General features: G+C 71.9%; 101 protein-coding genes and 2 tRNA genes (1 of these 103 cut by a window edge). 42 read left to right on the top strand and 61 right to left on the bottom strand.

The window, feature by feature from the left end:
• The 6 genes from ABZ370_RS36100 to ABZ370_RS36075 all read left to right on the top strand — a co-directional run.
• Window positions 1-565, top strand: the 3' portion of a protein-coding gene (locus ABZ370_RS36100; RefSeq protein WP_358630025.1) for a decarboxylase. Its footprint begins 398 nt before the window's first position; 565 of the gene's 963 nt are visible here — the last part of the coding sequence; its start codon lies beyond the left edge, outside the window; its stop codon occupies window positions 563-565.
• Between the two features lie 82 nt (window positions 566-647).
• A complete protein-coding gene (locus ABZ370_RS36095) occupies window positions 648-1,391 on the top strand; it encodes a decarboxylase (RefSeq protein ID WP_358630022.1) in 744 nt (247 codons plus the stop codon).
• Between the two features lie 143 nt (window positions 1,392-1,534).
• A complete protein-coding gene (locus ABZ370_RS36090; RefSeq protein ID WP_358630019.1) occupies window positions 1,535-2,764 on the top strand; it encodes an EfeM/EfeO family lipoprotein in 1,230 nt (409 codons plus the stop codon).
• Window positions 2,761-4,041 (top strand): iron uptake transporter deferrochelatase/peroxidase subunit, encoded by a 1,281-nt coding sequence (efeB, locus tag ABZ370_RS36085; RefSeq protein ID WP_358630016.1) that lies wholly within the window; start codon window positions 2,761-2,763, stop codon window positions 4,039-4,041. The genes ABZ370_RS36090 and efeB overlap by 4 nt, the downstream gene beginning before the upstream one ends.
• 180 nt (window positions 4,042-4,221) lie before the next feature.
• The gene (locus tag ABZ370_RS36080; RefSeq protein WP_358630014.1) at window positions 4,222-6,063 is read left to right on the top strand and encodes an alkaline phosphatase family protein; all 1,842 of its coding nucleotides are present in this window, start codon (window positions 4,222-4,224) and stop codon (window positions 6,061-6,063) included.
• A gap of 123 nt (window positions 6,064-6,186) precedes the next feature.
• Complete coding sequence (locus ABZ370_RS36075; protein ID WP_358630011.1) at window positions 6,187-7,332, top strand: LLM class flavin-dependent oxidoreductase; 1,146 nt, start codon at window positions 6,187-6,189, stop codon at window positions 7,330-7,332.
• A gap of 10 nt (window positions 7,333-7,342) precedes the next feature.
• Here ABZ370_RS36075 and ABZ370_RS36070 read toward each other — a convergent pair whose 3' ends face one another.
• Window positions 7,343-9,370: an EAL domain-containing protein gene (locus tag ABZ370_RS36070; RefSeq protein WP_358630008.1), complete on the bottom strand. Its 2,028-nt coding sequence runs from the start codon at window positions 9,368-9,370 to the stop codon at window positions 7,343-7,345.
• A 312-nt stretch (window positions 9,371-9,682) separates the two neighbouring features.
• On the opposite strand from ABZ370_RS36070, the gene ABZ370_RS36065 reads away from it, so the two are divergent.
• The 3 genes from ABZ370_RS36065 (at window position 9,683) to ABZ370_RS36055 (ending at window position 13,529) form a co-directional block, all read left to right on the top strand.
• A complete protein-coding gene (locus ABZ370_RS36065; RefSeq protein ID WP_358630005.1) occupies window positions 9,683-10,948 on the top strand; it encodes a M6 family metalloprotease domain-containing protein in 1,266 nt (421 codons plus the stop codon).
• A gap of 156 nt (window positions 10,949-11,104) precedes the next feature.
• A complete protein-coding gene (locus tag ABZ370_RS36060; protein WP_358630003.1) occupies window positions 11,105-12,802 on the top strand; it encodes an AMP-binding protein in 1,698 nt (565 codons plus the stop codon).
• Window positions 12,803-12,923: 121 nt separating this feature from the next.
• Entirely contained in the window at window positions 12,924-13,529 is a 606-nt protein-coding gene (locus ABZ370_RS36055) for a response regulator transcription factor (RefSeq protein ID WP_358630000.1), read from the top strand.
• A gap of 99 nt (window positions 13,530-13,628) precedes the next feature.
• Here ABZ370_RS36055 and ABZ370_RS36050 read toward each other — a convergent pair whose 3' ends face one another.
• The 3 genes from ABZ370_RS36050 to ABZ370_RS36040 form a co-directional block, all read right to left on the bottom strand.
• Entirely contained in the window at window positions 13,629-14,885 is a 1,257-nt protein-coding gene (locus ABZ370_RS36050) for a histidine kinase (RefSeq protein ID WP_358629997.1), read from the bottom strand.
• 150 nt (window positions 14,886-15,035) lie between these two features.
• On the bottom strand, window positions 15,036-17,453 hold the full coding sequence (locus ABZ370_RS36045; protein WP_358629994.1) for a TOMM precursor leader peptide-binding protein: 2,418 nt from the start codon (window positions 17,451-17,453) through the stop codon (window positions 15,036-15,038).
• A 13-nt stretch (window positions 17,454-17,466) separates the two neighbouring features.
• Window positions 17,467-17,613 carry a hypothetical protein gene (locus tag ABZ370_RS36040; protein WP_358629992.1) on the bottom strand — a complete coding sequence of 49 codons (147 nt, stop codon included), beginning with the start codon at window positions 17,611-17,613 and terminating at the stop codon, window positions 17,467-17,469.
• Window positions 17,614-17,788: 175 nt separating this feature from the next.
• Between ABZ370_RS36040 and ABZ370_RS36035 the strand changes: the two genes are divergently transcribed.
• From ABZ370_RS36035 to ABZ370_RS36010, 6 genes are all read left to right on the top strand, one after another.
• The gene (locus tag ABZ370_RS36035) at window positions 17,789-18,613 is read left to right on the top strand and encodes an AfsR/SARP family transcriptional regulator (RefSeq protein ID WP_358629989.1); all 825 of its coding nucleotides are present in this window, start codon (window positions 17,789-17,791) and stop codon (window positions 18,611-18,613) included.
• A 254-nt stretch (window positions 18,614-18,867) separates the two neighbouring features.
• Window positions 18,868-19,521 carry a cyclase family protein gene (locus tag ABZ370_RS36030; protein WP_358629987.1) on the top strand — a complete coding sequence of 218 codons (654 nt, stop codon included), beginning with the start codon at window positions 18,868-18,870 and terminating at the stop codon, window positions 19,519-19,521.
• 8 nt (window positions 19,522-19,529) lie between these two features.
• A complete protein-coding gene (locus ABZ370_RS36025) occupies window positions 19,530-20,774 on the top strand; it encodes an FAD-dependent monooxygenase (RefSeq protein ID WP_358629984.1) in 1,245 nt (414 codons plus the stop codon).
• A 138-nt stretch (window positions 20,775-20,912) separates the two neighbouring features.
• Window positions 20,913-21,110: a hypothetical protein gene (locus ABZ370_RS36020; RefSeq protein WP_358629981.1), complete on the top strand. Its 198-nt coding sequence runs from the start codon at window positions 20,913-20,915 to the stop codon at window positions 21,108-21,110.
• Window positions 21,107-21,781, top strand: a complete 675-nt coding sequence (locus tag ABZ370_RS36015; protein ID WP_358629978.1) for an SDR family NAD(P)-dependent oxidoreductase — start codon at window positions 21,107-21,109, stop codon at window positions 21,779-21,781. The genes ABZ370_RS36020 and ABZ370_RS36015 overlap by 4 nt, the downstream gene beginning before the upstream one ends.
• A gap of 13 nt (window positions 21,782-21,794) precedes the next feature.
• Complete coding sequence (locus ABZ370_RS36010) at window positions 21,795-23,099, top strand: nucleotide disphospho-sugar-binding domain-containing protein (protein ID WP_358629975.1); 1,305 nt, start codon at window positions 21,795-21,797, stop codon at window positions 23,097-23,099.
• 63 nt (window positions 23,100-23,162) lie between these two features.
• Here ABZ370_RS36010 and ABZ370_RS36005 read toward each other — a convergent pair.
• The 7 genes from ABZ370_RS36005 to ABZ370_RS35975 all read right to left on the bottom strand — a co-directional run bounded on the left by ABZ370_RS36005 (window position 23,163) and on the right by ABZ370_RS35975 (window position 29,907).
• Window positions 23,163-23,236, bottom strand: a tRNA-Lys gene (locus tag ABZ370_RS36005).
• 56 nt (window positions 23,237-23,292) lie between these two features.
• Entirely contained in the window at window positions 23,293-23,946 is a 654-nt protein-coding gene (locus tag ABZ370_RS36000; protein WP_358629972.1) for a bifunctional DNA primase/polymerase, read from the bottom strand.
• A gap of 160 nt (window positions 23,947-24,106) precedes the next feature.
• Window positions 24,107-24,472, bottom strand: a complete 366-nt coding sequence (locus tag ABZ370_RS35995) for a hypothetical protein (protein WP_358629970.1) — start codon at window positions 24,470-24,472, stop codon at window positions 24,107-24,109.
• A 177-nt stretch (window positions 24,473-24,649) separates the two neighbouring features.
• Complete coding sequence (locus ABZ370_RS35990; RefSeq protein ID WP_358629967.1) at window positions 24,650-26,017, bottom strand: AAA domain-containing protein; 1,368 nt, start codon at window positions 26,015-26,017, stop codon at window positions 24,650-24,652.
• The gene (locus tag ABZ370_RS35985; RefSeq protein ID WP_358629965.1) at window positions 26,014-27,627 is read right to left on the bottom strand and encodes a hypothetical protein; all 1,614 of its coding nucleotides are present in this window, start codon (window positions 27,625-27,627) and stop codon (window positions 26,014-26,016) included. The genes ABZ370_RS35990 and ABZ370_RS35985 overlap by 4 nt, the downstream gene beginning before the upstream one ends.
• The gene (locus ABZ370_RS35980) at window positions 27,618-28,859 is read right to left on the bottom strand and encodes a hypothetical protein (protein ID WP_358630048.1); all 1,242 of its coding nucleotides are present in this window, start codon (window positions 28,857-28,859) and stop codon (window positions 27,618-27,620) included. Before ABZ370_RS35980 ends, ABZ370_RS35985 begins: the two co-directional genes overlap by 10 nt.
• Window positions 28,783-29,907 carry a phosphatase PAP2 family protein gene (locus ABZ370_RS35975; protein WP_358629962.1) on the bottom strand — a complete coding sequence of 375 codons (1,125 nt, stop codon included), beginning with the start codon at window positions 29,905-29,907 and terminating at the stop codon, window positions 28,783-28,785. The genes ABZ370_RS35980 and ABZ370_RS35975 overlap by 77 nt, the downstream gene beginning before the upstream one ends.
• 300 nt (window positions 29,908-30,207) lie before the next feature.
• Here ABZ370_RS35975 and ABZ370_RS35970 point away from each other — a divergent pair, with 300 nt between their 5' ends.
• Window positions 30,208-30,801: a histidine phosphatase family protein gene (locus ABZ370_RS35970; RefSeq protein WP_358629959.1), complete on the top strand. Its 594-nt coding sequence runs from the start codon at window positions 30,208-30,210 to the stop codon at window positions 30,799-30,801.
• 13 nt (window positions 30,802-30,814) lie between these two features.
• Here the strand turns inward: ABZ370_RS35970 and ABZ370_RS35965 are convergent, their stop codons facing one another.
• Window positions 30,815-32,173, bottom strand: a complete 1,359-nt coding sequence (locus tag ABZ370_RS35965) for a tetratricopeptide repeat protein (RefSeq protein ID WP_358629956.1) — start codon at window positions 32,171-32,173, stop codon at window positions 30,815-30,817.
• 174 nt (window positions 32,174-32,347) lie between these two features.
• On the opposite strand from ABZ370_RS35965, the gene ABZ370_RS35960 reads away from it, so the two are divergent.
• The 3 genes from ABZ370_RS35960 (at window position 32,348) to ABZ370_RS35950 (ending at window position 34,976) form a co-directional block, all read left to right on the top strand.
• Window positions 32,348-32,773 (top strand): hypothetical protein, encoded by a 426-nt coding sequence (locus tag ABZ370_RS35960; protein ID WP_358630046.1) that lies wholly within the window; start codon window positions 32,348-32,350, stop codon window positions 32,771-32,773.
• Between the two features lie 75 nt (window positions 32,774-32,848).
• Window positions 32,849-33,745: a fused MFS/spermidine synthase gene (locus ABZ370_RS35955; protein ID WP_358629953.1), complete on the top strand. Its 897-nt coding sequence runs from the start codon at window positions 32,849-32,851 to the stop codon at window positions 33,743-33,745.
• A gap of 94 nt (window positions 33,746-33,839) precedes the next feature.
• Window positions 33,840-34,976: a chitinase gene (locus tag ABZ370_RS35950; protein ID WP_358629950.1), complete on the top strand. Its 1,137-nt coding sequence runs from the start codon at window positions 33,840-33,842 to the stop codon at window positions 34,974-34,976.
• 32 nt (window positions 34,977-35,008) lie between these two features.
• On the opposite strand, the gene ABZ370_RS35945 is transcribed toward ABZ370_RS35950, so the two are convergent.
• The 5 genes from ABZ370_RS35945 to ABZ370_RS35925 form a co-directional block, all read right to left on the bottom strand.
• Window positions 35,009-36,607, bottom strand: coding sequence for a cytochrome bc complex cytochrome b subunit (locus ABZ370_RS35945; RefSeq protein WP_358629947.1), 1,599 nt, complete (start codon window positions 36,605-36,607; stop codon window positions 35,009-35,011).
• A gap of 148 nt (window positions 36,608-36,755) precedes the next feature.
• On the bottom strand, window positions 36,756-38,162 hold the full coding sequence (locus ABZ370_RS35940; RefSeq protein WP_358629944.1) for a family 1 glycosylhydrolase: 1,407 nt from the start codon (window positions 38,160-38,162) through the stop codon (window positions 36,756-36,758).
• A 94-nt stretch (window positions 38,163-38,256) separates the two neighbouring features.
• Complete coding sequence (locus ABZ370_RS35935) at window positions 38,257-39,171, bottom strand: carbohydrate ABC transporter permease (protein ID WP_358629942.1); 915 nt, start codon at window positions 39,169-39,171, stop codon at window positions 38,257-38,259.
• Between the two features lie 16 nt (window positions 39,172-39,187).
• Window positions 39,188-40,213, bottom strand: a complete 1,026-nt coding sequence (locus tag ABZ370_RS35930; RefSeq protein ID WP_358629939.1) for a sugar ABC transporter permease — start codon at window positions 40,211-40,213, stop codon at window positions 39,188-39,190.
• 7 nt (window positions 40,214-40,220) lie between these two features.
• A complete protein-coding gene (locus ABZ370_RS35925) occupies window positions 40,221-41,552 on the bottom strand; it encodes an extracellular solute-binding protein (RefSeq protein WP_358629936.1) in 1,332 nt (443 codons plus the stop codon).
• A gap of 275 nt (window positions 41,553-41,827) precedes the next feature.
• Between ABZ370_RS35925 and ABZ370_RS35920 the strand changes: the two genes are divergently transcribed.
• Window positions 41,828-42,874, top strand: a complete 1,047-nt coding sequence (locus tag ABZ370_RS35920; protein WP_358629933.1) for a LacI family DNA-binding transcriptional regulator — start codon at window positions 41,828-41,830, stop codon at window positions 42,872-42,874.
• Between the two features lie 77 nt (window positions 42,875-42,951).
• On the opposite strand, the gene ABZ370_RS35915 is transcribed toward ABZ370_RS35920, so the two are convergent.
• Window positions 42,952-44,373 (bottom strand): glycoside hydrolase family 6 protein, encoded by a 1,422-nt coding sequence (locus ABZ370_RS35915; RefSeq protein ID WP_358629930.1) that lies wholly within the window; start codon window positions 44,371-44,373, stop codon window positions 42,952-42,954.
• Window positions 44,370-45,863 carry a cellulose binding domain-containing protein gene (locus ABZ370_RS35910; protein ID WP_358629927.1) on the bottom strand — a complete coding sequence of 498 codons (1,494 nt, stop codon included), beginning with the start codon at window positions 45,861-45,863 and terminating at the stop codon, window positions 44,370-44,372. The genes ABZ370_RS35915 and ABZ370_RS35910 overlap by 4 nt, the downstream gene beginning before the upstream one ends.
• A 298-nt stretch (window positions 45,864-46,161) precedes the next feature.
• On the opposite strand from ABZ370_RS35910, the gene ABZ370_RS35905 reads away from it, so the two are divergent.
• Window positions 46,162-49,056: a glycoside hydrolase family 48 protein gene (locus ABZ370_RS35905; RefSeq protein ID WP_358629924.1), complete on the top strand. Its 2,895-nt coding sequence runs from the start codon at window positions 46,162-46,164 to the stop codon at window positions 49,054-49,056.
• Between the two features lie 59 nt (window positions 49,057-49,115).
• Here ABZ370_RS35905 and ABZ370_RS35900 read toward each other — a convergent pair whose 3' ends face one another.
• Together ABZ370_RS35900 and ABZ370_RS35895 are read right to left on the bottom strand one after the other, a co-directional pair.
• Window positions 49,116-50,489, bottom strand: coding sequence for a hypothetical protein (locus ABZ370_RS35900; RefSeq protein ID WP_358629921.1), 1,374 nt, complete (start codon window positions 50,487-50,489; stop codon window positions 49,116-49,118).
• 170 nt (window positions 50,490-50,659) lie between these two features.
• Window positions 50,660-52,219, bottom strand: coding sequence for a N,N-dimethylformamidase beta subunit family domain-containing protein (locus ABZ370_RS35895; RefSeq protein ID WP_358629919.1), 1,560 nt, complete (start codon window positions 52,217-52,219; stop codon window positions 50,660-50,662).
• A 99-nt stretch (window positions 52,220-52,318) separates the two neighbouring features.
• Here ABZ370_RS35895 and ABZ370_RS35890 point away from each other — a divergent pair, with 99 nt between their 5' ends.
• A complete protein-coding gene (locus ABZ370_RS35890; RefSeq protein ID WP_358629918.1) occupies window positions 52,319-52,591 on the top strand; it encodes a hypothetical protein in 273 nt (90 codons plus the stop codon).
• A 22-nt stretch (window positions 52,592-52,613) separates the two neighbouring features.
• Here ABZ370_RS35890 and ABZ370_RS35885 read toward each other — a convergent pair whose 3' ends face one another.
• Genes ABZ370_RS35885 through ABZ370_RS35875 form a run of 3 tightly spaced genes read right to left on the bottom strand, consistent with a single transcriptional unit; the run spans window position 52,614 to window position 55,486 of the window.
• Complete coding sequence (locus ABZ370_RS35885) at window positions 52,614-53,420, bottom strand: HEAT repeat domain-containing protein (RefSeq protein WP_358629915.1); 807 nt, start codon at window positions 53,418-53,420, stop codon at window positions 52,614-52,616.
• 9 nt (window positions 53,421-53,429) lie between these two features.
• Window positions 53,430-54,917 (bottom strand): MFS transporter, encoded by a 1,488-nt coding sequence (locus tag ABZ370_RS35880; protein ID WP_358629913.1) that lies wholly within the window; start codon window positions 54,915-54,917, stop codon window positions 53,430-53,432.
• Window positions 54,914-55,486: a TetR/AcrR family transcriptional regulator gene (locus tag ABZ370_RS35875; protein WP_358629910.1), complete on the bottom strand. Its 573-nt coding sequence runs from the start codon at window positions 55,484-55,486 to the stop codon at window positions 54,914-54,916. Before ABZ370_RS35875 ends, ABZ370_RS35880 begins: the two co-directional genes overlap by 4 nt.
• A gap of 93 nt (window positions 55,487-55,579) precedes the next feature.
• On the opposite strand from ABZ370_RS35875, the gene ABZ370_RS35870 reads away from it, so the two are divergent.
• From ABZ370_RS35870 to ABZ370_RS35860, 3 genes are all read left to right on the top strand, one after another.
• Window positions 55,580-56,341, top strand: coding sequence for a Clp protease N-terminal domain-containing protein (locus ABZ370_RS35870; protein ID WP_358629907.1), 762 nt, complete (start codon window positions 55,580-55,582; stop codon window positions 56,339-56,341).
• Between the two features lie 101 nt (window positions 56,342-56,442).
• A complete protein-coding gene (locus ABZ370_RS35865; RefSeq protein ID WP_358629905.1) occupies window positions 56,443-56,676 on the top strand; it encodes a hypothetical protein in 234 nt (77 codons plus the stop codon).
• 147 nt (window positions 56,677-56,823) lie between these two features.
• Complete coding sequence (locus tag ABZ370_RS35860; protein ID WP_358629902.1) at window positions 56,824-57,432, top strand: histidine phosphatase family protein; 609 nt, start codon at window positions 56,824-56,826, stop codon at window positions 57,430-57,432.
• On the opposite strand, the gene ABZ370_RS35855 is transcribed toward ABZ370_RS35860, so the two are convergent.
• Window positions 57,425-58,672 (bottom strand): MFS transporter, encoded by a 1,248-nt coding sequence (locus tag ABZ370_RS35855; RefSeq protein ID WP_358629899.1) that lies wholly within the window; start codon window positions 58,670-58,672, stop codon window positions 57,425-57,427. The two genes, ABZ370_RS35860 and ABZ370_RS35855, sit on opposite strands and share 8 nt — an antisense overlap.
• Before the next feature lie 123 nt (window positions 58,673-58,795).
• Here ABZ370_RS35855 and ABZ370_RS35850 point away from each other — a divergent pair, with 123 nt between their 5' ends.
• On the top strand, window positions 58,796-59,725 hold the full coding sequence (locus tag ABZ370_RS35850) for a LysR family transcriptional regulator (protein ID WP_358629896.1): 930 nt from the start codon (window positions 58,796-58,798) through the stop codon (window positions 59,723-59,725).
• Between the two features lie 27 nt (window positions 59,726-59,752).
• Here the strand turns inward: ABZ370_RS35850 and ABZ370_RS35845 are convergent, their stop codons facing one another.
• Window positions 59,753-60,868 carry a methyltransferase domain-containing protein gene (locus tag ABZ370_RS35845; protein WP_358629893.1) on the bottom strand — a complete coding sequence of 372 codons (1,116 nt, stop codon included), beginning with the start codon at window positions 60,866-60,868 and terminating at the stop codon, window positions 59,753-59,755.
• Between the two features lie 285 nt (window positions 60,869-61,153).
• On the bottom strand, window positions 61,154-61,714 hold the full coding sequence (locus ABZ370_RS35840) for a TetR/AcrR family transcriptional regulator (RefSeq protein ID WP_358629890.1): 561 nt from the start codon (window positions 61,712-61,714) through the stop codon (window positions 61,154-61,156).
• 90 nt (window positions 61,715-61,804) lie between these two features.
• Between ABZ370_RS35840 and ABZ370_RS35835 the strand changes: the two genes are divergently transcribed.
• Window positions 61,805-62,491: an SDR family oxidoreductase gene (locus tag ABZ370_RS35835; RefSeq protein WP_358629888.1), complete on the top strand. Its 687-nt coding sequence runs from the start codon at window positions 61,805-61,807 to the stop codon at window positions 62,489-62,491.
• 150 nt (window positions 62,492-62,641) lie between these two features.
• On the opposite strand, the gene ABZ370_RS35830 is transcribed toward ABZ370_RS35835, so the two are convergent.
• The 9 genes from ABZ370_RS35830 to ABZ370_RS35790 all read right to left on the bottom strand — a co-directional run bounded on the left by ABZ370_RS35830 (window position 62,642) and on the right by ABZ370_RS35790 (window position 68,193).
• On the bottom strand, window positions 62,642-63,823 hold the full coding sequence (locus tag ABZ370_RS35830; RefSeq protein WP_358629885.1) for a methyltransferase domain-containing protein: 1,182 nt from the start codon (window positions 63,821-63,823) through the stop codon (window positions 62,642-62,644).
• On the bottom strand, window positions 63,820-64,791 hold the full coding sequence (tgmB, locus tag ABZ370_RS35825) for an ATP-grasp ribosomal peptide maturase (protein WP_358629883.1): 972 nt from the start codon (window positions 64,789-64,791) through the stop codon (window positions 63,820-63,822). Before tgmB ends, ABZ370_RS35830 begins: the two co-directional genes overlap by 4 nt.
• On the bottom strand, window positions 64,791-65,090 hold the full coding sequence (gene tgmA / locus ABZ370_RS35820; protein WP_358629881.1) for a putative ATP-grasp-modified RiPP: 300 nt from the start codon (window positions 65,088-65,090) through the stop codon (window positions 64,791-64,793). Before tgmA ends, tgmB begins: the two co-directional genes overlap by 1 nt.
• A gap of 23 nt (window positions 65,091-65,113) precedes the next feature.
• Window positions 65,114-65,527: an ATP-binding protein gene (locus ABZ370_RS35815; RefSeq protein WP_358630043.1), complete on the bottom strand. Its 414-nt coding sequence runs from the start codon at window positions 65,525-65,527 to the stop codon at window positions 65,114-65,116.
• A 156-nt stretch (window positions 65,528-65,683) separates the two neighbouring features.
• Window positions 65,684-66,532 (bottom strand): helix-turn-helix transcriptional regulator, encoded by an 849-nt coding sequence (locus tag ABZ370_RS35810; RefSeq protein ID WP_358629878.1) that lies wholly within the window; start codon window positions 66,530-66,532, stop codon window positions 65,684-65,686.
• Window positions 66,533-66,541: 9 nt separating this feature from the next.
• A complete protein-coding gene (locus ABZ370_RS35805; RefSeq protein WP_358629875.1) occupies window positions 66,542-67,066 on the bottom strand; it encodes a DUF6879 family protein in 525 nt (174 codons plus the stop codon).
• Window positions 67,038-67,280, bottom strand: a complete 243-nt coding sequence (locus tag ABZ370_RS35800) for a hypothetical protein (protein ID WP_358629872.1) — start codon at window positions 67,278-67,280, stop codon at window positions 67,038-67,040. The genes ABZ370_RS35805 and ABZ370_RS35800 overlap by 29 nt, the downstream gene beginning before the upstream one ends.
• 125 nt (window positions 67,281-67,405) lie before the next feature.
• Window positions 67,406-67,714, bottom strand: a complete 309-nt coding sequence (locus ABZ370_RS35795; RefSeq protein WP_358629870.1) for a hypothetical protein — start codon at window positions 67,712-67,714, stop codon at window positions 67,406-67,408.
• A 62-nt stretch (window positions 67,715-67,776) separates the two neighbouring features.
• Window positions 67,777-68,193 (bottom strand): hypothetical protein, encoded by a 417-nt coding sequence (locus ABZ370_RS35790; RefSeq protein WP_358629867.1) that lies wholly within the window; start codon window positions 68,191-68,193, stop codon window positions 67,777-67,779.
• Window positions 68,194-68,440: 247 nt separating this feature from the next.
• Here ABZ370_RS35790 and ABZ370_RS35785 point away from each other — a divergent pair, with 247 nt between their 5' ends.
• Window positions 68,441-68,797 carry a hypothetical protein gene (locus ABZ370_RS35785; protein WP_358629864.1) on the top strand — a complete coding sequence of 119 codons (357 nt, stop codon included), beginning with the start codon at window positions 68,441-68,443 and terminating at the stop codon, window positions 68,795-68,797.
• Between the two features lie 12 nt (window positions 68,798-68,809).
• Here the strand turns inward: ABZ370_RS35785 and ABZ370_RS35780 are convergent, their stop codons facing one another.
• The 11 genes from ABZ370_RS35780 to ABZ370_RS35730 form a co-directional block, all read right to left on the bottom strand.
• A complete protein-coding gene (locus tag ABZ370_RS35780) occupies window positions 68,810-69,019 on the bottom strand; it encodes a helix-turn-helix domain-containing protein (RefSeq protein ID WP_358629861.1) in 210 nt (69 codons plus the stop codon).
• A gap of 134 nt (window positions 69,020-69,153) precedes the next feature.
• Window positions 69,154-69,678, bottom strand: coding sequence for a hypothetical protein (locus ABZ370_RS35775; protein ID WP_358629858.1), 525 nt, complete (start codon window positions 69,676-69,678; stop codon window positions 69,154-69,156).
• Between the two features lie 7 nt (window positions 69,679-69,685).
• Complete coding sequence (locus tag ABZ370_RS35770; protein ID WP_358629856.1) at window positions 69,686-70,285, bottom strand: hypothetical protein; 600 nt, start codon at window positions 70,283-70,285, stop codon at window positions 69,686-69,688.
• 5 nt (window positions 70,286-70,290) lie between these two features.
• Window positions 70,291-70,881, bottom strand: a complete 591-nt coding sequence (locus ABZ370_RS35765; RefSeq protein ID WP_358629853.1) for a hypothetical protein — start codon at window positions 70,879-70,881, stop codon at window positions 70,291-70,293.
• Window positions 70,882-70,940: 59 nt separating this feature from the next.
• Complete coding sequence (locus ABZ370_RS35760) at window positions 70,941-71,678, bottom strand: hypothetical protein (protein ID WP_358629851.1); 738 nt, start codon at window positions 71,676-71,678, stop codon at window positions 70,941-70,943.
• Window positions 71,675-72,211 (bottom strand): hypothetical protein, encoded by a 537-nt coding sequence (locus ABZ370_RS35755; RefSeq protein WP_358629848.1) that lies wholly within the window; start codon window positions 72,209-72,211, stop codon window positions 71,675-71,677. The genes ABZ370_RS35760 and ABZ370_RS35755 overlap by 4 nt, the downstream gene beginning before the upstream one ends.
• A gap of 264 nt (window positions 72,212-72,475) precedes the next feature.
• Window positions 72,476-72,730 (bottom strand): hypothetical protein, encoded by a 255-nt coding sequence (locus ABZ370_RS35750; RefSeq protein WP_358629845.1) that lies wholly within the window; start codon window positions 72,728-72,730, stop codon window positions 72,476-72,478.
• Window positions 72,731-72,997: 267 nt separating this feature from the next.
• Window positions 72,998-73,070, bottom strand: a tRNA-His gene (locus ABZ370_RS35745).
• Window positions 73,071-73,163: 93 nt separating this feature from the next.
• Complete coding sequence (orn, locus tag ABZ370_RS35740) at window positions 73,164-73,772, bottom strand: oligoribonuclease (RefSeq protein ID WP_358629842.1); 609 nt, start codon at window positions 73,770-73,772, stop codon at window positions 73,164-73,166.
• A gap of 5 nt (window positions 73,773-73,777) precedes the next feature.
• Entirely contained in the window at window positions 73,778-75,106 is a 1,329-nt protein-coding gene (locus ABZ370_RS35735; protein WP_358629839.1) for a helix-turn-helix domain-containing protein, read from the bottom strand.
• A 565-nt stretch (window positions 75,107-75,671) separates the two neighbouring features.
• Window positions 75,672-75,923, bottom strand: coding sequence for a hypothetical protein (locus ABZ370_RS35730; protein ID WP_358630040.1), 252 nt, complete (start codon window positions 75,921-75,923; stop codon window positions 75,672-75,674).
• A 686-nt stretch (window positions 75,924-76,609) separates the two neighbouring features.
• On the opposite strand from ABZ370_RS35730, the gene ABZ370_RS35725 reads away from it, so the two are divergent.
• Window positions 76,610-77,131, top strand: coding sequence for a universal stress protein (locus ABZ370_RS35725; RefSeq protein ID WP_358629836.1), 522 nt, complete (start codon window positions 76,610-76,612; stop codon window positions 77,129-77,131).
• A gap of 463 nt (window positions 77,132-77,594) precedes the next feature.
• On the opposite strand, the gene glmS is transcribed toward ABZ370_RS35725, so the two are convergent.
• From glmS to ABZ370_RS35710, 3 genes are all read right to left on the bottom strand, one after another.
• The gene (gene glmS, locus ABZ370_RS35720; RefSeq protein WP_358629833.1) at window positions 77,595-79,439 is read right to left on the bottom strand and encodes a glutamine--fructose-6-phosphate transaminase (isomerizing); all 1,845 of its coding nucleotides are present in this window, start codon (window positions 79,437-79,439) and stop codon (window positions 77,595-77,597) included.
• An 88-nt stretch (window positions 79,440-79,527) separates the two neighbouring features.
• Window positions 79,528-79,803 carry a hypothetical protein gene (locus ABZ370_RS35715; RefSeq protein ID WP_009717720.1) on the bottom strand — a complete coding sequence of 92 codons (276 nt, stop codon included), beginning with the start codon at window positions 79,801-79,803 and terminating at the stop codon, window positions 79,528-79,530.
• Window positions 79,804-79,870: 67 nt separating this feature from the next.
• A complete protein-coding gene (locus tag ABZ370_RS35710) occupies window positions 79,871-80,803 on the bottom strand; it encodes a DUF4429 domain-containing protein (RefSeq protein WP_358629830.1) in 933 nt (310 codons plus the stop codon).
• 121 nt (window positions 80,804-80,924) lie between these two features.
• On the opposite strand from ABZ370_RS35710, the gene ABZ370_RS35705 reads away from it, so the two are divergent.
• The gene (locus ABZ370_RS35705; protein ID WP_358629827.1) at window positions 80,925-82,643 is read left to right on the top strand and encodes a beta-N-acetylhexosaminidase; all 1,719 of its coding nucleotides are present in this window, start codon (window positions 80,925-80,927) and stop codon (window positions 82,641-82,643) included.
• A gap of 83 nt (window positions 82,644-82,726) precedes the next feature.
• On the opposite strand, the gene ABZ370_RS35700 is transcribed toward ABZ370_RS35705, so the two are convergent.
• Genes ABZ370_RS35700 through ABZ370_RS35685 form a run of 4 tightly spaced genes read right to left on the bottom strand, consistent with a single transcriptional unit; the run spans window position 82,727 to window position 88,609 of the window.
• Window positions 82,727-83,893 carry an acyl-CoA dehydrogenase family protein gene (locus ABZ370_RS35700; protein WP_358629824.1) on the bottom strand — a complete coding sequence of 389 codons (1,167 nt, stop codon included), beginning with the start codon at window positions 83,891-83,893 and terminating at the stop codon, window positions 82,727-82,729.
• A 3-nt stretch (window positions 83,894-83,896) separates the two neighbouring features.
• The gene (locus ABZ370_RS35695; protein WP_358629821.1) at window positions 83,897-84,847 is read right to left on the bottom strand and encodes a hydroxymethylglutaryl-CoA lyase; all 951 of its coding nucleotides are present in this window, start codon (window positions 84,845-84,847) and stop codon (window positions 83,897-83,899) included.
• Complete coding sequence (locus tag ABZ370_RS35690; RefSeq protein ID WP_358630037.1) at window positions 84,847-86,925, bottom strand: biotin carboxylase N-terminal domain-containing protein; 2,079 nt, start codon at window positions 86,923-86,925, stop codon at window positions 84,847-84,849. The genes ABZ370_RS35695 and ABZ370_RS35690 overlap by 1 nt, the downstream gene beginning before the upstream one ends.
• Window positions 86,926-86,956: 31 nt before the next feature.
• On the bottom strand, window positions 86,957-88,609 hold the full coding sequence (locus ABZ370_RS35685; RefSeq protein ID WP_358629818.1) for a carboxyl transferase domain-containing protein: 1,653 nt from the start codon (window positions 88,607-88,609) through the stop codon (window positions 86,957-86,959).
• 95 nt (window positions 88,610-88,704) lie between these two features.
• Here ABZ370_RS35685 and ABZ370_RS35680 point away from each other — a divergent pair, with 95 nt between their 5' ends.
• The 3 genes from ABZ370_RS35680 to ABZ370_RS35670 all read left to right on the top strand — a co-directional run bounded on the left by ABZ370_RS35680 (window position 88,705) and on the right by ABZ370_RS35670 (window position 91,538).
• Window positions 88,705-89,364, top strand: a complete 660-nt coding sequence (locus tag ABZ370_RS35680; RefSeq protein ID WP_358629815.1) for a TetR/AcrR family transcriptional regulator — start codon at window positions 88,705-88,707, stop codon at window positions 89,362-89,364.
• A 57-nt stretch (window positions 89,365-89,421) separates the two neighbouring features.
• Window positions 89,422-90,579: an acyl-CoA dehydrogenase family protein gene (locus ABZ370_RS35675; RefSeq protein ID WP_358629812.1), complete on the top strand. Its 1,158-nt coding sequence runs from the start codon at window positions 89,422-89,424 to the stop codon at window positions 90,577-90,579.
• A gap of 65 nt (window positions 90,580-90,644) precedes the next feature.
• Window positions 90,645-91,538: an acyl-CoA thioesterase II gene (locus ABZ370_RS35670; protein WP_358629809.1), complete on the top strand. Its 894-nt coding sequence runs from the start codon at window positions 90,645-90,647 to the stop codon at window positions 91,536-91,538.
• A 109-nt stretch (window positions 91,539-91,647) separates the two neighbouring features.
• Here ABZ370_RS35670 and ABZ370_RS35665 read toward each other — a convergent pair whose 3' ends face one another.
• The 3 genes from ABZ370_RS35665 to ABZ370_RS35655 all read right to left on the bottom strand — a co-directional run bounded on the left by ABZ370_RS35665 (window position 91,648) and on the right by ABZ370_RS35655 (window position 94,465).
• Complete coding sequence (locus ABZ370_RS35665; RefSeq protein WP_358629806.1) at window positions 91,648-92,448, bottom strand: phosphatase; 801 nt, start codon at window positions 92,446-92,448, stop codon at window positions 91,648-91,650.
• Window positions 92,449-92,561: 113 nt separating this feature from the next.
• Complete coding sequence (locus ABZ370_RS35660; protein ID WP_358629803.1) at window positions 92,562-94,157, bottom strand: DEAD/DEAH box helicase; 1,596 nt, start codon at window positions 94,155-94,157, stop codon at window positions 92,562-92,564.
• A 104-nt stretch (window positions 94,158-94,261) separates the two neighbouring features.
• Entirely contained in the window at window positions 94,262-94,465 is a 204-nt protein-coding gene (locus ABZ370_RS35655) for a cold-shock protein (protein ID WP_358629800.1), read from the bottom strand.
• A gap of 347 nt (window positions 94,466-94,812) precedes the next feature.
• Here ABZ370_RS35655 and speB point away from each other — a divergent pair, with 347 nt between their 5' ends.
• Window positions 94,813-95,808, top strand: a complete 996-nt coding sequence (gene speB, locus ABZ370_RS35650) for an agmatinase (RefSeq protein ID WP_358629797.1) — start codon at window positions 94,813-94,815, stop codon at window positions 95,806-95,808.
• Window positions 95,809-96,028: 220 nt separating this feature from the next.
• Here the strand turns inward: speB and ABZ370_RS35645 are convergent, their stop codons facing one another.
• Complete coding sequence (locus ABZ370_RS35645) at window positions 96,029-96,691, bottom strand: M15 family metallopeptidase (protein ID WP_358629794.1); 663 nt, start codon at window positions 96,689-96,691, stop codon at window positions 96,029-96,031.
• A gap of 166 nt (window positions 96,692-96,857) precedes the next feature.
• Here ABZ370_RS35645 and ABZ370_RS35640 point away from each other — a divergent pair, with 166 nt between their 5' ends.
• The 5 genes from ABZ370_RS35640 to ABZ370_RS35620 all read left to right on the top strand — a co-directional run bounded on the left by ABZ370_RS35640 (window position 96,858) and on the right by ABZ370_RS35620 (window position 103,840).
• Window positions 96,858-97,802, top strand: coding sequence for an alpha/beta hydrolase (locus ABZ370_RS35640; protein ID WP_358629791.1), 945 nt, complete (start codon window positions 96,858-96,860; stop codon window positions 97,800-97,802).
• Entirely contained in the window at window positions 97,795-98,982 is a 1,188-nt protein-coding gene (locus tag ABZ370_RS35635; RefSeq protein WP_358629788.1) for an acyltransferase, read from the top strand. Before ABZ370_RS35640 ends, ABZ370_RS35635 begins: the two co-directional genes overlap by 8 nt.
• Before the next feature lie 31 nt (window positions 98,983-99,013).
• Window positions 99,014-100,321 carry a sensor histidine kinase gene (locus ABZ370_RS35630; protein ID WP_358629785.1) on the top strand — a complete coding sequence of 436 codons (1,308 nt, stop codon included), beginning with the start codon at window positions 99,014-99,016 and terminating at the stop codon, window positions 100,319-100,321.
• Entirely contained in the window at window positions 100,318-100,995 is a 678-nt protein-coding gene (locus tag ABZ370_RS35625) for a response regulator transcription factor (RefSeq protein ID WP_358629783.1), read from the top strand. The genes ABZ370_RS35630 and ABZ370_RS35625 overlap by 4 nt, the downstream gene beginning before the upstream one ends.
• 109 nt (window positions 100,996-101,104) lie before the next feature.
• On the top strand, window positions 101,105-103,840 hold the full coding sequence (locus ABZ370_RS35620) for a glycosyl hydrolase family 65 protein (RefSeq protein ID WP_358629780.1): 2,736 nt from the start codon (window positions 101,105-101,107) through the stop codon (window positions 103,838-103,840).
• 148 nt (window positions 103,841-103,988) lie between these two features.
• On the opposite strand, the gene ABZ370_RS35615 is transcribed toward ABZ370_RS35620, so the two are convergent.
• Together ABZ370_RS35615 and map are read right to left on the bottom strand one after the other, a co-directional pair.
• Window positions 103,989-105,068: a helix-turn-helix domain-containing protein gene (locus ABZ370_RS35615; protein WP_358629777.1), complete on the bottom strand. Its 1,080-nt coding sequence runs from the start codon at window positions 105,066-105,068 to the stop codon at window positions 103,989-103,991.
• Between the two features lie 120 nt (window positions 105,069-105,188).
• Window positions 105,189-105,956, bottom strand: coding sequence for a type I methionyl aminopeptidase (gene map, locus ABZ370_RS35610; RefSeq protein WP_358629774.1), 768 nt, complete (start codon window positions 105,954-105,956; stop codon window positions 105,189-105,191).
• Window positions 105,957-106,023: 67 nt separating this feature from the next.
• On the opposite strand from map, the gene ABZ370_RS35605 reads away from it, so the two are divergent.
• On the top strand, window positions 106,024-106,305 hold the full coding sequence (locus tag ABZ370_RS35605) for a helix-turn-helix transcriptional regulator (protein ID WP_358629771.1): 282 nt from the start codon (window positions 106,024-106,026) through the stop codon (window positions 106,303-106,305).
• 236 nt (window positions 106,306-106,541) lie between these two features.
• Complete coding sequence (locus tag ABZ370_RS35600) at window positions 106,542-110,426, top strand: ABC transporter transmembrane domain-containing protein (protein WP_358630034.1); 3,885 nt, start codon at window positions 106,542-106,544, stop codon at window positions 110,424-110,426.
• 106 nt (window positions 110,427-110,532) lie between these two features.
• Here ABZ370_RS35600 and ABZ370_RS35595 read toward each other — a convergent pair whose 3' ends face one another.
• Entirely contained in the window at window positions 110,533-110,976 is a 444-nt protein-coding gene (locus ABZ370_RS35595) for a hypothetical protein (protein ID WP_039941875.1), read from the bottom strand.
• Between the two features lie 192 nt (window positions 110,977-111,168).
• Between ABZ370_RS35595 and ABZ370_RS35590 the strand changes: the two genes are divergently transcribed.
• Window positions 111,169-112,575: a S28 family serine protease gene (locus tag ABZ370_RS35590; RefSeq protein ID WP_358629768.1), complete on the top strand. Its 1,407-nt coding sequence runs from the start codon at window positions 111,169-111,171 to the stop codon at window positions 112,573-112,575.
• Window positions 112,576-112,699 lie beyond the last annotated feature (124 nt).

Genomic DNA, 112,699 nt, shown 5'->3' with positions numbered 1-112,699 from the left:
GACGCCGTACACCCAGTCGGTGACCGACTCGCTGGAGGAGTATCTGGGCGAGGCGGGCATCACGGTGACGGGCCGGGCCTATCTCGGCCTGACCCGGCACATCTGGAAGGTGCCCTACCGCGATGTGGTCGACATGGCGCGGCAGGCGGTGGTCGGGTCTCCCGACGCGCTCTTCATCAGCTGCACCAACCTGCCGACGTACGACGTGATTCCGCAGCTCGAGGCGGAGTTGCGGATGCCGGTGCTGTCGGCCAACCAGGTGACGATCTGGGCGGCGCTGCGGGAGATCGGTGCCCAGGCCGTCGGCCCGTACCAGGCGCTGCTGGACCCGGCGGCCCGGCGCGGCCCGGCGGGGATGGGGGCGTCGTCGTCGCTGCCCGGCCCGATCATCCCGATGCCGGATCATCCGGTGGCGGACCCGGGGCCGGAGCCGGAGGCGGCGCTGGCCGGGGCCGCGTCACCGGGGCCGGACATCGACCCGGCGGACGGGCTCGACCCGGGGTTCGGCTCGGGGTTCGGCGAAGGGCCGTTCCTCGATGACTCGGGAGGTCCGTCGTCGATGTGAGGGAACCCGCCGGGCGGCTGCGGTGTATCAGAAGTGACAGTGCAGGGCGGCGCTCACGGGGGCCGCAGGTAAGGAGGCAGTCATGACGGACGCGACGCGAGCGACGCCGGACACGGTGGGCTTTCTCTACCCGGGCTATTCCGCCGAGGACGACTATCCGCGTCTGGAGGGGCTGCTCGGCGAGAGTGTGCGGTTCCCGCTCGTCCACACCGACATCGGCGAGGACGCGCACCGGGTGGACGCCCTGCTGGAAATGGGGTCGGGGGCCCGTCTCGCGGCCGGGGTCGCCGAGCTGAAGGAGCGCGGTGCCCAGGCGGTGATCTGGTCCTGCACCAGCGCCAGCTTCGTCTTCGGCTGGGAGGGCGCGCGGGAGCAGGTGCGCGAGCTGGAGGAGACGGCCGGGCTGCCCGCCTCCAGCACCTCCTTCGCCTTCGCCCACGCGGTGCAGGCGCTGGGCGTCGAGAAGCTGGCCATCGCCGCGACGTATCCGGAGGATGTCGCCGAGTATTTCAGGACGTTTCTGAAGTCGGCGGGCGCGGAGGTGGTCTCCACCCAGGGCAGCGGCATCATCACCGCCGCCGAGGTCGGCACCTGGGGGAAGGACGAGGTGCTGCGGATGGCCCGCGCCGGAGACCATCCCGACGCCCAGGCGGTGCTGCTGCCGGACACCGCCCTGCACTCCGCCGCCTGGCTGGCCGATCTGGAGGCGGACCTGGGCAAGCCCGTGCTCACGGCGAACCAGGTCACCGTCTGGGAGGGGCTGCGGCTGCTGGGCCGCCGACCGGTCCATGACCGGCTGGGCACGCTGTTCGCCGGGAGCGGCTGAGGGAGCGGGGGCGGGGGAGCGGGCGGCGACGGTGGCGGATGAAGGGAGCGGGCGGTGACGGACCGGTGAACCGGGTGGGAAATCCCTCTCTCCGGACGATCCCGGCAGTATTCCGCTTCCCGAAAACTGCTTAGCATGCAGCCGTGCGCCGCCTACCTTCCTCCCTCCCCGGGTCGCAACGCCCGCTGCTGATCGCCGGTGCGGTGGCAGTGGCCGCGGCGGTGGCCGCCGCCACCCTGGCCACCGCCGGAGGGTCGTCGGGCGGCCGGGGGCCGCAGGCCTCCGCCACCGCGGCCGACGGGCTGCGGCACACCTCGGTCGAGGTGTCGGAGGGCGGCTGCGGCAAGGGCTGGGCCCATCCGCACCGCGGTAAGCAGGTCTTCGACCTGAAGAACACCTCCAGCAGAGCGACCGAGGTCTACCTGACCAACCCGGCGAACGGCTCGGTCTTCGGAGAGGTCGAGGGACTGGGACCGGGCACCACCCGGCCGCTGCGGGTCACCCTCGGCGGAGGCCCCTATGCCTTCCGGTGCCTGCCCGACGACACGGACGCGGTCACCGGACCCACGGTGACCGTGGCCGGACCGGCGCGCGGCGGCGGCCCGGCCGCCGTTCCGGTCACCCAGCAGGACCTGATCCCGCCGACCATCGCCTACCAGAAATGGGTGCAAGGCCGGATGGACGAGCTGGTGCGGCGCACCGACGCACTGCGCTCGGCCATCCGCGAGGGCGACCCGGCCGCCGCCCGCGCGGCCTGGCTCCCCGCCCACCTGGTGTACGAGCGGATGGGCGCCGCCTACGGCACCTTCGGCGACGCGGACGGGGCGATCAACGGCACCACGGCGGGGCTGTCCGGCGGCGTCCGCGATCCGGGCTTCACCGGATTCCACCGCATCGAGTACGGGCTGTGGCACGACGCGTCCGCGAGCAGTCTGCGCGGCGCTGCCGACCAGCTCGACAAGGACGTCCGCGCGCTGCGGGACAGCTGGCCCCAGCAGCGGATGGACCCGGCGGACCTGGGCCTGCGGGCGCACGAGATCATGGAGAACACCGTGCAGTTCGAGCTGACCGGCCGCACCGACTACGGCAGCGGCACCAACCTGGCCACCGCGCGGGCCAACCTCGACGGCACCCGGGCCGTGCTGGACCGGCTGCGCCCGCTGCTGACCTCCCGTGACCCGGGGCTGCCGGAGATCGGCACCTGGCTGGACCGCACCCGGAAGGCCCTGGACGCCGCGCGCGACGGGGACCACTGGACCCCGGTGGACCGGCTCGACCGCGGGCGCCGGGAGAAGATCAACGCCGCCGCGGGCGCGCTGGTGGAGCGGCTGGCCGATGTGGCGGCACTGACGGACGTACGGAGGACCCGGTGAGCGAGGTGCGGCGGCGGGGCTTTCTGTGGAGCGCCGCGGCGGGCACGGTCGGCGCGGTGTCGGGCGCCTCGGCCGCCCCGGCCGCCGCGCGGGCGGGCGACGCGGAGACGGGCGGTGTGGATGCGGACGGCGCGGGGGCGGGCGGCGCGGGGGCGGGCGGCGCGGGAAGGCTGCCCGCGCGGGTCGCGTTTCATGGCGGGCATCAGGCCGGAATCCTCACCCCGCCGCAGCGCGCCACCGCGTTCGTCGCCTTCGACGCCACCGCCGAGGGGCGCACCGAGCTGACCGAGCTGTTCCGTACCCTCACCGCGCGCTGCCGTTTCCTCACCACCGGCGGCATCCCGGACCCGGTGGGGATCACCGCCCCGCCCGTCGACTCCGGCACCCTGGGCCCCCAGATCACCGCCGACCGGCTGACCGCGACGGTCGGCGTGGGCGCCTCGCTCTTCGACGGGCGGTACGGGCTGAAGGACCGCAAGCCCCGGCGGCTGCGCACCATGCCGTCCTTCCCCGACGACGACCTCGACCCCGACTGGTGCCACGGTGATCTGAGCCTTCAGCTCTGCGCGGAGAACACGGACACGGTGCTGCACGCGCTGCGCGACATAGCCCGGCACACCCGGGGCGCGCTCCAGGTGCGCTGGCGTATGGACGGCTTCGTCAGCCCGCCCCGGCCCTCCGGCACCCCGCGCAACCACATGGGCTTCAAGGACGGCACCGCCAACCCGGACACCGGCGACGACCGGCTGATGGACCGCCTGGTGTGGGCGGGCGAGGGTTCCGGGGAGCCGGGCTGGGCGACCGGCGGCAGCTACCAGGTGGTCCGGCTGATCCGGATGCTGGTGGAGTTCTGGGACCGGGTGTCGATCACCGAGCAGGAGCGGATGTTCGGCCGCAGCAGGGAGTCCGGCGCACCGCTGGACGGGCGGCATGAGTTCGACACCCCGCGCTTCGCCCAGGACCCCAAAGGCGACCTCATCCCGCTGGACAGCCACATCAGGATGGCCAACCCCCGTTCGGCGCACACCGACGACCAGCGCATCCTGCGCCGTGCCTACAACTACGACCGGGGCATGGACGGGAACGGGAACCTGGACATGGGCCTGCTGTTCTGCAGCTATCAGCAGGATCTGGCCCGGCAGTTCGAGACGGTGCAGAAGCGTCTCGCGGGGGAGCCGCTGGTCGACTACATCTCCCCGTTCGGCGGCGGCTATTTCTTCGCGCTGCCGGGGGTGCGGGGCCATGCGGATTGGCTGGGCAGGGCCTTGCTGTCCTGAGGGTCCGGTGCCGCGCCTCCCACCTCCCGGTCAAGAGCTCCTCAAGAATTCCTTGTGTTTTCCTGACCCTCTATTCATTCACCCTCCTCCATGGATTCCATCGGAATGTCCGGCCCGCGGCCGAGGATCACGGCGCAGGCGTGAAAGCAGGCCTGAAAAACGAACATGTGGAGGCATGGCATGGGCGGTAGAGGACGAGCGAAGCGCTGGAGTGCCCTGGCCGGCGCCGCGGTGCTGGCGACCGCGGGCGGGGTGGCACCCGCCTGGGCCGCGCCCGCCAAGGGGGCGGAGCAGCGGACCGCGACGCCCGTGAAGCATGTGGTGGTGATCTTCGACGAGAACGTCTCGTTCGACCACTACTTCGGCACCTATCCCCAGGCCGCCAACACCGACGGCACGAAGTTCACCGCCGCCAAGGACACCCCGAAGAACATCGACACCCTCGCCCACGCGGGGCTGCTGGAGAAGAACCCCAATCTCTACAAGCCCAAGCGGCTCGCGTCCTCGCAGGCGATGACCTGCGACCAGAACCATTCCTATGGCCCCGAGCAGTACGCGGCCAATGGCGGCAAGGCCGATAAGTTCGTCGAGAACACCGAGGTCAGCAAGTGCAGCGGGCTGTTCGGCGAGCCCGGTCTGGTGACGGACTACTACGACGGCAACACGGTCACCGGGCTGTGGAACTACGCCCAGCACTACGCGCTGAGCGACCGTTCGTTCAGCTCGGCCTACGGCCCGTCCAGCCCGGGCGCCGTCGAGCTGGTCTCCGGTCAGACCCATGGCATCGTCTCCACCGACCCGAAGTCCTCCACCGAGGACCCGAAGCAGACCGACAAGCCGGACCCGGCCGCCGTGGCCTCGCCGGACGCCCACGGCGTCGGCACGATGATCAACGACCCGGACCCGGCGTTCGACGACTGCTCGGACAAGGACCACACCAGCGGCAGCGCCCTCGGCCAGCTCAAGGGCAAGAACATCGGTGACCTGCTCAACGCCAAGGACGTCAGCTGGGGCTGGTTCCAGGGCGGCTTCCGGCCCAGCACCGCCTGGGACGGCAAGCAGGGCAGCTACGCCAAGTGCTCCGGCACCACCCACGCCAACGTCGGCGGCGCCTCCTCGGTGGACTACAGCCCGCACCACGCGCCGTTCCAGTACTACAAGTCCACGGCCAACCCCCACCATCTGCCGCCCAAGAACGTCTCGGAGATCGGCCACAGCGGTCAGGCCAACCACAACTACGACCTGACCGACTTCGACGCCGCCCTCAAGACCGGCCACCTGCCCGCGGTCAGCTACCTGAAGGCCGCCGAGTACCAGGACGGCCACGCGGGCTACTCGGACCCGATCGACGAGCAGCACTTCCTGGTCAAGCAGATCAACGCGATCCAGAAGTCGCCGCAGTGGAAGGACACCGCGGTCGTCGTCGCCTACGACGACAGCGACGGCTGGTACGACCACGCGTACGCCAAGCCCGCCAACGGCTCCCGCGACACCACCACCGGTTCGAACGGCAAGGCGACCGACAGCCCCGCCTGCCAGTCCGCCCCCCGGCCCGCGCGCGGCTACCAGGACCGCTGCGGCCCCGGCCCGCGCCAGCCGCTGCTGGTGATCTCCCCGTACAGCACGTCCAACAAGGTCGACCACACCCCCACCGAGCAGACGTCGATCACCCGCTTCATCGAGGACAACTGGCACACCGGCCGGATCGGTGACACCTCCTTCGACGCCCGGGCGAACTCGCTGTCCGGCATGTTCGACTTCCGGCACCCGAACAACACCCAGGTGCTGCTCAAGCAGGACGGTTCGGTGGACTCGGTGCACCGGTCCGGGCACTACACGACCAGCGCCCTGGCCGCCAGTGCCCCGATCGCCGACGCCCTCACCCCCCACCGCCTCGCCGGAACCGCCGGGACCACCGGGGCGGGCGGCTCGGCCCTGCTGCCGGTCGGCATCGGCGCCGGTGCACTGGTGTTCGGCGCCGCGGCCACCGTCCTGGTGCTGCGCCGCCGCGGTACGGCCTGACGGACACCGTCCGGCCCCGGGACCCACGGGTTCCGGGGCCGGGAATAAAGCGGAGCCTTCATCCGGTTGATGGTGCGCGGTAGACGACGTAGTACCGCAGTGCGATCAGGGAGGCGGGCCACCGTGGCCGATGAGCGGGACCGGCGAGACGAAGAGCGCGACGAAAGCCGCGGCGAGGACCGCGACACCATCCGGGCCACCGCCCGGGGCAGCGCGCCCGTACCGCTGTCGGTGCTGGACCTGGCGACCGTCGGCAGCGGGCTGACCGCCACCCAGGCGCTGCGCACCACCACCGAGCTGGCCAGGCTCGCCGAGCGCCGCGGCTTCCACCGCTTCTGGGTGGCCGAGCACCACTCCATGCCGGGCGTCGCCAGCTCCTCCCCGGCCGTCATCCTCGCCCATGTGGCCGCGCACACCGAGCGGATACGGCTCGGCTCGGGCGGGGTCATGCTGCCCAACCACGCCCCGCTCGTCATCGCCGAGCAGTTCGGCACCCTGGAGGCGCTCGCCCCCGGCCGGATCGACCTCGGCCTCGGCCGCGCCCCCGGCACCGACGGGGCGACCGCGGCGGCGCTGCGCCGCACCGAGCGGCTGCGCGAGGGCGCCGACGAGTTCCCGCAGCAGCTCGCCGAGCTGACCCGGTTCCTGGACGACGACTTCCCTGACGGCCACCGGTACGCCCGTATCCACGCGGTGCCCGGGCCCGTCCAGGGCACGGTCCCCGGCGGGGTGCAGTCCGCCGACCGGCCCTCGGTGTGGCTGCTGGGTTCCAGCGGGTTCAGCGCCCGGCTCGCGGGGCAGCTGGGCCTGCCGTTCTCCTTCGCCCACCACTTCTCCGCGGCCAATACGGTCCCCGCGCTCGACCTCTACCGCGAGTCGTTCCGGCCGTCCGCGGTGCTGGACCGGCCGTACGCGTCGATCGGCGTCTCGGCGTTCGCGGCCGAGGACGAGAAGCAGGCCCACCGGCAGGTGCTCACCGGCGCCCTCTCCATGATCCGCCTGCGTACCGGGCGCCCGGGCCTGGTGCCGTCGCCGGAGGAGGCCGAGGCCCATGAATTCAGCGAGATCGAGCGCGACTTCGTGAACAGCTGGCTGGCCAATGTGGTGTACGGGACGCCGGACGAGGTACACGAGGGCCTGGACGACCTGGTCAAGCGGACCGGAGCCGACGAACTCAAGATCACGACCACGGCGCACGGCCGGGAGGCCCGGCTGCGTTCGTACGAGCTGATCGCGGACGCGTACGGCCTGCCGGACGCGCCCGCGTAGCAGCCCCCGTTCAGCAGCCCTCAGGGAGAGACGGGCAGGCGGGGAGCATGGGAGGGATACGGTCCGGCGGGACCGGGCGGGAGTAGAACCAGCCCTGGCCCGTGTCGCAGCCGATCCGCCCCAGCCGCTCCGCCTGCTCCGCGCTCTCCACGCACTCCGCCACCACCGTGAGCCCCAGCCGGTGCGCCAGCTCCACCAGCGCCCGGACGATCGTCTCGTCCGCCGGATTGGGGTGTTCCTCGGCCCGGAAGCCCTGGACGAAGGAGCCGTCCAGCTTGAGCGTGGAGACCGGCAGCCGGCTCAGATAGGCGAGGTTGGAGTAGCCGGTGCCGAAGTCGTCGATCGCGATGGCCACCCCCATGTCGCTCAGCTGCTGGAGCGCCTGCAGCGGACGGCCCGCCGAGCCCATGACCGCCGACTCGGTCAGCTCCAGCTGGAGCAGCCGCGGCGGCAGCCCCGTCTCGGCGAGGATCGCGCCCACGTCGGAGACCAGGTCGGAGTCCCACACCTGACGCACGGCCACATTGACGCTGACCACCAGCGGATGCCGCGGATGGGCCTGCTGCCAGGCACGGGCCTGACGGCAGGCGGTACGCAGCACCCAGCGCCCCAGCGGCACGATCGCGCCGTTCTCCTCGGCCAGCGAGACGAACCGATTCGGCGAGAGCCGTCCGAACTGCGGATGGTCCCAGCGCACCAGCGCCTCCACGCCCCGTACGACCCCGTCGACCAGGCCGACCAGCGGCTGGTAGTCCAGCACGAACTCCTCCCGCTCGACCGCCGGTCGCAGCGTGCTGGACAGCGCCTGACGGGTCATGCGGTGGGCGTTGCGCTCGGGGTCGAAGAGGGTCCAGCGCGCCTTGCCGTCCTCCTTGGCCCAGTAGAGCGTGGTGTCCGCGGCCTGCATGAGCCAGGTGGTGTGGGTGCCCGCCGCGGGCCGCTCCACGACGCCGATGCTCGCCGACACCGACAGCCGCTGCCCGCCCACGTCGAACGGCCGCTGCAGCGCGCCCAGCACGGAGCGGGCCAGCTCGCACACCTGCTCGGTGCCGCTGGACTCCCGTACCAGCAGCGCGAACTCGTCACCGCCGAGCCGCGCCACCAGATGGTCGCCGGGCGCCGCGCATTCGGTCAGCCGCAGGGCCACCGCCCGCAGCAGCCGGTCGCCGACCCGGTGGCCGAGGGTGTCGTTGATCGCCTTGAAACCGTCCAGATCGAGGTAGCACAGCCCGATCCGGCCGGTGCCCGCGCGGTCGTACGCCCCCGCCTCCAGCGCGGCGGCCAGCCGCTCGAAGAAGAGGTTCCGGTTGGGCAGCCGGGTCACCGGGTCGTGCATCTGCAGATGGCGCAGCCTCCCCTGGAGGTCCCGGCGGTCGCTGATGTCGGCCATCGACAGCAGCAGGCTGCAGCTGTCCGGGGCCGGTTCGACGGTGATCTCGGCCCAGAGGGCATGGCCGTCGGAGTGATGGAGCCGACGGGTGCACGTCATCCGATCGCGGCGGCCGAGCAGCACCTCGCGGTAGTCGTTCCAGCTGCGCGCGTCCTCGCGCAGCTCCGCCAGCTCGGCGGCGCCGCGGGCGGCCAGCTGGGCGGGCTCGGCGCCCAGCAGCGAGCCCAGCGCGGGGTTGGCGTCGAGGACGTTGCCCTCGCGGTCGATGACCGCCATGGCGAGCCGCGCGGCGTTGAAGGCCGCGCGGTAGTCGCTGGGCGCGGCGCCCGGGGGCGTGCCCCGGGGGGTGCCCAGTGGCGCGCCCGGTGGTGCACCCGGTAACGCGCCCGGTGGTGCACTCGGTGGTGCACTCGGTGGTGCGCCCCGCGCTGTGCCCGGGGGCGCGCACGCGGCGCCCGCCGGGGCAGGGGGTGCACCGGTGCTCGCCCCGGGGGGCGGAGCACTGGGGGGTGTATTACGCTCAGTGATCGTCGGCAGCGTCGCGCCGGGCGCGCGGCCCTGCCCGTCGGGGGTTCCGCTCACCGCTCGCTCCCGCGTGGCGTTTGTCTTGTCCAGGTATGTCATCTGTGTCGCACACCCCTCGTGCATCTCTCACACCGGGTGCCGGGCAGGTGCCAAGAGCCCGCCTGAATAGGTAATCCCCGCTGGAAATGTGGAGATCATAGAGGCTCGCACTTCGCGCGTTCCATCGACGCCATCGCGATCACCGCCGCCTTGACAAGGTGTTTGGTCGTAACTGTTCGACTCTGCGCGGGCGCACTGCCCGCTTGACCGGATGTGACCGTCTGTTACGTACCCGCATCCCGGCCTGTTCACTCGACCGGTCCAGCCGAACAGGGCGTACCGCGCCAATCCGACCCAGGGTGGAGTGGGTGTTCCCTCTACGCCCGGGAGGTCGGCATGGCGCGTCCTCAAGCGCCCGCGGAGGCGTCGCGGCCGCCCCGGTTGCGCCGTGCCCAGGCCGTCCTGACCTCGTTGAGCGCCGTCATCGCCACCACCGTGGTGGCGGGCCCGGCCACGGCCGTGGGCGCGGGCGGGCCGTGCACCCTGGAGCGCACCGGCGCCCACCACTCCGAGGGGCTGGACACCTGGAACCGCAACTACCCCCGCCCGGTCCGCTCGCTCCGCGCGGCCATGGTCTTCCTGTCCTTCCCGGACGCCGCCCCCAAGGTCACCCCGGCCCGGCTGGCCGCCGACCACACCCCCGCGACCGGCGACTTCTTCCAGCGCGCCTCCTACGGGCGCTTCTCGCTGCGCGTCCACCCGCTGCGGCGGTGGATCACCATGCCGAAGGCGTCCACCGCGTACGCCATACAGCGCGACTGGAACTCCGCGCGCCGGGCCGCGTATCTGCGCGACGCCATCCGCGCCACCGATCCGCACCTGGACTTCGGCCGCTACGACATCGTCTACCTCGTCGCCGACCCCGACGCCCCGGGTGTCGACGCCGACGCAACCAAAGTGGTCAACTTCGAAAGGCCGCTGCGCGCCGACGGTAAGGACCTGCGCCGCCTGGTGACCGTCTTCGAGCACCATCCGCCCGATCGCAACGTCCTCGCCCATGAGACCGGGCACGTCTTCGACCTGCCCGACCTCTACCACCGGCCCAGCACGGCCGACAACAGCGGCGACTGGGACACCTACGTCGGCGACTGGGACCTGATGGGCAGCCAGTTCGGACTCTCCCCGGACCCCTTCGGCTGGCACAAGTGGAAGCTCGGCTGGCTCACCGGCCGCCAGGTGGCCTGCGTCCGGGCCCTCGGCCCGAAGATGTACACCCTCCAGCCCCTCGGCGCCCCCATGGAAGGCCGCCCCGGCACCGACACCCGCACCCGGCTGGTCGTGGTCCGCACCGGCCCCACCACCGCACTGGCCATCGAGGCGCGCGGCGCGTACGGCAACGACGCGGGCACCTGCACCGAAGGCGTGCTGGTCTACCGGGTGCGCAACGACGCCGCCTCGGGCGAGGGCCCGATCCGGGTGCTGGACGGCCACCCCGCCACCGCCGCCTGCTGGAACGAGTCCGTCTACCCCGAGCTGGCCGACGCGCCGCTCGGCGTCGGCGACTCCCTGCTGGCCCGGGAGGAGGCGGTCCGGGTGACAGTCACCGGCCGCGCCGCCGGGGGTTCCTGGGCCGTCCAGGTCACCCGGGGCGAGCGCACGTAGCCCGTCGCGCTGTGAGCGTCCGGTCCGCCGCACCGGTACACGCAGTCCGTCGCACCGTAGCGCGGTCCATGGCACCCGAACGGTGATCAAGCATCGTTCGAGGTGGCATGCCGAGACTGTGGCCTCGTTTTGATCTCCGGCGCCCGGGAGCTGACCATGCCACGACACGCGAATCTGGCCGAGGCACTGAGAGAACGGGCCCGGGACGGCGGGGCCGGCACCGTCGCGCTGGCGCACCCCGACGGAAACGGCGGGGAGCGGCGGATCTCCTACGCCGAACTCGACGCCCGGGCCGGAGCCGTGGCCGCCTGGCTGCGCGGCCGCGACGCCGCCGGACGCCGGGTGCTCGTCGTCATGGACCCCGGCCCGCACATCGCGGCCGCCCTGCTCGGCTGCCTGTACGCGGGCGCCGTCGCCGTCCCCGTACCCGCGCCCACCGCCTCCCGCACCGCCGCCGAACGCACCGCGGCGATCGCCCGGGACGCCACCGTGGACCTCGTCCTCACCGAAACCGCGCACGCCTCCGAGATCTCCCGCCGTCTCTCCCTCGTCGGCCGCGCCGACCTCACCTGCCTGCCCGTCGACAGACTGCCACCGGACCACGCCGCCCACGTCGACCACGCCGCCGACCGCGCCGCGGGCCATGCGGCCGCCCGCGCCGCCGACGGGCCCGCCCCACCCGCCCGCACCGGCCCCGACAGCCTCGCCCTGCTCGCGTACGACTCCGGGCCCGCCACCGCCCCGCGCGGCGCCCGGCTCACCCACGGCAACCTGCTCGCCGCCATGCACTCCCTGCGGGCCACCCTGGGCACCGGCCCCCGCTCCCGGATCGGTGGCTGGCTGCCCCGCCGCCACACCCCCGGCCTGATCGGCCAGGTGCTGCACCCGCTCTGGCTCGGCGCCACCGCCGTCCCGCTGCCCCCGCGCCCGTTCCGTACCGACCCGGCCGCCTGGTTACGGGCCATCAGCCGCCACGGCATCACCGAAACCGTCGCGCCCGACACCCACTTCGCACGCTGCGCCGCGCTGACCGCCGACGAACAGCCCGCCGGGCTCGACCTCTCCCGCTGGCGGACCGCGCTCAACGCCGGGGAGCCGGTCTCGCCCGCCACCATGGCCGCCTTCGCCCGCCGCTACACCGCCGCGGGGCTGCGCCCCGGAACCCTGGTCGCCGGATACGCCCCCGCCGAGGGCGCGCCCCTGCTGATCGCCGAGGGCCGTGTCCCGGTGTCCGGCGCTGAGTTCGGCGTCGTCGACCCGCTGACCTGCCGTCCGCTGCCCGAGGGGGCGGCCGGGGAGATCTGGGCGCGCGGCGCCGCCATCGCCACCGGCCACTGGGGACGGCCCCTGGACACCGCGCCCCGCTTCGCCGCCCGGTCCGCCGACGGCCCCGGGGGATTCCTGCGCACCGGCGACCTCGGCCTCGCGGCGGACGGCGGCATCCACATGACCGGCCGGGTCCACGACGGCCTCCTGGTGGACGGGATCACTCTGCACCCCCAGGACATCGAGCGCGAACTGCTCGGCTGCGGGCGGGCCCTGGGGTCGGCCCGGGTGTTCTGCGCGGGGCCCGGAGCCGGGCCGCTGATCGTCGTCCAGGAGGTCCGTACGGCGAGCGCCGCCCGGACCGGACTGCCCCGGCTCGCCGCCCGCATCCGGGCCCGGGTGGCGGAGGAGTTCGGCGTCACCACGGGCGCGGTGCTGCTCGTCCGCCCCGGTACGGTGCGCCGGGATGGAGCGGTCAAGGTACGCCGTGGGGTGCTGCGCGAGTGGTACCTGCGCGGTGAACTGCGCGCCCTGCACGCGGAGTACGCGCCCGGACCCACCGAACCGTGCCGGGGCGGCGCGGCCTGAACAGCGGCCGGAGAACAATACATTTGTTCGGCTGAGGTAATCGGACGGAAAGAGCTGCGAGGCCCGGAAGCCCGGGGGAATAATCGTCCGCGGGGAATCGGTGGGGAAAGGGCGGGGTGAAATGATCAGGGTGCTCATTGCCGAGGACATGCATATGCTGCGCAAGGCACTGGTCGCCCTGCTGGAATTCGAACCGGATATCGAGGTCGTGGCCGAATTCTCCAGCGGCGCCGATATTCTGCCGAACGCCCGCAGGCACCGCCCGGACGTCGCGATCCTCGACATCGACCTGCCCGAAGTGGACGGGCTGACCGCCGCCGCCGAACTGCTCACCGCCGTTCCCGAATGCCGGACCATGATGCTCACCAGCCTCGGCAGGCCCGGGAATCTGCGGCGTGCGCTCGCGGCCCACGTCGCCGGATTTCTGCTGAAGGACAGCAGCCCGGCCACCCTGTGCGACGCCATTCGCGCGGTCGCGCGGGGCGATCGGGTCATCGATCCCCAACTCGCCCTGGCCGCCCTGGACGACGGCCCGCAGCCGCTGACCCCGCGTGAGCTGGAGGTGCTGCGGATGGCCTCCGAAGGGGAGGTGGCCGCCCGTATCGCGGCCCGGCTCTTCCTGTCGGTGGGGACCGTGCGCAACTACCTGACGTCCGCCGTCACCAAGCTCGACGCGCGCAACCGGGTCGACGCCATCCGCATCGCCCGCGAGGCGGGCTGGCTGTAGCGGCGCGCTACGCGGAGCCGGACGGGACACGCCGCGATGACGGCGTCACGCTGTCACCGCCCTTCACCGCCGTTACGTCATCAGCGCCCGTCACCGCCGTCACGCCGTCACCGCCGGGCCGAACTCCTCCTCCGTGCCGCGCCCCCGCCCGCCCCGCGGCGGCGGCTCGGCGGACAGCTCCAGCTCGGCCCGCAGCTCGAACCAGCCGTCGGCCCGTACGTCCGCGTACAGTCGCCCGCCGAGCCCCGCCAGCCGCACCCGGAGGTTGCCGATCCCGCTGCCGCCGTCGGAGCCGGTGGTTCCGGGGGCGCTGTCGGCGCGCAGGATCGTCGACGACTTGCCCACCCCGTCGTTCACCAGCGTCAGCCGCACCGTGGGCCCCGCACGCCGGGCCGTGATCGCACAGTGCTCGGCCCTGCTGTGCCGCAGCACGTTGGTCAGCCCCTCGCGCAGCACGCTCGCCAGCACCGTGTCCACCCGCTCGGACAGCGGTCCGCAGCCGATGTCCGCGGTGGCCCGGATGCCCGCCGCGGCCAGCATGGACCGCGCCGTCTCCGCCTCCGCGGACAGCGACATCTTGCGGTAACCGCTGGCCACCGCCCGTACGTCGGCCAGCGCCTGACGGGACGTCTGCAGGATCTCGGCCAGCTCCTGCTGCGCCCGGTCGTTCTGCCGGGGCACCAGCCGGTGCACCAGCTCGCACTTGAGGGTGATGGTGGAGAGGCTGAGGCCGAGCAGGTCGTGCACGTCCCGGGCGAACCGCAGCCGCTCCTGGGCGACCGCCAGCCGGGCCAGCTCCGCGCGCGACCGGGACACCTCGGCGACCAGCCCGGAGAGCCGGGAGAGGCCGAACACCACCAGCCCGGTGATCGTCGTGGACACGGTGGTGTACGCGACCTTGTCCCAGCCGAACCCCACCTGGAACAGCAGCACATCGGTGATCAGCAGGATCGCGGCGAACGTCGGCCAGGCCGCCGCCGGAGCCAGCACCAGCAGCGCGGAGCCCGCCAAGAAGCCGGGCATGCCCAGCCACGCCTGTTTGAAGACGGCGAACGGCAGGAAGGTCAGCGTCGCCTGGAGCAACAGCGTCCAGTGCCGGGCGGCGGCCAGCCGGGGCGCCAGCGCGGGGAAGGAGTGGATCAGCTGGATGCCCAGCAGCACGGCCAGCACCGGCAGGATCTCCAGCATCCGCACCACCGTGTCGACCGCGCGCCCCGGGGGCAGTCCTTCGACCACATACGTCACGGCGACGGCGAAGTAGAGCAGGAGCACCATCACCGTGATCACCACGGCCAGGCGCGGCGCGAGGGCGTCGTCGTGGTCGCGCGGCGGCTTTTTCCCGGAATCGTCGGGCAAGAGGCTCCCCTGCACTCGTCCTCCGGATCGTCGGGCCGGATTGGGCGGCTTGCCCGAGAGTATCCGATCTTTTGCGGGGAAGGAGAGGGTGCGGAGAAGGCTCATGGCGTACACAGAGTTACGGGTTGTCACGGGCGATCACAGGAAGAATCACAGGAAAAGGGGAACGGGGTTCAGCTCGCGGTACGGCGTCGGCCGCCGCAGCCGCCCCAGGGCCACCGGGACGTCGTAGAGCCGGCCGGGAGCGAACCGGGGCCAGTGCGGGCGCAGTCCGGGCACCAGCACCTTGGCCACGGGCAGCCCCACGTCCGGCCGGGTCTGGTCCAGTACCAGCAGCTCCATCCCGCGCGCGCGGACGGCCTCCCGGACGGACGCCAGGGCGTCGCCGTCGGCGCCGTCGTCGCCGTCCGGGGGAGCGGTCATCGCGGGCGGCGGCGCCGCGTCCGGACCGGCCGTCAGATAGGGCTGATCGGCGGTGGTCGCGGTGCGGAACCAGCGCAGCGCCTCCGGGTCGGCCGTGCCGTATCCGCCGCCGTCGGCGCGGGCCTCGACCACCGCGGGCAGCATCTGGTTCAGCTCGGCGAAGGCGTGGCACAGCGCGGTGTGCCGGTCGAAGTGGGCGCCGAAGCCCAGCGTGATGTCCTCGGCGGGCTTGTCGGTCCGGCGGGAGAGCGCGGCGACCACCGGGATGCCGAAGTCGGTGGTGAGGTCCAGCGCCCACACCTCGCGCCGCAAACCGCCGTGGGCGCGGCGCAGTTCGGCCAGCCACGGGTCGTCGAAGGCGTCCAGGGCGAGCGCGGGCTGACGGGTGCGGTTGTACCACCACAGGGCGACCGCGTCCCGCTCCACCAGCTCCAGGAAGCCCCGTACGACGGCGTCGGCCAGGGTGGACCCGGCCGCCGCGCCGTTGGAGTCCGCCCGGCAGCAGCGCCGTCCGGGGGGCTGCGGGGCGCCGTAGTACAACAGCGCGGTGGGCAGCAGCCGGTGCCGCTCGGCGGTGAGCGACCACACCGGCGTCCAGTCGAGTTCGGCGTCCTCGTCGAACGGGTCGGGGACGCGGTGGCGCGGCGCCCCCTGACGCGTGAACTGCCGCGCGTCCATGAGCTGGACGGTGTCCGGATGCACCGCCTCCGCCGTACCCAGCGCGCGGTAGCGGGCGCGGCGGCGCGGCTCGTCCCCCTGGAAGTGGCCGCTGTAGTGCTCCAGGGCCTCGCACAGGGCGCTGGCCCGGGCCTGTTCGGCGGTCCGCCCCTTGCCGTGGGCGGCGGCCCGCAGACCGGCGCGCAGCGCGTCCAGCCCGCTCGGCGCGGTGGCCGCCCCGGCGTACGAGGCGTATGAGGTGTATGAGGCGTACGAAGGGTGCCGGGCGTGGTAGCAGTTGAGGAAGTCCGGGCCGCGCGGATCGCGGCGGATCTCGGTGACCAGCCCGGTGACGGAGTCGACGAGATGGCCGTACCGCTCCATGACGCGGAGCGGTGAGGCGTCGGCCGTACGTGTTTCACGCGGCGACGGCAGGGCCAGCGGCGCCCGTATCCGCTCCGCGACCAGCGCCGGATCGCCGCACCCGGCGCACTGCGGGCGGCGGGAGAGCGGATGGCGGTCCACGGTGGCGGTGAGGCTGTCCAGGGTGCACAGCGCCTGCTGGCCCGGATGCCGGTGCCCGGCCAGCCACTTGGCGGCCTCCAGCGCGGCCAGCTGGAGCGCGGCGGCCCGGCTCGCGGGCAGGGAGGCGGGCGGCCGCGGCACCGGCCCCGGGCGGCCCAGCCTGCGCTGGAGGTACGCCTCGGCCTGCCGCCCCCGCCACAGCCGGTCGGCCAGACACGCCCAGCACGGATCGTCGGGGGCGCCGAGGAACGGGCCCAGCCATGCCCGGGTGCCCACCGGTTTGACGGGCAGCCAGCGACGGCCCGCGGCGCGATGGGCGGCGTCGACGGCGGCGAGCCGCGGATCGAGGTAGTCGTCGCACACCACAAGGGTGAGTTCGGCGGCGCCGTGTTGACGGAGGCCTACTTGACGTATGGCCCATCGGCACTCCCGGCCCTGCGCGGCGGGGGTCGCCGCCCGGTCGTCCGGCTCCTCGTCCGCTTCGTTCACCCCGGCCACCGACCGCAGCCCCGCCGCCCGCAGCGCCCGGACGACTTCGGCGGGGTCGGCGGACCCCAGGATCACGGACGCCACCGACGCCACGGACGCCGTGGCCGGGCGCGCGGCCGGGCGTATGGAGCGGCCGTCGCCGCCGTCGCGGCCGCCCAGCCCGGCCAGCTCCCAGTAGGCCTCCTCGGGCCCGGGGGCGTGCGTACGCTCCCGCTCGGAGACCAGCCCGGCGGCCCGCAGCCGCGCGATGACCCGCTCGGCCTGCCCGGCGGGCACCGCGCCCGGCAGGCCGGGTGCGCGGGCGGCCTCGGTGAGGATGTGCGCGAGGTCCCGCGACCCGTCCAGCAGCGGCGCGAGGGCCGCGATCGCCTGCCCGTGCAGCGCGGTGACGCCGTGCTCGGAGACCAGGTAGACGGCCTCGCCCGGCACCGGCTCGACCCGCAAGTGCGGGGTGAAGCCCAGTTCGCCCGTCATCGTCCCCGTCCTCTCATTCCCCGCCGAACGTGCAGATGCAGATGCGCGGTGCGACGGCCTTCCAGGAGGCGTCGGTCAGGTCCTCGATGACCAGGTCGTCGAGGTCGGCGACGTCGGACGGGGACTGCGTGGGCTGCGGGGGAATGGAGGCTTCCGTCATCACAGGCTCTCCAGGGTGTGAATTTGTCATGGGTCGATCTCCCAGGACTCATACCGAGTTCGGTATTCCGGCACTGGTCGGATGCACCGCTCACCCGCGAGTCTTTTCTGTGCCTCGATGGCACGGCCGCGCGGCCAGGAGGCACCTGACGGACCGTTGACGGAGGTACAGGACCATGGACATCAAGGTGTTGGGGCCGCTGAGCGTCGAGGCGTGCGGTCAGTCGATCGTGCCCAGCGCGGGCAAGCCGCGGCAGATCCTTGCACTGCTTTCCGTCTACGCCAACCAGATGCTGCCGGTGCCCACTCTTATGGAGGAAATCTGGGGCACGCAGATGCCACGCAGTGCGCCCACCACCTTGCAGACCTACATCCTCCAGCTCCGCCGCAGGCTGGCCGCCGCTTATGGCCCCCAGGCGCCGCAGGCGTCGAAGGACGTGCTGGCCACTCGGTACGGCGGCTATGTCCTGGAGGCGCAGCCCGGCGCGGTCGACATCCATGAGTACGACCGGCTGGTGGCCGCCGGGCGCGACGCGCTCGACGCGGGGGACGATGTCGAGGCGTCCCTGCTGCTGCGCCAGGCGCTCGCGGTCTGGCGCGGTCCGGCGCTGGTGGATGTGCGGGTCGGTCCGGTCCTGGAGATCGAGCTGGCCCGGCTGGAGGAGAGCCGCCTCGGTGTCCTGGAGCGGCGGATCGAGGCCGATCTGCGGCTCGGGCGCCATGCCGAGCTGCTGACGGAGCTGACCGAGCTGACCGCCCGTCATCCGCTGCACGAGGGGCTGCACGCCCAGTGCATGGCCGCGCTGTACCGGGCGGGTCGGCCCTGGCAGGCGCTGGAGGTCTACCAGGGGCTGCGCGCCCGCCTTGTCGAGGACCTGGGCCTTGAGCCGTCGCCGCGGCTGCAGAAGCTCCAGCAGGCGGTGCTCGCCTCCGACCCCGCGCTCGACGTCGACATCGAAGGGCACTGGCGCCGACCGGTGCTCGACCTGTTCGCCGCCTGACCCGCTCCTCCGTACGGTCCGCCCTCCCCGAAAACGCCCGGCGCCGCCCTTCAGCCGGGTCTGCTACGGCTCCGCTGCCCGATCCCCCCGCGCGGGCAAGCGGAGCCGTAGTGCATTTCCCGCCGACGGCCCGACCGCCCGACAGCTCGTCCGCCCGTCCGAACACCGCCCAACCGAACAAGCCCAACCGAACACCGCCCGACCGAACATCAGCCGTCCGACACCGCCCGTCCGACACCAGCCGAGGGGGCGCCTTGCGCATCATCGATCTGTCCACACCGGTGGACGCCCCCGCGCCCGGCGGGTCCACCGGTGGGTGCGGGATGTCGCGCGTCATCGACCGGATGCCGAAGGAGTGGTTCCTGCGTCCGGCCCACGTCCTGGACATCACCGGCGCCGACCCGGACACCCGCACCGCCGGGGTCGAGGACATCGAGAAGGCGCTCGCCCGGACCGGCTGCCGCCCGCGCCCGCTGGACGTCGTCCTGCTGCACACCGGCGCCGCCTGCTGGGCCGGTACGCCCCGCTACTTCACCGACTTCACCGGCCTCGACGGCCCCGCCACCGACTACCTCCTCGACCTGGGAGTCCGCGTGATCGGCACCGACGCGTTCAGCCTCGACGCCCCGTTCCGCGAGATGATCCGCCGCTACCACGCCACCGGCGACCGGTCGGCGCTGTGGCCCGCGCACTTCGCGGGCCGCCGCCGGGAGTACTGCCAGATCGAGCGGCTGGCGCGGCTGGACACCCTGCCGCCCACCGGGTTCCGGGTCGCCTGCTTCCCCGTGAAGATCACAGACGGGGGCGCAGGCGCAGGCGCAGGCGCGGGTGCGGGTGCGGGTGCGAGTGCGGGCGGGAGCGCGAGCGCGGGCTGGACCCGCGCGGTGGCCCTGCTCGACGAGGGGTGAGTCCGGTGGTGACGGCGCATCGAGAGGTCGACACCGAGGTCTGTGTGGTCGGCGGCGGCCCGTCCGGTCTCGTCCTGGCGCTGCTGATGCTGCGCTCGGGGGCGCGGGTGACGGTGCTGGAGCGCGCCCGGGCGCACGAGCGGGAGTCCCGCGGCGAGATCCTGCAGCCCGGCGCGCTGGCGCTGCTGGACGAGCTGGGGGTGCTCGCCGGGGCGCGGGCGCGCGGCGCCCAGGAGCACGACCGGTTCCGGCTGTTCGAGGGCGACCGGGTGCTGCTGGAGGCCGACTACCGGCTCCTCCCCGCCCCGTACGACCATCTGCTGTCCCTCCCCCGGACGCATCTGCTGGACGAACTCCTCGCCCACTGCCGCCGCTGGCCGGGCTTCCGCTATCTGCCCGGCCGGAGGGTCGGCGGTCTGGTGTGGCGGGACGGGCGGATCGCCGGGGTCACCGCCGACGGCCCGCACGGCCGCTGCACCGTGCGGGCCCGGGCCGTGGTCGGCGCGGACGGCCGCTACTCCCGGGTCCGGCGGCTGGCCGGAATCGGCGCGGGCCGCACCGAGGCGCTGCACCAGGTGCTGCTGTGGTGCACCCTCAGGGCGGGCGGCACGGAAGCCCCGCCGCTCCGCGAGGTGCGGGTGTTCCGCACCGGGGACGGCCCGGTGGTGGTCTACGGCTCCTGGCCGGACCGCGTGCACCTCGGCTGGACGCTGCCACAGCACGGCCACCGCGCCCTCACCGCGCTCGGCCCGGACCGGATCAGGGAGCGGCTCGCCCGTGCCGTGCCGCCGTACGCCACGGCCATCCGCGAACAGCTTCGCCCGCTGGGCGATGTCGGGCTGCTGGACGTGTTCTCGGCCCGCGCCCGGCGCTGGGTGGACGACGGGCTGGTGCTCATCGGCGACGCCGCCCACACCCATGGCCCGATCGCCGCTCAGGGCATCACCCTCGCCATCCAGGACGCGGTGGTGCTGCACCCCGTGCTGGTCGGGGCGCTGGCCGCGGGCGACCTCGGCGCGGATCGCCTCGCCGCCTTCGAAGGGCGCCGGGGGCCCGATGTCGCGGCCGTCATACGGATGCAGACCCGGCAGAGCCGGGCCCTGCTCTCGGGCGGCGCGTTCGCCATGCGCGTGCGCCCCTATCTCGCCCGGGCGCTGCTCCACACCCCACTGCACCGCAAGATGCTCCAACGCGTCGCGTTCGGCGGTCCGTCGATCCGCGTCATGGATACCAGGGTGTGCGGGCGCCCTTGAGCGGGCCGCGCGCGTCCGCCCCGGCTCGCGTCGGCCCCGGTCCGCGTCGAGGCGGGCTCAAGTCGCGGCGGCGACCATGGCGTTCTCACGAGAAGTCCGCCGGGAACGACCGCGAGGAGGGCGCCGATGGTGCCGAGGGTGTCACACGCAGCCGGGCTGTCCGCCGTGGTGCTGGGCGGCACCGGCGCCCTGGGCGGCGCGGTCCGGCGCGCGTTCGAGGCCGTGGGTGCCCGGCTGTTGCTGGGCCGGCGGCCGCGGTTCGGCACGGTCCGGTCGCTGCGCGACCAGCTGGCCGAGGCGGGAGCGCCGGACCGGGCGGCGGTGGCGCGCCCATGATGGACCTCGGCCTGGACGGGCGTACGGTCCTGGTCACCGGCGCCACCGGTGTGGTCGGCCGGGCCGCCGCCCGTGCCTTCGCGGCGCAGGGCGCGCGGGTGGCGCTCGCCTTCCGGAACCGCCGCGAGGCCGCCGAGGAGCTGGCCGCCGAGCTGGCGGGCCCGGACGGCAACCGGGCCTTCGCCGTGCCGTACGCCCTGGAGGACTCCGCGTCGCCGCGCTGGGTCGTGGCCGCCGTCGAGGAGCGCTGGGGCGCGCTCGACGTCCTGGTGGCGAACGCCTGGCGGCGGGGCGCGCGTTGCGATCCGCGCGCCCGTTTCGAGGACATCCCCGAGGGGGACTGGCTGCCGGTCGTCGCGGACAGCCTCGCCCCGGTGATCCGTACGGTGCAGTGCGCCGTCGTGGGGATGCGGGAGCGCGGCTGGGGCCGGATCGCGCTGGTGTCCTCACGCCGGGTGCCCGACGAGTTCCACGGCGCGGCCGAGGCCGGGCTGCACGGGCTGGCCCGCGGCCTCAGCGGGCAGGTGGCGGCGGACGGCGTGCTGGTCAACGCGGTGTGCCCGGAGGGCGCGCCCTCCGCGGCCGGGGCCGCCGCGCAGACCGTGCTGTTCCTCTGCTCGGCGGCCAACACCCACCTCACCGGCCACACCCTCACGCTCACAGGCGGCTGACCGGGGAGGGATCGTGCGCGTCCTGTTCACGACCTGGGCCCCGGGCGGGCATCTGGTCGCGCTGGTGCCGCTCGCCCGGGCCTTCCTCGCGGCGGGGCACCAGGTGCGGGTCGCGGTCCCGGGCGGCTGCGCGGCGGCCGTCGCCCGGGCCGGGCTGATGCCGGTGCCCGCCGGTGTGCTGCCGCGCGCGCTCGGCGCGCCACCGGCCGCGGCCCGCCGGGCGCGCGGCATCTGGCCCGCGGACTGGCCGGTGCGGCCCGGGGTGCTCGGCCCGGAGCAGCACGGGGTGCTGCGCGCCCTCGGCGACCGGCAGGTGGCCATCGCCGAGGCGATGGCCCAGGGGCTGGTGGCCTACGCCCGCTGCTGGCAGCCGGAGCTGGTGGTGCACGACGCGAGCACGTACGCGGGCACGGTGGCCGCGGCGGCGCTGGGCGTGCCCGCGGTCGGCCAGCTGTGGGGGAGCACGGCGCTGCTGCGCCTCGACCGGGAGCGGCTGGACGGCCCGCCGCTGCCCGGCTACGCGCGCCTGATGCGGCGTTACGGGGCCGATCCGGCGCGCGAACCGGAGCTATGGCTCGACCCCTGCCCGCCGAGCCTGGCGCTGCCGTCGCCGGAGCGGCGGCTCCCGGTGCGGTTCGTCCCCTATGAGTCTCCGTACGAGTCCATGTATGAACCGCGCTATGAGGCCCCGTACGAGCCGCTGTACGAGTCGTCGCACGGGGCTCAGCACGGGGCGCGGCACGGGACGCCGCGCGGGGCGTGCGAGGGGGCGTACGACGCGGCGGGCGATCCCCCGTACGATCCCGTCCGCCAGGGGCCGGGCATCGGGCCCGTCCGGATCTGCGCCGCCTGGGAGGACGCCCCGGGCCCGCCCGAAGCCGTGCGGACGGCGCTGCGGGCGGCCGAGGCGCGCGGGGGCGAGGTCATCCGGCTGGGCAGCGCCGCCGAGGGGCGGCCGCCCGCCGGACCGCTGCACCGGGTGCTGCCGGGCTGCCGCGCGGTGCTCCACCAGGGCGGCGGGGCCGCCGTCCTGGCCGCGGTGGTGGCCGGGGTGCCTCAGCTGATCGTCGCGCCCCGCCCCGAGCAGCAGCTCAACGGCGCGCGGGTGGCCCTCACGGGTGCCGGGGCGTACACCCCGGCCGACCTCCTCGGCGGCTCGCCCCGCATCGCCCGGGCGGCCGGTGCCCAGCTGGCCCGGGACCTCTTCGCACTGCTGGAGCAGCCCTCGTACGTGGTCGCGGCCCATACGCTGCGGGAGGAGACCCGGTCGATGCCCGGCCCGGAGGCGGCGGTCAAACGGCTGACGGCCCGCGCCTAGGCGGGCACCCCGAGGGCATACAAAAGGCCCCTCACGCGTGGTGAGAGGCCTTCCGTATGTCTGTGCGCCGCCAGGGACTCGAACCCCGGACCCGCTGATTAAGAGTCAGCTGCTCTAACCAACTGAGCTAGCGGCGCCTGCTGACGTAGAAGACCTTAGCACCCGGGTCAGGCGAAGTGAAAATCGATATCTTTCAGCCCGAAAACAGGGCAGGTGTGCTGGTCACAGCCTCGTCGTCGGTGTCCGCGCCGGCCGCTGTACGCAGCGTGCGGGCCGCCCGTACACAGGCCCACAGCAGCACCTCGGGCCCCGGCAGCCAGGGGCTGCGGACATCGGGGGCGACGAGCCAGCGGGGCGAGGGGGCGTCGCACGAGACGATCTCCGCCGGGGGCTCGGGCTCCGCCAGGGGCTCGGGCTCCGCCAGGGGCTCGGGCTCCGCCGGGCCGGGGTCCAGGGGGTACAGGGGCGGTACGGTCACCGTGTCCCCCCAGCCGTAGCAGAGCAGCGGTGGTGCGGAGCCGCCCCACTCCTCCCAGCCGAGCAGCGCGGGCAGCCGCTGGGCCGAGCCCGGGGTGGCGAACAGCAGGACCCGGCCGCCCTGGGCGGACACCGGGCCGGTGCCGGGGCCGTCGGTCCATAACCGGCTCACCACCCGGCGCCCGAAGAGCGCGTCCATGCTGACGACGTCGAATGCGGTGCCGCAGGGCAGCGGGACCGAGGCCGCCGGATGCTCTGCCCAGAGCGCGTGGACGCCGTGAGGGGACCGGCTGGCGGAGGCGAGCCAGTCCGCGCCGGCCGGGGTGACGTAGGCGGCGGCGTGAAGTGAGTCCCGAGGCGTTCTGCTCATGTTTCTACAATTACCGTCGGCAGGGGAGGAGTAGGGGGATGCGGCAAAACCGGGACACGGCGCGGGGCGATGGGGTACCTTCCGCCCGCATATGCCCCCGGCGCATGATCGTGGCAGGACGCCGTCCGTTCGTGCGGGTTTCTCCTGCGGAGTACGCCCATCAGTCCGGCAGCTCGCCGCTTTGTATCAGTTCGCGGCCGAACTCGATCATCTTTTTGGCGTAGTCCTCGGTCCACTCCGCCCGCTCGGCGATCACGGCGGGGGTCAGCCGGTCGAACCGCCTCGGGTCGGCGAGCTGCGCGGCCGCCATCGCCTGGAACTCCATGGCCCGGTCCGTCGCCGCGCGGAACGCGAGCACCAGCTCGGTCGAGCGGGTGAGCAGTTCGCGGGGGTCCTCGATCGACTCCAGGTCGAAGAAGTGCGCCTCGTCCTTGACGGAGGCGGCCGGTTCGAAGAGCAGCGCGGCCGGTTTCATTCGCCGTGGCGCGGCGCCGTGCGGGCCTTGAGCCGCATCCGGCTCGGGCATGTGATCTCTCCTCCTGGGTCGTGAGACACGTTCGGTTCGCGGTGCGTCCTGCTCCCATTGTCGCGCGAGAGGCAAGAGCGCCGCCCCCCACCAGGGGTGTCTCCCCACCGGCCCCTCCTCCGAACCCAGCGCCCCGCCCCGGCCTTCCCGGCCCGGCGGGACCGTACGGAACACCTCCTAGGGCCGCCAGAAGACGCGGTGTTCGGCCAGGTGCGACAGGACCGCGTGGTTCGCCTCCCAGCCGTCCGGGAACTTCACCGTCACCCCCAGCTGCACCGGCTCCGTCGACGGATGCTCGTCCAGCAGCTCCGTCACGCCCGCCCGGCACACCACCACACACGCGTGCCGGTGCCGCGACGCCAGCACGCACAGCCGGCCCGTCTCCAGGTGGAACGCCGTCGCGTCCGGACGGCCGGACAGCGGGTGCAGCACCACCGTCAGATCGAACTCACGTCCCTGGAGGCGATTCGCCGTATCGACGGTGACGCCCGACACTCCCAGCCCCGCCAGCGCCGTCCGCACGGCCGCCGCCTGGTCGCGGTGCGCGGTGCCGACGGCGATCCGGTCGGCGGTCAGCGGCACCGGCTCGTCGGCGCGCTCGCTGACCGCCGCGCCGCCCCGGTCCAGCGTCCGCCGGACCACCTGGGCCACGGCCGCCACCGCCTCCGGGTCGGTACGCGGCGTACGGCGGGCCGGAAGCTCCAACAGCCCCCACCCCGCGACGGCCGCCTCGTCCAGCACCCGGTCCGGCCCCGAACCGTCGGAGGGCACCCCGAAGCTCAGCCGCCGGTCGCCGTGGTCCGTACCGCTGCGGAAGGGCGTATACGGATAGAACGCGTCCGAGACCAGCGTCGCGGCCGACGCGGGCAGCCGCCAGGACACCGGCAGCCGGTGCTGCGGAAGCCGCGGATTGTGGGCCAGGAGCGTGGTCACCGCGCTCGCCGACGGGTCGTACGAGAGCCCCGCCCACTGCTCGGCACCCACCACGCTGAACGGGTCGAGCTGCCCGGGGTCGCCGACGAACAGCGCCCGCTCGAAGAGCCCCGCGACGGCCAGCAGCGCGTCCGAGCGCATCTGGTACGCCTCGTCCACGATCGCGTGGCTCCACGGCTCGACGTTCTTCACGTGCGCCCACTTGGCGGCCGTGGAGACCACGATGCCCAGCCCGGCCAGGTCGGCGGCCTTCGCCGAGCAGCGCACCGCCGGATGCTCGTCGAGCACCGGGTCGTACGGATGCGGATCGCTGCTGTGCAGACGGCCGACCGGAAGGTCCGGGTCCGCCGTGGCGAGCCGGTCCACCAGATCGTCCACCTGCGCGTTGGTCTGCGCGACCACCATCAGCGGCCGCCCGGCGGCGGCAAGCTCCCGGGCCGCCCGGACGACGAGCGTCGACTTGCCCGCGCCCGGCGGGGAGTCCACGACGACACCGCGGTGGGTGCCGTGCAGCGTGTCGTGCAGGATCGCGTCGGTCGCGCGCGCGGCCGCGGCCGACGGGTCGAACGGCTCGCCCTTCCCCGTACGGGCCGCCCGGTCCGTGGCGATCACAGAAAATCCTCCTCGGTCACGGGGTCGGGAGCCTGGCCGGGGGCGGCGGCGTCCGGCGGGCCGCCGTGGGTCCAGGGCGTGCTCTCGGGGTCGGGCAGGTCCGGACCGCCGCGCGGGGCGTGCTCGAACAGGGTCCAGCACACCCGGTCGCCCGGCTCGGGCACCGAACCCGGCTCCGGCTCCTTGCCCCGGCCCATCCCGCCGGTCAGCCGGACCACGAACGCGGCGGAAGCCCCTCCGGGCGCCCCGGGCCCGCCGCCGTCGTCGGCCTCTTCGACGAACTCCGCGGTCTGGGTCCGGCCGTCGTCCATCACCCGGTAGACCTTGATCCGCTCGGCAAGATGCGGACGGTCCTCGGTGCGCACCGTGACCAGCGGCCTCGGCCGCGGCACCTTCGCCTCCGACCAGGCCATCTCCACGTCGGTGACCTCGCCCGCGAACGCCTCCCCGGACAGCCGCCGCCCCGCCATGACCAGCGGATCGTCCAGTGCCTCCTGCGCGTCCAGCTGGGCCTGCGCGGTCTCCCGCGCGGCGAGCTTCTGCGCCGCCGTCACCGCGTCGTCCTGCTTCGGCTGGGGCGGCTCACCGGCCCGGACGCGGTCCCGGTGGCCCGTGTACGACCAGCGGTCGCGCTTCCAGCGGTCCGCCACCCGCGCGCCCTCCGGCAGCTCCCGCAAGCGATCCACGCCCCGCCACAGCGCGTCCCAGGTGGGCCGCAGCTGGGAGGCGATCAGCTCGCGCAGCTCCGCCTCGGCCGCCCGCAGCCGCGCCTCGCCCCCGGCCACGCCGCCGGTCACCTCGGAGCGCGCCGCGTCGTACCGGGACATCGCCGGGGCCAGCAGCTTGTTGTCGAAGGCCGGATCGGTGGCGGGACCCGCGGGCGGGTACAGCAGCTGCCCGTCCCCGTCCCGTGCCGACTCGGTGTGCAGCGCCGCCTCCGCGCCCGGGATGCCCTCCGGCGGGGCGATCCAGGCCAGCAGCGACCCCAGATGCTGATCCTCCAGATTGCTCTGCCCGGTCGCCCAGTGGCGGCCCAGCAGCTCGGTCAGCGACAGCAGCAGCGAGGAGCCGGGCACCCGGGACCGCTCCCCGTAGTGCGTCAGCCACCGGCCGAGCAGCGGTACGCGCGCGGGCGCCGGGAACGGCGTCTCCGGGTCCTGCTCGGCGGTGCGCCGGAACCGCATCGACCGCCCCAGCAGCCGGACGAACGCCACGCCCGCACCGCTGGGCACCAGCAGCTGCGGCGCGTCCGCGCACAGCTCGACCTGGACCGGGACCTTCTTCCCGGTCTCCGGGTCGGTCTCCTTGCGCTCCTCCAGCTCGACGTCGTCTCCGTACCCCTCCAGGTACGGAAGCATCTCCTCCGCCAGCTCGGCGAGGAACGCGAACCGCAGATCACGGTTGCGCGGCTGCGACACGATCAGCAGCCGCGGCGCGTCCCGGTCGGTGCCCACCAGCGCGCCGAGCGGCGCGCCCGTCTCGCCCGCGGTGGTCAGCGGTACGAACGCCAGCGGCCGCTGCGAGAGATGCCGGTGCCGCACCGTGGCGACGGGCCGCGCCCGGCCTTCCCGGACGGCCTCCATCCGGGCCAGTGTGGTGATCAGCGACATACCGCCTCCGCGGGCCTCGGGGCGAGGGCGAGGGCCTCGGTGCGCAGGGCCGCCGCGCGCCGCAGGGTGTCCACGGCCGGGTCGCCGGTCGGTGCGTCGCCGGCGCCCTCCAGGGCGGCCGCGAGCACGGCCTCCACCGTGGTCAGCCCGCCCAGCTCGCCCCGGACACCGCGCCCCAGCGACTCGACGGCGCCCGCCGCCCGGGACCGCCCCCGGCAGTGAAGGGACAGCTCACAGGTGGACAGGCACTCGGGCGCGTACGCCGCGTCCACCGACTCGACCGCGGCGGTCAGCTCCTCGACGGGCCGGGTCGAGGTCTGTCCGTCCTCGGTGAGCCGCAGGTCGAAGGTGGTGCCCTCGGGGAGGGCGGCGGCGATCTCCTCGATCCGGGTGAGCCGGTCCAGCTGCCGCCGGGTCACCGCGAGCTGCTTGCGCACATCGACGAGTTCGGCGGTCGGCAGGTTGGAGAAGTCCTTGGGGCAGACGAGCAGCACCTGGTGCCGCACCCGCGCCGCGACGGCGTCCTCCTTGCCCTCCGGGCCCTCCGTGACCTCCCCGAGGTGGGCCGCGATCCGCTCCAGGGCCAGGGCGTAGACGCCCGACTGCCGGGCCGCCGCGCCGACCTTGGCCGGGTCGGCGGCGCCGTCCACCATGGGGAAGGACTTGATCTCGATGACCGTCCAGGAGCCGTCGGGGTGCACCACCACCGCGTCCGGCTCCAGGAAGGCGGGGGAGCCCGCGACGTCCAGGCTCACCATCGGATGGTCGAGCAGCGCCCACCGCCCCGCCGCCGTGGCCTCCCGCAGCGCCAGCGCCGTACGGGCCGTACGCCCCTGGGGACCGGCCGCGGTCAGATCGGGGGTCGCGGTGGTGTCCGGATCGGGCGCGGCGGAACCGTCGGCCAGCCGCTCGTGCAGCAGCCGCATGAGCAGCGCGCCGCGGTCGGTCTTGACCCGGGCCTCGAAGGTGTTGCCGCGCTGGTGCGCGAACTGGGACTGGCCGAAGGGCGCGGGCGCTCCGAGCGCCCGCGCGAGCGCGCCCTTGTCGACCCCGGCGCCGTCGAGCAGCGCCCGGCGGCGGCAGCCGGGGTTGGACGCCAGCGCGGCCAGCGCGCGGGCGTCCAGCGGATGCGGAACGGCGGACGGGCCGCGCAGCTCAGCGAGCTGATGCCGCAGCGCCGTCGCCGGCTGCCGCGGAGCTGCCGCCGCCCGTGCCGGTTCCCCGCCCGGCACCGGTACCGGCTTGCCGTCCGCCGCCGTCGCCGCCACCCGTACGTTGCGTGTCCGCGCCCCTGCTCTGCTGTCGGGGGATTCGTTCCCGTTCACGGGCCGAAGTCTCGCACTTGTCACCGACATTCGCGGCGGCGCCGGGGTTTCCGACCGGGTTTCCGGTGGTGGTACCGGCGTTGCCCGCACCGCTGGAAGCGTCTGCTGAAGCTTCGGCGGCAACTTCGGCGGCAGCGTCGGCGGAACGGGCCGCGGCACCGGCCGCGGTGGCGGCGGGGGCCGGGCGGAAGCGGTCGCGGACGGCGGCCGCGAGCCGCAGCGCGGGCCGGGTCAGCAGCGCACCGGCCCCGACGGCGGCGGCACCGGCGGCCGCGTCGAGGAAGTAGTGGTTCGCGGTGCCCATCACCACGATGGCGATGACCAGCGGATAGACCACGGCGATGATCTTCGACCACACCGAGCGCCCCTGCCACCACAGCGCTATCCCGCACCACAGCGCCCAGCCCACATGGAGGCTCGGCATCGCGGCGTACTGGTTGGTGAGTCCGCCCATGCCGCGCGGCGCGCTCGCGTCGCCGCCCCACCAGCCGTACGCGCTGTACTGGGCCATCGTGTCGACGAAGCCCTGGCTCGCCTCCAGCAGCCGCGGCGGGCAGGTCGGCACCACGACGAACCCGACCAGGCCGATCATGGTGGTCATCAGCAGCCAGGTGCGGGCGAAGCGGTAGTCCGTGTTCCGGCCGCGCTTCCACAGCCACACCAGGACCGCCGGGGTGGCCGCGTAGTGCAGCGACGCGTACACGAAGTCGGCCGGTATGCCTATCCAGGCGTGACTGGTGAAGAAGTCGTTGAGCGGTGACTCGAAATCGATGTTGAACCGTCGCTCGAAATGGAGGATGGCCAGGCCGTGGTTGACGGCTGTGGACACATCGCCTCGGCCCAGAAGCCGACCGCCCGCGTACGCGAGGTACACCACTGCGATCAGCGGCAGCTCGGTCCACCAACGGGGCCGACTGCCCAGTGTCACTTGGGCACGGGGCGCGGTATGGGGCATCCGGACGCTCTCCCAGTCGAAAATCAGGCGGCCACAACATGGCGCGCGGTCAACCGTACGGTGTAGTCGAGGTGGTCCCCGCACCGCCCCCGGGGACTCACGGCCGAATCACCGCGCGAGAGGGAAGACGCCGGGAGTCCCCCCAAGGTTGCCTCTCGATCACGTGCGCGATGATGGATGGACAGCGGACGGACAGAGTTCTGTTCCCCAGGGCGCGTAAGAGCGCTGGCATCCGCGGGCGGTCGCGTGGCACGGCGCACGGGGCGCGCGGCAGGCACGTATCCGGTGAAAGGCGACCCCATGGCACCACGCATCCTCCTGGCCCGGCACGGACAGACGCGGTGGTCGCTCCTGGGCAAGCACACCGGCCGTACGGACATTCCGCTGCTGGACGAGGGGCGGCGCGGCGCCAAGCTGCTCGGCGAGCGGCTCCACCAGGACCCGTGGGCGGGCCTGCCCGGCGTCGAGGTGCGCACCAGTCCGCTCGTACGCGCCGAGGAGACCTGCCAACTGGCGGGCTTCGGCGACCGGGCGCGGACGTGGGACGCCCTGCAGGAGTGGGACTACGGCGCCTACGAGGGGCTGACTCCGGCCGAGATCAAGGCGGACCGCCCCGGCTGGCTCATCTGGCGCGACGGGGTCCCGGAGGGCGAGTCGCTCGCCGCGATCACGGCCCGCGCGGACGCGGTGGTGGAGTGGGCGCGCTCCGCCGACCGCGATGTGCTGGTCTTCGCGCACGGCCACATCCTGCGCACCCTGGGGGCCCGCTGGCTCGGCTACGACGTCTCCTTCGCGGCCCGTATACGGCTCGACCCCACGTCCCTGTCGATCCTGGGCTGGGCGTACGGCGAACCGGCCATCGAGCGCTGGAACGACACCGGGCACCTGGCCTGACCCGCCCTCACCGTCAGGCCGGGCTTTCGCGGTGGGCCTGCTGATAGCGGGCGAGGAAGTCCGCGACCAACGGGTTGCGGCCGTGCGGGCGCAGCAGGCGGGCGGTGTCCTCCAGCATGCGGCGGATGCGGGAGGACGTGACCTGGTTCAGCAGGCCCAGGGCGCGGCCCGCCGCCGCTGCGGCCGCCTCCGGCTCGCCGTCCGCCACGAGGTCGCTCGCCAGCTCGGTGGTGAACAGGGCGATGTTGCGGGTGAAGTGGGGCTTCTGGAGGGAGACCGCGCGGCGCGCGTGTTCCGTCGCGCGCCCCCAGTCGCCCAGGGCCGACCAGCACTGCGCCTCCAGCCCCTCCAGTTCGGCCTCGCCGAAGAACGTCATCCACTCCGGGTCGTCGTCGCAGGCGCCGCGGCCGAAGAGCGACTGGGCGCGCAGCAGCGCCCGTTCGCAGCCGCCGCGGTCCGCCAGCCAGGCCCGGCCGCCCGCCTCGCGCAGCGCGATCAGCGACAGCAGCCGGGGCGAGGCCAGTCGCCGGGCGGCCCGCTGCGCGGCCTGGGCGGCGCGTACGGCCTCGCGCGGGCGGCCCGCGTCGCGGGCCAGGAAGGCGGTGTTGCAGAACGCGTGGGCCTCCAGCGCGGGATCGCCCGTGACGCGTGCGGTGGCCAGCGCCTCCGCGTAGTGCGAGCGGGCGTCGGTGAGCCGTCCGGAGTCATGGGCGAGCCAGCCCACCGAGATGGCCAGCTCGCCCGCGCCCACGTACAGCCGCTCCACCACGGAGCGGCTGTGGCCGCCCGCGTCGAGCAGCGCGTACGCGGCGCTCAGCGGGCGCGCGGTGTGGACGTAGAGGCTGTCCGCGCCGTGCCGGTCGTCCAGCAGCCGGATGCGGCGCACGGCCTCCTCCACGGCGGCCGCCTCGGCCTGCCCGGCCCGCCGCGAGGTCCGCACGGCGTCGGCGGCGGCCGCCGCCCCTCCGGCCATGAACGCGCGCCGTAGCAGTTCGCTCTCCTCGAAGATGTCGATGTCGGCCGGGGCGCGGGGCTCCGGCTCCGGACGGGGCGCCGGTACGGCGGCGGGCCCGACCGGGCGGCCCCGGACCGCCTCGCGCGGGGTGAAGCCCAGGTCGGTGAGGGTGCGGCCGGGGAACATATGGCGGAAGACGCGCTCGTACGCGTAGTTGGGGCAGCGGATCGCCCCCGACTCGACACGGCCGATATAGCGCGCGTCACAGGAGACCTGTTCGCCGATCTCGCGGGCCGCACGCCGTACGGACGCCGCGAACTCGGCCGGTGAGAGCTGCCCGCGTAACAGCCGGAACGCGGCGTTCGGCCGGGGGGACGTGGCTGGCGCGGCTGGTGAGGCTTCCGGAAGCGGCCTCATGGCGACCCTCCCTACGGTGCTGCCGTGTCGGCGGGGGAGAACCGTACCGGTTACGACGTTCCGGACATTTGGATATTCCCGGCAATAAAGACAAGTCATCCTCGATCTGCCATGAACTGCCATCCTTTACGGCGGCATTCGGCCGTAGCCGTTGACACTGCCGAGCGTTGAACCCTGTGCAACCCGATGAAGAGGGAGGCCGGAGTGGACATCAGCCGCTCGCGGACGACTGCCCAACATCACCCGCGCCAGGAGTGTGATCTGGTCACCGTGCCCGCCCGCCAAGGGCTGGAGGCGGTGGACATCCTGCGCCGCGGCTGCGACGGCCTCGGCCCCGTGATGCACGACAACGCCTGCGACACGCTCGGCTTCCTGGTGCCGCCCGGCACCGCGGACGGCTGGGACATGCCGGGCAGCGCCTGTACCGGGACGGCCGGGCGTGGCATGCGCATAAACGACGGCGGCGCCGCGGGGCAGGGCGCCACCCACTGGCTGGTGCCGCCGGACGCCGCCTATTCCGGTGCCACCGACCCCGCGGAGCTGCGGGCCGCGCTCGGCGAGGCGGCCCGCACGATCGAGGCCGTCGACCGCTGCCAGTAACTCCACCCGCCACCGGGCAGGGCCCGCCGCCGGGCGGTGGCCCGGCTGTCGGTGGCCCGGCCCATACTGGGGCACATGGCGAAAGGCACGAAGAAGCGAGCGGCGGAGCGCGGGCGCGCGGCGGGCCGGGGGCGTACCCCCGAGCCGGTCACCGCATCCGTCGACGGGGGCCTCGCCGAGCTGGTGCCGGACCGCGACCGCCCGCGCGGCTGGACGCTGCTGCTGGACGGCAAACCGCAGTCCCATGTGGACCTCGACGACCCCGCCTATCTGGACTTCGAGTATCAGCGGCGGCTCGGCCACGCCGCCGATCTCGCCGCCCCGCCGGGGCGCCCGCTGCACGCCGTCCATCTGGGCGGCGGCGCCTTCACGCTGGCCCGCTACATCGCGGCGACCCGGCCGCGCTCCACCCAGCAGATCGTCGAGATCGACGCCGCGCTCGTCCAGTTCGTACGGCGCGAGCTGCCGCTCGGCCCCGGCGACCGGATACGGGTGCGGGGCGCCGATGCCCGGGCCGGGCTCGCCAAGCTGCCCGAGGGCTGGGCCGATCTGATCATCGCGGACGTCTTCGACGGAGCCCGCACCCCCGCGCATCTGACCAGCCTGGAGTTCCTGGCCGAGGTCCGCCGGGCACTGCGCCCCGGCGGGCTGTACGCGGCGAACCTCGCCGACGGGCCGCCGCTGGCCCATCTGCGTGCCCAGATCGCCACCGCCCGCGCCGCGTTCGCCGAGGTGTGCCTGACCGCCGACCCCGCCGTGCTGCGCCGCCGCCGCTTCGGCAACGCCGTCCTGCTGGCCGCCGACCACGAGCTGCCGGTGGCCGAGCTGACCCGCCGGGCCGCCGTGGACCCGCACCCCGCCCGGGTCGAACACGGCCGCGCGCTCGCGGACCTCACCGGCGGCGCGGCCCCGGTCACCGACGCGACGGCCACGCGGTCCCCGGCGCCCCCGGCGGCCGTCTTCGAACGCTAAATCTGTTGCATTCGACAGATCCGGTCGTGTGCCCCTGATCCGCTCGCTAGCGTGCCCCCCGTACACCACCCGACTCCGTACGCAGGGCAGGCACATGATGAGCCGCAGGTACCGCCGCCGCACCGCGGGCCGGAGCACGATGGCGATCGGGGCGACCGCCGCCGTCCTCGTGGCGGGCGGGGCGGCGTTCGCGCTGAGCAGCGCGGTCGGCGGCGGGGAATCGGTGGGCGAGGCACCCGACCTGGGACCGGGCACCGGCCCGGGGACGGCACCGGGCACGACTCCGGAGCAGCCCCCGGGGAGCGACGGAGCGGGCAACGGGACGGGGCAGGCGGCGACCGCGGGCTTCGCCCCGTACGTCGACACCTCGCTCCACGTCCCCTACGACATGGTCGGCACCGCGCGGAAGACCGGCGTCAAGGAGTTCACCCTCGGCTTCATATCCCCCGACGGCGGCTGCACCCCCAAGTGGGGTGGCAGGACCGCTCTCGACGGCGACAAGGTGGCCGGGCAGACGCGGGCGCTGCGCGCGCAGGGCGGCGACATACGGATCTCCTTCGGCGGCCAGTCCGGGAACGAACTGGCCCTGGCCTGCTCCTCGGTGGACGAGCTGGCGGCGGCGTACGGCGAGGTCGTGGACCGGTTCCAGCTCACCAAGGTCGACTTCGACATCGAGGCCAAGGCGCTGCGGGACGCCGCGGCCAGTACCCGCCGGGCGCAGGCCGTCGCCGCGCTGCAGAAGCGGAAGCCGGGCCTGGACGTCTCCTTCACCCTGCCCGTGATGCCCACCGGCCTCACCCGGGACGGCGCCGAGCTGGTCGCCGACGCCCGGGAGAACGGGGTGAAGGTCTCCGCCGTCAACATCATGGCCATGGACTACGGCACCTTCTACGACGGCGACATGGGCCGGTACGCGATCGACGCGGCCACCGCGACCCAGAAGCAGCTGAAGCGCGCGCTCGCGCTGAGCGACGAGGCGGCGTGGAAGACCGTGGCCGTCACCCCGATGATCGGCGTCAACGACGTCAAGAACGAGATATTCACGGTCGACGACGCCACCCAGCTGGTCCGGTTCGCCCGGACCAAGGGGCTGGGCAGGCTGTCCATGTGGTCCGCGACCCGCGACAAGCAGTGCGCGGGCGGCGCCCAGAAGTCGGCGTCGGCGATCTGCAGCTCCGTCGAGCAGGGCGCGCTCGCGTTCACCAAGGCGCTGGGCGGCTACCGGGGCTGACGTCACCGGGCCCCGGCAGCCGCTCCCGCTTCCTAGTGGTGCGGGGTCTCCTGGTGCTCCCGGTACTCCTCGGCCGTCGGCTTGGCGATCTGGCCGCCCTCGCCGAAGTAGAAGCGGGACAGCCGCGCCCGCAGCCGCACCCGGCGGGACAGCTTCCGTTCGACCCCGGCGCCGTCCACGGCCGGTGGCAGCTCCAGGGGCTCGTACTGGTCGTGGGCCGTCAGCGTGTACCGCTCGGCCTGGGACAGCGGCTTGTGCAGCTCGATGAACTCGCCGTGCGGCAGCCGCTGGAGGGTGCCGGTCTCGTGACCGTGCAGCACCGTGTCCCGGTCGCGCCGCTGCAGGCCGAGACAGATCCGCCGGGTGATGGCGAACACCACGAGCGGCACCAGGAAGAAGCCGATCCGGCCGGCCCAGGTGATCGCGTTGATCGACAGATGGAAGTGGGTCGCGAAGAGGTCGTTGCCGCCGCCGATCAGCAGAACCGTGTAGAGGGCGATCCAGGCCGCGCCGAAGGCGGTGCGGGTGGGGGCGTTGCGCGGGCGCTGGTTCAGATGGTGTTCGCGCCTGTCGCCGGTGAGCCACGCTTCGAGGAACGGATAGAGCCAGATGGCGAGCAGCACCATCGGGAAGACCACCAGGGGGATGAAGACGCCGAGGACCAGGGTGTGGCCCCACAGATTGATCTCCCAGCCAGGCATCAGCCGGATCAGTCCCTCGGAGTAGCCCATGTACCAGTCGGGCTGGGCGTCGGTGGAGACCTGGTCGGGCCGGTAGGGGCCGTACATCCAGATCGGATTGATCTGGGCGATGCCCGCCATCAGGGTGGTGATGCCGAAGACGAGGAAGAAGAACCCGCCGGATTTGGCGACATAGACCGGCCACAGCGGGGGACCCACGATATTCATGTTCTTCTTGCCGGGCCCGGGCTCATGCGTGTGCTTGTGATAGACGAGCAGGATCATATGAAGGGCCAGCAGGCCGAGCATGATACCGGGGATGAGCAGTACATGGAGGGTGAAGAGCCTGGGGACGACGATCGTCCCGGGAAACTGTCCGCCGAAGAAGAAGAACGACAGATACGTGCCGACGATCGGAACCGACAGCATCGCGCCCTCCATGAAGCGCAGCCCGGTGCCGGAAAGCAGGTCATCGGGGAGCGAATAGCCCATGAAGCCGTCGAACATGCCGAGAATCAGCAGTCCGGCACCGGAGAGCCAGTTGATTTCGCGGGGCTTGCGGAAGACGCCGTTGAAGAACGTGCGCATCATGTGGGCGATCATGCTCGCGATGAAGAGCACGGCCGCCCAGTGGTGGATCTGCCGAATGAGCAGGCCGCCGCGCACATCGAAGCTGATGTCCATCGTGGACTCGAACGCCTGGGACATGCGGATGCCGTTGAGCGGCCCGTAGCTGCCGTGATAGACCACCTCGTTCATGCCGGGCTCGAAGAACAAGGTCAGATAGACGCCCGTCAGAATGATGATGACGAACGTGTACAGGGCGATCTCGCCGATCAGGAAGGACCAGTGGTCGGGGAAGACCTTCCGCAGATTGGCCTTGGCCATCGAGAAGAGGCCGACCCGCCCGTCGAACCACCCGGCGAGTGCCTCGCCCTTTGCTTTGCTCATATCTCATGCATTTACCAGCACGCTCCGCGGCCCGCCCCCGTCGGCCGGGCGTGTGGACCATCCCGTAATCCATTCGGGGGAGGAAAGGGCGGCTCCGCCCACCCCCCAGGCTGGGCGGAGCCGCGGTCTTTTTCCCGCGCGCGGGGAACTACGCGTCCGGCAGCTCTCCGGTGCGCGCGACCTCCGCGTACCAGCGGGCGCTGGACTTCGGGACCCGGGCCTGGGTCGGGTAGTCGATGTACACCGCGCCGAAGCGCTTGCTGTAGCCGTACGCCCATTCGAAGTTGTCCATCAGCGACCACAGGAAGTAGCCGCGCAGATCGGCGCCGTCCGCGATGGCCCGGTGGGCGGCGGCCAGATGGGCGCGCAGGTAGTCGATCCGCTCCGGGTCGTGGACCTGGCCGTCCGCGTCCGGCTTGTCGTCGTACGCGGCGCCGTTCTCGGTGATGTAGAGCGGCACGCCCGGCGCCTCCCGGGTGTAGCGCATCAGCAGGTCGTGCAGCCCGGTCGGGTCGACGGTCCAGCCCATCTCGGTGCGCTCGCCCGGCGTCTGGTGGAAGGCGACCCGCTCGGAGCCCGGCCAGGGGGAGTGGGCGCTCGCCCCGTGGCCGTCGTGCCGGGCGGCCCGGCCCCCGTTGTCGGCGGCGGCTGATACCAATGAGGGCGTGTAGTAGTTGATGCCGAGCGCGTCGAGGGGGTGCTTGATGACGGCCAGGTCGCCATCGCGGACGAAGGACCAGTCGGTGATAGCCGCCGTGTCCTCGATGAGGTCGCCCGGATACGCGCCGCGCAGCAGCGGCCCGCTGAACACCCGGTTGGCCAGCGCGTCGATACGGCGCTGAGCGTCCAGGTCGGCCGGGTCCTGGGTGAGCGGGCGGACCACCGCCGGGTTGAGGCTGATGGCGATCTGGGCGCGGGCCGGGAGGGCGGCCCGCAGCGCCTGCGCGCCGAGGCCATGGGCCAGGTTCAGGTGGTGGGCGGCGCGCAGCGGTGCGAGCCGCTCGGTGCGGCCCGGCGCGTGCACCCCGGAGCCGTAGCCGAGGAAGGCGCTGCACCACGGCTCGTTGAGGGTGGTCCAGTACTCGACGCGGTCGCCCAGCGCCTCCGCGACGATCCCGGCGTACTCGGCGAACCGCTCGGCCGTCTCGCGTTCCGGCCAGCCGCCGGTGTTTTCGAGCTCCTGGGGGAGGTCCCAGTGGTACAGGGTCAGCACCGGCTGGATACCGGCGGACAGCAGCTCGTCCACCAGCCCGCGGTAGAAGTCCAGCCCGCGCTGTACGGCCGGGCCGCGGCCGGTGGGCTGGACGCGTGACCAGGAGACCGAGAAGCGGTACGCCGCGAGGTTGAGGTCGGCCATGAGCCGGACGTCCTCGCGGAAGCGGTGGTAGTGGTCGACCGCGACATCGCCGGTGTCGCCGCCGAGCACCTTGCCGGGGGTGCGGCAGAAGGTGTCCCAGATGGACGGGGTGCGGCCGTCCTCCTGTGCGGCGCCCTCGACCTGATAGGCGGCGGCGGCCGCGCCCCACAGGAATCCGGGCGGGAAGGAAAGGGTCATGGAAGCGCTCCCATTCGAGGTCGTGGTGCGGGGAGGGACGGGGGAGAGGGAGGCGATGACGGTGCGAGGCGGGTGGACGGCGCGGGCCGACGGCTCAGCCCTTGACCGCGCCCTGCATGATGCCTCCCACGATCTGCTTGCCGAAGAGCACGAACGCGATCAGCAGCGGCAGGGTGCCGAGCAGCGCCCCCGCCATGATCAGCGATTGATCGGGGGTATACCCACGGCTCAGACCGGTCAACGCCACCTGCATGGTCGGGTTGCCGTTCTGCGTGAGCGCGATGAACGGCCAGAAGAAGTCGTTCCACGACTGGACGAAGGTGAGCATCCCCAGCACCGCCATTGCCGGGCGGGCCGCCGGGAAGACGATGTGCCAGATGATCCGCAAGCTGCTCGCGCCGTCCACCCGCGCCGCCTCGATCAGCTCGGTCGGCAGCGCCTGGGAGAGGTACTGCCGCATGAAGAAGACCCCGAAGGCACTGACGAGCGTCGGCACGATGACCGCCTGGAGCTGGTCGGTCCACTCCAGCTTGGCCACCATCATGTACAGCGGCACGACGCTGAGCTGCGGTGGCACCATCATCGTCCCGATGGTGAGCATCAGCAGGATGTTCTTGAAGCGGAAGCGCAGCTTGGCGAAGGCGAAGCCCGCGATGGTCGAGAACAGCACAGTCGACGCCGCGACCGTGCCCGCCACCACCGTCGTGTTGAGCAGTGCGGTGCCCATGTTGGCACCGTTCCATGCCTTGTCCAGGTTGTTGAAGAGGTTGCCGCCGAACCACAGGGGCGGGGGTGTCTGGGCCAGCCGGGTGTTGGTGCGGGAAGCGGCGATGGCGGTCCACACCAGCGGGAAGAGCGAGCCGACGGTGAGCAGGATCAGCACGGCGTAGGTGATCTTGCCCCCGTGCAGCTGCCTGCCCGCTTGGTTGCGGCTCTTTCCGTTCCGCGGAGCGGGGCGCGTGGGAACTGCCGGATCAGGTGCCTGCCGGGAAGGGACAGTGACGCTCATGGTTTTCTCGTCTCCCTCACTGGCTCTTCCGCAGCCGTCGCGCGAACAGCGCGTTGGCCGCGGCGATCAGCAGCAGGATCAGGAACATCGTCCAGGCGATGGCGGAGGCCCGGCCCAGGTGCAGATTCACCCAGCCCTGCTCGTACATGTACAGGCCGAGCGTCTGGTACTGGTGATCGGCGCCGCCGGTGGCCGTCCCGGCGGTGTTGAACAGCAGCGGCTCACCGAAGAGCTGGGTGGCCCCGATCGTGGAGACGACGACCGTGAAGAGGATGGTGGGCCGCAGCGACGGGACGGTGACATGCAGGAACTGCTTCCAGCGCGACGCCCCGTCCAGCGCCGCCGACTCGTACAGATCGTTCGGCACGGCCTGCATGGCGGCCAGGTAGATCAGCGTGTTGTAGCCGGTCCACCGCCAGATGACGATCGTGGACACCGCGATCTGCGAGGTCCAGGTGCCGTTCTGCCAGTCGATGCCGTCCAGCCCGACCAGTCCCAGAGACCAGTTGACCATGCCGTAGTCACGCCCGAAGAGCAGCGCGAACACCAGCGTGGCGGCAGCGACGGAGGTGGCGTACGGGGTGAGGATCGCCACCCGGAAGAACATGGAGGCGCGCAGCCGGTAGTTGAGCAGATGCGCGATCCCGAGGGCCATCAGCAGCTGGGGAACGGTGGAGATCAACCCGATGGTGAAGGTGTTCCGCAGCGCTTTCCAGAAGAACTCGTCTTCCCACAGCCTGGAGAAGTTGTGCCACCCCGCCCACTCCATGTGGGTGGGGTCGGTGAGCTCCACTTGGTGCAGCGAGGCCCACCCTGTGTAGAGCAAGGGGAAGAGGCCGAAAGCGGCGAAGAAGATGAAGAAGGGGGCGACGAAGGCGTACGGGCTCCATCGCACATCCCAGCGGTAGCGGCGGCTGCGCCGGTCGCGACGCCGCTGCTCGGCCGGGTCGGGCGCCGGCGCGGTCGCGGCGCGCGGGGCCGCGCCCCCCTGCCCTGCGGGGGGCGCGGCCGTATCAGGAGTGAAACCGGAAGGTGCGGTCATGTCCGGGTCACTGATCCAGCGCGTTGTCGTTCGTCTTGATCGCGGCCTTCCAGCCCTCGTCGGCCGACTTGCCCTGCTGCTCGACCTGGAGCAGGCCGACATCGGTGAAGTTCTGCTTGATGACGGCGTCCTTCGGGCCCAGGACCTGCGTCGGACTGTCCTTCGCCGCCTCGGAGAAGATCTTGCCGATGGGCGCGTTGTCGAAGTACGGGAGCTTGGCGTCGCCCACCTGGGGAAGGCTGTACGCGGCCTGGGCGCTGGGGAAGCTCGCCTGCTTCTCGAAGAGGCCGGCCTGCTGTTCGGGCGCGGTCAGCCAGGTGGCGAGCTTGACCGCCTCGTCCTTGTTCTTCGCCGCCTGCGGCACCGAGAGGAAGGAGCCACCCCAGTTGGCGGGCTTGGGGGCGGCGGCGACGTCCCACTTGCCCTTGTACTTGTCCCCGGCGTACTCCTTGATCTGGCCGAGCATCCAGGCCGGGCAGGAGACGGTGGCGAACTTGCCGTTGGCGAGCGCCTGCTGCCAGGGTTTGGTGAATTCCTGGAGCTTGGCGGAGAGTTTGGACGCGGACGCGTCGGTCGCCAGCTTCCATGCCTTCTTGACGGCCGGGCTGTCCTTGTAGATGGGTTTCCCGCTCTTGTCGTAATAGACCTCCGAACTGCCGGAGACCGCCGCGTTGAACAGTCCGCCGGCCGAGTCCAGGAACGCGGCTCCGCCCGGCGCCTTCTTCGCGAAGTCCTTGCCGGCGTCGAGGTACTTCTGCCAGTCGCCCGCCCAGAGCTCGGAGACCGCGTCACGGTCGGCCGGGAGCCCGGCCTGCTGGAAGAGGTCCTTGCGGTAGCAGATCGCCATCGGGCCCACGTCCGTGCCCAGGCCGATCGTCTTACCGTCCTTGGCGGTGGCCTGCGCCCACTTCCAGTCGAGGAAGTTCTCCTTTTTGACGCCGTCCGCCTTCGAAAGATCAACGAACTTGTCGGCCTGGGTGGTGGTGACCTCGTTGATGTTGCCCACCTCGACCGCCTGGATGTCGGCGAGTCCACTGCCCGAGCCGAGATGGGTGAGCAGCTGCGGGTAGTAGTTCGAGGCCGGGTCGATCACACTCTCTTCGATCTTGATATCCGGGTGCTGCTTCATGTACTCGTCATAGAGCCCAGCCTGTTTGAAACCCATGACGCCGTACGTGCCGACGGTCACGACCGTCTTGCCCTCGTTGCCGCCGCCCCCCGACTTGTCGCTGTCCGTGTCGCCGTCGTCGGCGCAGCCGCTGAGCAGACCGGCCCCTAACGCGGCGATGGCCGCGAGGGCCATGGCTCTGCTGCGGTACGTACCAGTGGTCCTGTGCATTCCGTCCTCCTAGCGCCCTGACGTACCGCTCCCGGCCAAAAAGGGGGAATCCATGGGACTTTGAGATGCATCGGCACGGGCGGGCAGTGTGCGGGTTGTGTATGACTCAGGTACCGTGGGAGCGCTCCCAGGTTGATGTGTTGAAGGGTTGCGGCTCCCCGCTGGGGTGTCAAGGGACAGCGCGGAACAACTTCCGGAAACCGCACTGCTGTTGAATGTCCACCGCAGCCGCCCACGTGGGTGGATCTGCTGGGTACGGAGGCTGGAGGCGCGAGATGGCAGGAACCCGGCGGCATGGCGCGGGGCGCGGCAGGCCCACCCTTGAGGAGGTCGCGGCCCGCGCCGGGGTCGGCCGCGGCACGGTCTCCCGGGTGATCAACGGCTCGCCGAGGGTCAGCGACCGCACCCGTACGGCCGTCGAGCAGGCCGTCGCCGAACTCGGCTATGTGCCCAACCGGGTGGCCCGCGCGCTGGCCGCCAACCGGGCCGACGCCGTCGCGCTGGTCATACCCGAGCCGGAGACCCGGCTTTTCGCGGAACCCTACTTCTCGGACATCATCCGCGGCGTCGGCGCCGAGCTGGCCGATACCGATCTGCAGCTGCTGCTGACCCTCATCCGCACCCCCAAGGAGCGCCAGCGCTTCGCCGACTACCTCTCGGCGCACCGGGTCGACGGCGTGCTGCTGGTGTCCGTCCACGCGGACGACCCGCTGCCCGATCTGCTGGAGCGCATCGAGATGCCCGCGGTGCTCAGCGGGCGCCGCTCGGCGCACGAGTCGGTGCCGTACGTCGACTCGGACAACACCGGGGGCGCGCAGTCCGCCGTGGAGCACCTCATCGGGCGCGGCCGCACCACCGTCGCCACCATCACCGGACCGCTGGACATGTATGTCGCCCAGTGCCGTCTGGACGGCTACCGCGCCGCGGTCCGCGCGGCGGGCCGGGAGCCGGAACCGGAGCTCGTGGCGTCCGCCGACTTCACCGAGGAGGGCGGCCGCCGGGCGATGCGCCGGCTGCTGGAGCTCCGGCCCCGTCTCGACGCGGTGTTCGCCGCCTCGGACGTGATGGCCGCGGGCGCCCGCCAGGTGCTGCGCGAGTCCGGGCGGCGGGTCCCGGAGGACGTCGCGCTGGTCGGCTTCGAGGACTCGGCCGTCGCCCGCCACATGGACCCGCCGCTCACCAGCGTCCGGCAGCAGACCGAGGAGATGGGGCGCGCGATGGTGCGGGTGCTGCTGGAGGAGATCGAAGGCGCCCCGGAACGCCCCGCCAAGTGCCCCCAGGTGGTGCTGCCGACCCAGCTGGTACGCCGCGAGTCGTCGTGAACGCGGGAAGGGCCGGTGGACCGCTGGCCGCGGTTCACCGGCCCCACCGGGGGACGGCCTGTTACAGCGCCGGGCTGTTACAGCGCCGGGTAGGCGTTCCTCAGGAGCTGCTGGAACTGGGCCGAGAACCAGTGGCCCGACAGCGGCGCGTTCGCGAGCGCGCCGGACATGTTGTTGCCGTTGCGCGCGTTGCCCGTGTACGTCGGGTCGCACATGCGGTCGAAGCCCTTGCCCTCGTCGTTCGCGATCTGCGAGCTGGAGCCGTCCGACTCGCCCGGGGGCTTCATCCACACATACGCGTCGATCCCGGCGGCGGGTGATGCCTTGGGCCGCTCACCGAGCCCGGCTCCGGACTGGTTGCACCAGTTGCCGATGTGGATGCGGCGGTCGTAGCGGCCGCCGTTGACGTACGTGTCGACGGTGGACGTCGCGCCCGGGCCGGACGGGCGGGCGGAGCCGCCCCAGCCGTTGCGCGAGGTGTCGATGAGGGCGCCGATGCTCGACGGGAAGCCGACGTTCACCAGTTCCTGGCGGAAGGCCTGGGCGAAGGACAGCTCGTCGACGTAGCGGTTCCAGTCCACCCACTTGGATTGGCGGACGGAGGTTCCGGCCACGTTGTCGTTGATGGTGAAGTTGTTCTCCTTCAGTGCGCTGTAGTTGGCGGTGTTGACGATGATGCCCGCCACCTTGTCGACCGTGCTGCCCTCGGCGGTCGCGGCCTGCTTGAGCACCTGGGCGGTGGCGTTGAAGTTGTCGTCCCAGCCGATCCAGCCGTGGTGTCCGGCGTCCACGTAGTTGTAGACGTTGCCGACGGCGCCCAGCTTGTTGAGCGCGTAGCCGACGCCCTTCACGTAATTGCCGTTGGCCTTCATGGTGTCGCACTGCGGTGTGGCGGTCGGGCGGCCGTTGGTGTTGGTGACCAGGTTCGGCAGCGAGTCGATCTCGATGGTGGTGACGATCCGCAGATTGGAGTTGGCGTACTTCGACTCGCCCAGGATCGACGCGATCGGGTCGATGTACTGCGTCTTGTACTTGTCGATCTCCGTCGGGCCCAGCTCGCCGTTGGACGCGAGCGCCGCACAGTCGCGGCCCGGCAGGTTGTAGATGACGAGCTGGACGACGGTGGGGCTGCCGCCCGACTGGGTCAGGGCGGTGTCCAGGTGGGCGCGCAGGCCGCGGGCGCCGGAGGTGCCGTTGATCGCGGCGATGCGGTCCAGCCAGACGCCGGTCGGCTGGTTGGAGATCTTGGAGCCGCCGGGTTCGGCGGCGGCCTTGGCGGACCAGTCGGGGTTGACGTACACCTTGGCGCCCGCGTACGGGTTGTCCACCTTGGCGGCGGCCTTGGTGGCTCCGTCGGCCTGTGCCGAGGCGGTGCCCGCGAGCGAACCGACGGTCAGGGCGGTGGCGGCCAGCAGCGCGCCGCCCGCCAGCGCGACCGCGCGGGTACGGGTGCGGGGCCTGCGAGCGGCGGGTGGGGGAGGTGAGGTGATGCGGCTCATGACAGTCCTTTCAGGTGATCGCGGAGTCCGATGCCGAAGGCGGTCGGGGTGCCGTTGAAATCGCTGATGAGGGACGGGCCGGAGGAGCAGTCCCAGGTGTTCCAGGTCCAGCCGAGGTACGAGGCGCGCTTGGCGTCCAGCCAGGCCATGACGCGGTCGATGTAGCCGTGCGAGCAGGTGTTCTCGCCGATCTCGCCCGCGACGAACGGGACTTGGGCGATCACCGGGGCCAGCTGCTCGTTGAAGCAGCTCTCGCTGGAGCAGGTGTTGAAGTTGTACGTGTGCCAGGCGGCGGCGAGGTTGCCCGCCGGGTCGCTCGGCTTGTACGTCAGCCACTGGCGCATGTCGTTGGAGTACGCGAGGCCGCCGAGCAGGATCACGTTCCGGGCGCCGGTGTTCCGTATAGCGGTGACCAGGCTCTGCATACCGGCGACCGGGTAGTCGATGCCGGGGCAGCTGCCGCCGTCCCGCCAGCACTTCCACGCCGCCGTGAGGTCCGAGGTGGCGCGGTCCGGGAACGGCTCGTTGAACAGGTCGAAGACCACGGCCTGGTCGCCCTTGAAGGTCTGGGCGACCGAGGACCAGAACGCCGGGGTGTACTGCGCGTCCGGCATCGGCTTCTGGCAGGTGGCGTACTCGGTGTCCGGGCAGTGGGCATCGCCGCCGGTGTATTTACCGTGGCTCCAGTGGAGTTCGAGGATCGGCGTGATGCCGTTGGCCTCCAGCCGGGCGACGAAGTCCTTCACCGCGTTGATGTAGTTGGCGCCGCGGTACGCGGAGTCGATGTGCGACAGACCGAGCCAGCACTCCTCGTTGAGGGGGACGCGGACCGCGTTCGCCTTCCATCCGGCGATGGCTTTGACGGACGCGTCGTCCACCGGGCCGTCGAAGATGCCGCGCCCCTGGACGCACATGAACTCGCCGCCGGAGCGGTTGACGCCCAGCAGCCGCCGGGTGGCCCCGTTCTCGTCCACGAAGGTGTTGCCCGAGACGCGCAGCTTCGGCGGGGTGCTGCCCTGGCCCGGCGGGGGATCGGTGGGATCGGTGGGGTCCGTCGGGCCGGAGCCGCCGTCGCACGCCACGCCGTTGAGCTTGTACGCGGAGGGTGCCGGGTTGGACCCGGACCAGGAGGCGGTGAACCCGGCGCCGACGCTGCCGCCCGTCGCGACCTTCCCGTTCCAGGAGGCGTTGACCGCGGTCACCGTCGTCCCGGACTGCGACCAGGTGGCGTTCCACCCCTGGGTCACCTTCTGCCCGGCGGCGAAGTCGAAGGTGAGGGTCCAGCGGTCGAGCGCGGCCCCGTTGTTGGTGATCGTGACGTTGCCCTGGAAGCCGTCGCTCCACTGGCTGGTGGCGGTGTACGCCACGGTGCAGGCGGCGGCCGCCCGCGGTGCGACGGAGGTGCTGGACGCGGCCGCGGTGCCCGCGGTACCCGCCAAGGTGAGCGACGCGGCGGCCGCCAAGGCGTAAAGGCGCGGTGGTGCTCGCATGGAGCGACTCCTCGGGTCCTCGCGCGCCGTCCCGTGCGGCGCTGACTGCTGGAACCGCTCCCACTGGTTGAGGTGACCGTAGCGCTAGAGGCGTACATGTCAACAGAGTCGTTCAGAGAATTATCGGTCGAAGACGTTCGACCGGCCCATCTTGTTCAAAGACTTGACACTTCCTCAGAGGGAACAGACGCTTGGGAGCGCTCCCACTGGTTCGCACTTCCCCCCATTTTCCGAACCCGCGTGGAGGTCCCCCATGCGCGTACAGCGAGGCTCACCCTTGTCAGGGGCGCGTCGGCGGATGAGACGGCTGGTGACCGCGCTGGCCGCGGCCCTCTCGCTGCCCGTGGCCATGACCGCCACCGGTGGCGCCGCTCCCGCCCACGCCGACGCCGCCGTGCAGTGCAACGTCGACTACAAGACCAACGACTGGGGTTCCGGCTTCACCGCCGATCTCACGATCTCCAACCCCGGCACCGAGGCCATCGACGGCTGGACCCTGACCTACGACTACGCGGGCAACCAGAAGCTCGGCAACGGCTGGAACGGCACCTGGTCGCAGTCCGGCAGATCCGTCACGGTCAAGAACGCCGCCCACAACGCGACCATCGCGGCCGGTGGCAACGTCACCACCGGCGCCCAGTTCAGCTACAGCGGCACCAACACCGCGCCCACCGCCTTCGCCGTCAACGGCGTCACCTGCCGCGGCGCCCACCAGCCGCCCATCACCGTCCTCACCAGCCCCACCCCGGGCGCCGTCTACACGACCGGCGGCACGGTCCCGATGGCGGCCACCGCCGCGGCGGCCGACGGCGCGACCGTCGGCAAGGTGGAGTTCTACAGCGACACCAAGCTGCTGGGCACCGACACCACCTCGCCGTACACCTTCGACTACACGGACGTCCCGGCGGGCGACTTCTCGCTGTACGCCAAGGCCTACGACAGCCAGGGCGCCTCCGCCGAGTCCACCCCCGTCGGCATCCATGTCGCCTCCGGTCCGGCGCTGGTCGCCAGCCCCGCCCAGCTCGGCGTGGAGCAGGGCAAGACCGGCACCTTCGGGCTGCGGCTGTCCACCAAGCCGTCCGCCAATGTGGCGGTCGCGGTGGCCCGTACGTCCGGCAACACGGGCCTGAGCATCTCCTCGGGCGGCAGCCTCACCTTCACCCCGGCCAACTGGAACACCGCCCAGCAGGTGACCGTCGCCGCGGCGGGCTCCGGCACCGGCTCCGCGACCTTCACCGCGACCGCCACCGGTCACACCAAGGCCGAGGTCACCGTCACCCAGCTGGCCGCCGCCAAGACCTACGACGCCCGCTTCCTGGAGCTGTACAACAAGATCACCGCTCCCTCGGCGGGCTACTTCTCGCCCGAGGGCATCCCGTACCACTCCGTGGAGACCCTGATCGTCGAGGCCCCCGACCAGGGCCATGAGACGACGTCCGAGGCGTACAGCTATCTGATCTGGCTCCAGGCGATGTACGGCAAGGTCACCGGCGACTGGGCCAAGTTCAACTCCGCGTGGGACATCATGGAGAAGTACATGATCCCCACCCACGCCGACCAGCCCACGAACAGCTTCTACAACGCCTCCAAGCCCGCCACCTACGCGCCCGAGTGGGACCAGCCCTCCCAGTACCCCTCGAAGCTCGACGGCAACGTGCCCGTCGGCCAGGACCCCATCGCGGCCGAGCTGAAGAGCGCGTACGGCACCGACGACGTCTACGGCATGCACTGGATACAGGACGTCGACAACACCTACGGCTACGGCAACGCGCCCGGCAAGTGCGAGGCGGGCCCGTCCGACACCGGCCCGTCCTACGTCAACACCTTCCAGCGCGGCCCGCAGGAGTCCGTCTGGGAGACGGTGACCCAGCCGACCTGCGACGGCTTCAAGTACGGCGGCAGATCCGGCTATCTGGACCTGTTCACCGGTGACGCCTCCTACTCCAAGCAGTGGAAGTTCACCAACGCCCCCGACGCCGACGCCCGCGTCGTCCAGGCCGCCTACTGGGCCTCGGAGTGGGCCAAGGCGCAGGGCAAGGGCAGCCAGATCTCCGGGAATATCGCCAAGGCCGCCAAGATGGGCGACTATCTGCGCTACGCGATGTACGACAAGTACTTCAAGAAGGTCGGCAACTGCGTCGGCGAGACCACCTGCGCGGCGGGCAGCGGCAAGAACAGCTCCAGCTATCTGCTCTCCTGGTACTACGCCTGGGGCGGCGCCACCGACACCTCCGCCGGATGGGCCTGGCGCATCGGCTCCTCCCACGCCCACGGCGGCTACCAGAACCCCATGGCGGCCTGGGCGCTGAGCAGTTACGCCGACCTCAAGCCCAAGTCCGCGACCGGCGCGGGGGACTGGTCCACCAGCCTCAAGCGGCAGCTGGAGTTCTACCGGTGGCTCCAGTCCAGCGAGGGCGCCATCGCGGGCGGCGCCACCAACAGCTGGCAGGGCCGCTACGCCACCCCGCCCGCGGGCAAGTCCACCTTCTACGGCATGTACTACGACGAGGCGCCCGTCTACCACGACCCGCCGTCCAACCAGTGGTTCGGCTTCCAGGCGTGGTCCATGGAGCGCGTCGCCGAGTACTACAACCGCACCGGTGACGCCTCGGCCAAGGCCGTCCTCGACAAGTGGGTCACCTGGGCGCTGTCCAAGACCACCATCAACCCGGACGGCACCTACCAGTTCCCGTCCACCCTCCAGTGGTCCGGCCAGCCCGACACCTGGAACGCCTCCAGCCCCGGCGCCAACACGGGCCTGCACGTCACCGTCGCCGACTACACCAACGACGTGGGCGTGGCCGCCGCGTACGCCAAGACGCTGTCCTACTACGCGGCCAAGTCGGGCCACACCGCCGCCAAGAACACCGCCAAGGCGCTGCTCGACGGCATGTGGGACCACTACCAGGACGCGCTGGGCATCGCGGTCCCCGAGTCCCGCGCCGACTACAACCGCTTCGACGACCCGGTCTACGTCCCCAGCGGCTGGACCGGCACCATGCCCAACGGAGACAAGATCGACTCCTCCTCGACCTTCCTGTCGATCCGCTCCTTCTACAAGAACGACCCGGCCTGGTCCAAGGTCGAGGCGTACCTGAAGGGCGGCGCCGTGCCGAGCTTCACGTATCACCGCTTCTGGGCCCAGGCGGACATCGCGCTGGCGATGGGCTCGTACGCGGAGCTCTTCGAGTAATGACCGCCGTGAGCGGTGGGACTCCCGCGCGCAGGGAGCCCCACCGCTCACGCGCGTCCTCAGCCCAGCGAGGACAACGGCACCGAGAACAGCACCCGTTCCGGCACCACCCGGTCCTCCCAGCCGCTCGATGCCGGGTCCTGCCACTTCCCGTTCGCGTCGGCGGCCCATTCGGTCACCGACCACACCGTCTTGGTCGGCCACCACAGCGACATGGACTCCGAGTGCTTGGCCCAGCACGCGATGGCCGGGCTCGTGCCCGTACAGCTCGTCGAGGCCGCCCCGCCGGTGTCCTGCCGCCACATGATGCCGTGCTGGCCCGGCCCGCCGCGCGCGCTGGGCACGTACCAGGTGTTCTGGTACGACAGCGTCCCCTGGACGCCGACCGCCTTGGTCTCGTACGCGTCCGCCGCCGTGGCCTTCCGCGCACTGTTCACCGCGAGCGGCATGTCGTTGGTCACCGGCGCGAGGTCGTAGCGGAACAGCCGCGCGGGCTGCGTCCCGCCCGAGGAGAACCACTCGTTCGCGACGATGCGGTGCGGGGTGCTGGAGCGGTCCAGCGAGAGGGAGGCGAAGCAGGGGATGGCGTCGTCGTTCGCCGATGAGCACTTCCCGCTCAGGCTGTACGAGCCGATGGCGGGCATCACGTACTGGTAGCCGTGCGCCGAGTAGCCGCCGTCCACCTTGCCGATCGCGCGATCGTTCTTCGTGGCCTGGAGGATGTGCTTCATCGAGAAGACGAACATCGCGTTGTTGTGCGCGTCGCCGTTGGACGCGGTGACGATCAGCTTGTCCCCGTACCAGACCATCCCGCCCAGGTGCGAGCCCATCTTGGCGAAGTTCGTGCCGCCCTCGGTCGGCACGGCCAGCAGCACCCAGCGGTACTTGAGGTCACCGGGGTCGTTGGCGTCGATGAAGGCGAGCCGGGCGAGCGCCTTGTCCTCGTCGGGCTCGGAGGGGAACTCGTCGTTGAGGTGGTCGTTGTGCGTCCAGCCCGACAGGATCACCTTGTTGGTGCCCCACAGCCCGTCGTCGTCCGCGTCCCCGGAAGAGGTGACGGACTGCGGCAGCCACTGCTGGGTCAGCGCGTCGCCGGTGTCGAAGCAGTACGCCGAGGCGGCCTGCGGACTGATCGGCAGCGCGGCCTTCTCGGAGGCGCGGCATCCCGATGAGGTGCGGGTCATGGGGTGGTTCGCGCTCTTCAGTACGGTGTCCACGCCGACGTTGGGCAGCCGCGAGTCCAGCTCGGCGATGCTGTCCGGCGACACCGTGTTCTCGGTGAGCGTCAGCTTCGCCAGTTCCGAGGAGGCGGTGAGCGGCTTCAGCGCACCGGGGTTGTCGGCCACGGCGGCCCGCGCCTGCGGCGCCGCGCCCGTGAGCAGCGTCGCACCGGCCGCGACCACCGCCGCCGCGATGGCGGCCGGCCAGGCCACCCGGCGGCGTAACGCACCGCGTGGGGTTTTCTCTGATCTCAGCGATCTCCACGATCTCCGCATGGGAGTTCCTCCCGTTCCGTGTCAGGCCGAGGGCACCGCCCTGGTCCTTTAAGCCTGATCTTCGGACTTTTTCCGCCCATGCGGAAGATCCACGGCCCCGGCGATCGTCAGGCGGTGGCCGACGCGCCGTACACGCTCCGCACGTTGTCCTTCGGCCGCGGCTGCGTCTTCCCGCCCGGCCCCGCCGCGAAGGCGCGCAGCAGGTTCTCGGTGGTGCGGGTGACAAAGGCGCCGGTGCGGGCGTCCATGCCGTGGTTCCGGCCGTTCTCGCGGGTCCCCGCCATCAGCGCCTCCACCCAGCGCATCGTGCCGCTCGCGAACACCCCCGCCCCGCTCTCCACGGTGTAGTACGCGGAGTCGGAATGGCTGTGCCTGCCCCGGCAGACCAGCGGCGAGTGGGCGATGATCTCCAGCCGCCGCGGGGTGGGATCGCCCGGGGTGACCCGGTCGTACTCCACGCCCACCAGATGGTCGAAGGCGGTCCCGCGCTCCACCCCCGTCCCCGCGAACAGCCAGTGGCCGCCCTCCAGGACGACATAGGGCGCGTCCACCGGATAGCCCTCGTACATCAGGCCGATCAGCGACGACTCGGGGTCGGGGGCCGGGGGCAGCCGGAAGTCGGTGGTCGCCATGTCGCGGTGGCCGACCAGATACGGGTCGTCGCGGTAGGCGGTCTTGTAGCAGACCACCGTGCGCGCGGGCGTTCCGCCCGGGCCCGGAGCGAGCCTGATCCGGCGGAAGCAGGCGTTCGCGCCGAGGAAGGCCAGATTGGTCCCGGCGTCCCGCGCCCGCGTGACGTGCTCCCGCTGCTCCGGCGTCCAGTACTCGTCATGGCCGAGCGAGAGCGCGGCCGCCGCCCCGTCGAGCACGGAGGCGTCCAGGGCGACGTCCACCCCGGTGGTGTACGCGAGCGGAATCCCCAGCCGCTCGGCGAGCACCACCGCCGCCCGTTCGTACACCAGGAACTTCTCGGCCCCGTCGCCCGCGTACGGCCGGTCGAAGCTGACCGCCAGCGAACGCGTCCCGTACGCGCCGTCCTGCCCTTGGTAGAGGCTGAACCCTCCCCAGGTGTTGTACGCCTGCCACGTCGCGACCGCGTGCATCAGCAGGGTCCGGCCGCGCGCCTCGCGGGAGCGGACGACGATCGGCACGTACCGCTGGTGGCCGTGGTCCGCGTCCAGCCGCAGCAGATACGCGCCCTCGGGCCAGCCGGTGGTGGCCACGGTGAGGGACCGTTTCCAGTCGGCCCGTACGGTGCGGGTCGCCTGCAGGAACGCCGGGGCGCCCTGCCGTATCCCGGGGATGCGCCCCGACCGCCACACCCGCCGCGCCTGCGCCCCGCCGTACCAGCCCACCCGGTACGCGGAGACCCGGAAGCCGGGCGCGGTCGTCGAGACGTACAGCCCGAACTCCTCGCCCGGCAGCACGCTCACCCGGTCCGCGTATCCCTGGACGGCGGCGGCCGGTCCGGGCGTACGGACGCGCCAGTCCGGGCTGCCGGGCAGCGCCCGTTCGGCCGCCTCTCGCGCGCGGCGGGAGGCCCTGGCCCGGCGTGCCCGGGCCTTGCGCGTCGGCCGCTCCTGCCGGTCCGCGTCGCAGCCCGCCACCGTGGCTCCGGCGGCCCCGGCGGCCCCGGCGGCGGCTCCGAGGAAGTGCCTGCGGTCCACGGGCTCATCGTCCGGCGCCGCTCGCCGGCGGGCGAGCGGGAGTCGCCCGTCCGGGGCCTCCGGGGTGCGACGGCGGCTCCCGGGCCGCAGCGTGGAGCCATGACCGAGAGCGAGAGCCCGCGCGTCACCCGGCCGACGATGGTGGTGCTCGGCGTCCAGCAGGGCGAGACCCCGTACCGCCTGGTGGAGGTCGCGGGGGAGCTGGTCGGCAAGGCGCACTCGGTCCTGGACATCATCGAGATCGCCCGCCAGCTCGGCATGCACGACATCGACTTGGACGATCCGGACGTGGTCCGCTGGGTGGGCGGCGACAAGTTCACCTGGACCCCCTGGTGGCCCCGCCACCCACCCCACCACGAACCACGCGCCTGAGGCGGCTACTGCGGTGCGGCCTTCAGCCGTGCCCGTCGCCCCTGGTCTCCTCGATCATCCCGGCCACCTCCCGGACCTCCGGGTCCGGATCGGCCGCCAGCGCGGCGAGGAGCGCGTCGACTCCCGGCGTCGACCATCGCGCGACCGCCTCGGCCAGCGCCATGCGCACGTCCGCGTCGGGATGGGCGGCCAGCCCCGCCAGCCGCTCCACCGGGCCCCGTCGGCGCAGCCGGAACCAGCGCAGCGCCGCGCACAGCGCGCCGGGCTCACCGGCCGCCGCCCCGATCCGCTCCAGCAGCACCGGGACCGGGGGCGGCGGTCCGTCCAGGGGGTGCGGGCGGCGTTCGCGGAGCCGCCGTGACCCGTACTCCCCGCGCACCCGGCAGCCGTCACATGTGCACGGGGTGACGCCGTGCGCGCCGGGGAAGTAGCGCCATCCGGTCACCTGCCGAACCGCCCGGACGCGGTGCACCTCCTGCCGGGAGACGGCGCGCGGAAGGAACACCTCCCACCCCCGTGGGTCGGCCAGCGCGGCCACCCGCCGCACCGCGTCGCTCGCGGTCAGCTCGACCGGGGTGCCGTGGTACGGGCCCACCGAGACCCGCTCGTCGTCCGGCAGCCGCACATGCACCGCGACGAGGCCGCGCGGCCCCTCGCGCCGGGCGAGTTCGCGCAACCACTGGTGGGTGAGCGTGTACGACGGCAGCACCGGAAAGCAGAACACTCCCCGTCCGCCCCCGCCCCGGCCTCCCCGGCCGACCGCCTTGATCCCCGCCCGCCGGACGCGGGCCTCGTCCACGGCCGGAGTCAGATGCACGAACATGGCCATCCGCCGATGCTATGCGGCCCGGCCTTCCGCCGGGGATGCCGTCCGGCCTTCTGCCGATGACGGCGTCCGGCCTTCCGCCGGGGTCGCCGTCCGGCCTTTCGCCGGGGTCGCCGTCCGGCCGGGCAGCGCCACCGCGAGCAGCGCGCCCAGCGCCGCGACCGCCGCGAGGACCGCCAGGGCGGGCCCCATCGCGGCGGCGAAGGCCCCGCCGCCCGGCAGCCGCAGCAGCATCGTGGCGGCGGCCACCCCCAGCGTCGGCCCGATGTTCATGGCGGTCTGCTGGAGGCCGCCCGCCACCCCCGCGTGCTCCGGCGACGCGTGGCGCACGATGACGGCCGTCGCGGTGACCATCACCGTGCCGAAACCGGCCCCCATCGCGAAGAAGCAGCCGCCGGTCTCCGGGGCGGTCGCCGCCTCGTCGAGCCGGGAGAAGAGCGCGATGCCGACCGCGAGGAGGACCATCCCCGCCACCGCCGTACGCCGTGGCCCGTACCGGCGCGCCAGGACGGCCGCGACCGGCGCGCCCAGCACCATCGTCGCGGCCAGCGGCAGCACCCGCAGCCCGCTCTCCAGCGGGTCCAGCGCGAGGACGTCCTGTAGGAAGTACGTGCCGACGAAGAGCGCCCCGAACAGCGCCGCCGACGCCGCCACCAGCACGCCGAGCGCCGAGCCGACCGTCGCCGAGCGCAGCACGCCGGGCGGCACCAGAGGGCTCGGCGTACGGCGCCCATGCCAGACGAACGCGCCCCCGGCGGCCGCCATGGCGAGGAAGCCGAGCGCGGTGGCCGCCGTCCAGCCGGTCTCCGGTATCGCGGCGAGCGTGTGGACCAGGCACACCAGTGCCAGCGCCAGCAGGCAGGCGCCGGGCAGGTCGAGCGCCACGCCGGTGCGCGGCCCGTCCGCCGGGACGCGTACGACGAGCGCCAGCACGCCGACCACGGCCGCCGGGGCCACGCTCAGGAAGAACACCGACCGCCAGCCGAACTGCGCGGAGAGCGCCCCGCCCACGATCGGCCCGGCGGCGGCCGCGACCCCGATGGCGCTGGTGCGCAGCGCGATCGGCATCCCGAGCCGGTCGCGCGGATAGGCGGCGCGCAGCATGCCGAGGGTGGCCGGTTGCAGCAGCGCGCCGAACACGCCCTGCGCGACGCGCAGTCCGATCACCCAGCCGACGCCGGGCGCCACCCCGATGCCCGCCGACGCGGCGGCGAAGCCCAGCGTGCCGACCGCGAACACCCGTTGGTGTCCGTACCGGTCGCCGAGCCGCCCGGCGAACACCAGCAGACTGGCGACGGCGATGAGATAGCCGGTGCTGGTCCACTGGACCTGCGTGAACGAGGCGTGCAGATCGCGCTGCAGGGCGGGCTGGACGACGGTCAGCACGGTGCCGTCGAGGGCGACGATCACGGCGCCGGTGACGCTGCCGACGAGGATGAGCCGCTGCCCCTGCCCCCGCCGCTGCCGCAACTGTTGCCCCTGCCCCTGCCGCGTCTTCACGCCGTCCCCAGATGGGCGTCCATCGCCGCCCGCAGCAACGGCTCGACGTCCTCCGTGCCGGCGGCGAGCGGGAGGCTGCCCCACTCCCAGAGCTGCGCGATGCCGTGCAGATTGGCCCACAGGGCCCCGGCGACGACGCCCGCCTCCGCCTCGGGGCGTACCCGGCGGACCAGCCCCACCAGCACCTCGAACAACGGCAGACTGGTCTCCCGCAGCCCCAGTTCGTTGCTCTCCAGCAGGTCGTGACGGAACATCAGCTCGAACATGCCACGGTTGGTCCGCGTGAACTCCAGATAGACCCGCCCCAGCGCCATCAGCTGCTCCCGGGGGTCCATCCGTCCGTCCCCGATCGCCGCCCCCGCCTGCCCGGCCAGCTGGTCGAAGCCGCGCCGCGCGATGGCCGACAGCAGGGACAGATGGGTCGGGAAGTAGCGCCGGGGCGCCCCGTGCGAGACCCCCGCCCGCCGTGCGATCTCCCGCAGTGACAGGGCCGCCACGCCCTCCCGGTCCACCAACGCGACACCGACGTCGACCAGTCGGGCCCGCAGACCCGCGCTCTCTTCACTCATAGACAGTGTCTACCAGTCGTGAGTAGACACTGTCTACCATTTACTGTCAACTGCGGGTTGACACGCCCTGGACTGTCAACCCATAGTTGACACATGACGAACCCGGACTCGAACGCGCAGCCCACCGGCATGACCAACCCCGTACGCCTCGACGATCTGATCGAGGCCATCAAGAAGACCCACGCCGACGCCCTCGAACAGCTCACCGACGCGGTCATCGCCGCCGACCACCTCGGTGACGTGGCCGACCACCTCATCGGCCACTTCGTCGACCAGGCCCGCCGCTCCGGCGCGTCCTGGACCGACATCGGCAAGAGCATGGGGGTGACGCGGCAGGCGGCCCAGAAGCGCTTCGTCCCCAAGGGCTCCGCCGCCCAGGACCTCGACCCCAGCCAGGGCTTCGGCCGCTACACCCCGCGCGCGCGGAACGTCGTGGTCTCGTCCCAGAACGAGGCCCGTGCCGCGAACAACGACGAGATCCGCACCGAACACCTCGTCCTCGGCCTGCTGGCCGAGCCCGAGGGGCTGGCCGCCAAGGCGATCCTCGCCCAGGACATCCTCCTGGACGCCGTCCGCCAGGCCGCGACCGAAGCCCTCCCGCCCGCCGCCGACTCCATGCCCGCGCTGGTCCCCTTCGACGCGGGCGCCAAGAAGGTCCTCGAACTCACCTTCCGCGAGGCCCTGCGCCTGGGCCACAACTACATCGGCACCGAGCACATCCTGCTCGCCCTCCTGGAGCACGAGGACGGCTCGGGTCTGCTCACCGGTCTCGGCATCGACAAGCCCGCCAGCGAGGCGTCCCTCGCCCGGATGCTGGACCAGATCAAGGTGGACTTCCCCGAGCAGGAGGCGTAGCCCGCGAGCCCTGAGGCGCCGCCCGCCGAACGAGTCACGCGGGCGGCGTCGGGCGAGAGGTACGCACATACGCCCGAAGCGTCGGACTTATGATCCAACGCGTGGACATCCCCGACAGAATCATCGCCCTCCAGCAGGCCGCGGACGCCGAGCACGCCAAACTCGCCGGGCTCCCCGACGCCGACCACCAGATCCAGTGGAAGCACTGGTACGACGCCGCGGTCACCGTGCAGGCCGCCGTCACCGAACACGCCCGGGAAGCCGGGCTCAGCCGGGTCGAGCTGGAGTCCGCCGTGAAGAAGGCCGTACGACATCCGGCTCCGGCCGACGGCTGAGCCCCCGCAGCCGGGGGAGTGTGAGGTGCGCGACCCCGTCGCGTGTTCCCTCCCCGGACCGGCTGAGCGACGATGAGGACGGCGGCCCGGCCCCCGCGGCCGGGCGCCGCACCCCGCGCCCGCTCCCCGGAAGGACGCCCTCCGCTGATGCGTCTCCTGCTCGTCCGCCATGGCCAGACCCCCTCCAACGTCATCCACGCCCTGGACACCGACATGCCCGGCGCGGACCTCACGCCCCTCGGCCGCCGGCAGGCGGAGGGCCTGGTGGAACGTCTCGCGGACGAACGGATCGACGCCCTGTACGCCTCCCCGCTCCGCCGCGCCCAGCAGACCGCGGCCCCCCTCGCCCGCGACCGCGGCCTGGAGGTCGTGGCCCGCGAGGGCATACGCGAACTGCGCGCCGGTGATCTGGAGATGCGCGACGACAGCGAGTCCGTGCAGCTCTACCTCAAGACGGTGATGGCCTGGGCCGCCGGGCAGACCGACCTGCCGATGCCGGGAGGGCAGACCGGCGAGGAGGCCCTGACCCGCTACGACGAGGTGATCGAGGAGATCGCCGCCTCCGGAGCGGAGTACGCCACCGTCGTCAGCCACGGCGCGGCCATCCGCACCTGGGCCGCCGCCCGCGCCCTCAACGTCGACGCCGCGTACGCCGCCCGCCGCCCCTTGGAGAACACCCAGACCGTCACCCTGACCGGCGACCCGCGAAGCGGCTGGACCGTCACCCACTGGGGCACCGAACCGCTCGTCAGCTGAGGCTCGCGGCCTGCTCCCGCGCGCCCTCCCGGGGCGCCCGCTCGCGGCGCGGGAGCAGCAGCGGGGTGGCCAGCAGGAGGGCTCCGGCGGCGGCGATCGCCGTGCGGGGGCCGGTGAGGGCGGCGAGCAGGCCCCACAGGGCGGTCAGGGCCGCGATGACGAAACTGCTGCTCACCGCCCACGCGGACAGCGTGCGGGCGATCCGGTCGGGGTCGGTGTGGTCGAGCCGGTAGGTGGCCAGCACCGGGTTGAACACACCGATGCAGGTCACCAGCCCGAGCTGAAGCACGATGATGAGCACGATCCCGGGAACGCCGGGCTGGACGAACGCCAGCCCGAGGGGCCAGCACGCGCGCAGCACACCCGAGCCGAGCATCACCCTGTGCTGCCCGAACCGCGCCACGAGCGGCTGCGCCAGGCGCGCCCCGATGAGGCCGCCGACGCACGGGAGCGCGAAGGCGAGACCGTACTCCCAGGGCGTGAACCCGAGGCGGCCCAGCAGGAGCACGGCGAGCAGCGGCTCGGTCGCCATGATCAGTCCGTTGACCACGAGTGTGTTGACGAACAGCGGGCGCAGCGCGGGGTGGACGAGGATATGCCGCCACCCTTCGAGCAGATCCCCCACTCTCAGCCGCGGCGCGTCCTTCCGCGCGGGGCGCGGTTCCGTACCGCCGATGGCGCGGATGCCGAGCGCCGAGAGCAGGTAGCTGAGCGCGTCGGCCACCACGGTCGTGACGGGGCCGAACATCCCGATCGCGGCCCCGCCCAGCGGCGGCCCGACCACCGTCGCGGTCCATGTCGTGGACTCGAACCGGCCGTTCGCGACGAGCAGGTCCTCCGGCTCCACGAGCGCCTTCAGATACGCGCCGCTCGCCGCCCTGAAGGCGATGCCCGCCGCGGCCACGACGACGGAGACGACGAGGAGCTGTACGAAGCCGAGCAGGCCCAGCGCGAACGCGACGGGGACGCTCAGCATCGCCGCGAACCGCACCAGGTCCATCGCGACCATGACCGGCCGCTTCCGGCGGAACTCCACCCATGGCCCGAGCGGCACCGCGACCACGGCCCCCACCACCCGCCCCGTGGCGGCCAGCGCCGCCACCTCGGTCGGCCCGGAGTGCAGCACGAGGATCGCGATCAGGGGAAGCGCCCCGAACCCGAACCCCGTGCCGTACGCGCTGACCGCGTACGCCGCCCACAGCCACCCGAACCGCCGCCCCAGCGCCCGTCTGCCCGCCATGCCCCACGCCCCTCCCGACCGCCTCGCCGACCGTCGGCATCAAAGCGGGTGCCGGACGCCGGGAGCAAACAACCGACCGCCCGTCCCCGCACAACCGATCGTTGTGCCGATACGGTGACCGGCGTGGATCTCGACGCTGTGCGCACCTTCGTGGCCGCCGCGGACGCGGGGCGGTTCCAGGACGCCGCAGCTGAGCTGTCGATCACCCAGCAGGCCGTCTCCAAGCGCATCGCCACCCTGGAGAAGAACCTCGGCGTGCGGCTGTTCACCCGCACCGCGCGCGGCGCGACGCCCACCGTCGACGGACAGGCGTTCCTGCCCCACGCCCGCGACCTGCTGCGCGCCGAGGAGCGGGCGTTCGCCTCCGTACGGCCCGGCCGCCGCGCGCTGCGCGTCGACGTGATCGGCCGCCGCCTCGCCCCGGCCGGTGTGCTGAGCGACTTCCGCCGTGCGCACCCCGACGTCGAGCTGGACGTCGTCACCCTCTTCGACGCCGACGCGGCCATCGACGCCATCCGCTCCGGCACGGTCGACGCGTCCTTCCGCGCCATCACCACGCCCCGCCGCGAGCTCCCCGACGACATCGCGTCCGCCCGCGCCTTCGACGAGCCCGTCCAGCTCCTCACCGGCCCGGCCCACGACCTCGCCGCTGCCCGCGCCGTCACCCCCGCTGAACTCGTCGGCCACCGGATCTGGATGCCCGGCCTCGTCCCCGGCACCGAGTGGGCCGCCTATTACGACGACCTCGCCGCCGCGTTCGGCCTCACCGTCGAGATCACCGGCCCCGACTTCGGCACCGAGCCCCTGCTCGACACACTCGCCGCCTCCCGCTCACTGGCCACCTTCGTCGGCCAACGCACCCGCCTCTTCTGGCCCGCCGCCCACGACCTGCGCCGCATCCCCGTACACGCCCCGGCCCCGGTCTACCCGCACTCCCTGCTCTGGCACCGCGACAACTCCCACCCCACCCTCACCGCCCTCCGCACCCACCTCACCCCCGAACACCCCGCCCACCCCGACACCCCCGCCACCTGGACACCGGCCTGGGCCTGAGAGGCCGCCGGGCCGTCACGTCGCGCTCTATGTGACCGGCCAGCGCGGACCCGTCCCGGCGTCCCGGCACCATGCGTACTGCTGATCGGACGTCACCGTCAGACCGAAGTCGTACAGCTCGGGCCGCCCTTCGGTCAGCCACCAGCCCCACCCCCGCTCCACCTCGTCCGCCAGCCGCCGGGGCCCGCCCTGGTGGGCGATGGTCGTGCCGTCGCCGACCGCGGCGAGCATCGCCCAGGACGTCGCGCCATCGTGGAGCCAGGCGTTCAGCCCGTCCTCGTCCTCGGCCGTCGTGATCCGCAGGTCCGGTACGGAGACACGCAGGGCGAACCGCAGGTGCCAGTCGTCGCGAAGCGGCGTCAGATCCCACGGGAACGGCCGCTCGTGCGCATGCGGAGCGGCCTCGCGGACCTGCTCGAAGCGCCGACCGAGGTCCGTACCACGGGCGAGCATGAACGTGGCCAGCCCCTGCACCCATCCGCTCGCCGACCGGCCATCGTCGGCGACCGTCAGCGCGACGTGCCCCATCCGGCCCCAGGGGACGACGATCCGGCCGCCCGGCCGGGTCTGCCCGACCCACGCCCACGGGACGCGGTCGACCGCGTACGTGGCGATCACGCGGTCGTAGGGCGCGCCCGCCGACCACCCCGCGACACCATCGGCAACCCGCACGTCCACGCCCGCCCCAGCCCGTTCGAGCCGCCCGGTCGCGGCCGCCGCCAGCCCGGAATCCACCTCGACGCTGACCACGGAGCCCGCCCGCCGGGCCAGCAACGCCGCGTTCCAGCCGGTACCGGTACCCAGCTCCAGCACCCGGTGACCGGGCTCCAGGAGCAGGGAGTCGAGCATGTCGACCACGATGCCCTGCGCGGACAGACTGGACGACGGCACGCCCCCGCTGAGCTCGGTGACCGCTGCCAGGTCCGGAGAGCCGTACACCTCGGCCACCCACTCCTCGAAGGCGGTATCGCGGTCGACGGGTACGTACGCCCGCCCGCTCCACCGCCACAGCCGGTCCGGCGCGAAGGCGTGCCGCGGTACGGCCGCGACCGCGGCACGCACCCACGGCGACCGTCCGGGCCACGCGCCACGCCGCTCCATGACGGCATCCAGCGCGGCACACAGCCCCTCTGCGCCGGTCACATCTCGTGCTTCCCCACGGGTTCGTCCCCTCACATGTCAGGCGTGAGCGTCCATGGTGATCCCGGACCGGGACGCGCGGCAGGGCGCACGGGCGCACCGGATGACCGACGCCGGGGTGCGCGCGCCCGGTGGATGTACGTCCGGCCCCCGCGTACGTCCGAGACGACCGCGTACGGGCCGGTGTCCTCATCAACGCCGAGGCGGATGAACTCCTCGGAGGGCCGGGTGATGACGACCCGAATCGACTCCAGCGGAACTGCCGCCGAGCTGAACCGCTGCCCTTGATCAGCTGGTCGCCGTCAAAGACGCGCGCGCGGCGGTGAGGATCTGCTCGGAGAGCGGGGAGCCCTTGGTGGCGCGGGCCAGGACGAGGGCGCCGAGCATGGTGCACAGCCGGGTGAGGCCGTCCTCGTCCTCGGTGGCGAGCCACTCGGCGAAGTCACCCACGCCCTCGGCGTAGACGCGGCGGGCCTCGCGATCCTCGGGTTCGCGCGCCATGTCGGCGGCGAGCGCGGCGGCGGGGCAGCCGTCCGCCGCGCTGTCGCGGTGCTCGGTCGAGAGGTAGGTGTCGATCAGCGCCTGCTGGGCGGCCTCGCGCTGCCCGGCGTACTGTTCGAGTCCGTCGTCGCGTTGCCGGGTGAGCCCCTCGAAGGCATGGGCGGTGGCTTCGCCGATGAGCGCCTCTTTGGAGGCGAACTGCTTGTAGAAGCCGCCGTGGGTCAGACCGGCCGCCTTCATGAGGTCGGCGACGCTGATGTGGGTGCCCTGCTCCCGGAACAGCCGGGAGGCGGTGTCCACGACCCGCCTGCGATTCTCCTCCGCCTGAGCCTGCGATACGCGGCCCATCAGCCACCTCCCGATTGGATGTCGATTGACATCCATTCTAGGGCGTGCTTTAGATTATGGGCATAATCTAAAGCGATGCGAGGAGCAGCCATGGAACTGAAGGACGCGGTCGCGGTCGTCACCGGCGCCAACCGGGGGTTCGGGCGGCATCTGGCCGCCCAGCTGGTGGAGCGCGGAGCCAAGGTGTACGGGGCGGCCCGGCGCCCCGAGACGGTGGACCTGCCGGGCGTCACCCCGCTGCGGCTGGACGTGACGGACGAGGAGTCGATCCGGGCCGCGGCCCGCACCGCGTCCGACGCGACGCTGCTGGTGAACAACGCGGGCATCTCCACCCCCACGCCGCTGATCGCGGGCGGCCCGGACGCGGTGCGCCGGGAGATGGAGACGAACTTCTACGGTCCGCTCGCCGTGACGCGGGCCTTCGCCCCCGTCATCGAGGGCAACGGCGGCGGCGCCGTGCTCAACGTCCTGTCCGTCCTGTCCTGGCTGCATCCCGCAGGCCTCGGGTCCTACGCCGCGACCAAGGCTGCGGCCTGGGCGCTGACCGACGCGGCCCGGGAGGAGCTGGCGCCCCGCGGCATCGCCGTCTCGGCGCTGCACGTCGGCTACATGGACACCGACATGGCCGCGGGCGTTCCCGCCGACCAGAAGGCCGACCCCGCCGAGGTCGCCGCACAGGCCCTGTACGGCATCGAGACGGGCTCGCCCGAGATCCTCGCCGACGAGGTCACCCGGCACGTCCGGCAGAGCCTGGCCGCCTCACCGAACGCCGCCTGAGTGAGGGGCATCTGAATTCGTACGCCCGCTCGTCCGAGAGCTTGCTCAACCAGGGGAACGCGCTGCTCTCCACGGGCACTCCTCTTGCGCCTGACGAAGAGGGCCCCGGCCGCCAGGGGGACTGGACGGCCGGGGCGCTCAGTGAGGTCTTCAGGATCGGGCGGAAAGGTCCCAGTGCCGCCCGCCGGGAAGGTGCCAGATGTGCACGCTGCCGTCCGTCTCGCGGGCGTACCCGAACTGATCCTGTTCTGGACAGCCGGCCTCATTCCACCAATGCCACGCGGCCTCGACTTGCTGCCACAGCTCCAGGTCTCCGCCGTATGTCACGGTCCGGACGCTGTCCCCGGCGAGCGGAGTACGGGCCCATGAGCCGTCGGCCTGCTGGAGCTGGAGCGACATCACGCTGTCGTCGGCCGAGTGGTAGACGAGTACCACGTCGGGCAAGGAGAAGGCGAGCACCAGCCGGAAAGGATAGTGCCGACGGATCTCCTCGGCCGTCACCGTGCTCGGGCGGGTGCCCGTCTCAGCGGCGTACGAGATGCGCTCCCGCTGGGGATAGACGTGGGACTCGCTGCGGGCGGCCATGAACCGGCCGCCCGTCGCAGTAAACCCTCCAGTAGCCCGCCCCTCCTCGTCGACCGTGAGGCGGACGAGACCCCCTTCGATACCGAGGGCGACGTCCGAGAGGATGACCCCGCCGGGGAGAGTCTGCTCGATCCACTCTGCGGGGATGCGCGGCACCGAACAGGTGGCAATGATCCGGTCGAAGTGGTCACCCGTCGAGGAGCCGAGCCGGCCGTCCCCCACGGTGAGCTCGGGGAGGAACCCGATCCCGGCGAGTCGGCGCTGTGCGTCCCGGACGAGATCCGGATCGATGTCCACCGAGTGGACCAGATGTTCACCCAGACGAGCGCAGAGGAGCGCGGCGTTATAGCCCGTACCCGTACCCACTTCCAGGACGCGTTGCCCGTCCCGGACGTCCAGGTCTTCCAGCATTCCGGCCATGAGGCTCGGCAGGGTGCTCGATGACGTGGGGATGCCCGTCCAGGCGTTCTCGTCGACCCGCGCGGCGGTATCCGGATCGAGGGCGGTCACGAGGGTCTGATCGCGGTAGATCAGCGGGAGCTGATCCTCGTGAATGATGTGGTGCATCCGCCAAACGGCGATGCCCTTGGTGTTGGTCTCCTGCTCGTACCAGCGAGGCACGAAGACGTGCCGGGGCACGGCGGCGAATGCGTGGGCCCACTCCTCCGAGCGGATCGCCCCGGCTTCCCTCAGCTCGTCAACCAGCGCGGTCACATGCCGGTGTGCGATGTCGGCGGTCTCGGTCACGCTGCTACTCCTTGCAGCTCGTCGGCGATGGCCTCCACGATCGGGAGATCGGTGGCGGCTGCGATCCAGTCCCACTGCCCGCAGGGGTTCACCTCCAGGAACGTCCAGGTCCCGTCCGGCGACACGACGAAGTCCAATGCGCCGTATTGCAGGTTGAGCTTCGCCAGGAGTCGACGGACCCCTTCGGCGATGCCCGGCGGGCAGACCGTCGTGGCGTAGGTCAGCGAACCGTAATCGCTGCGCCAGTCCTCGTGGGCGGCCTCGCTCCCGGCGTGGACCTCGGCGGCGAACATGCGGTGGCCCACGGCGGTGAGCCGCACCTCGTGTGCCTTGTCGACCCACGCCTGGAAGAGGTGGGTGGTGGTGTCGATGCCGCTCAGGTCGGCGAGGTCCTCCTCACCGAGGCGGCGGGAGTACGCCGCCTTCAACTGGTCGCCCTCGATGAACACAGGGCTGGCGATGGGCTTGGACACGATCGGCCCGGACATCTCCGCCGCGAACGCGCGGACTGTGTCGGCCCGGTTGGTGATCAAAGTCGGCGGGACGTTGAGCCCGCACTCGCGAGCTGTGACGAGCTGTACGGGCTTGTACTCGGCTCGCGCCATGGCCGCGGGGTGACTGACCCACCGGCAGTGATCCATGGCCGTGAGGATGCCTCCGAGCCCGGCGCGGGCCTGAGCGGCGGCGAACCGTCGCTCAGGCCCGGACATCCCGTCAGGGAACGAGAAGGCCCCAGGCGCTCGGAAGTACACGGACCCCACGTCGGCCAGGTCCAGTGCCCGCGTGCTCGTGAACAGGCCGCCGGTCCATGCCTGGCCCTGATCGATCCGGGCGGCTAACTCCAGCCGCTGAGGGAAGTCCGCGGTGTCCATCCGGAACACTTCGGCACCGCGTTCGGTGAGCGTCTTGACGACCTTGTCGGTGGGCCAGTCGTCACGTGCGGCGATGATGAGGACGGGCCGCGACATCAGTCCTTGGCCCCCTCGTCCAGCGGGGGCGGGTTCGTGCTGCTGCCGTCCGGGACGGTCGCGTTGTGGGTATTGGCCATGCAGGTGACCAGGACACCGTCCAGGGCCAGGGACATCTGAAGGGTCTCGTCGTAGACGGTCGCCGGTACGACGGTGGCCTTCTGGGAGTCCGGCACGCGGACGTACCGCAGAATCCAGGGCCGGGTGGTCGGTCCGGTCGGCGCCTCCGAGCTGTGCGGGACACGCCCGCCCTCGGGCGCGATCGGGAATGCTTCTCGGGGATGTGCAGCGGTCGTCATGCTGTCCTCTCTCCTGCGAATGATCAATCGCACTTCAGCTCGCCCCAGACCTGCTTGCCCCAGCGGTAGAGGTCGGTGCCCCAGCGCACCGTGACGGCATCCACGAGGACGAGGCCACGGCCACGGACCTGGTCGCCGTTGGAGTCGGTGCGCATCATCGGGAGGGCCTTGGAGCGGTCGACCACACCCAAGCGGACCCAGTTCTCCGTAGGGCGGTTGACGACCACGCGGATCGACTGGAGACGGCCGTGGTCGACAGCATTGGAGACCAGCTCGGTGATGACCAGCGTGGCGTCTTCGATCAGTTCGTCCAGGCCCCAGGCGGTCAGCGCCGTACGCACGAGCTTGCGGGCGACGGCGGCGCTCTCCGGCTCTCGGGGGAGGGTCTGGGAGTACCCGGGATGCCCCGTGGGGCGTGGTGTGGTGGTCACTGTTATCTGGACCTCGCCCGCCATCGAACGATCAGGGTGCCGCTGACTGCACATCACGGACCGGTCAGATAAGCCCAGATGACCTGCCAGCAAGCGGTGTGATGAGACCGTAGAAAAGGCTCCGAAGATGCCTCAATGAGTTTCTATGGTTTTCTACGACATCTACCTGAGATGGGTGATGGCCTCGGTGATCAGCTCACGTGCCGCGCTGCCGTATACGGCCATTTCCGCCATCGTCTTGCTGGCCCGGATGTACTGTTCGACCTCGCTGGGGGCCGTGATCTTCACAGCTGCCGAGAGCAACTCCACATGAACCCGGGCGTCATCGAAGACATTGAAGGTCTCCAGGGGCCAGTTCGGGCGCGGAGCTGAGAAGGGGATCACGCCGAGGCTGACCGAGGGCAAGGACATCAGAGTCAGCAAGTAGCCGAGCTGTCCCGCCATCGTCACCGTGTCGCCGATCTGGTACCGCAGTACCGATTCCTCCACGAGCACCGAGAAGCGGTTGCCGTTGGTGAACAGCACTTTGGAGCGCTTCATGCGGGCGTCCACGGCCTCGGCCACGTCGTTCGGGGTGTTGTGGAACCGCGAGATCGACTCCAGGAGCGCGGCGGCGTAGGCGGGCGTCTGGAAGAGCCCGGGGATCACGGTGGAGCAGTACACGCGGAACAGACGGGTGCGCTCGTACAGCTCGACTCGGGACTCCTGGAGGTGCCGCAGCCCAGTCTTCTGGAGCCGTCGCCACTCCATGTACATCGAGTCGGCAGACTGGGCGGAGGCCACGAGATCATCGGCGGGGGCATCGGCCCCACAGGCCGCACACCACACCCGGATGTCGGCTATCGCCGGAGGAGTACGGGCGTGCTCGATGCGCGAGATCTTCGAGGGGTACCAGTCGAGCCGCCGCGCAAGCTCTGTTGCTGTCAGTCCCGCTTCGGTACGGATCTCCCGGAGACGGGTTGCGAGCTGGCGTCGGGCAGCTTGCACGGCGGTTGTAGGTGACGTGGTCATTCCCTGCGCTCAGATGGTGTAGCGGTCATGCGGAAGTGCCCGGCTCCAGATGCTCTCGAAAGCCTCGGAGACGTTCTTGATCACGTCCAAGTTGTCACTGAGGGTATGTCCGACGAAGACCCCCTCACCGGAGAACAGCCCGAAGCGGATCAGGTTGCTGTCGAAGAGCCACAGGTCGTTGCCGGGGAGCAGGAGATCCGAGGCCAGGCGGCGCGGGAGCCACCGGACCTCCTCGCCCGCCAGGATGTTCTGGAACGTGCAGGAGTGCTCGTAGCGGATGTACTCCGAGAGCGGCTCAGAGACGACCCGGGCCCGACGCACCGAGACCCCGTGCTCGACCGCCGCGGCAATGGATGTGTGGAAGTCGTTCCACCACTCGTTCCGGTTATCCGGGGTGTGCCGGTGACCGGCTCGCCAAGCCGCGAAGTCGTCGTCCTCGTTGGAGACGCCGTACACGTCATGGGTTTCCAGATGAACCGCACTGTGGCGGCAGCGGGCGAGCAGCTCAGTGAACGGCGGGACCGTCTGCGACATCACATGCCTCCCTGATCGCGGCCACCATGCGTGCGGGCAGCCGAACGACCGCTTCGGTGTCCGGGATGCGTCCGGTCTCCAGGCACTCCTTCTCCGTCTCGCTGTCTGCCCTCCAGCCCTGGATGACGAGGTCCTGGGTCTTCTCGTCCACCCAGACGGTCGGGCAGTTGTCACCGTTCGTGTTCGGGTCTTTCGCGATGAACCGTAGCGTCATGGCTCTCCCCATTCCTTTTGCTTCTACGAACTTCTACGACAGTCACCCACCAGGATCGCTCGGTCAAGAGCGCCAGGATGCACAAAAGGGCCCCTCGACCGGAGCCGGAGGGGACTGGGAAAGAGTCAGTCACTCCCGGACCAGGCAGGGCCTTCGGGTGAGTGTCCTTCGTCTTCCAGTGCGGTCCGCGCGGCCTTCGCGAAGGCGTCTAGGCGACCTTCCAGCCGGTGCTTCTGGTTGAAGGGGTGGCCCCGGAAGCGGCCGTGCATGAGTTCGTTCCGGAAGTCCCTCACCTCGTTGGCGAACTCGCCTGCCGAGCGCACGACTGCCTCCGGTCCTGCGATGGCCACAGTGGAGCGGCGCTTGCGGATGCTGCTTTGGAGGGTCTCGAACTGCTCCATGAACTCGCGCTCTTGGCCATAGAGCGCATCCACCAGCTCTTGGCCAGCCGCGATGAACTCGGCGTACGCCTGGGAGCGAGGGCCGCGCCTCTCTGTCAGGCTCTCGAATCGCCGCTGGCGAGCTTCACGGCCCTGTTGAGCGCTTGGACCGCTACCGACGTCAGGTCCTTGGTTTCCCGGGCGGGCGGCTGCTGGAGCCACTCCGCGACGGGTTCCCCGGTGTGGGTCCAGCCCGTCATGAGGTACCGGCTCTGGGCCCGGTCGATAGCCCGCTCCGCGAGATCCAAGAGCTGCTCATGAATCCGCTGACGCCTGTCCTTCAGATCGATCTGACGGGCGTCAGTGGCGGCCCTGACGGCCTCCCTGTCGAAGGCCAGGCCGAAGCGCTGCGCGTGGTTCGTGATGGTGCCGACGGACCAGTCCATCTGACGGGCGATCTCGTTTCGGCTGACGCCGTCAGCGTGGAGCTGACGGAGCTGCTCCTCGTCCTTGGCGGAGAAGGTCCGGGCCACGGCCAGCTCACCCCCTCGCGTGCGTGTGGCGACGGGTGACCGGTCAGGGGATGGCGGGCGTCATGGGCGGCTTATTGAGTCGGATCACAGTTGTGACACTTGCGCAGTTCGCGTCAGTGTCTGGTGGGTAGCCTTGCCGTCCGACTCTTCGCGCACGTTGTCGTTGCCGGTCGGGGCTCAGAGGGGGCTTGCTATGGGTAATACGCGGTATGTCCGACCGGGGGACTATGAGCGCGACCCTGAGTACTTGGCCATCCTGGCGAAGCTTGAGCGGCCATGGTGGAAGCGGCCGACGGTCATGGCGGGAGGCGTGGTCGCTGTGGCCGTCGCCTCGTTCTTCCTGGGCGGTGCGGTTCTGGGCTCTGACAGCAGCTCGGACGCCCCTTCCCAGGACTCCGGGGTGCAGGATCAGGTGGACGGCCAGTCGCAAAACAACCAGCAGAACAACCAACCTGCCGGGATATCCGCCGCGCAGAAGAGTCAGATCCTGAGCAAGTACTGCAATCGACAGGCTGGCGGCCCGTACAACGTGTCGGAGGCTGCGTACCTGGACTGCTTGCAGAGCTACGAGGTGACGGACCAGGGGCAGGTCCTGCCGAAGTAGCCAGCGCCGGGGTCAGGCAGCCGTCGCCAGTCCGCGCTTGGCCTTGGCCCGGGTGGCCTTCTCGGCCTGGGCGACGGCGAGATGGCGGAAGAGCTTCTTGCCTCGGTGATCTAGGCCCTCGACTTTCAGGTGACCACGGCGCACCCACGAATAGACCGTCACCGTGCTGACGTCCGTCAGCTCGGCGGCCTCGCGGGCCGTCAGCCAGATCTCGTCCTCCACTGAAGCCCTCCCGAGCACGCGAAAGGCCCCGGAACCTCCAGTGGAGTCGGGGCCTGCATGAGGACGTATTTGTCCCGCTGATCGCGATTATGCGGTGCACTAGTACAAAGTGCAAGCACCTGCTCTGACGGGCGTCATGACGGACGCCGCTCGCCCCCGAGGTGAGCCTCCACCATGTCCAGTTGATTAAGAAAGAACCGCGAGGGAGTCGGGAGAGGATCTTCCCGAAGGAAGGCAGAGAGCACCGCGAGGGCCTCCCTGCACAAGGCGTCTATCCACAGGTTGGATTCTCGGTGCGTCTGGCCGAGCGATTCGTAGTAGCCGATGAGTCTCACGATCTCGAAGACCTGCTCGCGCATCTCATCACCGTCGGGCACGACGTAGAGGGCGGCGTCGAAAGTCACGGTCCAATCGACGAACGCATCCGTCCAGGCGTCCTCGCCTTCCGGGGTATCGGTCCGGTTCGCCGTGGCCTGGCGGAGGCGTATGAGCATGTCCAGCGCTGATTGACCGGTAGCGAGTCGCCGCCCCTCCCTCCGCTCTTCCTTGGAGATCTTGGCCTGGTGGCGCTGCTGGAGCCATCCGCCCAAGAGGGCGCCCGCCGCACCGACCGAGGCCCCGATTAGGCCGATCCACCCCGCTGATACCTCTGCTTCCACGGGTAGATCACGACTCCTCGCGGAGAAGATGGGCGACCTGACGCCGCCATTGCTCCGCGGCCTCTTCTGCTCGCCGCTGTGCGTCAGCGACGTGATCAGGCACTGGCGGAGACTCTTCTTCTCCACGTCGATGTGAGAGAAGGACCTCGGTCATGTCAGCGACCATGGAGCGGACCAATCGCACGTAGTGAAAGTGTCGTGGGGCAGGTGAGGCCGACCGGTAGGAGCGGGATAGTTCAAGCGAGATCATGACCCGGTTGTAGACGGAGCGGTTCGGGATGCGGGATATGGCCAACTGAACCTTTCGAAGGTGGCTGCTGGCCACCTCCTCCCAGTCCAGAGTTTCGTCCCGACGAGCCGTCGGTTCCACGTCAGAGGAACGCAAGTACTCGTCCAGTTCGATCAGTTCCTGGAGCGCAGCATCGGTGGCCGCAGCGTCCAGTTCGCTGAGCTGGGCTTTTCGCGTCTGCTCGGCCTGGAACTCCAGGGTCTCCCGGTTCTGCTTGGCCTGCTCGCGTTGTCCAACCTTGGTGGCCCAGATGGTTACAGAGGCCCCGACCAAGGCGCCCCCGAGACCGAACAGCCCCGCCAACGTCTCTGCCTGCACTGCTGCTAGACCTCCGGGGACTCGCCTGCTCTGACGCGTGCAACGATCCGAGCGGTTTCCTCTATGTACATCCGTAGGTGGCGGCCGGGTTTGGGAAGCGGGTCCCCTCGCATGAAGGCGGACAATGCCGCGATGGCGTCGCGTGTTCCGCCAAGACATCTATGGACGTGCGTGATGTGCTCTTGGTCCGTCATCTGCCGTGCTTCTTCCCGCCCGATCGTCAGGGTATCGATGATCAGGTCGGCGGCCTCCCCGATCCGGGCCTGAACCTCTCTGGCGTTGGGCATCAGCATGACCGCCAGTTCGGCTTCGTCGATGAAGGCTCTCGTCTTGACCCGCCAGGGTTGCCGTTCCTCCGGCACAGGTCTCGTCTTACAGTCCTGCAAGTACCTGCGGAGGGCGTACAGCTCGGACAGGGCCTTCTCCCCTGCGGCTCTTCCGCGCTCCTCCAGGAGGTCGGCTCGGGCTGCCTCCTGCTGCTCCCGCGTCACCTTCGCCTGATGTCGCTGCTGGAGCCACCCGCCCAGGAGCGCTCCTCCCGCGCCCACCACGGCGCCCCCGAAACCGAACAGCCCCGCCAACGTCTCTGCTTCCACAGCGGTCATCCTGCCGGGAGGCCGAGTAGCGGCGGGGCTGATCAGGTCGATTCGATAGGTCAGTGGCCGCAACGGGGCTTGGTCCACCAGCCGCAGTCCGCGCAGTACTCCATCAGTCCTCCTCCGGCTGGACGACCTTGACGTGCGTCCTGTTGGGCTGCTGCGGGTCCGGGGTGAAGGTGGCGCTGACCCCTCCCCCGAAGTCGCGGGTGTAGGGCGTAGCGGGTGTAGCTGTAGCCGGGTTGACCTGGCGCTCTACACCTTCGAGAGGGGCTCCCACGGGGCCGGGGGGAGGGGCTGCCGGGGATGTCCTGGCGGTGGACCCCCACGGCGACCCCCACGCCCGGCACACGGACGGAATGGCGTGAGGAGATGCCCGCGGCCTTCAGGAGCGCCTTCACGCCGGGGACGGACCAGGACCTCTCCGGGGTCTCCCGGGTGAGCTGTTCGGCGACGGTGGAGAGGCGCACGCCCTTGCGGTCTCCCGCCAGCTCCCAGGGCAGCTCGGCGAGGTCCTCGGGGTGGAGAGCCGGCTCGTCCTGCTTGGCCTCCTTGGGCGGCTGGACGGCCCGCGCCGCGATGCACCAGACGACGAGGAAGCCCCACATGACGGCCGTGGTGGCCATCAGGAGGCTCCAGGCCACCCACACGGGGAGCGCGAGGAAGAACAGGCGGATCACGAAGTCCGAGAGCTTCTCGCCCGCCTTGAGCCACGCCACGACTCCCCGGCCCATCCCCAGGCACAGGGCCGAGCTGCCCTTGGCGAGGCGCTCCACGGCGTTGCGGAACCTGGTCACAGGACCACGCCCGTGATCTTGCCGCCGACCGTGTTCGTGACGGACACGAGGGTGACCGAGGCCATCCCGGAGAACCCGGCGCTCAGGCCGAGCATGATCCCCGCGATGACGCCCGAGGCGATCTTCCCCTTGAGGAGCTTGGCGCCGCTCTTCCACATGGCGGCAAGGATCACGAAGTAGATCACCAGGAGGGCGCATCCCCTGGGGCTCAGGGCCTTCAGTCCGGACCGCGTCACCTCGGGCGTCTCGGTGCCCGTGACGGCCGTCAGCGACCAGTTGCCGAGCATGCTGCCGCTGTTGAGGACGAAGCCCGCCGCTGTTCCGATCAGACCTCCGGCGGCGGTGATGGCGATCATGCCGAGCGCCATCGAGGTAGCGAAGGGGATCAGGAGCTTTGGGTCTCTGCCGCCTCCCGTTCCCGGGGCTCCCTTGCCGCCTCCGGTCCGCCACCACTTCGTGAGGTGCCAGGCGACGATGCCAAGTCCGATGGTGACGCCGCCCAGGCTGACGGTCGCCGTGGTGACGCCGTTCATGCGGGGCTCCCGGTCATGATGCGGACGAGTTCGGAGAAGACCGGGAGCGGTGACGATCGAGGCGAGGAAGCACTTGGTGTTCCGGCCGAGTTGGAGCCAGCTCCAGTCCCAGCGTGGTTCCTGGGGCTGCTCCTGGACGAGGGTGACGTGGATCGTGGGTTCGGGAGGGGTAGGGGTATGGGTCCTGGCGACCTTCGGGCATGGAGGCACGCGTGCTCCAGCCGTCGGCGAGCACAGCGCACCGAAGCAGGTGTGAGGGCTCGCTCAGGCGGCGAGAGCGGAGGGCGGCGTCTTCAGGTGGGGCTCGGTGGCCTCCGCCCTCTTCCTGGCCTCCCGGGCCGTGCCGTCAGACGACGGCAGTTCGGCCTTCTCCAAGGCGTCAGTCATGTGCTTCGTGGCGGGGCGACGCTGGCCCAGGGAGTCGTACAAGCCCCGGACGATCAGGTCGATCTGCTCCCGCTGGGTCAGCGGCTTCGGGGTCTTCTCCGGTTCCTTGACGGGCTCTGACTCCTCCGTCACCTCGGGCTCGCCTTCGAACCTGGACGGCCTCCTCGGCCTCAGTGATGTTCGGCGCGGCGATAGTCGCCCCGGTGCTGATGACGGGGGCGCTGATGGGCATCGGGGGAGCCGTCACGACCCGCTGACGTGACAGGAGGCTTCCGGATGCTCGCCATGGGTGGAAGGTAGAGCCCTTCTCAAGATCCCGGGTGGCCACCGGTGTGGCTACGGGAGAGAACGAAAGAGGCCGCTGACCTGCTTTCGCAGGTCAGCGGCCTCTTCAGCGAGGGTGAGTAACGGGACTTGAACCCGCGACATCCTGGACCACAACCAGGTGCTCTACCATCTGAGCTATACCCACCATGACCGCTGCGTTCCGCACCGGCCGAGAAAAACTATACAGGGTCGGCGGGGGTGCTCGCTCCCGGCTTTGTTCTGTGCCGGGAGCGAGTCGCTACGACTGCCGGGCGGGCAGGACGTGGCGGGCCGCGATGGTCTTCGCCGTGTCCGAGTCCGGGCCGGGCTGGGGGACGAAGACGGCCTCGCGGTAGTAGCGCAGTTCGGCGATCGACTCGTGGATGTCGGCGAGTGCGCGGTGGTTGCCGTTCTTCTTCGGGCTGTTGAAGTAGGCCCGCGGATACCAGCGGCGGGCCAGCTCCTTGACCGACGAGACGTCGACGATCCGGTAGTGGAGGTACGCCTCGAGCGTCGGCATGTCCCGCAGGAGGAAGCCGCGGTCGGTGGAGACCGAGTTTCCGCACAGCGGGGCCTTGCCGGCGTCCGGGACCTGCTCGCGGATGTACGCCAGGACCTGGGCCTCGGCATCGGCCAGGGTGGTCCCGTCGTCCAGCTCCGCGAGCAGCCCGGAGGCCGTGTGCATCGACCGCACCACCTCGGGCATGGTGGTCAGCGCCTCGGCGGGTGGCCGGACAACGATGTCCACTCCGTCGCCCAAAATGTTCAGCTCGGAGTCCGTGACCAGCGCGGCCACCTCGATGAGCGCGTCGTCCGACAGCGAGAGCCCGGTCATCTCGCAGTCGATCCACACCATGCGATCGTTCATACGTCTCACCCTACGGGGCGTTCCCGCTGGCCGGGCAGGGTCGGACGACCCGGGGCGCGGCCCGTGGCCTGCTCGGGCAGGCGCGGGGCGTACGCATCGGATTCCGGCTTGCCCGGCTCCGTCCCGCCCGGTGGATGCGACGAGTGCGGAGAGTGGTGGTGATGTCCCGCATGGGTGACGGGCGCGCCCGGCCGGCGCAGCGGCATGGCGTGCTCACCGGGCCGCTGCTCCAGTGCCTCGCCGCGGTCGCCGCCGCCGAGCCGTTCGGCCCGCTCCAGCCGGTCCAGCCGGTCCGGACCGCGGTCCGGGGCGCCGCCCTGGGGCCTGCGGGCCCGGTAGGCGGCCCGGTAGGCGGCCGGGGAGGACCCCAGCTGCCGCCGGAAGTGCCCGCGCAGCGCGACCGGGGACCGGAAGCCGCAGCGCCCGGCGACCTCGTCGACCGAGTAGTCGGAGGTCTCCAGAAGCCGCTGGGCCTGGAGCACCCGCTGGGTGATCAACCACTGGAGTGGAGCGCTCCCAGTAAGCGACCGGAATCGGCGGTCGAAGGTGCGGCGGCTCATATAGGCGCGGGCCGCCAGGGCCTCGACGTCGAACTGCTCGTGCAGATGCTCGAGCGCCCACGCCACGACCTCGGCGAGCGGGTCCGCCCCGATCTCCTCTGGTAACGACCTGTCCAGGTAGCGCTCCTGGCCTCCACTGCGGCGCGGCGGCACGACGAGCCGGCGGGCCAGGGCCCCCGCGGCGTCCGCGCCGTGGTCGGTGCGCACGATGTGCAGGCACAGGTCGATCCCGGCGGCGGTGCCCGCCGAGGTCAGTACGTCGCCGTCGTCCACGAACAGCTCGCGCGGATCGACGTGGACGGATGGGTAGCGCTTGGCGAGCGTCGGCGCGTACATCCAGTGCGTGGTCGCCGGGCGGCCGTCGAGCAGCCCCGCGGCGGCCAGTACGAAGGCCCCGGTGCACAGGCCCACGATGCGCGCGCCCTCCTCGTGCGCGCGGCGCAGCGCGTCGAGCGCGGCGGCCGGTGGCGGCTGGGTGATCGACCGCCAGGCCGGTACGACGACGGTGCCGGCCCGGGAGAGTGCCTCCAGGCCGTATGGCGCGGTCAGTTCCAGTCCGCCGGTCGTTCGCAGTGGCACATCTTCGCCCGCGCACACCAGCAATCGGTACCGAGGGACTCCGGCGTCCTGCCGGTCGATACCGAAGACGGAGAGCGGGATGGAGCTTTCGAAGATCGGTCCGCCACTGAACAGCAGCACCGCGACGATTTCTCGTCGGCGGCGTCCGGAGAGCTTGCGCGAGGTCTCCGGTACGGTCGTGGAGTCCTGGCTCATGGCTCTAAGCCCCCCTCGGTGGTCGCGTCCTCTCGGTCCTGCACGTTTCCCCTCGGTCCTGAACGGTTCCCCCGCCGGTCATGGCCAAGATCGAATCTACTGTGTCGCGTGTGGTCGCCGTGACCAGTTCACCACCCGCCACTATGTCGACATGACAACTTGGCGCGAAGCATTCGATCACGAAGCGTTGCACTCGTAGCCCTCGCTGTGAAGTGGGCCTCCTGCTGACGCCCACTTCCCGTAGGGGGTACGGGTGGCTCGTACCCCTTTCCACGCTGGCCGGAAGGGGGTTGAGCATGGCGTTTGCCAAGGGAAGAACTGGGACGCGAAGTTGGCCGAAAACCAGCGGGCGCAGACGTGCGGACGGGTACTTCGACCGGCGTACGACCGGCTCATGCCGAACCGCGGTCGTGTCTACGGAGTACGACCTGGCGCACTTCCGGAGGCACCCCGGGCCCTGCCGGGCTGTCCCACTCCGTCCCGGTACGCCCCGGTCCGGGATCGGTCCGTGATCGGGTCCGGCCACGGTCCGGCATCGGCCCGGCGCCGACCCAGGGGCCGGGCGTCAGTTCCGCCTGCCGCCCCGGTGCGTTCCGATCCCGGTACGCCCGTGCCGCCCGCGGTGCGGACTCGCCGCGCCCGCGTCCAGGCGGGCGGCCGCGCGCTCGTAGTACCGCAGAAGGCAGCGGCTGGCGGCGGTTACGGCGGCGAGGCCCACGGCGGCGCCCGCCGCGCCGCTCAGGGGTGATCCACAGAGCAGGAGGACGGCGGGGACCACGGCGCAGCCGAAGGCGGACCAGCGGATGACCTCGTTCACCGGGTCGTGGCCGGGGCCACGGTCCGGGACGCCGGGGGCGTCGTACTCACGGGTGTCTGGCACGGTGGCGGCTCCTCTCGCGCGGCGGACAGCGGCGGATGTCGGTGGACCGCGGCGGATCGCGGTGGACAGCGGTAGACGGTGGCGGACAGCGGCAAGACGGCGGTGGACAGATGGTGGACAGATGAGGGGAAGAGCGGTCGGCGGACAGTGGAAGAGCGGTGGAACGGGGCTCCGGCGCGGCTCGGCCCCGGCGTCCGCGCGGGCCCGTGGGGAGGTCGTGGCGGCGGCCGGTGCGGGGAGTCCGGACCTGTTCCGTACGGAGGCGATCGCTCCGCGGCTACTACAACGCCCGGCCTGCCGACAGGTCACTGCCGGGCGACCGCACGGCGTACGCGAGGGGTCGGTGGGACCTGAGTCGGGACCACTTGGGGCATTGCGTTACGGGCCGCCCTCCGGCATGCTCCGGGGAACGCTTCGGCCGCTCCGCTGCCGGGGCAACCCCTGGGCAGGTGAGGAATGGCGCCGTACCCTTGGGGGTAAGGGCTTGGAAAGATGAATCCCGGACGGATTTCCCTCCGTCCGATACTCGTCTGGAGCTCTAGCGGAGCTCTAGTCCCCCGCCAACTTCAACCTGAGTCCCCGCCGTATTCCTCCGCACGAGGACACCCTTCGCCGAGACACCGATGGCCGGTCACGAAATCCCCGAACCCGCGGACCGCAAGCGGGTCGCCGATCACCTGGCGCACCCCCAAGCGGCGGAAGAAACACGTCATTCCTGCGATCCAGCCTTCCGGCACGGCGTCGTGGTCGGATTCGACGGCTCCATGTCGAGCGAGCGCGCCCTCGCGTATGCCATTGGCATGGCCGGGCGCTCCGGCTCAGGTCTGATCATCGTCCATGTGGCAAACCGGCTGCCGACGACCGTCTGGGCGGGCTGCGAGCCCCCCGTCTTCGTCGACGTCCCCGATCACCGCACCGAGGTGCTGGGCCTTGAGCTGGCCTGCGCCGAACATCTCACCGAGGTGCCGTGGATTCTCGTCGAGCGCGGCGGCGACATCTGTCATGAGCTGGAGGAGGTCGGCCGGGAGTACGAGGCCGACGCGATCGTGGTCGGCTCCACGCATGGACTGGTGGGGCGGATCTTCGGCTCGGTCGCGGGGCGGCTCGCCCGGCGCGCGCAGCGGCCCGTCGTCGTCATTCCCTGAGCAGCCGTTGGCTCGGTGGCCCGGTCGCTCTTCGGGCCCCGAGCTTTTCTCCAGCCGTCCCGCGCTGAAACCTCCTGACGGGCACCTGCCCGGGCGGAGGTTGAGAACTGGACAGCCTCAACTCCCCCTCCCCGCAGCCGAGATGGCGCCAGGACCGTCTTGACACCCACGGAAACTACCCGTGCGTAGAGGTGGATTGGGCACGTGTGCGGGGCATAAACCGTTCGGCGTGGCGCCGGGCGGGAAGTGACGGTTCTCGCGCGGTGGCCAGCGCCGGCGTAAGGGCGACGCCGGCCCAGGGGCGGCCCCCGCGTGCGTGGTGGCACACGCGGGGGACCGCCGAATCCGGGGGCGTTCCGCCGGGGGTGTTCCGGCCCGGGGCGCTCCGGCCCGGGATCAGCCGATCAGCGGCTGATCACACCGGAGGTCGGGCTGAAGGTCACACCGGAGGCCATACCGGAGGTCACTCCACGGTCACCGACTTCGCCAGGTTCCGCGGCTTGTCGATGTCCCGGCCGAGCGCCAGCGCCGTGTGGTACGCCAGCAGTTGCAGCGGGATGCCCATCAGGATCGGGTCCAGCTCGACCTCGTTGCGGGGTACCACGATCGTGTGATCCGCCTTCTCCTGCTCCTGGTGCGCGACGGCGAGGATACGGCCGCTGCGGGCCTTGATCTCCTCCAGCGTCGCGCGGTTCTTCTCCAGCAGCTCGTCGTCCGGGAGAACCGCGACGGTGGGCACCTCGGGCTCGATGAGCGCGAGCGGTCCGTGCTTCAGCTCCGAGGCCGGGTACGCCTCGGCATGGACGTAGGAGACCTCCTTCAGCTTCAGGGACGCCTCACGCGCCACCGGGTAGCCGCGCACCCGCCCGACGAACATCATGCTCTTTGCATTCGCGTATTCCGCGGCGAGCTTCTTGATCTCTTCCTCGCCGCCCAGCACCTCGGAGATCTGCTCGGGCAGCTTGCGCAGCCCCGCGATGATCCGCTTGCCGTCGGCGACCGAGAGATCGCGGATGCGGCCGAGGTGGAGGGCGAGCAGCGCGAAGGCGACGGCGGTGTTGGTGAAGCACTTGGTGGAGACGACGCACACCTCCGGCCCGGCGTGGACGTACACGCCGCCGTCCGTCTCGCGCGCGATCGCGCTGCCCACGACGTTGACGACGCCCAGCACCCGCGCGCCCTTGCGCTTCAGCTCCTGGACGGCGGCCAGCGTGTCGTACGTCTCGCCGGACTGGCTGACCGCGATGTAGAGGGTGTCGGGGTCCACGACCGGGTTGCGGTAGCGGAACTCGCTCGCGGGCTCGGCGTCCGCGGGGATGCGGGCCAGCTCCTCGATCAGCTGCGCGCCGATCAGGCCCGTGTGGTACGCCGAACCGCAGCCGAGGATCTTGACCCGGCGGACGCCGCGCGCCTCGCGCGCGTCCAGGTTCAGCCCGCCCAGCCGGACGGTGGAGAAGCGGTCGTCGATCCGGCCGCGCAGCACCCGGTCCACGGCGTCGACCTGCTCGTGGATCTCCTTGTGCATGTACGTGTCGTGGCCGCCCATGTCGTACGACTCGGCCTCCCACTCCACCGTCGTCGGCGAGGGAGCGGTGCGGCTGCCCTCGGTGGTGTAGGTGCGGTAGTCGTCGGCCTTGATGGTGGCCATCTCGCCGTCGTCCAGGGTGATCACCTGGCGGGTGTGGCTGACCAGCGCGGCGACGTCCGAGGCGACGAACATCTCCTTCTCGCCGATGCCCAGCACGACGGGGGAGCCGTTGCGGGCGACGACGATGCGGTCCGGGAAGTCCGCGTGCAGCACGGCGATGCCGTACGTGCCCTCGACCAGGGCGAGCGCGTGGCGCACCTTCTCCTCAAGGGTGGCCGCCTGCGAGCGGCCGATGAGGTGGGCGAGAACCTCGGAGTCGGTGTCGGAGATCAGCTCCACCCCGTCGGCGGCGAGCTTGGCGCGCAGGTCGGAGGCGTTGTCGATGATGCCGTTGTGGACGATCGCGACCTGGCCGTCCGCGTCCAGATGCGGGTGGGCGTTGACGTCATTGGGCGCGCCGTGGGTGGCCCAGCGGGTGTGCGCGATGCCCGAGGTGCCCGCGAAGCGCTTGGGCAGCCTGGCCTCCAGCTCGCGGACCCGGCCCTTGGCCTTGGCGGTCTTCAGCCCGGCGGCGGTCTGGCCGTTCTGGGCGCCCTTGGCCGGCTTGGCCTGGATCGCGATGCCCGCGGAGTCGTAGCCGCGGTACTCCAGTCGCTGCAGCCCTTCCAGCAGCAGCGGCGCCACATCGCGCTTCCCGATGTATCCGACGATTCCGCACATGGTGTTCAGGCCCTCCCGATTGAATCGATCATGAATGCTCGCCGCGCGGCCGGTGCGAGCGAGACGCCCGCCCCGCGCTCGCGGCGTGTCAGCCGTAGACGATGCGGCGCAGCTGGCGCAGCGAGAGTTCGGGCGGTGCCACCGCGCGGTACGGCAGCTCGGCCGTGATCCGCTCGAAGATGTCCGCGTTGGTCAGTCCGCCGGACTGCAGCTCGCGGTGGCGTCGCCGGACGAACTCCTCGGTCGTCTCGTCGAAGTACGCCAGTACGTCCAGCACCACCCGGGCCGCCTCGCCGCGGCTGAGCGGCGTACTGCGGACCAGGTGGTCGATGAGGTCATCGTGGGACAGACGGCGATCGAGCATCCGTTGATACTGCGGTTCGCCGGGGTGTTTCGCAAGATTCCTGCCCGATATCGGGCAGGCTCTAGGTTCAATGGCGAGAAAATCGACGGAGTACGGCCTGTTTAGCGGTGGTGAACTCCTCCTCGGTGAGGACCCCGCTCCGGTGAAGATCGCCGAGTTCGCGCAGACGTCGCAGCAGGGCGTCGTGATCCGCGTCACCGTCGGCGTCGCCGTCGGTGCCCTCCTTCTTCGTGAGCTGGGCGGGGGCCGCGCCCAGGGCCGGGGGTTCGGCCGGGGGCGCGGCGGCGGGCTCCGCCGGGGCGAACGGATGCGGCATCCGGGCCATGACGGCGGCCGCGACCAGCGCCATCAGCGGGTCCTTCTTGAAGCCGTACAGGACGACGGCGTGCGGGTCGTACTTGGGTGCGGCCGTTGCCGTCGCCTTGTCCACGGTGAAGCGGAGGAAGCCGTTCTCCAGCCCGACGGAGGGGAACCACTCCACCGACGCCAGATCCGCCAGCGGAATCGTGCGGGGGCCGCCCGACTTCTTCGACTCCTCCGTCTTCCAGTTCCATTCCAGCCGGATGCGCTCACCGTCGAAGGACACGGTGGCGTCACCCGCCGTCGCCGACAGCGGCACCGGCGGACCGGGCAGCAGATAGCGGTCGCACGGTCCGGACGGCACCTGGTCGAGCAGCAGGGCCTGCCGGATCTCGTCGACCAGATACTCGGCGACGCCGGTGCGGTCCGGGTCGACCGACAGCTGATACGGATCGGCCGCGTCCGGCAGCTTGCCGCCCGTGGCCTGCGCCAACGGGTCCGCGCCCACGCGCAACCGCAGCCGCAGCCGACCGGACTTGCGCCCCGGCTCGTACGCGACGCCCGCCAGCGCCTCCAGGGGCACGGCCAGTTCGCCGAGCGCCTGCCGCACCGGGTGCACGCTCTTGTCCCGCCCCGGGACGATCCGTACCGACTCACCATCAAAGGTCCAGGCGCCATCGCGCTGGGTGATTTCCGCCATGGGGTGGATTCTGACACCCACCCGGCGGCACATTGGTCTACACCTTGACCCCAACTGGGCGTCGCGGTACGCAAGATGTCGCAGTACCCACGATGCGGACGCTTCGTTGAAGGGAACCCCTATGAGACGACGCCGTGCTCGACTGCTGTGCTCCCTCCTGCTGACCGTGGCGGCCGGGGCGGGGACCGCCACCACCGCCTCGTCCTCCTCCCCGGCGGCTGCCGCTTCCGGCTCCGGCTCCGCCGCCGCGCCGGTCCCGCTGGACCAGGTGGTGCCCGCGCCCGCCTCCGTGCGGCCCGGCAAGAGCCCGTACACGCTTCGCCGGACCACCCCGATCCGGGTGGACCAGTCCCGCGCCGCGCGGACGGCGGGCGACTATCTGGCGGGCGTGCTGCGCCCCGCCACCGGCTACCGGCTGCCGGTCACCGCACGCGGGGGCGTGGACGGCATCCGGCTGCGGATCGTGCACGACGCACGACAGCGCGGCGCGCAGGGGACCGACGCGGCCGACGCGGTCGATGCCAAGGGGCCCGACGCCAAAGGGCCCGACGAGAAGAAGCCCGACGCCAAGGGGCCCGACGCGAAGGGGCTCGGCGCGGAGGGCTACCGGCTGGAGGTGACGCGACGTGCCGTCACCATCAGCGCCCGCACCTCCGCCGGGCTCTTCCACGGCATCCAGACGCTGCGGCAGCTGCTGCCCGCGTCCGTCGAACGCGCCACCCGCCAGCCCGGCCCGTGGCGGATCTCCGGCGGCACCATCACCGATACGCCGCGCTACGCCTGGCGGGGCGCGATGCTCGACGTCTCCCGGCACTTCTTCACCGTCGACCAGGTCAAGGCGTACGTCGACCAGCTCGCCCTCTACAAGATCAACAAGCTGCATCTCCACCTCTCCGACGACCAGGGCTGGCGGATCGCGATCGACTCCTGGCCCCGGCTGACGACCTACGGTGGCTCCACCCAGGTCGGCGGCGGGCCCGGCGGCTACTACACCAAGGCCGACTACCGGGAGATCGTGCGGTACGCGGCGGACCGCCACCTCACCGTCGTCCCCGAGATCGACATGCCCGGCCACACCAACGCGGCCCTCGCCTCCTACGCCGACCTCAACTGCGACGGCGTCGCCCCGCCGCTCTACACCGGCACCGAAGTCGGCTTCAGCTCGCTGTGCGCGTCCAAGGAGGTGACGTACGACTTCGTGGACGACGTCATCCGCGAACTCGCCGCCCTCACCCCCGGCCGCTACCTCCACATCGGCGGCGACGAGGCACACTCCACCAGCCACGCCGACTACGTGGCCTTCATGGACCGGGTCCAGCCGATCGTCGCCAAGTACGGCAAGACCGTGGTCGGCTGGCACCAGCTGACCGGGGCCCACCCCGCGAAGGGGGCCGTTGCCCAGTACTGGGGGACCAGCGGCAGCGAGAAGGAGGTTGCCGACGCCGCCAAGAACGGCACCCGCCTCATCCTCTCGCCCGCCAACCGCGCCTACCTGGACATGAAGTACGACGCGAGCACCCCGCTGGGGCTCAGCTGGGCCGGATACGTCGAGGCGAAGCAGTCCTACGACTGGGACCCGGGCAGCTACATCGCCGGTGCCCCGCCGTCCTCGGTCCTCGGAGTGGAGGCCCCGTTGTGGTCGGAGACCCTCTCCACCAGCGACCACATCGAGTACATGGCCTTCCCCCGCCTCCCCGGCATCGCCGAACTGGGCTGGTCACCGCGGTCCACCCACAACTGGGACGACTACCGGGTGCGGCTCGCCGCGCAGGCGCCCCGCTGGGACGCACTGGGCATCGACTACTACCGCTCCCCGCAGGTGCCCTGGCCCGCCGAGTGATCAGTTATCGCTGATGGGGAATCGCCGTCGGCGCGCGGACCGGATCGAACCGGAAGACCTTGTCCGCGTCGTCGGCACCATGCTCAGCTCGCGAAGCCCAGCTCCCGGGCGATCAGCATCCGCTGCACCTCGCTCGTCCCCTCCCCGATTTCCAGGATCTTGGAGTCGCGCCACATCCGGGCCACCGGGTACTCGTTCATGAAGCCGTATCCGCCGTGGACCTGGGTCGCCTCGCGGGCATTGGTGACCGCGACCTCCGAGGAGTACAGCTTCGCGATCGACGCCTCCTTCTTGAACGGCTCGCCGCGCATCAGACGGGAGGCCGCGTCGCGCCAGGCGACGCGGGCCATATGGGCGCGCATCTCCATGTCGGCGATCTTGAACTGGATGGCCTGGTTGGCGCCGATCGGGCGGCCGAAGGCCTCGCGGGTCCTGGCGTAGGACACCGACTCGTCCACACAGCCCTGGGCGAGCCCGGTGGCCAGGGCGGAGATGGCGATGCGGCCCTCGTCGAGGATGCGGAGGAACTGGGCGTAGCCGCGGCCCAGATCGCCCAGGAGGTTGGCGGCCGGGACGCGGCAGTCGGCGAAGGACAGCTCGCGGGTGTCCGAGGCGTTCCAGCCGACCTTGGAGTAGGGGGCGGCGACGCTGAGGCCCGGGGTGCCGGACGGCACGATGATGGAGGAGATCTTGGGGCGGCCGTCCTCGGTGCGGTCGGTGACGGCGGTGACGGTGATCAGGGCGGTGATGTCCGTACCCGCGTTGGTGATGAAGCACTTGGTGCCGTTGATCACCCATTCGCCGGTGGCCTCGTCCAGCCGGGCCGTGGTGCGGGTGGCGCCCGCGTCGGAGCCGCCGCCCGGCTCGGTCAGGCCGAAGGCGCCCAGGGTCTCGCCGGAGCACAGCCCGGGCAGCCACTGCCGCTTCTGCTCCTCCGTCCCGTAGAGGAAGATCGGCATCGCACCGAGCGAGACCCCTGCCTCCAGGGTGATCGCCACGGAGGAGTCCACCCGGGCCAGCTCCTCAAGGGCCAGGCACAGCGCGAAGTAGTCGCCGCCCATCCCTCCGTACTCCTCCGGGAACGGCAGACCGAACAGCCCCATCCGGCCCATCTCGCGGATGATCTCGTACGGGAACTCATGCTGCTCCCAGTACTCCCCGATCTTCGGGGCGACCACATCGTGCGCGAACGCCTCGACGGTGCGGCGCAGTTCCTCGTGCTCGGGGGAGAGACGATGGTCGATCGCCATGACTCACATCTCCTTCTGGGAGGTCTGGGAGTTCTGGGAGAGGGCGCGGACGGTGCGGGACGGGCTGGGTCGGCCCAGGTGCCGGGCCATCCACACGCTGGTGGCGGTGAGACGGCCGATGTCGACCCCGGTCTCGATGCCCAGGCCGTCGAGCATCCACACCAGGTCCTCGGTGGCGAGATTGCCAGTGGCGCTCTTGGCGTACGGGCAGCCGCCGAGGCCGCCCGCGGAGGCGTCGACGGTGGTCACGCCGTGCTGGAGCGCGGTCAGGGTGTTGGCGAGGGCCTGGCCGTAGGTGTCGTGGAAGTGGACGGCCAGCCGGTTGGCGGGGATGCCCGCCTCGCCCAGCGTGGCCAGCAGCTCCCCCACATGGCCGGGGGTGGCCACGCCGATGGTGTCGCCGAGGCTCACCTCGTCGCAGCCCATGTCGATCAGGCGGCGGCTGACCGACACCGTCTGTGAGATCGGGACCGGGCCCTCCCAGGGGTCGCCGAAGCACATCGACAGATAGCCGCGCACGGTCACGCCCGCCTCGCGCGCCGCGGCGACCACCGGCTCGAACATGGCGAGCGCGTCCTCCACCGTCCGGTTGAGGTTGGCCTTGGCGAACGACTCGGTCGCGCTGGCGAAGACGGCGATCTCGCGCGCGCCGAGCGCGAGCGCCCGCTCCAGACCGCGCTGATTGGGCACCAGCACCGGGAGCCGGGCGCGCACATCGTCGATCAGCGGCATCAGCTCCTCGGCGTCGGCCAGCTGCGGCACCCACTCCGGGCGGACGAAGCTGGTGGCCTCGATGGTGGTCAGCCCCGCGTCGGCCAGCCGCCGGATGAACTCGGCCTTCACGGCGACCGGCACGAGCGCCTTCTCGTTCTGCAGCCCGTCCCGCGGCCCCACCTCGTGGATACGCACCCGGGTGGGTAGCCCCGGGGCCGGGACGGTCATGGGGAGGGTCATCACTCACGCTCCTCGGTCTCGTGCGGGGCGACGACCGCCAGCAGCTGGTCCATGGCGACCGTGCTGCCGGGCGTCACCTCCAGCTCGGTGACGGTCCCGTCGTGCGGGGCGGAGATCAGGTGCTCCATCTTCATCGCCTCGACCACCAGCAGGCCCTGGCCCGCGGTGACCTCGTCCCCGACGGCGGCCTTCACGACGGTGACGGTGCCGGGCATGGGAGCCGTCAGCTCCCCGGCGTGCGCCGTGGCGGCCCCGCCGCGCAGCGCCTCCTCAATGGGGTCATGCCCCGCCACCCGCCAGACATCCCCGCCCCGCCCCAGCCAGTGGCTCGCGCCGTCGGCGACATGCCGGAAGCGGTGGGTGACCCCGTCGAGGTCCAGCAGCACCGAGCCGTCGTCCAACGCGATGAGCCGCGCCCGCCAGCCCGTGCCGGACTGTGGCGCGTCGGTGGGACCGCTGTCGCGGTCGGCGGCGGCCGCGTGCTCGATGCGCAGCTCGGCCTCACGGGCCCGGCCGCGCACGCGGACCGTCACCGGGTCATGGCCGGGAATCCGCAGCCGGTGGACCGTCCAGGCGGGGTCGGCGCCCAGCCGCCAGCCGGTCGGGACCGAGAACGGGTCGAGCCAGACATCCTCGGCAGACGGCTCCAGCGCCGCCTGGCGCAGCAGGGCCGCCGCCGCGTAGACCTCGTCGGGGATCGTGGCCGGGAGGAGCGAGGCCGCCGCGCGCTCGACCAGGCCGGTGTCCAGATCGCCCGAGGCGACCTCCGGGTGGGCGGCCAGGCGCCGCAGAAAGCCGGTGTTGGTGTCCACGCCGAGGACCGTCAGGGAACCCAGCGCGCCGCGCAGCCGCCGCAGCGCGGTGGGGCGGTCCGGGCCGTGGGCGATGACCTTGGCGAGCATCGGGTCGTACACCGTGCCGACCTCCGTGCCGGTGCTCAGCCCGGAGTCGACGCGCACTCCCTCGCCCACCGGCTCGTCCAGGGCGAGCACCGGACCGGCCGACGGCAGGAAGTCCACCCGGCCGTCGCCCGCCACGCGAGCGGTCTCGGCGCAGATACGGGCCTCCACCGCATGGCCGTCGAAGGCGATGCCGTCCTGCCCGCACGGCAGCGGTTCGCCCGCGGCGACCCGCAGCTGCCACTCGACCAGGTCGAGCCCGGTGATCAGCTCGGTGACGGGGTGCTCGACCTGGAGGCGGGTGTTCATCTCCATGAAGCAGTACGCGGACGGATCGGCGCCCGGCACGATGAACTCCACCGTGCCCGCGCCCACATAGCCGCACGACCGCGCCGCCTGCACCGCGGCCTCGCCCATCAGTGCCCGGGTGGTCTCGTCCAGCAGCGGGCTGGGCGCCTCCTCGATGATCTTCTGATGGCGGCGCTGCAGCGAGCATTCGCGCTCGCCGAGGTGGATCACCTGGCCATGGCCGTCCGCCAGGACCTGGATCTCGATATGGCGCGGCCGGTCGATCCAGCGCTCGACGAGCAGCGTGTCATCGCCGAACGCGCCGCGCGCCTCGCGCCGGGCGGCGGCGATCTCGTCGGCGAGCAGCGCCTCGTCCCGGACCAGCCGCATGCCCTTGCCGCCGCCGCCCGCGGACGGCTTGAGCAGTACGGGGGTGCCGATCTCCCGGGCGGCGTCGATGAGCTGAGCGTCCGTCAATCCGCTGCCGGAGGAGCCCGGTACCACGGGAACCCCGGCCGCGCGCACGGTCTCCTTGGCGCGGATCTTGTCGCCCATCAGCTCGATGGCCCCGGCCGGGGGGCCGATGAAGACGAGCCCGGCGTCGGCGCAGGCGCGGGCGAACGCCGCGTTTTCCGCGAGGAAGCCGTAGCCGGGGTGGACGGCCCCGGCCCCGGTGCGGGCCGCCGCCTCCAGCAGCCGCCCGATGGACAGATAGCTCTCCGCGGCGGCCGCCGGGCCGATCCGCACGGCCGTGTCCGCCTCCCGGACATGCCGGGCGTCCGCGTCGGCATCGCTGTACACGGCGACCGAGCGGACACCGAGCCGCCGCAGGGTGCGGATGACGCGCACCGCGATCTCCCCGCGGTTGGCCACCAGGACCGTGTCGAACATCGCATGCGCCGCACTCATCGGGTGCATCCCCTCACATCCGGAAGACGCCGTAGCCGGGCGCCGCGGGTTCCTTGGCCGTGCGGTCGGGCAGCGGGGCGCTCGCGCAGGCGGTGAGGGCGAGGCCGAGCACCGTACGGGTCTCCAGCGGGTCGATCACCCCGTCGTCCCAGAGCCGGGCCGTGGCGTAGTACGCGCTGCCCTGGGTCTCGTACTGCTCGCGGACCGGCGCCCGGAACGCCTCCTCGTCCTCCGTGCTCCACTTCTCGCCGCGCCCCTCCAACTGGTCGCGCTTGACGGTCGCGAGGACGGAGGCGGCCTGCTCGCCGCCCATCACGGAGATCTTGGCGTTGGGCCACATCCACAGGAAGCGCGGCGAATAGGCACGGCCGCACATCGAGTAGTTGCCCGCGCCGTAGGAGCCGCCGATGACGACCGTCAGCTTGGGGACGCGGGTGCAGGCGACGGCGGTGACCATCTTGGCGCCGTGCTTGGCGATGCCGCCCGCCTCATAGCTGCGGCCGACCATGAAGCCCGAGATGTTCTGCAGGAAGACCAGCGGGATGCCGCGCTGATCGCACAGCTCGATGAAGTGGGCGCCCTTCTGGGCCGATTCGGAGAACAGGATGCCGTTGTTGGCGACAATGCCCACCGGATGGCCCATGATCCGGGCGAAGCCGGTGACCAGCGTCGTCCCGAACTCGCCCTTGAACTCGGCGAACCGCGAGCCGTCCACCATCCGCGCGATCACCTCGCGCACGTCGTACGGCGTCCGGGAGTCGACCGGGACCGCCCCGTACATCCCCGCCGGGTCGACCGCGGGCTCCTCGGAGCGCGTGAGCGGCCAGGGCGGCGCGCCCTGCTGGGCGGGGGAGGGCGGCAGGGTGGAGACGATCGTACGGACGATGCGCAGGGCGTGGGCGTCGTCCTCGGCGAGGTGGTCGGTGACGCCCGAGACCCGGGAGTGGACCTCGCCGCCGCCCAGCTCCTCCGCGGTGACGACCTCGCCGGTGGCCGCCTTCACCAGCGGCGGCCCGCCCAGGAAGATCGTGCCCTGACCGCGCACGATGACGGCCTCGTCGCTCATCGCCGGAACGTAGGCCCCGCCCGCCGTGCAGGACCCGAGCACCGCCGCGACCTGCGGGATTCCGGCGCCGGACATCCTCGCCTGGTTGTAGAAGATCCGCCCGAAGTGGTCGCGGTCCGGGAAGACCTCGTCCTGAAGGGGGAGGAAGGCGCCGCCGGAGTCGACCAGATAGACGCACGGCAACCGGTTCTCCAGCGCGACCTCCTGGGCGCGCAGATGCTTCTTCACCGTCATCGGGTAGTACGTGCCGCCCTTGACCGTGGCGTCGTTGGCGATGACGACCACCTCACGGCCCGCGACCCGCCCGATCCCGGCGATCACCCCCGCTGCCGGGGCCTGGCCCTCGTACAGCCCGTCGGCGGCGAGCGGCGCAAGCTCCAGGAACGGCGAGCCCGGGTCCAGCAGGGTGTCCACCCGGTCGCGGGGCAGCAGCTTGCCGCGCGCGGTGTGCCGGGCCCGCGCCTTCTCGCCGCCGCCCAGGCGGGCCGCGGCGAGCTTCTCGCGCAGCCGCGCGGCCAGCTCGCGGTGCGCGGCCTCGTTGGCCTGCCAGGCGTCGGACCCCGGGTCGGCGCCGCTTCGCAGCACCGGTGCCTGCTCCATTGCTACGGCCCCTCTCGCGGTTATCTCGCGGTTAGTGGTCGTTAACTTACCCACAAGGTTAACGACCACTAACCCCGCTGTCTAGAATTGATTCCATGAGCACGCAAGCCCCTGCACCGACCCGCCGTGAACAGATCCTCAAGGAAGCGGCCCGGCTCTTCGCCGAGCGCGGCTTCCATGGCGTCGGCGTCGACGAGATAGGCGCGGCGGTCGGCATCAGCGGCCCCGGCCTCTACCGTCACTTCGCCGGGAAGGAGGCGATGCTGGCCGAGCTGCTGGTCGGCATCAGCGGCCGGCTGCTGACCGGCGGCAAGCGGCGCACCGCGGAGGCGGCGCAGGCCGGGGACGCCCCGGCGGTGGTGCTGGACTCGCTCATCGAGGGCCATATCGACTTCGCCCTGGACGACCGCCCGCTGATCATCCTCCACGACCGCGAGCTGGACCGGCTCCGGGACACCGACCGCAAGCTGGTGCGCTCGCTCCAGCGGCAGTACGTGGAGCTGTGGGTCGAGGTCGTGCGGCAGGTCTATCCGGGGCTGGTCGAGGCCGATGCCCGAGCCTGCGTCCACGCCGTGTTCGGGCTGCTCAACTCCACCCCCCACCTGGGCCGCCCCGGCGCCCTCCCCGGCCGCGAGGCCACCGCCGCCCTGCTGCACCGGCTGGCCCTGGGCGCGTTCGGTGCCGCCCACGCCCCGGACGGCGGCGCCCACACCTCGGACAGCTCCGCCCACCCCTCGGACGCTCTGGACAGGTGAGGTGACTGGCCGGTAGCTTCGGCTGAGCAAGCGCTTAGCCAGAGGGAGGTCGCAGAGATGCGTCGCACGGTGTTCAACGAGGATCACGAGTCATTCCGGGAGACCATCCGCGACTTCATCGCCGCCGAGGTCGTGCCGGAGTACGAGGAGTGGCGGGAGGCCGGTCAGGTCCCGCGCGACTTCTACAAGAAGCTCGGCGAGCTGGGCATCTTCGGCATCGAGGTCCCCGAGGAGTACGGCGGCGCGGGCGAGACCAGCTTCAAGTTCAACGCGGTCATCACCGAGGAGCTGGCCCGCGCCGGGGTGAGCTTCGGCGGCAGCAGCGTCCACACCGCGCTCTGTCTCCCGTACATCCTCAAGTACGCCAACGAGGAGCAGAAGCGGCGCTGGCTGCCCTCCTTCGTCTCGGGCGACCTGATGACCGCCATCGCCATGACCGAGCCGGGCACCGGTTCGGACCTGGCGGGCATGAAGACCACCGCCAAGCTGTCCGAGGACGGCACCCACTACGTGCTCAACGGCGCCAAGACCTTCATCACCGGTGGCGTGCTCGCCGACCGCGTCCTGGTCTGCGCCCGTACCGCCCCGGCGACCCCCGAGGACCGCCGCGCGGGCATATCCATCCTGGTGGTGGACACCAGGAGCGAGGGGTACGCGGTCGGCCGCAAGCTGGAGAAGCTGGGGCTGAAGACCTCCGACACCGCCGAGCTGTCGTTCACCGACGTCAAGGTGCCGGTGGAGGACCTGCTGGGCGAGGAGGGCAAGGCCTTCGGCTACCTCGCGCACAACCTGCCGCAGGAGCGCCTGGGCATCGCCGTCAGCGCGTACGCGCAGTCCGCCGCGGCGGTCGAGTTCGCCAAGGCCTACGTCCAGGACCGCGAGGTCTTCGGCAAGAGCGTGGCGTCCTTCCAGAACACCAAGTTCACGCTGGCCGACTGCAAGGCCGAGGTGGACGCGATGCAGGCGGTCGTCGACCGCGCCCTGGACGCTCACGACGCCGGTGAGCTGACCGCCGCCGACGCCGCCTCGGCGAAGCTGTTCACCACCGAGCGCGCGGCCGTCGTCATCGACAAGTGCCTGCAACTGCACGGCGGCTACGGCTACATGATGGAGTACCCCATCGCCCGGCTGTACTCGGACGCCCGTGTCACCCGCATCTACGGCGGGACCAGCGAGGTCATGCGGTCCATCGTCGCCAAGTCGATGGGACTGTGACGACCGTCATGAGCACGCTCGTCGGCAACGGTGCCGCAACACGGGTCTGCAAGACTGCCTGAACCATGAATGACGCACTACAGAGCCTGCTCGACCTGCTCGACCTGGAGCGGATCGAAGAGGACATGTTCCGCGGCACCAGCGATGCCGCACCTCTCGTGCCGCGGGTCTTCGGCGGCCAGGTGGCCGCCCAGGCCCTGGTCGCCGCGGGCCGCACGGTCCCGGAGGACCGTCCGCCGCACTCGCTCCACGCCTACTTCCTGCGGCCCGGTGACCCCGGGGCGCCGATCGTCTACACGGTCGACCGGATTCGCGACGGCTTCTCCTTCACGACCCGCCGCGTGGTCGCCGTCCAGCACGGACAGCCGATCTTCCATCTGTCCGCCTCCTTCCAGCTGTACGAGGAGGGGCTGGAGCACCAGGAGCCGATGCCGGACGTGCCCGATCCGCTCTCGCTGCCCACCGCCGAGGAGCTGCTGCCCAAGTATCAGCACCTGTTCGCCGGGCCGGGGGTGGTCGACCGGATGCTGCAGGCGCGGGCCGCCGTCGACCTGCGGTACGTGGACGCGCCGCCGTACGGCAGCGTCGGACAGCCCCGTAAGCCGAAGTCGCAGGTTTGGTTCCGGACCGACGGCAAACTGGACGGCGCCGCCGACGATCCGCTGCTGCACGTCTGCCTGGCCACCTATGTGTCCGACATGACGCTGCTGGACTCGGTGCTCCTCGCCCACGGCCGCGGCGGTTGGGCGGTCGGGGACATCGTCGGCGCCAGCCTCGACCACGCCATGTGGTTCCACCGGCCGTTCCGGGTGGACGACTGGCTGCTGTACGACCAGGAGAGCCCGTCCTCGTCCGGCGGCCGCGGCCTCGCCAAGGGCCGCATCTTCACCGCCGACGGCCGGCTGGCCGTCTCGGTGATCCAGGAAGGGGTCATGCGGGTCCCGCGCCGGAGGAAGTAGCCCCCGGGAGGGGTGCGGTGACGCGCGTCAACCCCGGCGTACGGCCGGTCCGACGCGCGTCCCCCGGGGCGGTCGCCCGGGGCGGTCGCCCTGGGACGCGCGGGGCGCGTCAGAACTGGGCCGTCAGCCCCGCCGCGTCCAGCAGATAGGCCGTCATCGGCGCGTAGAACTTCGGATCGGTGACGTGGTCGTCCAGCGGGACCACCGCCTGAAGCGTCCCCTCCGCCTCGCCGACGAACAGGGCCGGGTCGTTGCAGTCCGCGTACCCCACCGCGTCGAGGCCGCGCTGCCCCGCGCACCCCGCCCAGCCGTGGTCGGCGACCACCAGGTCCGGCAGCGGCCGCCCCTCCCGGGCCAGCCCGTCCAGGATGGCCGCCATGGGGGCGGGGGAGTGGGTGTGCCACAGCGTGGCGCCGCGCTCCAGCATGGCCACGTCACAGAACTGGAAGACGTACCCCTCGTCCGCGTGCAGCCCGCCCGGGATCTCGACGATCTCGCACCCCGCCGCGTGCAGCGCCGACGCTGTCGCGCTGTGCACCTCCAGCAGCCCGCCCGGGTGGCCCGTGGCGAACAGCACCCGCTGCCCCGCCTCGGCCGCCTTCCGCAGCACCGACGCCATCCGGTCCAGCGCGCCGACGGTCAGCTCCGGGTCGATCGTGTCCTGTCCGGTGCGGTGCTCCGGGTCGTCGATCACTCCGCACCGCTCCGCCATGACGGCCAGTACGTCCTGCTCGTCCACCCAGCGGTCGCCCAGCTCCAGCCCCAGCCAGTAGTGGCGGTCGCCGTTCGCGAGCTTGCGGTAGTGGGAGAGGTTGTTCTCACGGGGAGTGGCGACGTCACCCGCGATGCGCGTACGGACGAGATGGTCGATCAGTTCGGTACGGCTGGGCACGGTACTGGGTATCGGCATGTGGCCCATTGTCGCCCCTGTGCCCGGGGAATGGGGCGCATTGCTCGCCGTGTGGACGTGACGCGGTCATGGCGAGCCGGGCCGCCCCGGGGGTTCCCCGGGGCGGTGAGTCTCTACCGGCCGGGACGGCGCCCACGGCCGGACCCGCCCCCGGCGCCGCCGCCGGAGCCGCGGTTCTGCCCGCCGCCGGAGCCGCGCCCTGACCCGGTACCCGAGCCACCGCCGGACGCCCGGCCCGACCCGGCGCCGGAGCGCCCGGTGCCGCCGCCGGAGCCGCGCCCGGTCCCGGCCCCGCCGCCCGAGCCGCGCCCGGCGCCGCCGCCGGAACCCCGGCCCGACCGCCCACCGCCGCCGCGGCGCGTCTGCCGGGGGCCGGGTGTCTGCTGCTGGACCGGGGCGCTGATCGTCACCGGGATGCCCGACGGCTCCTGGGCGCCGGTGATACGGGCCAGCTCGGAGTCGGTCGAGTGCACCCGGGCCGTGTTCGGCGTGATGCCCGCGGCGGACATCAGCCGGGTCATGTCACGGCGCTGCTCGGGCAGGACGAGCGTGACGACGCTGCCGGAGCCGCCCGCGCGCGCGGTGCGCCCGCCCCGGTGCAGATAGTCCTTGTGGTCCGCGGGCGGATCGACGTTGAGGACCAGGTCGAGGTCGTCGACATGGATGCCGCGCGCCGCGACGTTCGTCGCCACGAGCGCGGTGACGTCGCCGGTCTTGAAGCGCTCCAGGGTCTTGGTGCGCTGTGGCTGGGACTTGCCGCCGTGCAGCGCCGCCGCCCGTACGCCGTTGGCCAGCAGATGGCGGGTCAGCCGGTCGACGGCGTGCTTGGTGTCCAGGAACATGATCACGCGGCCGTCGCGCGCGGCGACCCGGGTGACGACGGAGCGCTTGTCGGTGTCCGCGATGTGCAGCACATGGTGCTCCATCGTGGTGACCGCGCCCGCCGAGGGGTCGACCGAGTGGAGCGCCGGGTCGGTGAGGAACTCGCGCACCAGCTTGCTGATGTTGTTGTCGAGGGTCGCGGAGAACAGCATGCGCTGGCCGTCCGCGGGGATCTGCCGCAGCAGCTTGGTGACCTGGGGGAGGAACCCCATGTCGGCCATCTGGTCGGCCTCGTCGAGAACGGTGATGTCCACCTGGTCCAGCCGGCAGTCGCCGCGGTCGATCAGGTCGTGGAGGCGGCCCGGGGTCGCGATGACCACCTCGGCGCCGTTGCGCAGGGCGTCGGCCTGCCGGTTGATCGACATGCCGCCCACCACGGTGGCCGGGCGCAGCCGCAGCCGCCGGGCGTACGGCGTGAGGGCGTCGGAGACCTGCTGGGCCAGCTCCCGCGTCGGCACCAGGACCAGGGCGAGCGGGCGGCGGGGTTCGGCGCGCCGCCCGGCGGTGCGGGCCAGCAGCGCGAGGCCGAAGGCCAGGGTCTTGCCGGAGCCGGTCTGCGCGCGCCCGAGGACGTCACGGCCCGAGAGAGCGCTGGGGAGGGTGGCCGCCTGGATCGGGAACGGCACGGTGACGCCCTGGTGCGCCAGCTCGGCGGCGAGGCCGTCCGGCAGCTCCAGCTCGGCGAACGTGGCGACGGCGGGCAGCACCGGGGTGGTGCCGGGCGGCAGGGCGAATTCGTTGCCGCCGTCGGAGGGACGGCTGGTACGAACGGGTGAACGGGAGGAGTGTGATCGGGGCTTACGGGGCGAGCGGGCGTAACGGCTCATGCGGCGCCTTCCTGGAACGGGCGGGGGTGGGCCCGCGGAAAGCGGGCACGAGCCGGGGCCCGCACCTCTTCAGGTGCGGGCCCCGGCTCGCGGTATGCGCTGCGTCAGGCGGGAACGATGTTCTCGGCCTGCGGGCCCTTCTGGCCCTGCGTGACGTCGAAGGACACCTTCTGGCCTTCCTGCAGCTCACGGAAGCCCTGGGTGGCGATGTTCGAGTAGTGGGCGAAGACGTCGGCGCCGCCGCCGTCCTGCTCGATGAAGCCGTAGCCCTTTTCCGCGTTGAACCACTTCACGGTGCCGGTAGCCATGTCATTCTCCTTCAATGGGGGCCGAACCGGATTCCGCACTTCACGGAACCCGCGTCGCCGCATTGACCCCATCCGGAAATGACCGGTTAAAACAAAAATGCGCCTGACGCTACATCCCGTCAGGCGCACATAACGTTCATGGGTACCAAAACTGCAACTACCACGAGCCTAACACGCGCGCGCCCTGACGGGGAGAGACGCCGGTCACCCGGCGCGGGAGAGACATCGGTCACCCGGCGCCATGAGACGCCGGTCACCCGGCAATGGACGCGGTGTCCAAATCGCCCTGGCTTGGTGCTGGGGAACGTACATGTGAGGCAACGGACACACTGCCTACGCTCGAATGCATGACCGCAGCAGACCGTGAGCCCACCGCAGCCCCCGTCGGCCCCGTAGGCCCTGTCGATTCATCCCGCGTCCCGCGCTACGCCGGGCCCGCCACCTTCGCCCGGCTGCCGCGCGTCGACGAGGTCGGGGGCACCGCGGACGTCGCCGTGGTCGGTGTGCCCTTCGACACCGGCGTCTCCTACCGCCCCGGCGCCCGCTTCGGCGGCAACGCCATCCGCGAGGCGTCCCGCCTGCTGCGCCCGTACAACCCGGCGCAGGATGCCTCCCCCTTCGCGCTCGCCCAGGTCGCCGACGCCGGGGACATCGCCGCGAACCCGTTCAACATCGACGAGGCGGTGGAGACGGTCCAGGCCGCCGCCGACGACCTCCTCGACAGCGGCGCCCGGCTCATGACCCTCGGCGGCGACCACACCATCGCCCTCCCGCTGCTGCGGTCCGTCGCCCGCAAGCACGGCCCGGTCGCCCTGCTGCACTTCGACGCCCACCTCGACACCTGGGACACCTACTTCGGCGCCGAGTACACCCACGGCACGCCGTTCCGCCGCGCCGTCGAGGAGGGCATCCTCGACACCGCCGCCCTCTCGCACGTCGGCACCCGGGGGCCGCTGTACGGCAAGCAGGACCTGGACGACGACGAGAAGATGGGCTTCGGCATCGTCACCTCCGCCGACGTCATGCGGCGCGGCGTGGACGAGGTCGCCGACCAGCTGCGGCAGCGCATCGGCGACCGCCCGCTCTACATCTCCATCGACATCGACGTGCTGGACCCGGCCCACGCCCCCGGCACCGGCACCCCCGAGGCGGGCGGCCTCACCTCCCGCGAACTGCTGGAGATCGTGCGTGGCCTGGCCGGATGCCACCTGGTCTCCGCCGACCTGGTCGAGGTCGCCCCGGCGTACGACCACGCGGAGATCACCGCGGTGGCGGCCTCCCACACGGCGTACGAACTGACGACGATCATGGCCCGCCAGATCGCCGCCTCGCGCACCGCCTGAGTGCGTCCGTCTGTGCCGCGTATCGGGCGTACTGGTGCCGTCTTCCACGCGCGCTCAAGTGGCTGCCGCTCCAATGGCCTCTCCGGTCAGCGGGACCGGAGGAAGCGGAGGCTCTGTATGGGGAGTTGGACTGGCTGACCCCTCGCGGTAATCGCGCTCACCGTGCCGCCCCGGCCGCCGTTCCCTCCCCTGACGGCAGCCGGGGCGGTGTCGCGGTGCCCTATGGCGTCTGTGGGAGCGGCCTCGGGCCGTACAGCGCCGCCGGGGCGCCGGTGTGGAGGGCCCAGTAGCGGTCGCCGTAGGACCAGTGCCACCACTCGGTCGGGTAGTTCACCAGCCCGGCGGAGGTCAGCGCCGCGACCAGGGCGTCCCGGCGGGCGCGGGCCTCGGCGGGGATGTTGGCCGCCTCCGTGTAGCAGGCGCGTGCGCTCTCCTCCGGGGTCGCGTCCCAGGGAGTGCCCATGTCCAGCTCGCGCCCGTCCGCGTCGGCGAGGGTGAGGTCGACGGCGGCGCCCGCGCTGTGCGGGGCGAGTTCGGGCGGCGATACGTAGCGGCTCGCCGCCGCCCGGATCTCCCCGTCGGCCCAGGTGGGGTGGGCGGCGCGCAGCCGGGCGGAGTAGCGCGCGAAGTAGTGGCGCTGCAGCTCCGGCGGCCGGTATCCCTCGATGAACAGCAGCCGCAGCCCCGGCGGCAGCGCCGACTGCGCCGTCAGCAGCCGCTCCAGCAGCCCCTGCCGCAGATGGGCGTAGGCCCCGGCGGGGTCCGCCGCCCGCCCGTCGACCAGCAGCCGCGGCACGTGGCGTACGTCCGTCAGCGGCTCGCCGCACTCGCGGACCGGCACGGCCGCGACCCTCGGATCGGACATCAAGGTGATTTCAGGCATGGGGTGATCGTCGCAGGTCGGGTGCCACCCCTGCGCGGTGCGGCCCCGCGTCGTACCCGTAATACCTGAGAGCTACGCGGCGACTGCACTCCCTGGAGTGACGCCAACTACCCGCCCTGCTCCGTACCTTCCATACATGCGACATCCGGTACGGAAGGGGACAGCGGTGGCATTCCGTGTGCGCGGCCGCCTGCGCCGCACTCTGCTCGGTGTGCTCGTCGCCGCCTCGGTGGCCGTGCCGGTGGCGGGCGCCGCGCGGCCCGCGGCGGTACCGGCGCCCGCACCGTCGGCGCTCCCGCCGCTGACCGCTGCGACCCCCGCCGCCCTCGACGCATGGTACGCGGCCCATCGCGCGGATATACGGGCTGCCGAGCGGATGGCCGCGGGCCACGGGGACCGGCGGCGGGCGGCGGCGCTGCGGGGGATGGCGGCCCCGGCGCGGCAGTTCCTCTCCTTCGACGGGCGGGACGGGGGCCGTTCCGTCGAGGTCTTCGGGGATCTGTCGCGCGCCGCGCGGGTCGCGGTGCTGGTGCCGGGGTCGGACACCAGCCTCGACCGGTACGGGCGCCTGCGCGCCGGGGCCGTCGCGTTGGAGCACCAGCTGGGGCGGCGGGGCGCCGTCGTCGCCTGGCTCGGGTACGAGACACCGGGCACGGTGAGCCCCGAGGTGCTGACGGCGGGCCGGGCCGACCGGGCGGCGCCCCGGCTCGTCTCCTTCGTCGGGGAGTTGGCCACCGCCGCGCCCCGGGCCCGGATATCGCTGCTCTGCCACTCCTACGGGTCGCTGGTCTGCGCGCGGGCCGCGTCCGGGCTCAAGGCTGCGGGCATCGTCCTGTACGGCAGTCCCGGCGTCGGCGCCGACAGCGTCGGCCAGCTGCACACCCGGGCCACCGTCTGGGCGGGCCGGGGCGCGCACGACTGGATCGGCGGCGTCCCGCACGTGCGGATTCCGCTGCTGTTCACCACCCTCGGGCTGGGGACCGATCCCGTCTCGACGGGGTTCGGCGCCCGGCGCTTCGACGCGGGCGGCGGCGGCCACAGCGACTACCTCAAGCCCGGCTCCGCCAGCCTGCGGACCCTGGGCCGGATCGTGGAGGACGGCCATGCGTGAGCTGATCCGGCGCATCGACGCCGCCACCCCGCCCGACCGCGACCGCGCCGTGGACGCGCTGCGCGCGTTCGCCATCCTCGGCGTGGTGCTCGGCCACTGGCTGGTGACCGCCCTCGTCGCCGACAGCGGCACAGTGCGGGCCGCCAGTCCGCTGCAGTACCAGCCCCATCTCGTCCCGCTCTCCTGGGCGTTGCAGACCCTCGCGGTCTTCTTCCTGGTGGGAGGACAGATGGCCGCGCGCAGCCATGCGACCGCCCGCGCCCAAGGTGTGAGATACCGGCAGTGGCTGGGCGCCCGGCTGGCCCGGCTGTTCCGGCCGGTCGCCACGGTGCTGGCGGTGTGGGCCCTGGCGGCGGGGGCGATGCTGGCCTCCGGGGTGGATCTGACGACCCTGCACACGCTGCTCAAGCTGGTGCTGTCGCCGCTGTGGTTCCTGCTGGTCTTCGCGGCGCTGACGGCGGCGACCCCGCTGGTGGCGCGGCTGCATCCGCTGTGGCCGCTCGCCGCCGTCCTCTATGTCGACCTGTACCGCTTCGGCTTCGGCGGGCCCGCCTGGCTCGGCTGGATCAACCTGGCGGCGGGCTGGCTGGTCCCGTACTGCCTGGGCGCGGCGTGGGCGCGCGGCGGGCTGCGGGGGCGCATGACCGGCTGGGTGCTGCTGGTCGGGGGCGCGGTGGTCACGGCCGGTCTCGTCCTGTTCGGCGGCTATCCGGCGGCCATGGTCGGGGTGCCCGGCGCCGCGATATCCAACCTCAACCCGCCGACCCTGGCCGCCGTCACCTTCGGCCTGGCCCAGTGCGGGGCGGCGCTGCTGCTGCTCGGGCCGCTGCGGCGGGTGCTGGCCCGGCCCGCGGTCTGGGCGGTGGTGGCGCTGCTGAACCTCTCCGCGATGACGGTCTTCCTGTGGCACCAGACCGCGATGATGGCGGTCACCGCGACCGCTCTGCGGCTGAGCGGCCCGCTGCCCGGCCTGCACACCGTGCCCGACGGCCCGGGCTGGCTGGCGGCCCGGCTGGCCTGGCTGCCGGTGTTCGCAGTGGCGCTGCTGGTGTGCCGGGCGGCGTTCGGCGCGTACGAGCGGGGCAGACCGCGCACGGGTGGCCGGGTGGTGCGCGAGGGCCGCCCGGGCGGGGCGGTGGGGGAGGCGTGGAAGGGAGCGGGAGTGGTGCGGCGTGGATAAGGTCACGTCCATGAGGGGGCGGGGGCGGTTGGTGAAGGTGACACGGGGGCTGCGGGCGGTTCCGGGCATCCTGCGCGAGGACTTGTGGACGGTGGCCCGCGATCCGCTGCCGCGGATGCCCTGGCTGGGGCGGCTGCCCCATGGCCACGTGGTGCTCTTCGCGGTGATCATGGGTTGGCTCAACGCGGCGGAGCGCCAAGGGCATTACAGCCCGAACGTCACTCTCGTGTCCCTGCTCGTCGTGCTCCAGTCGGCCGCCGTCCTCCTCGTGCTGTCCCGCCCGATACCCGGCTGGTGGCTCTCGACGGCCGTGCTCTTCGTGTCGGCGGCGCTTCCTGGAAACGGGTTCAGCCTCGGCGGGGTGGGGCCCTGGAACATCGCGCAGGTCGTGCTGCACACCCTCGTTCTGTTCCTGCTGGCCCTGCGGGTACGCCCCCGGATCGCGGCCGAGGCGCTGGTGCTGACCCTACTGGCGGCGGTGGTCAACCTGGCCCTCGTACCCATGGACCGTGGAGGGGACCCCAACTTGGTCGCCGTGTCCTACGCGACCGCCGTGGTGCTCGGCACCGCCCTGCGCGGACGGCGGGTGGCACGGGCGCGGCTGGTCGAGCAGGAGGGGATCACCGCCGAGGAGCGGGCGCGGCGGACCCTGTTGGAGGAGCGCAACCGGATAGCCCGGGAGCTGCACGACGTGGTCGCCCACCACATGTCGGTGATCTCCATCCAGTCGCAGGTCGCCCCGCATCTGGTCGAGAACCCGTCCGACGAGCTGAAGGAGAACCTGGCGGGCATCCGCCGCAGCGCGGTCGAGGCGCTGACCGAGCTGCGCCGGGTGCTGGGCGTGCTGCGCTCCGAGGACGCCCTCGCCGATGGCGTCCGGCATGCCCCGCAGCCCACCCTCGACCGGCTGGAGGAGCTGGTGGACACGGTGCGCGGCACCGGGATCGCGGTGGACGTCGAGATAGCCGGTGAGCGCCGGACGCTGCCGCCGGGCATCGAGCTGTCGGCGTTCCGCATCGTGCAGGAGGCGCTGAGCAACGTGATGCGGCACGCGCCGGGGACCGAGGTGCGGGTGGAGATCGGGTACCACCCGGACGGGCTCACCGTCTGGGTCGTCAACACCGCCCCGGACCGGCTCGCCCCGCCCTCGCCGGGTGCCGGGCACGGGCTGCTCGGGATGCGTGAGCGCGTCGCGATGCTGCGGGGCGAGCTGGCCACCGGACCCATGCCGGACGGCGGTTACGAGGTCGCCGCCGTACTGCCCATGCGCGAGGCGTCCCCCGCCCCCGCTGTCACCCCCGCCGCCGGACCGACCGAGACCGCCGAGGACACCGCATGACGACGAGCATCCGCGTCCTGATCGCCGACGATCAGGTCATGGTCCGCCAGGGCTTCACGGTCCTGCTGAACGCCGAATCCGGGATCGAGGTCGTCGGCCAGGCGGTGGACGGTGAGGACGCCCTCGCCCAGGTCGCCGAACTCGCCCCCGATGTCGTCCTGATGGACATCCGCATGCCCGGGCTCGGCGGCATCGAGGCCACCCGCCGGCTCACCGAACCGGACGGCGCCACCGTCAAGGTCCTCGTCCTCACCACCTTCGACCTCGACGAGTATGTGTACGAGGCGCTGCGCGCGGGCGCGTCCGGGTTTCTGCTGAAGGACGCGTCGGCCGAGGAACTGGCCCATGCGGTACGGGTGGTGGCGGCCGGGGAGGCGCTGCTCGCCCCGAACATCACCAAGCGCCTGATCGCCGAGTTCTCCCGGGTCACCGCCGCCGCCCCGCGCGCTCCCCTCAAGGACCGCGTCGGCGATCTGACGGAGCGGGAGACCGAGGTGCTGGCCCTGATCGCACAGGGCCTGTCCAACGCGGAGATCGCCACCCGGCTGGTGGTGGCGGAGCAGACGGTGAAGACCCATGTCGGCCGGATTCTGCTCAAGCTCGGCCTGCGCGACCGTACGCAAGCCGCGGTCTTCGCCTACGAGACCGGTCTCGTGCGCCCCACGGCGTTCTGACTCATGAACGCGTGTTCAGCTAGTGAAGGCGTTGCGCGATCCATTGACCTGATGTGTTCACCTCTTTATCGTCGCTGCGACCGTCACCGGCGAACCACGACGGAGAACAATGACGTACTCCAACCCCCGGCTGCCGCGCACCGCCCGGCTGATCGCCCCGCTGCTCGTCTGCGGGCTGATCGCCGCCGTGCCCCCGGCGTCCGCCGCTCCCGAATCCGACTCCTCAGCCACGGCCCGTGCGGGCGGCGGGGGATGTGCGCGTGGGCCGTCCGACGGCTGGGCGCCGACCTCCGACCGCATCGATCCCAAGGACAGCCACCACGCGTACGTGGGCAACGGCTATCTCGGGCAGCGCGTGCCGCCGAACGGCACCGGCTACTCGGGCGGCGGCGCCAAGACCGGGTGGCCGCTGTTCACGCCCCGCTACGACGGCGCGTTCGTCTCCGGGCTGTACGCGCACAACAAGAAGACCACCGAGAACCGGCAGGTCGCCGCCGCCATCCCCACCTGGTCCACCCTGAACGTGGCCACCGGGGGCAAGGGTTCGGAGACCTTCGGGTCCGGTACGTCCGCCGGGCAGATCTCGCACTACCGGCAGACCGTCTTCATGCGCTGCGGCTTCGTCCGGACGTCCCTCACCTGGACGGCGTCCGACGGCCGCGCCACCGACCTCACCTACGACGTGCTCGCCGACCGCACCGACGCGCACGTGGGCGCCGTACGGCTGCGCATGACGCCGCACTGGAGCGGCGACGCCACCGTCACCGACCGCATCGACGGGCGCGGCGCGCGGCGCATGACGCGGACCGGCGGCGGTACTCACGGCGACCGCACGGTCGATGTGGCCTTCCGTACGGACGGCACCAGGACCGATGGCGCCGTCGCGTCCACCCTGCGGCCCGGCCGTAACGTACAGAAGGCGAACGCACAGAACACGAGCGCACAACAGCCGGAGCAGGGCGACAAGTTGAGCGCCCGGCAGGGGGTCCGGTTCCCGGTGCGGCAGGGCCGTGCGTACGAGTTCACCAAGTACGTCGGCGTCGACACCGCGCTGACCTCCCACGCCCCGCGCGCCGACGCAGTCGCCGCCTCCCGCCGGGCCGCCGACCGTGGCTGGCCCGCACTGTTCACCGCGCACACCGCCGCCTGGCGGAAGCTCTGGCGCTCCGACATCGAGATCGGCGGGCGCGGGCAGCGCGACCTCCAGGGCTGGGTGCGCTCCGCGCAGTACGGGCTGCTGTCCGCCACCCGCGCCGGTTCCCGGAACAGCATCTCCCCGACCGGGCTGAGCAGCGACAACTACGGCGGCCTGATCTTCTGGGACGCCGAGACGTGGATGTACCCCGGGCTGCTGGCGAGCCACCCCGAACTGGCCAAGTCCGTGGTCGAGTACCGCTACAAGACCCGCGCCGGTGCTCGCACCAACGCGCGCAAGCTCGGCTACCCCGGCCTCTTCTACCCCTGGACGAGTGCGAGCAAGGGCGGGCTGTGGACCGAATGCCACAGCTGGGACCCGCCGCACTGCCGCACCCAGAACCACCTCCAGAGCGATATCGCGCTCGCGGCCTGGCAGTACTTCCAGGCCACCGGCGACGCCTCCTGGCTGCGCGAGCGCGGCTGGCCGGTGCTCGAGGGAATCGCCGAGTTCTGGGCCGGGCGCGCCACCCACAACGCCGACGGCAGCTACTCCATCAGAGACGTCGCGGGCCCCGACGAGTACAGCAACGGCGTGGACGACGCGGTGTTCACCAACGCCGGAGCCGCCACCGCCCTGCGCGACGCCGCCCGCGCCGCCCGCGTTCTCGGCGAGAAGCCCCCCGCCGCCTGGACCCGGATCGCGGACAAGCTGCGCATCCCGTACGACAAGAAGAAGCAGGTCTTCCAGCAGTACGACGGCTACAAGGGCTCGCTGATCAAGCAGGCGGACACCGTGCTGCTCATGTATCCGCTGGAATGGCCGATGTCCGGGAAGTCCGCCGCCAAGACGCTCGACTACTACGCGGCGCGCACCGACCCCGACGGCCCGGCCATGACCGACTCGGTGCACGCGATCGACGCCGCGTCCATCGGGGAGCCCGGCTGCTCCTCGTACACGTATCTGATGCGCTCCATCAAGCCGTTCGTGCGCGGCCCGTTCGACCAGTTCTCGGAGGCGCGCGGCGAGAAGGCGGGCGCCAACGACCCGCTGGCCGGGTCCCCGGCGCAGGACTTCCTCACCGGCAAGGGCGGTTTCCTCCAGGTCTTCACCCACGGCCTGACCGGGATGCGGATGCGCGAGGACGCCGTCCGGCTCGACCCCATGCTGCCGCCGCAGCTCCGCGACGGCGTCACCCTGCGCGGCCTGCGCTGGCAGGGCCGTACGTACGACGTGGCGATCGGCCCGCACGAGACGACGGTGCGGCTGACCGCCGGGGCGCCGTTCGACATCGAGACGCCGCAGGGCGGGAAGCAGGTCGTGAGCGAGGGCGCCCCCGCCGTCCTCAAGACCCGCCGCCCGGACCTCACCCCGACCACCAACCTCGCCCGCTGCCAGAAGGCGACGGCGAGTTCGCGGGAGCCGGGCATGGAGCCGGGCGCCGCCCTCGACGGCAACGCGGCCACCGCCTGGGTCCCCGACGCGGCCCGGGGCACGCTCACCGCCGACCTCGGCCGGACCGTACGGATCGCGAAGGTCACCCCGCGGTGGACCACCACCCGCCCCGCCTCGCACCGCACCCAGACCTCGCTCGACGGCAGGCACTGGCGCGACGGGGCGACCGGCCCGGCCCGCTACGTCCGCGTCACGCTGCGCTCGGCGGACGACAAGAAGCGCGCGGGCATCGAGGAGCTGAAGGTGACGAGGTGATGACGAGGTGACGTGACACCGGCACCGGCACCGGGCGAGCCGTGCACGGATCATCAAGAACTGTGCACTGCACGCCAACGACACCCGGCGGCGGCCGGTCCATGCTGATCAGGGAAGGTGAGCAGGACTTCGACGGGGGGAGCCCTGCTCACTCTCCCCCGTGCGTCACGTGCAGCCCATGCGTCGCGTGTGCCTCATGTGCCTCATGTGTCTTGTGCGTCTCACGGGTCCCGAGCGTCCCGTGGGCCAGTGCGGTCAGGCGGAACTCCCGGGGCGGCATGCCGTAGGTGCCGCGGAACGCGCGGCTGAAGTCGGCCGCGTGGCTGAAGCCCCAGCGCGCGGCGATGGCGTGGATGGGGGTGCCGCTCTGCAGGGGGTCGGCCAGGTCGCGGCAGCTGCGCTCCAGGCGCTGGGCGCGAATCCAGGCGGCGACGGTGTGCCCCTGCCGCTCGAAGAGCCGGTGGAGGTAGCGCACCGAGATGTGGTGGGCCGCGGCGATCGAGGCCGGGGTCAGATCGGAGATGTGCAGATTCCTTCGTACGAAGTCCTGGATGCGCAGGACGAGGGCGTTCCGGTGGCTCTCGGGGGCCATCTGGAATGCGGCGGGCCCGGTCTCCGCCTCGCCGCCGTCCAGCTCATGCGCGAGAAGCGCGGTGAGCAGGTCGGCCACGACGGTGCCCAGGCGCGGTGTGTCGGCCGGGCGGTACGCGGTGTGCTCCGCGCTCAGCCGGATCAGGACGTCGGCCAGGAGGCCGCCGATCCCGGTCCGCCCCGACAGCTGCCGTCCGAGCAGCCGGTTGAGGTCGTCCACCGGGAACGGCAGCAGGGACGGCGGGATGCCGATCGTCAGCTCATCCGTCCTGCCGCGCTCGATGGCCCCCTCGTAGGGCAGGGAGGTGCAGGTGAGCATGAACTGCCGGTCGCCCAGCGTGGTGGTCACGCCCCCGTGCACCATGTCGGCCTCCCCGCGCAGATTCAGCTGGAGGTGGTACAACTCCGGGTCCGACCGGCGGATATGGGCCGCGGTCCGCTGAGTCCACAGGGAGGGGAAGGAGGAACCGGCCACCGTGACCTGGCCCAGGTCCATGCCCCACATGGTCGCCCGGAAGTCGTCCTCGTGGGCGCTGCGCAGCTCCATGGGGACCATCGGCCCCTCGCACAGGGCGCGCCAGGCCGCGAACCGTTCCGAGGGTGGGATGTCGTCGATCTGGACGTCCATCTCGAACATCACCCTTCCACTGTGCGGTGATTGCCTGATGCGACCCTAGTCGCCTCCCATAAGTGTTTGCTGAACGATGCGGTAGTCAACAGTCCGCATATCCGCGGAGGAGCGCGACCCGTGCGCCCCTCAGGGGGCGGTGAGCACCCGCGGTCCGTCGTCCGTGATCGCCACGGTGTGCTCGTTGTGCGTCGCCCGGCTGCCGTCCACCGTACGGAGCGTCCAGCCGTCGTCGTCCTCGCGGTACGCGTCCTGGCCGCCCGCCATCAGCATGGGCTCGATGGCCAGCACCAGCCCGTGCCGCAGCCGGTAACCGCGCCCCGGGCGCCCCTCGTTGGGCACCGGCGGGTCCTCGTGCATCTGCCGCCCCACGCCATGGCCGCCGAAGTCCGCGGGGATGCCGTATCCGGCCGCCCGGCCGACCGTTCCGATGGCGTGCGCGATGTCGCCGATCCGGGCGCCGACGACGGCCGCCGCGATGCCCGCCTCCAGGGCCTTCCGGCCGGTCTCGACCAGCCGCTGGTCCTCGGGGCGCGCGGTGCCGACGATGAAGCTGATCGCACAGTCGCTGGCCCAGCCGTCGACGACCGCACCGCAGTCGACCGACACCAGATCGCCGTCGCGCAGCCGGTAGCCGTCCGGGATGCCGTGCACGATCGCGTCGTTGACCGAGACGCAGAGGGCCGCGGGGAAGGGGGTCATGGCGAAGTGCGGCCGGTAGCCGAGGAACGGGGAAGTGGCCCCGGCGCCGCGCAGCACCTCCCGGGCCACGTCGTCCAGTTCGCGCAGGCGTACGCCGATGGCGGCGGCTTCGCGGGTCGCCGTGAGGATGCCCGCGGCGACCCGGCCCGCCTCCCGCATGGCGTCCAGCGATGCGTCCGTCTTGATCTCGACCATGGTGCGGCTCTCCTGGGTAAGTCGGTCTGGGTGACCCAATTCTTATACCGGTATTAGTATCACGGTCATGGTGCGCACTCCTCTCACTCCGCTGGAACGTGAACGCGGTCGCTTCCTCGGCGTCCTGCTACGTCAGGCCCGCGGTGAACGCAGCATGGCGGACGTCGCCGCCGGGGCCGGGATCTCGGCGGAGACCCTCCGCAAGATCGAGACCGGCCGGGCTCCGACCCCCGCCTTCTTCACCATCGCCGCCCTGGCCGCCGCCCTGGGCTTGCGGCTGGACGACATCGCCGCGCGCTGCGCCGCGGCCATCGCCCCGGAGGAGGAGGTGCACGACGAGGCGGCGTAGCGGCCCCGTGCCCGGCCCGATTGTTGCGGAAGGATGAAATCCGCACACCTGTGTGTTGGGCCTTCCGGTAGCAGTGGAAAACCGGGAGGTCATGGGTGGCGGGCGGTAAGGGCGCTAAGGCCGACAAGAGCGGCAAGAGTGATGAAAGCGATAAGCGTGACGAAGGTGGTAAGCGCGGCAACAGCGGCCCTGCGGACGCCGAGCGGGGCTGGGCACGGCGGCTGACCCGCCACTGCATGCGCTACCGCCGCAACGTGCTGCTCGCGCTCGGGGCCTCGCTCGCCGGGATGGGCGTCATGGGGCTGGTCCCGCTCGTCACCAAGCTGATCATCGACGAGGTGATCGTCCGGCACGACCGGTCGCTCGCGCCCTGGGCCGTCCTGCTGATCGTGGCGGCCCTCGTCGTCTACGCCCTCACCTACGTCCGCCGCTTCTACGGCGGACGGCTCGCGCTCGACGTCCAGCACGATCTGCGGACCGACATGTACGCGTCCCTGGTCCGCCTCGACGGCAGGCGCCAGGACGAACTGTCCACCGGCCAGATCGTCGGCCGCGCCACCAGCGACCTCCAGCTGGTCCAGAGCCTGCTCTTCATGGTGCCGATGATGATCGGCAACGTACTGCTCTTCCTGATCTCCCTCGTCGTGATGGCGGTGCTCTCCCCGCTGCTCACCCTCGTCGCCCTCGCCGTGGCGCCCGCCCTGTGGGTCCTCGCCTCGCGCAGCCGCGTCCGGCTCTTCCCGGCCACCTGGTACGCCCAGGGGCAGGCGGCCGCCGTCGCCGGGGTCGTGGACGGGGCGGTCACCGGCGTCCGCGTCGTCAAGGGCTTCGGCCAGGAGGCCCAGGAGGCGGGCAAGCTCCGCGCGGTCGGCCGCGGCCTCTTCGCCGCCCGGCTGCGCACGGTCCGGCTGAACGCCCGCTACACCCCCGCCCTCCAGGCCGTCCCCGCCCTCGGCCAGGTCGCGATGCTGGCCCTCGGCGGCTGGATGGCCACCCGCGGGCAGATCACCCTCGGCACGTTCGTCGCCTTCTCGACGTACCTCGCGCAGCTCGTCGGCCCGGTGCGGATGCTCACCATGATGCTGACCGTCGGCCAGCAGGCCCGGGCCGGAGTCGAGCGGGTCTACGAACTCATCGACACCGAACCGGTCATCCAGCAGCGCCCGGACGCGCGCGAACTGCCCGAAGACGTGCCCGCGACGGTCGAATTCGATCACGTCACCTTCGGGTACGACCCTGACCGGCCCGTGCTCTCCGATGTGTCGCTGCGTATCGAACCGGGCGAGACGGTCGCCGTGGTCGGCGCCTCGGGCAGCGGCAAGTCCACCCTGTCCATGCTGCTGCCGCGCTTCTACGACGTGACGGACGGCGCGGTGCGGATCGGCGGCCACGATGTGCGCGAGCTGACGTACGCGTCGCTGCGCGCCGCCATCGGGCTCGTCCCGGAGGACAGCTTCCTCTTCTCCGACACCGTGCGCGCCAACCTCGCCTACGGGCTGCCGGACGCCGACGACGAGCAGATCAGGGCCGCCGCCCGCGCCGCCCAGGCCGACGGCTTCATCTCCGCTCTCCCGAACGGCTACGACACTGAAGTCGGCGAGCAGGGCCTCACCCTCTCCGGCGGCCAGCGGCAGCGTATGGCCCTGGCCCGCGCCATCCTCACCGACCCCCGGCTGCTCGTCCTCGACGACGCCACCTCGGCGGTCGACGCGCGCGTCGAGCACGAGATCCACGGGGCGCTGCGGGGCGTCATGGCGGGCCGTACGACCCTCCTCATCGCGCACCGCCTCTCCACCCTCGCCCTCGCCGACCGCATCGCCGTCCTGGACGGCGGCCGCCTGGTGGACCTCGGTACGGACGAGGAACTGCGGGGGCGCTGCGAGCTGTACCGCCGCCTGCTGACGGACCCGGACGAGCTGAGCGGCATCACCCGCGACCCGGCCGGGCGCCTCGCCACGCGGCCGCGCGGCGGCGACGACCCCGAGCACGCGGGCGCGAACGCGGCCGCGCTCGCCGGGTCGTTCGGCGGCGAGGCCGCCGCCACCGGACTGGTCGAGCCGTGTCTCGACGGGGAAGTGTCCGCGAACGGAAACGGCGACGGCAACGGCGACCGGCCCACGGCGCGCGGCGGCGACGACCCGGCGCACGCCGCCCCCCATACCGCCGTTGACGGCGTCACCCCGGAGCTGTGGGTGCGGCGTGACGGCGGCGACGGCGACACCACGGGCCCCGAGGCGCGCACCGCCACCGCACCGCCCGCCCCCGGTATGGCCGGGGCGCTGGCCGGGATGCCCGCCACGCCCGAACTGCTGGCCAAGGTCGAGGCCCTGCCGCCCGCCACCGACACGCCCGACGTGGACGAGGAGCGGGCCGCGCGGCCCGAGGAGAGTTACGGGCTGCGGCGGCTGCTGCGCGGCTTCGGGGCGCCGCTGCTGCTCTGTCTGCTGCTGGTGTCGGTCGACGCGGTGTCCGGGCTGCTGCTGCCCGTGCTCATCCGGCACGGCATCGACCAGGGCGTCCAGCGCCTCGCGCTGGGCGCGGTGTGGGCGGCGTCCGGGCTGGCGCTGGTCGTCGTCCTGGCGCAGTGGGCCGCGCAGTTCGGGGAGACGCGGCTGACCGGACGCACGGGCGAGCGCGTGCTGTACGCCCTGCGGGTCAAGATCTTCGCGCAGTTGCAGCGGCTCGGACTCGACTACTACGAGCGCGAGCTGACCGGCAAGATCATGACGCGGATGACCACCGACGTGGACGCGCTGTCGACGTTCCTCCAGACCGGTCTGGTCACCGCCGTCGTCAGCCTGCTGACCTTCTTCGGCATCCTGGTCGCGCTCCTGGTGATCGACGTCCAGCTGGCGCTGGTGGTGTTCGCGACCCTGCCGCCGCTGATCGTCGGCACGTTCGTCTTCCGCCGCAAGAGCGTCAAGGCGTACGAACTCGCCCGCGAGCGCGTGGGCAACGTCAACGCCGACCTCCAGGAGAGCGTGGCGGGGCTGCGGATCGTGCAGGCCTTCCGGCGCGAGCGCGTCGGCCGGGAGCGGTTCGCGGGGCGCAGCGACGCGTACCGGCAGGCGCGGGTGCGCGGCCAGTGGCTGATCTCGGTGTATTTCCCGTTCGTGCAGCTGCTGTCGTCCACCGCCGCCGCGCTGGTGCTGATCGTCGGCTCCGGGCGGGTGAGCGACGGGACGCTGACGGCGGGCGCGCTGGTCGCCTATCTGCTCTACATCGACCTGTTCTTCGCGCCCGTGCAGCAGCTGTCCCAGGTGTTCGACGGCTATCAGCAGGCCACGGTGTCACTGGGCCGCATCCAGGAGCTGCTGCGGGAGCCGACCACGACTCCGGCGCCGGAGAGCCCGCGCGCGGTGCGGACGGTGCGCGGCGAGGTCGCCTTCGACGAGCTGCACTTCCGTTATGGGGATGGCGAGGAGGCGCTGTCGGGCATCGGCCTCACGATCCCGGCCGGGCAGACGGTGGCGTTCGTGGGGGAGACGGGTGCGGGCAAGTCCACCCTCGTCAAGCTGGTCGCCCGCTTCTACGACCCCACCGGCGGCGCCGTACGGGTCGACGGCACGGATCTGCGCGCGCTGGACCTCACCGCGTACCGCAACCGGCTGGGCGTCGTCCCGCAGGAGCCGTATCTCTTCCCCGGGACCGTGCGCGACGCCATCGCCTACGGGCGCCCCGACGCGAGCGACGCCGAGGTGGAAGCGGCCGCCCGGGCGGTCGGCGCCCACGCCATGGTGGCCTCGCTCGACGGCGGCTATCTGCACGCGGTCTCCGAGCGCGGGCGCAATCTGTCGGCCGGGCAGCGCCAGTTGATCGCGCTCGCGCGCGCCGAGCTGGTCGACCCGGACATCCTGCTGCTCGACGAGGCCACGGCCGCGCTCGACCTGGCCACCGAGGGCCTGGTCAACCAGGCCACGGACCGGCTCGCGGGCCGCCGCACCACGCTGGTCGTCGCGCACCGGCTGACCACGGCGGCCCGCGCGGACCGGGTCGTGGTCCTGGACCACGGACGGGTGGTCGAGGACGGCACGCACGAGGAGCTGGTGGCGCGGCCGGACGGCCGGTATGCCGAGCTGTGGCGCACCTTCACGGGGGAGACGGCCCCGGTGGGGGCGTAACGCCCCCGCCCTCGGGGCGGGTTCGGCCGCCTCATGAGTGCGCCGCCCGGCCGTGACTATCCGGCCGGTGACTCTCGGCGTTCACCGCTCATCACGTACGGTGACGTCACGGTTCCATGCCGCTCGCCCTCGCGATGCCCTCGACCTCGCGCCGGTCCGCCTCCCGCTGCTCCGCCTCGGCCGCCACCCGCTGCTTGTGGCGGTGCAGGAAGTCGGGGTCCTGGGCCCGGTCCTGAGGCACCAGCACCTTCATGCCCTTGGCGTGCGGGCTGTCGCCGAGGTCGACGACCACCCGCTCGTCCTGGGAGGTGAGCAGGCCGAACAGCACCAGCAACTCGGCCTGTAGGGCGGGGGTGAACAGCTCTTTCTCCTCGGGCCCCATGCCGAGTTCGTACGTCCCCCCGCGGACGGCCGGTGAGGTGCTCAGCTCGCGCAGCAGCCGCATGAGCAGCTCAAGCGAGCGCGGATCGATTCGTTCCTGCAATTCGGTCAGATACTGCGTCAGCCGCTCGGCCCGTTCGCTCCGGTCGTGCCGTTCGTCTCGGTCCATGTCGCCAGGATGCGCCATCACAGCCCGCTACGAAAGAGGGTGACGGTAACAACTCTCCGTATTCGGCGGCTGGTTGGCCTGATCGGACGCCTCTAGCCACTCCGTCTGTGCCCCGATAGGTTTCCGGCGACCTGTGCGATTCATGTGCACCACGTGATGTGCACTCCTGAGGTGCACCCAAGGGGAGGGCGAATGGGCAAGGCGCTCAGATGGCTGTTGTCGCTCGTGATAATCGTGGGGGCGGTCGGCGCCGGTGCGGGCAGCGCACCGGTGGCAGCGGCCACCCCCGCGGGCGAGCCGGACATCAAGGAACGCGTCCTGGCGATACCCGGGATGAGCTTCGTCGAGGAGCAGCCGTACGACGGCTACCGCTTCCTCGTCTTCACCTACCGGCAGCCGGTCGACCACCGGTATCCGTCCAAGGGCACCTTCACGCAGCGGTTCACCCTGCTGCACAAGGCCACCGACCGGCCGACGGTGTTCTTCACCTCCGGCTACAACGTCAACACCACGCCGCGCCGCAGTGAGCCCACGACGATCGTGGACGGCAACCAGGTGTCCATGGAGTATCGGTTCTTCACGCCGTCGCGGCCCCAGCCCGCCGACTGGTCGAAGCTCGACATCTGGCAGGCCGCCAGCGACCAGCACCGGCTGTACCGGGCGCTGCACCGCGTCTACGGCAAGAAGTGGCTCGCCACCGGCGGCAGCAAGGGCGGCATGACCGCCACCTATTACCGCCGCTTCTACCCGAAGGACATGGCGGGCACCATCGCCTACGTCGCCCCCAACGACGTCGTCAACGACGAGGACTCGGCCTACGACCGCTTCTTCGCGGGCGTCGGCACCGCCGAATGCCGCACCAAGCTCAACGCGGTCCAGCGCGAGGCGCTCGTACGGCGCGACGAGATCGTGGCGCGCTACCAGAAGTGGGCCGACGAGGAGAAGCAGACCTTCAAGGTCGTCGGCAGCGCCGACAAGGCGTACGAGAACGTCGTCCTCGACCTGGTGTGGGCCTTCTGGCAGTACCACCTGCTGAAGGACTGCGCGGACGTCCCCGTGACCACGGCCTCCACCGATGAGCTGTACAAGTTCATCGACGAGATCTCCGGCTTCTCCGCCTACACCGACCAGGGCCTGGAGACCTACACCCCGTACTACTACCAGGCGGGCACCGAACTGGGCGCCCCCACCTTCAAGACCCCGCACCTGGACGGCCTGCTGCGCTACCCCGGCATCTACAACCCGCGCAACTACGTCCCGCGCGACATCCCGATGCGCTTCAAGGCGGGCGCGATGCGGGACGTGGACCGCTGGGTCCGCCATGACGCGCGGCGGATGCTGTTCGTCTACGGGGAGAACGACCCGTGGGGCGCCGAACCGTTCCGCCCGGGCAAGGGCGCGCGCGACTCCTACGTCTACACGGCCCCCGGCGGCAACCACGGCTCCAACATCGCCCAGCTGACGGCGGACGAGAAGGCGAAGGCGACGGCGGCCGTCCAGAAGTGGGCGGGCGTCCCGGCCACCTCCGAGCCCCTGGCCCGCCCCAACACGAAGCTGGACCACCGCGAGGTGGAGCGCGACCCGGCCCTGCGGCCGTAACGCCTCCGCCCGGGCGCGCTCCGGGTTCGGCCCGGGGCGCGCCCCCGGGGGCGCGGGGGGCCCGCCCCGGGCGGCGCCCGGGGGGGGGGGGGGGGGGGGGCCCCCCCCCGCCGCCGGCGGGGCG

Source organism: Streptomyces sp. NPDC005962 (genome assembly GCF_040629205.1).
Classification (GTDB): domain Bacteria; phylum Actinomycetota; class Actinomycetes; order Streptomycetales; family Streptomycetaceae; genus Streptomyces.
The sequence above is the reverse complement of the archived record's forward strand: the minus strand, read 5'-3'. Positions and strand labels throughout refer to the sequence as shown.

Excerpts from the sequence above, each read along its gene's own strand:
- ABZ370_RS36060 (WP_358630003.1), top strand. The coding sequence starts at position 11,105 with ATGCCACGACACGCGAATCTGGCCGAGGCACTGAGAGAACGGGCCCGG.
- ABZ370_RS35695 (WP_358629821.1), bottom strand. The coding sequence starts at position 84,847 with ATGACCCTCCCCATGACCGTCCCGGCCCCGGGGCTACCCACCCGGGTG.
- ABZ370_RS35635 (WP_358629788.1), top strand. The coding sequence starts at position 97,795 with ATGCGTGAGCTGATCCGGCGCATCGACGCCGCCACCCCGCCCGACCGC.
- ABZ370_RS35855 (WP_358629899.1), bottom strand. The coding sequence starts at position 58,672 with ATGGCGGGCAGACGGGCGCTGGGGCGGCGGTTCGGGTGGCTGTGGGCG.
- ABZ370_RS35985 (WP_358629965.1), bottom strand. The coding sequence starts at position 27,627 with ATGTCGCTGATCACCACACTGGCCCGGATGGAGGCCGTCCGGGAAGGC.
- ABZ370_RS35660 (WP_358629803.1), bottom strand. The coding sequence starts at position 94,157 with ATGAGCCGTTACGCCCGCTCGCCCCGTAAGCCCCGATCACACTCCTCC.
- ABZ370_RS36095 (WP_358630022.1), top strand. The coding sequence starts at position 648 with ATGACGGACGCGACGCGAGCGACGCCGGACACGGTGGGCTTTCTCTAC.
- ABZ370_RS35835 (WP_358629888.1), top strand. The coding sequence starts at position 61,805 with ATGGAACTGAAGGACGCGGTCGCGGTCGTCACCGGCGCCAACCGGGGG.
- orn (WP_358629842.1), bottom strand. The coding sequence starts at position 73,772 with ATGAACGATCGCATGGTGTGGATCGACTGCGAGATGACCGGGCTCTCG.
- ABZ370_RS36055 (WP_358630000.1), top strand. The coding sequence starts at position 12,924 with ATGATCAGGGTGCTCATTGCCGAGGACATGCATATGCTGCGCAAGGCA.
- ABZ370_RS35655 (WP_358629800.1), bottom strand. The coding sequence starts at position 94,465 with ATGGCTACCGGCACCGTGAAGTGGTTCAACGCGGAAAAGGGCTACGGC.
- ABZ370_RS36080 (WP_358630014.1), top strand. The coding sequence starts at position 4,222 with ATGGGCGGTAGAGGACGAGCGAAGCGCTGGAGTGCCCTGGCCGGCGCC.
- ABZ370_RS35715 (WP_009717720.1), bottom strand. The coding sequence starts at position 79,803 with ATGCTCGATCGCCGTCTGTCCCACGATGACCTCATCGACCACCTGGTC.
- ABZ370_RS36040 (WP_358629992.1), bottom strand. The coding sequence starts at position 17,613 with ATGACGGAAGCCTCCATTCCCCCGCAGCCCACGCAGTCCCCGTCCGAC.
- ABZ370_RS35975 (WP_358629962.1), bottom strand. The coding sequence starts at position 29,907 with ATGCCCCATACCGCGCCCCGTGCCCAAGTGACACTGGGCAGTCGGCCC.
- ABZ370_RS35870 (WP_358629907.1), top strand. The coding sequence starts at position 55,580 with ATGACGAACCCGGACTCGAACGCGCAGCCCACCGGCATGACCAACCCC.
- ABZ370_RS35955 (WP_358629953.1), top strand. The coding sequence starts at position 32,849 with ATGGCGAAAGGCACGAAGAAGCGAGCGGCGGAGCGCGGGCGCGCGGCG.
- tgmB (WP_358629883.1), bottom strand. The coding sequence starts at position 64,791 with ATGTCGCGGCCCGTCCTCATCATCGCCGCACGTGACGACTGGCCCACC.
- ABZ370_RS36000 (WP_358629972.1), bottom strand. The coding sequence starts at position 23,946 with ATGAGCAGAACGCCTCGGGACTCACTTCACGCCGCCGCCTACGTCACC.
- ABZ370_RS35930 (WP_358629939.1), bottom strand. The coding sequence starts at position 40,213 with ATGACCGCACCTTCCGGTTTCACTCCTGATACGGCCGCGCCCCCCGCA.
- ABZ370_RS36015 (WP_358629978.1), top strand. The coding sequence starts at position 21,107 with ATGATGGACCTCGGCCTGGACGGGCGTACGGTCCTGGTCACCGGCGCC.
- ABZ370_RS35910 (WP_358629927.1), bottom strand. The coding sequence starts at position 45,863 with ATGCGAGCACCACCGCGCCTTTACGCCTTGGCGGCCGCCGCGTCGCTC.
- ABZ370_RS36065 (WP_358630005.1), top strand. The coding sequence starts at position 9,683 with ATGGCGCGTCCTCAAGCGCCCGCGGAGGCGTCGCGGCCGCCCCGGTTG.
- ABZ370_RS35620 (WP_358629780.1), top strand. The coding sequence starts at position 101,105 with ATGACGTACTCCAACCCCCGGCTGCCGCGCACCGCCCGGCTGATCGCC.
- ABZ370_RS35940 (WP_358629944.1), bottom strand. The coding sequence starts at position 38,162 with ATGACCCTTTCCTTCCCGCCCGGATTCCTGTGGGGCGCGGCCGCCGCC.
- speB (WP_358629797.1), top strand. The coding sequence starts at position 94,813 with ATGACCGCAGCAGACCGTGAGCCCACCGCAGCCCCCGTCGGCCCCGTA.
- ABZ370_RS35645 (WP_358629794.1), bottom strand. The coding sequence starts at position 96,691 with ATGCCTGAAATCACCTTGATGTCCGATCCGAGGGTCGCGGCCGTGCCG.
- ABZ370_RS35945 (WP_358629947.1), bottom strand. The coding sequence starts at position 36,607 with ATGAGCAAAGCAAAGGGCGAGGCACTCGCCGGGTGGTTCGACGGGCGG.
- ABZ370_RS35690 (WP_358630037.1), bottom strand. The coding sequence starts at position 86,925 with ATGTTCGACACGGTCCTGGTGGCCAACCGCGGGGAGATCGCGGTGCGC.
- ABZ370_RS35725 (WP_358629836.1), top strand. The coding sequence starts at position 76,610 with ATGGCCGGTCACGAAATCCCCGAACCCGCGGACCGCAAGCGGGTCGCC.
- ABZ370_RS35995 (WP_358629970.1), bottom strand. The coding sequence starts at position 24,472 with ATGCCCGAGCCGGATGCGGCTCAAGGCCCGCACGGCGCCGCGCCACGG.
- ABZ370_RS35915 (WP_358629930.1), bottom strand. The coding sequence starts at position 44,373 with ATGAGCCGCATCACCTCACCTCCCCCACCCGCCGCTCGCAGGCCCCGC.
- ABZ370_RS35970 (WP_358629959.1), top strand. The coding sequence starts at position 30,208 with ATGGCACCACGCATCCTCCTGGCCCGGCACGGACAGACGCGGTGGTCG.
- ABZ370_RS35625 (WP_358629783.1), top strand. The coding sequence starts at position 100,318 with ATGACGACGAGCATCCGCGTCCTGATCGCCGACGATCAGGTCATGGTC.
- ABZ370_RS35805 (WP_358629875.1), bottom strand. The coding sequence starts at position 67,066 with ATGTCGCAGACGGTCCCGCCGTTCACTGAGCTGCTCGCCCGCTGCCGC.
- ABZ370_RS35675 (WP_358629812.1), top strand. The coding sequence starts at position 89,422 with ATGCGTCGCACGGTGTTCAACGAGGATCACGAGTCATTCCGGGAGACC.
- glmS (WP_358629833.1), bottom strand. The coding sequence starts at position 79,439 with ATGTGCGGAATCGTCGGATACATCGGGAAGCGCGATGTGGCGCCGCTG.
- ABZ370_RS35670 (WP_358629809.1), top strand. The coding sequence starts at position 90,645 with ATGAATGACGCACTACAGAGCCTGCTCGACCTGCTCGACCTGGAGCGG.
- ABZ370_RS36070 (WP_358630008.1), bottom strand. The coding sequence starts at position 9,370 with ATGCACGAGGGGTGTGCGACACAGATGACATACCTGGACAAGACAAAC.
- ABZ370_RS35925 (WP_358629936.1), bottom strand. The coding sequence starts at position 41,552 with ATGCACAGGACCACTGGTACGTACCGCAGCAGAGCCATGGCCCTCGCG.
- ABZ370_RS35595 (WP_039941875.1), bottom strand. The coding sequence starts at position 110,976 with ATGGACCGAGACGAACGGCACGACCGGAGCGAACGGGCCGAGCGGCTG.
- ABZ370_RS36045 (WP_358629994.1), bottom strand. The coding sequence starts at position 17,453 with ATGACGGGCGAACTGGGCTTCACCCCGCACTTGCGGGTCGAGCCGGTG.
- ABZ370_RS35890 (WP_358629918.1), top strand. The coding sequence starts at position 52,319 with ATGACCGAGAGCGAGAGCCCGCGCGTCACCCGGCCGACGATGGTGGTG.
- ABZ370_RS35705 (WP_358629827.1), top strand. The coding sequence starts at position 80,925 with ATGAGACGACGCCGTGCTCGACTGCTGTGCTCCCTCCTGCTGACCGTG.
- ABZ370_RS35840 (WP_358629890.1), bottom strand. The coding sequence starts at position 61,714 with ATGGGCCGCGTATCGCAGGCTCAGGCGGAGGAGAATCGCAGGCGGGTC.
- ABZ370_RS35700 (WP_358629824.1), bottom strand. The coding sequence starts at position 83,893 with ATGGCGATCGACCATCGTCTCTCCCCCGAGCACGAGGAACTGCGCCGC.
- ABZ370_RS35710 (WP_358629830.1), bottom strand. The coding sequence starts at position 80,803 with ATGGCGGAAATCACCCAGCGCGATGGCGCCTGGACCTTTGATGGTGAG.
- ABZ370_RS35600 (WP_358630034.1), top strand. The coding sequence starts at position 106,542 with ATGCGCTACCGCCGCAACGTGCTGCTCGCGCTCGGGGCCTCGCTCGCC.
- ABZ370_RS35735 (WP_358629839.1), bottom strand. The coding sequence starts at position 75,106 with ATGAGCCAGGACTCCACGACCGTACCGGAGACCTCGCGCAAGCTCTCC.
- ABZ370_RS35800 (WP_358629872.1), bottom strand. The coding sequence starts at position 67,280 with ATGACGCTACGGTTCATCGCGAAAGACCCGAACACGAACGGTGACAAC.
- ABZ370_RS35860 (WP_358629902.1), top strand. The coding sequence starts at position 56,824 with ATGCGTCTCCTGCTCGTCCGCCATGGCCAGACCCCCTCCAACGTCATC.
- ABZ370_RS35965 (WP_358629956.1), bottom strand. The coding sequence starts at position 32,173 with ATGAGGCCGCTTCCGGAAGCCTCACCAGCCGCGCCAGCCACGTCCCCC.
- ABZ370_RS35755 (WP_358629848.1), bottom strand. The coding sequence starts at position 72,211 with ATGAACGGCGTCACCACGGCGACCGTCAGCCTGGGCGGCGTCACCATC.
- ABZ370_RS36035 (WP_358629989.1), top strand. The coding sequence starts at position 17,789 with ATGGACATCAAGGTGTTGGGGCCGCTGAGCGTCGAGGCGTGCGGTCAG.
- map (WP_358629774.1), bottom strand. The coding sequence starts at position 105,956 with ATGGTCGAGATCAAGACGGACGCATCGCTGGACGCCATGCGGGAGGCG.
- tgmA (WP_358629881.1), bottom strand. The coding sequence starts at position 65,090 with ATGACGACCGCTGCACATCCCCGAGAAGCATTCCCGATCGCGCCCGAG.
- ABZ370_RS35810 (WP_358629878.1), bottom strand. The coding sequence starts at position 66,532 with ATGACCACGTCACCTACAACCGCCGTGCAAGCTGCCCGACGCCAGCTC.
- ABZ370_RS35685 (WP_358629818.1), bottom strand. The coding sequence starts at position 88,609 with ATGGAGCAGGCACCGGTGCTGCGAAGCGGCGCCGACCCGGGGTCCGAC.
- ABZ370_RS35615 (WP_358629777.1), bottom strand. The coding sequence starts at position 105,068 with ATGTTCGAGATGGACGTCCAGATCGACGACATCCCACCCTCGGAACGG.
- ABZ370_RS35905 (WP_358629924.1), top strand. The coding sequence starts at position 46,162 with ATGAGACGGCTGGTGACCGCGCTGGCCGCGGCCCTCTCGCTGCCCGTG.
- ABZ370_RS35590 (WP_358629768.1), top strand. The coding sequence starts at position 111,169 with ATGGGCAAGGCGCTCAGATGGCTGTTGTCGCTCGTGATAATCGTGGGG.
- ABZ370_RS35605 (WP_358629771.1), top strand. The coding sequence starts at position 106,024 with ATGGTGCGCACTCCTCTCACTCCGCTGGAACGTGAACGCGGTCGCTTC.
- ABZ370_RS35680 (WP_358629815.1), top strand. The coding sequence starts at position 88,705 with ATGAGCACGCAAGCCCCTGCACCGACCCGCCGTGAACAGATCCTCAAG.
- ABZ370_RS35920 (WP_358629933.1), top strand. The coding sequence starts at position 41,828 with ATGGCAGGAACCCGGCGGCATGGCGCGGGGCGCGGCAGGCCCACCCTT.
- ABZ370_RS35665 (WP_358629806.1), bottom strand. The coding sequence starts at position 92,448 with ATGCCGATACCCAGTACCGTGCCCAGCCGTACCGAACTGATCGACCAT.
- ABZ370_RS35935 (WP_358629942.1), bottom strand. The coding sequence starts at position 39,171 with ATGAGCGTCACTGTCCCTTCCCGGCAGGCACCTGATCCGGCAGTTCCC.
- ABZ370_RS35885 (WP_358629915.1), bottom strand. The coding sequence starts at position 53,420 with ATGGCCATGTTCGTGCATCTGACTCCGGCCGTGGACGAGGCCCGCGTC.
- ABZ370_RS35875 (WP_358629910.1), bottom strand. The coding sequence starts at position 55,486 with ATGAGTGAAGAGAGCGCGGGTCTGCGGGCCCGACTGGTCGACGTCGGT.
- ABZ370_RS35950 (WP_358629950.1), top strand. The coding sequence starts at position 33,840 with ATGATGAGCCGCAGGTACCGCCGCCGCACCGCGGGCCGGAGCACGATG.